This window comes from Ruegeria sp. CK3 (assembly GCF_056536565.1).
In genome coordinates this window covers 57,672-171,238 of the sequence record NZ_JBQFPV010000003.1, presented here as the reverse complement: position 1 = coordinate 171,238, position 113,567 = coordinate 57,672, and the positions used below count along the sequence as shown (strand labels likewise).

General features: G+C 56.0%; 110 protein-coding genes and 1 pseudogene (2 of these 111 cut by a window edge). 52 read left to right on the top strand and 59 right to left on the bottom strand.

The features are described 5' to 3' along the window. From ACR0C3_RS05075 to ACR0C3_RS05050, 6 genes are all read left to right on the top strand, one after another. Window positions 1–201, top strand: the 3' portion of a protein-coding gene (locus tag ACR0C3_RS05075; RefSeq protein WP_170644293.1) for a GNAT family N-acetyltransferase. Its footprint begins 108 nt before the window's first position; 201 of the gene's 309 nt are visible here — the last part of the coding sequence; its start codon lies beyond the left edge, outside the window; its stop codon occupies window positions 199–201. After that, window positions 185–1,795: an MFS transporter gene (locus tag ACR0C3_RS05070; protein ID WP_480757494.1), complete on the top strand. Its 1,611-nt coding sequence runs from the start codon at window positions 185–187 to the stop codon at window positions 1,793–1,795. Before ACR0C3_RS05075 ends, ACR0C3_RS05070 begins: the two co-directional genes overlap by 17 nt. 14 nt (window positions 1,796–1,809) lie before the next feature. Next, window positions 1,810–2,694: an efflux RND transporter periplasmic adaptor subunit gene (locus ACR0C3_RS05065; protein WP_480757493.1), complete on the top strand. Its 885-nt coding sequence runs from the start codon at window positions 1,810–1,812 to the stop codon at window positions 2,692–2,694. 55 nt (window positions 2,695–2,749) lie between these two features. Then, window positions 2,750–3,202: a (2Fe-2S)-binding protein gene (locus ACR0C3_RS05060; RefSeq protein ID WP_480757492.1), complete on the top strand. Its 453-nt coding sequence runs from the start codon at window positions 2,750–2,752 to the stop codon at window positions 3,200–3,202. A gap of 1 nt (window position 3,203) precedes the next feature. Then, a complete protein-coding gene (locus tag ACR0C3_RS05055) occupies window positions 3,204–5,384 on the top strand; it encodes a xanthine dehydrogenase family protein molybdopterin-binding subunit (RefSeq protein WP_480757491.1) in 2,181 nt (726 codons plus the stop codon). A gap of 81 nt (window positions 5,385–5,465) precedes the next feature. After that, entirely contained in the window at window positions 5,466–6,443 is a 978-nt protein-coding gene (locus ACR0C3_RS05050; RefSeq protein WP_480757490.1) for a pirin family protein, read from the top strand. Between the two features lie 46 nt (window positions 6,444–6,489). On the opposite strand, the gene ACR0C3_RS05045 is transcribed toward ACR0C3_RS05050, so the two are convergent. The 10 genes from ACR0C3_RS05045 to ACR0C3_RS05000 are packed head-to-tail and all read right to left on the bottom strand — an operon-like array spanning window position 6,490 to window position 16,372. Then, a complete protein-coding gene (locus ACR0C3_RS05045) occupies window positions 6,490–7,311 on the bottom strand; it encodes a 3-oxoadipate:acetyl-CoA acetyltransferase (RefSeq protein WP_480757488.1) in 822 nt (273 codons plus the stop codon). A 1-nt stretch (window position 7,312) separates the two neighbouring features. Continuing rightward, a complete protein-coding gene (locus ACR0C3_RS05040; RefSeq protein ID WP_480757486.1) occupies window positions 7,313–8,197 on the bottom strand; it encodes an intradiol ring-cleavage dioxygenase in 885 nt (294 codons plus the stop codon). A gap of 39 nt (window positions 8,198–8,236) precedes the next feature. Beyond that, entirely contained in the window at window positions 8,237–9,994 is a 1,758-nt protein-coding gene (locus tag ACR0C3_RS05035) for an FAD-dependent oxidoreductase (RefSeq protein WP_480757485.1), read from the bottom strand. 28 nt (window positions 9,995–10,022) lie between these two features. Next, complete coding sequence (locus ACR0C3_RS05030; RefSeq protein ID WP_480757483.1) at window positions 10,023–10,601, bottom strand: VOC family protein; 579 nt, start codon at window positions 10,599–10,601, stop codon at window positions 10,023–10,025. A gap of 3 nt (window positions 10,602–10,604) precedes the next feature. After that, window positions 10,605–11,672 (bottom strand): branched-chain amino acid ABC transporter permease, encoded by a 1,068-nt coding sequence (locus tag ACR0C3_RS05025; protein WP_480757482.1) that lies wholly within the window; start codon window positions 11,670–11,672, stop codon window positions 10,605–10,607. Then, complete coding sequence (locus ACR0C3_RS05020; protein ID WP_480757481.1) at window positions 11,672–12,535, bottom strand: branched-chain amino acid ABC transporter permease; 864 nt, start codon at window positions 12,533–12,535, stop codon at window positions 11,672–11,674. Before ACR0C3_RS05020 ends, ACR0C3_RS05025 begins: the two co-directional genes overlap by 1 nt. Continuing rightward, window positions 12,532–13,242 (bottom strand): ABC transporter ATP-binding protein, encoded by a 711-nt coding sequence (locus tag ACR0C3_RS05015; protein WP_480757480.1) that lies wholly within the window; start codon window positions 13,240–13,242, stop codon window positions 12,532–12,534. The genes ACR0C3_RS05020 and ACR0C3_RS05015 overlap by 4 nt, the downstream gene beginning before the upstream one ends. Beyond that, a complete protein-coding gene (locus tag ACR0C3_RS05010) occupies window positions 13,242–13,961 on the bottom strand; it encodes an ABC transporter ATP-binding protein (RefSeq protein WP_480757479.1) in 720 nt (239 codons plus the stop codon). The genes ACR0C3_RS05015 and ACR0C3_RS05010 overlap by 1 nt, the downstream gene beginning before the upstream one ends. 49 nt (window positions 13,962–14,010) lie before the next feature. After that, window positions 14,011–15,285 carry an ABC transporter substrate-binding protein gene (locus tag ACR0C3_RS05005; RefSeq protein ID WP_480757478.1) on the bottom strand — a complete coding sequence of 425 codons (1,275 nt, stop codon included), beginning with the start codon at window positions 15,283–15,285 and terminating at the stop codon, window positions 14,011–14,013. Between the two features lie 25 nt (window positions 15,286–15,310). Continuing rightward, window positions 15,311–16,372, bottom strand: a complete 1,062-nt coding sequence (locus ACR0C3_RS05000) for a maleylacetate reductase (RefSeq protein WP_480757477.1) — start codon at window positions 16,370–16,372, stop codon at window positions 15,311–15,313. Between the two features lie 105 nt (window positions 16,373–16,477). On the opposite strand from ACR0C3_RS05000, the gene ACR0C3_RS04995 reads away from it, so the two are divergent. Continuing rightward, window positions 16,478–17,407 carry a LysR family transcriptional regulator gene (locus tag ACR0C3_RS04995; protein ID WP_480757476.1) on the top strand — a complete coding sequence of 310 codons (930 nt, stop codon included), beginning with the start codon at window positions 16,478–16,480 and terminating at the stop codon, window positions 17,405–17,407. Window positions 17,408–17,647: 240 nt separating this feature from the next. Here ACR0C3_RS04995 and ACR0C3_RS04990 read toward each other — a convergent pair whose 3' ends face one another. Then, window positions 17,648–18,559, bottom strand: a complete 912-nt coding sequence (locus tag ACR0C3_RS04990) for a LysR family transcriptional regulator (protein WP_480757475.1) — start codon at window positions 18,557–18,559, stop codon at window positions 17,648–17,650. A gap of 107 nt (window positions 18,560–18,666) precedes the next feature. Between ACR0C3_RS04990 and ACR0C3_RS04985 the strand changes: the two genes are divergently transcribed. From ACR0C3_RS04985 to ACR0C3_RS04965, 5 genes are all read left to right on the top strand, one after another. Further along, window positions 18,667–19,443 carry a CmcJ/NvfI family oxidoreductase gene (locus ACR0C3_RS04985; protein ID WP_480757473.1) on the top strand — a complete coding sequence of 259 codons (777 nt, stop codon included), beginning with the start codon at window positions 18,667–18,669 and terminating at the stop codon, window positions 19,441–19,443. 13 nt (window positions 19,444–19,456) lie between these two features. Continuing rightward, window positions 19,457–20,422, top strand: a complete 966-nt coding sequence (locus ACR0C3_RS04980; RefSeq protein WP_480757472.1) for an LLM class oxidoreductase — start codon at window positions 19,457–19,459, stop codon at window positions 20,420–20,422. Window positions 20,423–20,434: 12 nt separating this feature from the next. Beyond that, entirely contained in the window at window positions 20,435–21,223 is a 789-nt protein-coding gene (locus tag ACR0C3_RS04975; RefSeq protein ID WP_480757471.1) for an SDR family NAD(P)-dependent oxidoreductase, read from the top strand. 92 nt (window positions 21,224–21,315) lie between these two features. Continuing rightward, complete coding sequence (locus tag ACR0C3_RS04970) at window positions 21,316–22,161, top strand: enoyl-CoA hydratase/isomerase family protein (protein ID WP_170690319.1); 846 nt, start codon at window positions 21,316–21,318, stop codon at window positions 22,159–22,161. A 79-nt stretch (window positions 22,162–22,240) separates the two neighbouring features. After that, window positions 22,241–23,227: a zinc-dependent alcohol dehydrogenase family protein gene (locus tag ACR0C3_RS04965; RefSeq protein ID WP_480757469.1), complete on the top strand. Its 987-nt coding sequence runs from the start codon at window positions 22,241–22,243 to the stop codon at window positions 23,225–23,227. 183 nt (window positions 23,228–23,410) lie between these two features. On the opposite strand, the gene ACR0C3_RS04960 is transcribed toward ACR0C3_RS04965, so the two are convergent. Continuing rightward, window positions 23,411–24,388 (bottom strand): histone deacetylase family protein, encoded by a 978-nt coding sequence (locus ACR0C3_RS04960; RefSeq protein ID WP_480757468.1) that lies wholly within the window; start codon window positions 24,386–24,388, stop codon window positions 23,411–23,413. A gap of 200 nt (window positions 24,389–24,588) precedes the next feature. Further along, a complete protein-coding gene (locus tag ACR0C3_RS04955; RefSeq protein WP_480757466.1) occupies window positions 24,589–25,548 on the bottom strand; it encodes a LysR family transcriptional regulator in 960 nt (319 codons plus the stop codon). Between the two features lie 137 nt (window positions 25,549–25,685). Here ACR0C3_RS04955 and ACR0C3_RS04950 point away from each other — a divergent pair, with 137 nt between their 5' ends. The 7 genes from ACR0C3_RS04950 to ACR0C3_RS04920 all read left to right on the top strand — a co-directional run bounded on the left by ACR0C3_RS04950 (window position 25,686) and on the right by ACR0C3_RS04920 (window position 33,635). Continuing rightward, window positions 25,686–26,693 carry a TAXI family TRAP transporter solute-binding subunit gene (locus tag ACR0C3_RS04950; RefSeq protein WP_170642474.1) on the top strand — a complete coding sequence of 336 codons (1,008 nt, stop codon included), beginning with the start codon at window positions 25,686–25,688 and terminating at the stop codon, window positions 26,691–26,693. A gap of 80 nt (window positions 26,694–26,773) precedes the next feature. After that, entirely contained in the window at window positions 26,774–28,987 is a 2,214-nt protein-coding gene (locus ACR0C3_RS04945; RefSeq protein ID WP_480757465.1) for a TRAP transporter permease, read from the top strand. A 4-nt stretch (window positions 28,988–28,991) separates the two neighbouring features. Continuing rightward, window positions 28,992–30,230, top strand: a complete 1,239-nt coding sequence (locus tag ACR0C3_RS04940; RefSeq protein WP_480757464.1) for an NAD(P)/FAD-dependent oxidoreductase — start codon at window positions 28,992–28,994, stop codon at window positions 30,228–30,230. Between the two features lie 28 nt (window positions 30,231–30,258). After that, window positions 30,259–30,999 carry an aspartate/glutamate racemase family protein gene (locus ACR0C3_RS04935; protein ID WP_480757463.1) on the top strand — a complete coding sequence of 247 codons (741 nt, stop codon included), beginning with the start codon at window positions 30,259–30,261 and terminating at the stop codon, window positions 30,997–30,999. 37 nt (window positions 31,000–31,036) lie between these two features. Then, window positions 31,037–31,765 carry a TSUP family transporter gene (locus ACR0C3_RS04930; RefSeq protein ID WP_480757462.1) on the top strand — a complete coding sequence of 243 codons (729 nt, stop codon included), beginning with the start codon at window positions 31,037–31,039 and terminating at the stop codon, window positions 31,763–31,765. A gap of 16 nt (window positions 31,766–31,781) precedes the next feature. Beyond that, window positions 31,782–32,798 (top strand): D-cysteine desulfhydrase family protein, encoded by a 1,017-nt coding sequence (locus tag ACR0C3_RS04925; RefSeq protein ID WP_480757461.1) that lies wholly within the window; start codon window positions 31,782–31,784, stop codon window positions 32,796–32,798. A gap of 351 nt (window positions 32,799–33,149) precedes the next feature. Continuing rightward, window positions 33,150–33,635 (top strand): DUF3124 domain-containing protein, encoded by a 486-nt coding sequence (locus ACR0C3_RS04920; RefSeq protein WP_480757459.1) that lies wholly within the window; start codon window positions 33,150–33,152, stop codon window positions 33,633–33,635. A 283-nt stretch (window positions 33,636–33,918) separates the two neighbouring features. Here the strand turns inward: ACR0C3_RS04920 and ACR0C3_RS04915 are convergent, their stop codons facing one another. Further along, window positions 33,919–34,566, bottom strand: a complete 648-nt coding sequence (locus tag ACR0C3_RS04915; protein WP_480757458.1) for a class I SAM-dependent methyltransferase — start codon at window positions 34,564–34,566, stop codon at window positions 33,919–33,921. 96 nt (window positions 34,567–34,662) lie between these two features. On the opposite strand from ACR0C3_RS04915, the gene ACR0C3_RS04910 reads away from it, so the two are divergent. Next, window positions 34,663–35,562 carry a LysR family transcriptional regulator gene (locus ACR0C3_RS04910; RefSeq protein ID WP_480757457.1) on the top strand — a complete coding sequence of 300 codons (900 nt, stop codon included), beginning with the start codon at window positions 34,663–34,665 and terminating at the stop codon, window positions 35,560–35,562. Between the two features lie 16 nt (window positions 35,563–35,578). Then, entirely contained in the window at window positions 35,579–36,070 is a 492-nt protein-coding gene (locus ACR0C3_RS04905) for a P-loop nucleotide/nucleoside kinase family protein (protein WP_480757456.1), read from the top strand. Window positions 36,071–36,537: 467 nt separating this feature from the next. On the opposite strand, the gene ACR0C3_RS04900 is transcribed toward ACR0C3_RS04905, so the two are convergent. Beyond that, complete coding sequence (locus ACR0C3_RS04900; protein WP_480757455.1) at window positions 36,538–36,732, bottom strand: hypothetical protein; 195 nt, start codon at window positions 36,730–36,732, stop codon at window positions 36,538–36,540. Between ACR0C3_RS04900 and ACR0C3_RS04895 the strand changes: the two genes are divergently transcribed. Continuing rightward, window positions 36,716–38,566 carry a bifunctional 2',3'-cyclic-nucleotide 2'-phosphodiesterase/3'-nucleotidase gene (locus ACR0C3_RS04895; RefSeq protein WP_480757454.1) on the top strand — a complete coding sequence of 617 codons (1,851 nt, stop codon included), beginning with the start codon at window positions 36,716–36,718 and terminating at the stop codon, window positions 38,564–38,566. The two genes, ACR0C3_RS04900 and ACR0C3_RS04895, sit on opposite strands and share 17 nt — an antisense overlap. 586 nt (window positions 38,567–39,152) lie before the next feature. On the opposite strand, the gene tolA is transcribed toward ACR0C3_RS04895, so the two are convergent. The 6 genes from tolA to ACR0C3_RS04865 are packed head-to-tail and all read right to left on the bottom strand — an operon-like array spanning window position 39,153 to window position 43,896. Continuing rightward, window positions 39,153–39,977 (bottom strand): cell envelope integrity protein TolA, encoded by an 825-nt coding sequence (gene tolA, locus ACR0C3_RS04890; protein WP_480757452.1) that lies wholly within the window; start codon window positions 39,975–39,977, stop codon window positions 39,153–39,155. Continuing rightward, window positions 39,974–40,369 carry an ExbD/TolR family protein gene (locus tag ACR0C3_RS04885; RefSeq protein WP_475220082.1) on the bottom strand — a complete coding sequence of 132 codons (396 nt, stop codon included), beginning with the start codon at window positions 40,367–40,369 and terminating at the stop codon, window positions 39,974–39,976. Before ACR0C3_RS04885 ends, tolA begins: the two co-directional genes overlap by 4 nt. Then, the gene (locus ACR0C3_RS04880; protein ID WP_480757450.1) at window positions 40,366–40,737 is read right to left on the bottom strand and encodes a biopolymer transporter ExbD; all 372 of its coding nucleotides are present in this window, start codon (window positions 40,735–40,737) and stop codon (window positions 40,366–40,368) included. The genes ACR0C3_RS04885 and ACR0C3_RS04880 overlap by 4 nt, the downstream gene beginning before the upstream one ends. Continuing rightward, complete coding sequence (locus ACR0C3_RS04875) at window positions 40,727–41,392, bottom strand: MotA/TolQ/ExbB proton channel family protein (RefSeq protein WP_480757449.1); 666 nt, start codon at window positions 41,390–41,392, stop codon at window positions 40,727–40,729. Before ACR0C3_RS04875 ends, ACR0C3_RS04880 begins: the two co-directional genes overlap by 11 nt. 4 nt (window positions 41,393–41,396) lie before the next feature. Continuing rightward, a complete protein-coding gene (locus ACR0C3_RS04870) occupies window positions 41,397–41,828 on the bottom strand; it encodes a hypothetical protein (protein ID WP_480757448.1) in 432 nt (143 codons plus the stop codon). Between the two features lie 28 nt (window positions 41,829–41,856). Beyond that, complete coding sequence (locus ACR0C3_RS04865; protein ID WP_480757447.1) at window positions 41,857–43,896, bottom strand: TonB-dependent receptor domain-containing protein; 2,040 nt, start codon at window positions 43,894–43,896, stop codon at window positions 41,857–41,859. 237 nt (window positions 43,897–44,133) lie between these two features. Between ACR0C3_RS04865 and ACR0C3_RS04860 the strand changes: the two genes are divergently transcribed. Genes ACR0C3_RS04860 through ACR0C3_RS04845 form a run of 4 tightly spaced genes read left to right on the top strand, consistent with a single transcriptional unit; the run spans window position 44,134 to window position 47,883 of the window. After that, window positions 44,134–45,186 carry a hemin-degrading factor gene (locus tag ACR0C3_RS04860; RefSeq protein WP_480757445.1) on the top strand — a complete coding sequence of 351 codons (1,053 nt, stop codon included), beginning with the start codon at window positions 44,134–44,136 and terminating at the stop codon, window positions 45,184–45,186. Beyond that, on the top strand, window positions 45,186–46,037 hold the full coding sequence (locus ACR0C3_RS04855; protein ID WP_480757444.1) for a heme/hemin ABC transporter substrate-binding protein: 852 nt from the start codon (window positions 45,186–45,188) through the stop codon (window positions 46,035–46,037). The genes ACR0C3_RS04860 and ACR0C3_RS04855 overlap by 1 nt, the downstream gene beginning before the upstream one ends. Then, the gene (locus ACR0C3_RS04850) at window positions 46,034–47,107 is read left to right on the top strand and encodes a FecCD family ABC transporter permease (RefSeq protein WP_480757442.1); all 1,074 of its coding nucleotides are present in this window, start codon (window positions 46,034–46,036) and stop codon (window positions 47,105–47,107) included. Before ACR0C3_RS04855 ends, ACR0C3_RS04850 begins: the two co-directional genes overlap by 4 nt. Window positions 47,108–47,109: 2 nt before the next feature. Further along, entirely contained in the window at window positions 47,110–47,883 is a 774-nt protein-coding gene (locus tag ACR0C3_RS04845; RefSeq protein ID WP_480757441.1) for a heme ABC transporter ATP-binding protein, read from the top strand. Between the two features lie 49 nt (window positions 47,884–47,932). On the opposite strand, the gene ACR0C3_RS04840 is transcribed toward ACR0C3_RS04845, so the two are convergent. After that, a complete protein-coding gene (locus ACR0C3_RS04840; protein ID WP_480757439.1) occupies window positions 47,933–48,361 on the bottom strand; it encodes a hypothetical protein in 429 nt (142 codons plus the stop codon). Window positions 48,362–48,466: 105 nt separating this feature from the next. On the opposite strand from ACR0C3_RS04840, the gene ACR0C3_RS04835 reads away from it, so the two are divergent. Together ACR0C3_RS04835 and ACR0C3_RS04830 are read left to right on the top strand one after the other, a co-directional pair. Further along, window positions 48,467–49,231, top strand: coding sequence for an MmyB family transcriptional regulator (locus ACR0C3_RS04835; RefSeq protein WP_480757438.1), 765 nt, complete (start codon window positions 48,467–48,469; stop codon window positions 49,229–49,231). A gap of 256 nt (window positions 49,232–49,487) precedes the next feature. Beyond that, complete coding sequence (locus ACR0C3_RS04830; RefSeq protein ID WP_480757436.1) at window positions 49,488–50,816, top strand: MATE family efflux transporter; 1,329 nt, start codon at window positions 49,488–49,490, stop codon at window positions 50,814–50,816. 80 nt (window positions 50,817–50,896) lie between these two features. Here ACR0C3_RS04830 and ACR0C3_RS04825 read toward each other — a convergent pair whose 3' ends face one another. From ACR0C3_RS04825 to ACR0C3_RS04805, 5 genes are all read right to left on the bottom strand, one after another. Beyond that, entirely contained in the window at window positions 50,897–51,049 is a 153-nt protein-coding gene (locus ACR0C3_RS04825; RefSeq protein ID WP_480757434.1) for a GFA family protein, read from the bottom strand. A gap of 39 nt (window positions 51,050–51,088) precedes the next feature. Continuing rightward, a complete protein-coding gene (locus tag ACR0C3_RS04820; RefSeq protein ID WP_480757432.1) occupies window positions 51,089–51,277 on the bottom strand; it encodes a GFA family protein in 189 nt (62 codons plus the stop codon). After that, window positions 51,270–51,692: a DUF2087 domain-containing protein gene (locus tag ACR0C3_RS04815; RefSeq protein ID WP_480757667.1), complete on the bottom strand. Its 423-nt coding sequence runs from the start codon at window positions 51,690–51,692 to the stop codon at window positions 51,270–51,272. The genes ACR0C3_RS04820 and ACR0C3_RS04815 overlap by 8 nt, the downstream gene beginning before the upstream one ends. 376 nt (window positions 51,693–52,068) lie before the next feature. Continuing rightward, on the bottom strand, window positions 52,069–52,485 hold the full coding sequence (locus tag ACR0C3_RS04810; protein ID WP_480757431.1) for a VOC family protein: 417 nt from the start codon (window positions 52,483–52,485) through the stop codon (window positions 52,069–52,071). Window positions 52,486–52,588: 103 nt separating this feature from the next. Next, entirely contained in the window at window positions 52,589–53,809 is a 1,221-nt protein-coding gene (locus tag ACR0C3_RS04805; protein ID WP_480757429.1) for an MFS transporter, read from the bottom strand. Window positions 53,810–53,877: 68 nt separating this feature from the next. Here ACR0C3_RS04805 and ACR0C3_RS04800 point away from each other — a divergent pair, with 68 nt between their 5' ends. The 3 genes from ACR0C3_RS04800 to ACR0C3_RS04790 all read left to right on the top strand — a co-directional run bounded on the left by ACR0C3_RS04800 (window position 53,878) and on the right by ACR0C3_RS04790 (window position 55,420). Next, window positions 53,878–54,708 carry an AraC family transcriptional regulator gene (locus ACR0C3_RS04800; protein WP_480757428.1) on the top strand — a complete coding sequence of 277 codons (831 nt, stop codon included), beginning with the start codon at window positions 53,878–53,880 and terminating at the stop codon, window positions 54,706–54,708. A gap of 197 nt (window positions 54,709–54,905) precedes the next feature. Further along, entirely contained in the window at window positions 54,906–55,295 is a 390-nt protein-coding gene (locus ACR0C3_RS04795; RefSeq protein WP_480757675.1) for a GNAT family N-acetyltransferase, read from the top strand. Beyond that, complete coding sequence (locus ACR0C3_RS04790) at window positions 55,265–55,420, top strand: hypothetical protein (RefSeq protein ID WP_480757426.1); 156 nt, start codon at window positions 55,265–55,267, stop codon at window positions 55,418–55,420. Before ACR0C3_RS04795 ends, ACR0C3_RS04790 begins: the two co-directional genes overlap by 31 nt. Window positions 55,421–55,631: 211 nt before the next feature. Here the strand turns inward: ACR0C3_RS04790 and ACR0C3_RS04785 are convergent, their stop codons facing one another. The 5 genes from ACR0C3_RS04785 to ACR0C3_RS04765 form a co-directional block, all read right to left on the bottom strand. Further along, the gene (locus tag ACR0C3_RS04785) at window positions 55,632–56,648 is read right to left on the bottom strand and encodes a GlxA family transcriptional regulator (RefSeq protein WP_480757424.1); all 1,017 of its coding nucleotides are present in this window, start codon (window positions 56,646–56,648) and stop codon (window positions 55,632–55,634) included. A 72-nt stretch (window positions 56,649–56,720) separates the two neighbouring features. Continuing rightward, on the bottom strand, window positions 56,721–58,193 hold the full coding sequence (gene nhaC, locus ACR0C3_RS04780) for a Na+/H+ antiporter NhaC (protein WP_480757423.1): 1,473 nt from the start codon (window positions 58,191–58,193) through the stop codon (window positions 56,721–56,723). A gap of 520 nt (window positions 58,194–58,713) precedes the next feature. Continuing rightward, window positions 58,714–59,793, bottom strand: coding sequence for a tricarballylate utilization 4Fe-4S protein TcuB (gene tcuB, locus ACR0C3_RS04775; RefSeq protein ID WP_480757421.1), 1,080 nt, complete (start codon window positions 59,791–59,793; stop codon window positions 58,714–58,716). After that, the gene (gene tcuA, locus ACR0C3_RS04770) at window positions 59,783–61,177 is read right to left on the bottom strand and encodes an FAD-dependent tricarballylate dehydrogenase TcuA (protein WP_480757419.1); all 1,395 of its coding nucleotides are present in this window, start codon (window positions 61,175–61,177) and stop codon (window positions 59,783–59,785) included. Before tcuA ends, tcuB begins: the two co-directional genes overlap by 11 nt. Before the next feature lie 11 nt (window positions 61,178–61,188). Next, a complete protein-coding gene (locus tag ACR0C3_RS04765; protein ID WP_480757417.1) occupies window positions 61,189–61,869 on the bottom strand; it encodes a GntR family transcriptional regulator in 681 nt (226 codons plus the stop codon). A gap of 78 nt (window positions 61,870–61,947) precedes the next feature. Between ACR0C3_RS04765 and ACR0C3_RS04760 the strand changes: the two genes are divergently transcribed. After that, window positions 61,948–63,012: an AbrB family transcriptional regulator gene (locus tag ACR0C3_RS04760; RefSeq protein WP_480757415.1), complete on the top strand. Its 1,065-nt coding sequence runs from the start codon at window positions 61,948–61,950 to the stop codon at window positions 63,010–63,012. Here the strand turns inward: ACR0C3_RS04760 and ACR0C3_RS04755 are convergent. The 5 genes from ACR0C3_RS04755 to ACR0C3_RS04735 form a co-directional block, all read right to left on the bottom strand. Then, entirely contained in the window at window positions 62,981–63,961 is a 981-nt protein-coding gene (locus ACR0C3_RS04755; protein ID WP_480757413.1) for a D-2-hydroxyacid dehydrogenase family protein, read from the bottom strand. The two genes, ACR0C3_RS04760 and ACR0C3_RS04755, sit on opposite strands and share 32 nt — an antisense overlap. 14 nt (window positions 63,962–63,975) lie before the next feature. Then, a complete protein-coding gene (locus ACR0C3_RS04750) occupies window positions 63,976–64,194 on the bottom strand; it encodes a hypothetical protein (RefSeq protein WP_170659842.1) in 219 nt (72 codons plus the stop codon). Window positions 64,195–64,245: 51 nt separating this feature from the next. Then, window positions 64,246–65,334: a 4-oxalomesaconate tautomerase gene (locus ACR0C3_RS04745; protein WP_480757412.1), complete on the bottom strand. Its 1,089-nt coding sequence runs from the start codon at window positions 65,332–65,334 to the stop codon at window positions 64,246–64,248. 88 nt (window positions 65,335–65,422) lie between these two features. Continuing rightward, window positions 65,423–67,453, bottom strand: coding sequence for a tripartite tricarboxylate transporter permease (locus ACR0C3_RS04740; protein ID WP_480757410.1), 2,031 nt, complete (start codon window positions 67,451–67,453; stop codon window positions 65,423–65,425). A gap of 79 nt (window positions 67,454–67,532) precedes the next feature. Next, on the bottom strand, window positions 67,533–68,621 hold the full coding sequence (locus ACR0C3_RS04735; RefSeq protein ID WP_480757408.1) for a tricarboxylate transporter: 1,089 nt from the start codon (window positions 68,619–68,621) through the stop codon (window positions 67,533–67,535). Between the two features lie 139 nt (window positions 68,622–68,760). Here ACR0C3_RS04735 and ACR0C3_RS04730 point away from each other — a divergent pair, with 139 nt between their 5' ends. From ACR0C3_RS04730 to ACR0C3_RS04715, 4 genes are all read left to right on the top strand, one after another. Then, window positions 68,761–69,429 (top strand): response regulator transcription factor, encoded by a 669-nt coding sequence (locus ACR0C3_RS04730; protein WP_480757406.1) that lies wholly within the window; start codon window positions 68,761–68,763, stop codon window positions 69,427–69,429. Further along, window positions 69,426–70,793 (top strand): sensor histidine kinase, encoded by a 1,368-nt coding sequence (locus tag ACR0C3_RS04725; protein ID WP_480757405.1) that lies wholly within the window; start codon window positions 69,426–69,428, stop codon window positions 70,791–70,793. Before ACR0C3_RS04730 ends, ACR0C3_RS04725 begins: the two co-directional genes overlap by 4 nt. A gap of 192 nt (window positions 70,794–70,985) precedes the next feature. After that, window positions 70,986–72,470, top strand: a complete 1,485-nt coding sequence (locus ACR0C3_RS04720) for a BCCT family transporter (protein WP_480757404.1) — start codon at window positions 70,986–70,988, stop codon at window positions 72,468–72,470. Window positions 72,471–72,882: 412 nt separating this feature from the next. Continuing rightward, window positions 72,883–73,335, top strand: a complete 453-nt coding sequence (locus ACR0C3_RS04715) for a hypothetical protein (protein WP_480757403.1) — start codon at window positions 72,883–72,885, stop codon at window positions 73,333–73,335. A gap of 197 nt (window positions 73,336–73,532) precedes the next feature. Here ACR0C3_RS04715 and ACR0C3_RS04710 read toward each other — a convergent pair whose 3' ends face one another. The 6 genes from ACR0C3_RS04710 to ACR0C3_RS04685 all read right to left on the bottom strand — a co-directional run bounded on the left by ACR0C3_RS04710 (window position 73,533) and on the right by ACR0C3_RS04685 (window position 80,605). Further along, complete coding sequence (locus tag ACR0C3_RS04710) at window positions 73,533–74,933, bottom strand: TRAP transporter large permease (protein WP_480757401.1); 1,401 nt, start codon at window positions 74,931–74,933, stop codon at window positions 73,533–73,535. Window positions 74,934–74,944: 11 nt separating this feature from the next. Beyond that, the gene (locus ACR0C3_RS04705; protein WP_170555944.1) at window positions 74,945–75,577 is read right to left on the bottom strand and encodes a TRAP transporter small permease; all 633 of its coding nucleotides are present in this window, start codon (window positions 75,575–75,577) and stop codon (window positions 74,945–74,947) included. Window positions 75,578–75,644: 67 nt separating this feature from the next. Next, window positions 75,645–76,655: a TRAP transporter substrate-binding protein DctP gene (dctP, locus tag ACR0C3_RS04700; protein ID WP_480757399.1), complete on the bottom strand. Its 1,011-nt coding sequence runs from the start codon at window positions 76,653–76,655 to the stop codon at window positions 75,645–75,647. 125 nt (window positions 76,656–76,780) lie between these two features. Then, window positions 76,781–78,121 (bottom strand): sigma-54-dependent transcriptional regulator, encoded by a 1,341-nt coding sequence (locus ACR0C3_RS04695; protein ID WP_480757397.1) that lies wholly within the window; start codon window positions 78,119–78,121, stop codon window positions 76,781–76,783. Beyond that, on the bottom strand, window positions 78,118–79,848 hold the full coding sequence (locus tag ACR0C3_RS04690; RefSeq protein ID WP_480757395.1) for a sensor histidine kinase: 1,731 nt from the start codon (window positions 79,846–79,848) through the stop codon (window positions 78,118–78,120). Before ACR0C3_RS04690 ends, ACR0C3_RS04695 begins: the two co-directional genes overlap by 4 nt. A gap of 340 nt (window positions 79,849–80,188) precedes the next feature. Beyond that, a complete protein-coding gene (locus tag ACR0C3_RS04685) occupies window positions 80,189–80,605 on the bottom strand; it encodes a hypothetical protein (RefSeq protein ID WP_480757394.1) in 417 nt (138 codons plus the stop codon). Between the two features lie 167 nt (window positions 80,606–80,772). Between ACR0C3_RS04685 and ACR0C3_RS04680 the strand changes: the two genes are divergently transcribed. After that, complete coding sequence (locus ACR0C3_RS04680) at window positions 80,773–82,407, top strand: winged helix-turn-helix domain-containing tetratricopeptide repeat protein (protein WP_480757393.1); 1,635 nt, start codon at window positions 80,773–80,775, stop codon at window positions 82,405–82,407. Window positions 82,408–82,457: 50 nt separating this feature from the next. Here ACR0C3_RS04680 and ACR0C3_RS04675 read toward each other — a convergent pair whose 3' ends face one another. The 8 genes from ACR0C3_RS04675 to cuyA all read right to left on the bottom strand — a co-directional run bounded on the left by ACR0C3_RS04675 (window position 82,458) and on the right by cuyA (window position 91,834). After that, on the bottom strand, window positions 82,458–84,371 hold the full coding sequence (locus ACR0C3_RS04675) for an adenylate/guanylate cyclase domain-containing protein (protein ID WP_480757392.1): 1,914 nt from the start codon (window positions 84,369–84,371) through the stop codon (window positions 82,458–82,460). A gap of 575 nt (window positions 84,372–84,946) precedes the next feature. Beyond that, on the bottom strand, window positions 84,947–85,201 hold the full coding sequence (locus ACR0C3_RS04670; RefSeq protein ID WP_480757391.1) for a hypothetical protein: 255 nt from the start codon (window positions 85,199–85,201) through the stop codon (window positions 84,947–84,949). A 240-nt stretch (window positions 85,202–85,441) separates the two neighbouring features. After that, window positions 85,442–85,747 (bottom strand): SH3 domain-containing protein, encoded by a 306-nt coding sequence (locus ACR0C3_RS04665; RefSeq protein ID WP_170718706.1) that lies wholly within the window; start codon window positions 85,745–85,747, stop codon window positions 85,442–85,444. 696 nt (window positions 85,748–86,443) lie between these two features. Further along, window positions 86,444–87,166 carry an alpha/beta fold hydrolase gene (locus ACR0C3_RS04660; protein WP_480525043.1) on the bottom strand — a complete coding sequence of 241 codons (723 nt, stop codon included), beginning with the start codon at window positions 87,164–87,166 and terminating at the stop codon, window positions 86,444–86,446. Further along, window positions 87,163–88,707: an ABC transporter permease subunit gene (locus ACR0C3_RS04655; RefSeq protein WP_170377015.1), complete on the bottom strand. Its 1,545-nt coding sequence runs from the start codon at window positions 88,705–88,707 to the stop codon at window positions 87,163–87,165. Before ACR0C3_RS04655 ends, ACR0C3_RS04660 begins: the two co-directional genes overlap by 4 nt. Continuing rightward, window positions 88,704–89,759, bottom strand: a complete 1,056-nt coding sequence (locus tag ACR0C3_RS04650; RefSeq protein WP_170472413.1) for a betaine/proline/choline family ABC transporter ATP-binding protein — start codon at window positions 89,757–89,759, stop codon at window positions 88,704–88,706. The genes ACR0C3_RS04655 and ACR0C3_RS04650 overlap by 4 nt, the downstream gene beginning before the upstream one ends. A 69-nt stretch (window positions 89,760–89,828) precedes the next feature. After that, the gene (locus ACR0C3_RS04645) at window positions 89,829–90,788 is read right to left on the bottom strand and encodes an ABC transporter substrate-binding protein (protein ID WP_480757388.1); all 960 of its coding nucleotides are present in this window, start codon (window positions 90,786–90,788) and stop codon (window positions 89,829–89,831) included. Between the two features lie 32 nt (window positions 90,789–90,820). Beyond that, complete coding sequence (gene cuyA, locus ACR0C3_RS04640) at window positions 90,821–91,834, bottom strand: D-cysteate sulfo-lyase (protein WP_480757665.1); 1,014 nt, start codon at window positions 91,832–91,834, stop codon at window positions 90,821–90,823. A gap of 194 nt (window positions 91,835–92,028) precedes the next feature. Between cuyA and ACR0C3_RS04635 the strand changes: the two genes are divergently transcribed. Beyond that, window positions 92,029–92,931: a LysR family transcriptional regulator gene (locus ACR0C3_RS04635; RefSeq protein WP_480757386.1), complete on the top strand. Its 903-nt coding sequence runs from the start codon at window positions 92,029–92,031 to the stop codon at window positions 92,929–92,931. 170 nt (window positions 92,932–93,101) lie between these two features. Here the strand turns inward: ACR0C3_RS04635 and ACR0C3_RS04630 are convergent, their stop codons facing one another. Genes ACR0C3_RS04630 through ACR0C3_RS04620 form a run of 3 tightly spaced genes read right to left on the bottom strand, consistent with a single transcriptional unit; the run spans window position 93,102 to window position 95,085 of the window. Then, entirely contained in the window at window positions 93,102–93,533 is a 432-nt protein-coding gene (locus ACR0C3_RS04630) for a c-type cytochrome (protein WP_480757384.1), read from the bottom strand. Continuing rightward, a complete protein-coding gene (locus ACR0C3_RS04625; protein ID WP_480757383.1) occupies window positions 93,530–94,840 on the bottom strand; it encodes a multicopper oxidase family protein in 1,311 nt (436 codons plus the stop codon). Before ACR0C3_RS04625 ends, ACR0C3_RS04630 begins: the two co-directional genes overlap by 4 nt. A gap of 8 nt (window positions 94,841–94,848) precedes the next feature. Then, the gene (locus ACR0C3_RS04620; protein ID WP_480757664.1) at window positions 94,849–95,085 is read right to left on the bottom strand and encodes a CopD family protein; all 237 of its coding nucleotides are present in this window, start codon (window positions 95,083–95,085) and stop codon (window positions 94,849–94,851) included. Between ACR0C3_RS04620 and ACR0C3_RS04615 the strand changes: the two genes are divergently transcribed. Continuing rightward, window positions 94,973–96,025, top strand: coding sequence for a saccharopine dehydrogenase family protein (locus ACR0C3_RS04615; protein ID WP_480757673.1), 1,053 nt, complete (start codon window positions 94,973–94,975; stop codon window positions 96,023–96,025). The two genes, ACR0C3_RS04620 and ACR0C3_RS04615, sit on opposite strands and share 113 nt — an antisense overlap. A 292-nt stretch (window positions 96,026–96,317) precedes the next feature. On the opposite strand, the gene ACR0C3_RS04610 is transcribed toward ACR0C3_RS04615, so the two are convergent. Both ACR0C3_RS04610 and ACR0C3_RS04605 read right to left on the bottom strand, forming a co-directional pair. Continuing rightward, the gene (locus ACR0C3_RS04610) at window positions 96,318–97,328 is read right to left on the bottom strand and encodes a cytochrome d ubiquinol oxidase subunit II (protein WP_480757382.1); all 1,011 of its coding nucleotides are present in this window, start codon (window positions 97,326–97,328) and stop codon (window positions 96,318–96,320) included. Window positions 97,329–97,334: 6 nt separating this feature from the next. After that, window positions 97,335–98,708 carry a cytochrome ubiquinol oxidase subunit I gene (locus tag ACR0C3_RS04605; RefSeq protein WP_480757381.1) on the bottom strand — a complete coding sequence of 458 codons (1,374 nt, stop codon included), beginning with the start codon at window positions 98,706–98,708 and terminating at the stop codon, window positions 97,335–97,337. A gap of 913 nt (window positions 98,709–99,621) precedes the next feature. On the opposite strand from ACR0C3_RS04605, the gene napF reads away from it, so the two are divergent. The 7 genes from napF to ACR0C3_RS04570 are packed head-to-tail and all read left to right on the top strand — an operon-like array spanning window position 99,622 to window position 105,845. Next, on the top strand, window positions 99,622–100,134 hold the full coding sequence (napF, locus tag ACR0C3_RS04600; protein ID WP_480757379.1) for a ferredoxin-type protein NapF: 513 nt from the start codon (window positions 99,622–99,624) through the stop codon (window positions 100,132–100,134). Next, on the top strand, window positions 100,131–100,403 hold the full coding sequence (locus ACR0C3_RS04595; RefSeq protein ID WP_475219831.1) for a chaperone NapD: 273 nt from the start codon (window positions 100,131–100,133) through the stop codon (window positions 100,401–100,403). Before napF ends, ACR0C3_RS04595 begins: the two co-directional genes overlap by 4 nt. Window positions 100,404–100,420: 17 nt before the next feature. After that, complete coding sequence (gene napA / locus ACR0C3_RS04590; RefSeq protein ID WP_480757377.1) at window positions 100,421–102,913, top strand: nitrate reductase catalytic subunit NapA; 2,493 nt, start codon at window positions 100,421–100,423, stop codon at window positions 102,911–102,913. Between the two features lie 27 nt (window positions 102,914–102,940). After that, the gene (gene napG / locus ACR0C3_RS04585; RefSeq protein WP_480757376.1) at window positions 102,941–103,759 is read left to right on the top strand and encodes a ferredoxin-type protein NapG; all 819 of its coding nucleotides are present in this window, start codon (window positions 102,941–102,943) and stop codon (window positions 103,757–103,759) included. Further along, a complete protein-coding gene (napH, locus tag ACR0C3_RS04580; protein WP_480757375.1) occupies window positions 103,756–104,673 on the top strand; it encodes a quinol dehydrogenase ferredoxin subunit NapH in 918 nt (305 codons plus the stop codon). The genes napG and napH overlap by 4 nt, the downstream gene beginning before the upstream one ends. Window positions 104,674–104,685: 12 nt before the next feature. After that, window positions 104,686–105,123 (top strand): nitrate reductase cytochrome c-type subunit, encoded by a 438-nt coding sequence (locus ACR0C3_RS04575; protein WP_170376987.1) that lies wholly within the window; start codon window positions 104,686–104,688, stop codon window positions 105,121–105,123. A 29-nt stretch (window positions 105,124–105,152) separates the two neighbouring features. Further along, on the top strand, window positions 105,153–105,845 hold the full coding sequence (locus ACR0C3_RS04570) for a NapC/NirT family cytochrome c (RefSeq protein WP_170376985.1): 693 nt from the start codon (window positions 105,153–105,155) through the stop codon (window positions 105,843–105,845). Window positions 105,846–105,861: 16 nt separating this feature from the next. Here the strand turns inward: ACR0C3_RS04570 and ACR0C3_RS04565 are convergent, their stop codons facing one another. Beyond that, window positions 105,862–106,320 (bottom strand): hypothetical protein, encoded by a 459-nt coding sequence (locus ACR0C3_RS04565; protein WP_480757672.1) that lies wholly within the window; start codon window positions 106,318–106,320, stop codon window positions 105,862–105,864. Here ACR0C3_RS04565 and ACR0C3_RS04560 point away from each other — a divergent pair. The 6 genes and pseudogenes from ACR0C3_RS04560 to ACR0C3_RS04535 form a co-directional block, all read left to right on the top strand. Continuing rightward, window positions 106,219–106,454: pseudogene (locus ACR0C3_RS04560) on the top strand (transposase); the annotation flags it as partial. The gene ACR0C3_RS04565 and the pseudogene ACR0C3_RS04560 overlap by 102 nt on opposite strands. A gap of 371 nt (window positions 106,455–106,825) precedes the next feature. Further along, a complete protein-coding gene (locus tag ACR0C3_RS04555; RefSeq protein WP_480757374.1) occupies window positions 106,826–107,776 on the top strand; it encodes a LysR family transcriptional regulator in 951 nt (316 codons plus the stop codon). Window positions 107,777–107,890: 114 nt separating this feature from the next. Next, complete coding sequence (locus tag ACR0C3_RS04550; RefSeq protein WP_480565507.1) at window positions 107,891–108,880, top strand: pyridoxal-phosphate dependent enzyme; 990 nt, start codon at window positions 107,891–107,893, stop codon at window positions 108,878–108,880. 93 nt (window positions 108,881–108,973) lie between these two features. Then, entirely contained in the window at window positions 108,974–109,927 is a 954-nt protein-coding gene (locus ACR0C3_RS04545) for an ornithine cyclodeaminase family protein (protein WP_480757373.1), read from the top strand. Window positions 109,928–109,949: 22 nt separating this feature from the next. Continuing rightward, window positions 109,950–111,077: an aminotransferase gene (locus tag ACR0C3_RS04540; RefSeq protein WP_480757372.1), complete on the top strand. Its 1,128-nt coding sequence runs from the start codon at window positions 109,950–109,952 to the stop codon at window positions 111,075–111,077. An 11-nt stretch (window positions 111,078–111,088) separates the two neighbouring features. Beyond that, window positions 111,089–112,048 carry an ornithine cyclodeaminase family protein gene (locus tag ACR0C3_RS04535; RefSeq protein WP_480757371.1) on the top strand — a complete coding sequence of 320 codons (960 nt, stop codon included), beginning with the start codon at window positions 111,089–111,091 and terminating at the stop codon, window positions 112,046–112,048. A gap of 5 nt (window positions 112,049–112,053) precedes the next feature. Here ACR0C3_RS04535 and ACR0C3_RS04530 read toward each other — a convergent pair whose 3' ends face one another. Then, complete coding sequence (locus ACR0C3_RS04530; RefSeq protein WP_480757369.1) at window positions 112,054–113,157, bottom strand: mandelate racemase/muconate lactonizing enzyme family protein; 1,104 nt, start codon at window positions 113,155–113,157, stop codon at window positions 112,054–112,056. A gap of 65 nt (window positions 113,158–113,222) precedes the next feature. Then, window positions 113,223–113,567 carry the 3' end of an FAD-dependent oxidoreductase gene (locus ACR0C3_RS04525; protein ID WP_480757367.1) on the bottom strand. The gene runs 2,133 nt beyond the window's last position, so only the last 345 of its 2,478 coding nucleotides appear in the window; the start codon falls outside the window, past its right edge; its stop codon occupies window positions 113,223–113,225.

Below are 113,567 nucleotides of genomic sequence, written 5' to 3'. Positions count from 1 at the left end.
AAAGTTACGCCCAGCCTCGTTATCGCCGACCACACGTTTGTCCCGGAAGAGTTGCGTGGTCGCGGCTTGGCTCGGACCTTGGCCGCGCAACTTGTGGCGGACGCGCGCGACAAGGGTCTCCGCATTGTGCCTCTTTGCCCGTTTGTGCGGTCCTACGCCGAAAGAAACCGCGAGGAGTTGGCAGATGTCATCCAGTGGTAGTATCGCGAAACCAGCACCTGCGGCATCAAACTCGGCTTGGGCCCCGTTCAAACATCGGGCGTTTGCGCTTCTTTGGGTAGCGACCCTAATCTCTAACGTCGGCACTTGGATGCATGATGTGGGCGCTGGGTGGCTGATGACGACGCTCAACTCATCTCCGGCGGTTGTCTCACTTGTGCAGGCGGCAACAACCCTGCCAGTGTTCATCTTCGCCTTGTACGCTGGTACGCTGGCGGACCGGTTGGACAAACGTAAGCTGTTGATCACAGTGAACGTGGTGCTTCTGGTACTGGTTTCGGTGCTAACCGTGCTGGTTCAGCTCGAACTGGTAACACCGACGCTGCTGATCCTGTTCACGTTGGCCATCGGAACAGGCACCGCCTTCATGGCTCCGGCCTGGCAAGCGATCGTGCCAACTCTGGTGCCGCGAGATGCGTTGCAACCAGCCATTGCGTTGAATTCAATGGGCATCAACATCAGCCGCGCGATCGGCCCTGCCTTGGCGGGCGTTTTGATTGCATCGGTCAGCTTGGCGGCGCCTTTTGCGGTCAATGCGGTCAGTTATCTCGTGATCATTGGCGCTCTGTTGTTTTGGAAGCACGACGTCGGCGTTTCGAAGACATCTCAGCCTATGTTCAACGCGATGATGACCGGCATGCGGCACGTCGCACACAACGGCCCGCTCAAGGCCACGTTGATCCGATCCTTTGCCTTCTTCATCTTTGCCTCTGCCTATTGGGCTCTGCTGCCGCTGGTCGTCCGGACAATCGAAGGTGGCGGGGCAACGCTGTATGGATTGTTGCTGACGTTGATCGGTGCCGGGGCCGTTGCGGGAGCTTTGACACTTCCGCAGTTCCGCGCGAGGCTTGATGCAAGCACTACAGCTGCAGGCGGCACCATCGGCACTGCCGTTGCCATGGCAATTCTCGCAACGGCGACAACGCCTCCCTTGGCTTATATCGCCGCATTGTTGGGTGGCTTTAGCTGGATTGCCGTTCTCACCACGTTCAATGTGTCGGCGCAGACCGCGCTGCCCAACTGGGTCAGGGCCCGAGGATTGTCTGTGAATCTAATGGTTTTCTTCGGGTCCATGGCGTTTGGATCAGCATTCTGGGGTCAGGTGGCCACGGCAACATCTGTTTCGATCACCTTGCTGATCGCAGCAGGCGGTTTGATCGTTGGCTTGCTTCTTACGCGCAAGTTTCAGCTTGGTCAGGGCGAAGATCTGGACCTGACGCCCTCTATGCATTGGCCGGCACCACAAGTTGCTCTTGAGGAAGACGGCTTGGCATCCCGCGGTCCTGTCATGGTCGAAGTTGAGTATCGCATCCGACCCGAGGACGAAGCTGCGTTTCTGTCCGCGATTCAAGAATGGTCAGGCGAGCGATGGCGCGACGGAGCCTATGACTGGAGCGTTTTTCAAAGTGCAGAAGAGCCTGAGCTATGGGTCGAGGCCTTCATGGTCTCATCTTGGGAAGAACATCTGGCCCAGCACGAGCGTGTGTCACAGCAAGATCGGGACCTTCAACGGACCGTCGCAGCCTTCGATACCCGTGAAAGCGGGCCTGTCGTTCGCCATTTGATCGCACCATGATGAGAGTGTTTGTGATGCTATCGATTTTGGTCACCCAAAGGCCCATTCTTTCGGCCACAGTCCTTGTTGCGCTGTTCTGGGCCCATGCGCCGGAGCAGGCATCCGCGGCTGGTGCGGAGTTTGAAGGCCGTATCGAAGCAGTCAACCGATCGGACGTGCATAGCCGGGCGGAGGGCATTGTCGAAGAAGTGCTGGTTGAGCAAGGCGACTATGTTGAAGCGGGTACGCCATTGCTGCAACTACGAAACGATCTGGAGAAACTGGCGGTCGATGCTGCGCGTGCAAAGCTGGCCAAAGCCGAAGCTCTCTTGCTTCAAGCCCGAGATAGATTGGAACGCGCAGCCCAACTCTCTACGCGGGGAGCGGCAACAGAGGTTGCATTGTTGGACGCCGAAACAAATCTGGCTTTGGCTGAGGCCGAAAGGGCTTTGGCGAAAACCGAGTTGGAGATCGCACAAACCAACTTCGACGACACGCTCATACGTGCACCGATCTCAGGACATGTTGAAGACCCGCGTGTTGGACCGGGTTCGCTGGTTGAGTTCAATTCGGGCGACCCGCCCCTGTTTCAACTCGTAAATCTCAACCGCCTGCGCGTTGTGTTCGAGATTCCCTATGCCCAATGGGTTTCGGGGTTGAACACGAGCATCACGCGCTCGCAGGAGTTATCAAATTCTGGCTGGTTCCATGTTGAAACGGAGGTCGGTCAGGTTCTGCCGAACGCAATTCCGCTTACCGGATCGGCGGTCTGGTTCGATGAAAACAGCGGAAAAATTCGCGTGTGGGCAGATCTAGAAAACCCCGACCAAACGTTGCGACCGGGAATGAAAGTTCGTGTCACGCCCTTTGTCCAGCCAGTCACAGGCGCCGAGCAAGACCACTCCATGGTCAGGCCATGACGAAATCCACCCCACAAGACCCCCTCAACATCAGGCATCACAAGGACTGTTCCAAATGATCAAATTCGAATTGAACGGCCGACCCGTAGAGGTTGAAAACCCCCCTGACGAAATGTTGCTGCTGGTCCTTCGAGATACGCTCAAACTCAAGGGTACGAAATACGGGTGCGGTGCTGCCATGTGTGGAGCCTGCACGGTGCATGTGGATGGTGTGGCGTCATTCGCCTGTCAGATGTCGGTCAGCGATGTGGAAGATGCGCAGGTCACGACGATCGAAGGGTTGTCCGAAGACGGTTCGCATCCTGTTCAGAAGGCCTGGATCGAAGAACAAGTCGCACAATGCGGATATTGCCAGTCGGGTCAGATCATGCGCGCGGCGGCACTTCTGGCGGACAATCCATCCCCGACACGCGAAGAAATCGTCGATGAGATGAGTTCGAACTTGTGTCGATGCGGAACGTACAACCGAATTTTCAAAGCCATCGAACGCGCAGCCAAGGAGGTTTGAGATGACTATGGCCATGAACCGCCGTGGATTTCTACAAGGCGCTGCCGGATTGACATTTTTCATCGGTGCGGGTGGCATCTCATCCGTCCGGGCTGAGGCAGCTGTTGGCACTCTGGATGTCAATCACTGGTTGACGATCCGCGCCGATGGAAGCATCCGGATCGTCTTTCCTTCGACCGAAATGGGGCAAAGCAGCTACTCCACGTTACCCCAAATCCTCGCTGAGGAACTGGATGCAGCTTGGGAAGACGTTGAGATCGAACAGCTAAACGCTGATGATCGACGCTTTGGAAATCAGCTGTTTGGCGGTGTTCTATATACGGCTGGCAGTACCGGAACGCAGTTCTATTTTGACCCGATGCGCAAGGCGGGCGCGCAGGCGCGCGACGTTTTGCTGCAAATCGCAGCACGTGAATGGGCTGTGGACAAAGCCAGCCTTAGGACCGAACCAAGTGTTGTTTTGGGTCCCGATGGCCAACAGGCCGGGTATGGTGAATTGGCGGCGCTTGGTTCAAGGGATGTGACGGTACCAGACGCTGAGACCGTGCCGCTGAAAGACCCATCCGCGTTTCGGATCATCGGGCAAGACCTACCGCGTCGCGATGTTCCGGCCAAAAGCACAGGTCAGGCCGAATACGCGATCGATGTGGATGTGCCCAATATGGCCTATGCGGCGGTCGTACGCGCACCAGTCGAGGACGAGGTACCGCTTTCCATCAAGGACACTGCCGCACGCGAAGTACCGGGCGTCATCGACATCGTGACCGTACCTGACGGTGTCGCCGTCGTCGCGGAAAGCCTGTGGTCTGCCTTGGGCGCACGGGGTTCGCTTGAGGTCGAATGGTCCACCACCTCACCCTTCCGGACCTCAAACAGCGAAGAGACGCTGGCCGAATACGCCGCCGCTGTCAGCGTTCCCGAAGCGTCGGGTGCAACCTGGGCCGAGAAGGGCGACGCCCCTGCAGCCATTGGCAACGCAGACCGTCAATTTTCGCAACTCTATCTGTCGGACTATGCCTACCACGCTCAGATTGAGCCGATGGCGGCCGTCGCCGATGTCGATGCGGACGGGCAAGGTGCCGAGGTTTGGGCAGGCACGCAAACGCAGTCGTGGACTGCGCGCACCGTGTCCGATGTGCTGGGCATCCCCATCGAAAGCGTTCGACTGAACATGATGACGATGGGCGGAGGCTTTGGTCGACGCACAGCCCTGATGCAGAACTATGTGCGTGATGCGGCGCTGTGCTCTAAGGCCGTTGGACGCCCTGTCAAAGTGATCTGGCCGCGTGAAGACGACGTGAAACAGGGGACCTTCCGCCCGGCTGCGGCCCAAAAGCTTGAGGCCGGTCTGACAGCGGAGGGAAAACTGGACGGGTGGTATCACAAGGTCGCCACACCAACGGTCATTGGTTTCTTCAACCCGCTGCGTTGGGATGCGGTGAACCCGAACGATGTGATTTCAATGCGTGGTGCAGAGAGCAAATTCTATGGGATCAAGGATTTCCGCGCCGATCACCTGATCATGGACCGGCACGCCCGCCTTGCCCCCTATCGCGGCATTGGGGCGTCTTACACGGCCTTTGCGGCAGAGTGTTTTATGGACGAACTGGCAGAACAGGCCGGGCGGGACCCATTGGAGTTCCGGCTAGATCTTGTTTTTGAAAACCCGCGTGGGCGACACCTGCTTGAGAAGGTGGCCGAGATGTCCGATTGGCAAAATCGGGGTGATCGAAACCTAGGACTTTCTTTCGCTGGCTACAGCTCCTCCATGGCCGCAGGTGTAGCGGAAGTTGAAGTTGACGCGGACAGCGGAGAAATCCAGATCACCAACTTCTGGGCCGCAATCGATGCCGGCCTGATCGTCACGCCAGACAACGCACTCAATCAGATCGAAGGTGGTATCGTGTTCGGTATCTCGATGGCTCTTTCCGAAAAGATCGATATCGAAAACGGCGAAGTGGTGCAAAGCAACTTCTGGGATTACGAGATCACGCGCGCGTCGCAAATGCCGGAAATCGAGATCTACGTCGCAGAGGTCGATGCACCGCCTGTTGGTGTTGGCGAGGTTGGCACTCCGATGGTGCCTGCGGCTATCGCCAACGCATTCTATGCCGCGCAAGGCAAGCGCCTGCGCCACATGCCGTTTACACCTGACCGCGTCACTGCCGCGCTGAAAACGTAACGGGCTAAGGATACTGCCGGTCTTTTCCTTTGACCGGCGGCACATGTGCCAAGACCCAACTACAGACAAAGGACCCAATGCATGAGTTGGAACCCCACGCATAACCCTGAGCACCCAAACGCTTCGGCAGACAGTGTTGAAACTCTGATTATTCCGCGCGCCCGTGATCTTGGTGGGTTTGAGGTCCGGCGTGCATTGCCCGCGCCCGAACGCCAGATGGTTGGACCGTTCATCTTTTTCGACCAGATGGGCCCGGCCGAGTTCGTCACGGAAGGCGGTATAGACGTTCGCCCTCATCCGCATATCGGTCTTGGAACCGTAACCTATTTGTATGATAGCGAGTTTGAGCATCGCGACAGCTTAGGCACTCATCAGATGATCTATCCGGGCGAAGTGAACTGGATGGTTGCAGGCAAGGGCGTCACGCATTCGGAACGCACCAGCGCGGAAACACGGGCCAAGCGAAATAGGTTGTTCGGGATTCAAACTTGGATCGCGTTGCCAAAAGACCGGGAAGACATGGCGCCGGACTTTGAACACCATAAGAACGCGGCGCTACCTGAGCTTCAAGATACGGGCATTCAAGCAAAACTCATACTCGGATCAGCTTATGGCAAATCCAGCCCCGTGACGATGCAATCCGAGACGTTTTACGTCGACGTCATTCTTTCGCCGGGCGCTCGTTTTCCATTGCCGAATGATCAGGAAGACCGTGGGATCTACGTTACTGAAGGGTCGGTTGAAATCGCGGGTGACATCTTTGACGCCGGACAAATGATGGTCTTTCGACCAGGCGACAAAATAAGCGTTCGGGCTGGTGAAAAGGGTGCGCGTCTTATGGCGCTGGGTGGGGCAACCCTCAGCGAGGAGCGTTTCATCTGGTGGAACTTCGTTTCGTCGTCCCGAGACAGGATTGAAGACGCCAAAGAGTCTTGGAAGGCGGCGGATTGGGCCAATGGCCCCTTCAAACTGCCACCGGGTGACGACGCCGAGCATATCCCGATTGCGCCAGAACTAGAGCAAACCTTGCCCAATAGAAAAACCGAGCCTTCGGCCTGACTGTCAGACCGGGTTTGAAGGTTTTTTGAAGTGCGCAAAACCCGTTCTAGAGGCCCAAAATATTTCGTGCCTGGTCGGCTGTCGCAACCGGGCGGTTGTATTGGGCACAAATCTCTGCAGTCCTTGTCACAAGCGCTGCGTTTGAGGGTGCCAACGTATTGCGATCTAGGCGTACGTTGTCTTCGAGGCCGGTTCGCGCGTGGCCACCTGACGAAATGGCCCAGTGGTTAAGAACCTCCTGTTGGGCACCAATGCCTGCAGCGCACCACGGCGCACCTGGAAACAGTCGGCCAACTGTCCTCACGTAGAAATCGAATACGTCCCGATCCGCAGGCATTGCGTTTTTCACACCCATCACAAATTGCACATAAGGCGTGTCTTTGATTTGCCCTTTCTTGTGCATCTCGGCCGCCTTCAGGATGTGGCTCAGATCGAACGCTTCGATCTCTGGTTTGACGTCATAAGTCGCCATTTCAGCTGCGAGCCAGTCGACAAGATCGGGTGGATTTTCATAGACGCGCGTGGGGAAGTTGTTCGACCCCACGGACAACGACGCCATATCCGGCCGCAACGGCAACATGCCGCCCCGCGTCTTGCCCGCCCCCGATCGCCCTCCAGTCGAAAACTGGATGATCATGCCAGGGCAGTGTTTCTCAAGCCCCTCTTTCAACCTTGCGAACTTTTCCGGGTCGCTCGATGGCGTCTCGTCGTCATTTCGAACATGAGCATGGCAAATGGATGCTCCTGCCTCAAAAGCGGCCTGTGTGCTTTCGACTTGTTCCTCGACTGTTATGGGCACGGCCGGGTTATTGGCCTTGGTTGGTAAGGACCCTGTTATGGCAACACAGATGATGCAGGGTTCGGACATTTCAGGCCTCTTGCGGTGCGAGGACAAAGTCGAATTCGACATCCCAGTAGGGACCTTCAAAGCCAACTTCCGCAGATCGCGCCGGTTCATCGACCCGGTTGAATTCGGCGATCAGGCTTTCTTTGACCCCAAAAACCGCATCCGAATTGATATATTGGTCGTCGGGATCGAAAATATGCGTGGTCAGGTCGTCATACCCTTCTTTGGATACGATGTAGTGTAGGTGTGCTGGTCGGTACGGGTGTCGACCAAGACGCTTCAACAGATCGCCAACCGGCCCGTCATCCGGGATTGGATAGTTCTTTGGCCGCACCGCACGGAACCAATACGTCCCGTCAGCACCGGTCGTGAAGACGCCACGCAGGTTGAAATCAGGTTGAATACCTTTCTGTTGCACGTCGTAAAACCCGTCATCATTGGCCTGCCAGACATCAATCTTGACGCCTTCCAGCGGGTTGCCCTCAACATCGGTGACACGACCCCGCACCACCATGTGCTCACCCTTTTGGTCGAGACAAATGTTGTGCCCCATCTCGTATTCCGGGGCACCTCCCACGTGGAAAGGTCCCAGAACAGTGTTCTCGGAAGCCCCGGTGGGGCGGCGTGAGTTCACGGCATCCACCAGCATCGACACGCCCAGGACATCGGACAGAAGAATGTACTCCTGCCGCCAATCATCGCACATGTGCCCAACCTTGGTCAGGAACATGATCGCCTCGAACCATTCCTGCTGCGTCGGCTCAATTTCCTTCACGGCTTCATGGAGCTTTCTGGTGATGACTTCCATCACCTGCTTCAGCCGTTCGCTTTCTGCGTTTTTGTTGCGTGCCGTGACGACCTCGGCCGAGTTTTCCTCGGTAAAGTATCCCATCTCATGCGAGTCCATTGTGGCCTCCTGACCTGTGTAAGTTTGCTCCAGATTGGCTCATCGCGAAAGCACCGTGGTCAGCGCGCGACGCAGTTCGGCTTCGGCATCCGCAGCCATATCGGCTGAGCGCCATGCCACGTGTTGATCAGGACGGACCAACAAACAGCCCGTATCCGAAATCTCCGACGCGCGCGCCCAATCCCCGGTGTGGTCGACATAGGTCTGGCGCGGGCCGATGACGTGACAGCGAATGGGCATGCCAAGTTCTTTCGAGACGGTTTCCGCCGCATTCACCCACGCCTCACCACCGATACCGGTAAGCACAGTGAATTCTCCGCGACCGCATAAATCCAGAGTTGAATGTTTGCTCCCTGTATCATGATCAAACACCCAGACATGTGGAATGCGCGCGCCGGACCAAGTCGTCGGCTGGTAGTGCAGCTCAGCATCCTGATCAAAACCGGGATTGGGTTGACCATCCGTTTCAATCGCACAGGAGTCGTAGCGTTGGTTCATTTCTACGCCATGCGCATCGAACTCATATTTCTTGAAGGCAATCGCCTCGCGAATGGCCTGCCTTTGTGCCGCAGCTTCCGGCGTTGATCCTGTGCGAGCCTCTAGATTGCTTTGCATGACCTCTGGGTCGACACCTTCGGCCATTCCGAGCGATTCAAAGATGGGACCGAATTCACAGATGGATTGGTTGGCCCGTGTGACGATCTGCTTTGCCACGGGCGCGCGTTCTTCGCTGTAGCTGTCCAGCAAGTTCTCGCCAGCATGGCCTTTCAGGACTGCAGCCAGTTTCCAGGCGAGGTTGAAACTGTCCTGAATTGAGGTGTTCGACCCCAGCCCGTTTGACGGAGGGTGTCGGTGCGCCGCGTCACCCATTATGAACACGCGATCCTTTTGCATATGGGTCGCGTACATATTGTTGACGGTCCAGGTGTTGGCGCTGATCAGTTCGATCTCAAGCTCAGGGTCGCCAACCAATTGCCGTGCAACCTGAGTGGCCATGGCCTCATCCACCTCGGGGGCGGGTTGGTTGATGTCATAGCCCCAAACGATGAGCCATTCGTTCCATGGGCGGACCATGCGGACTAGACCCATGCCAATTCCACCGACATTCGCACCCGGTTGCATCACCCAATAGAGGACCGAGGGTCGATGCGCGACGTATTTACTGAGGTCCGCACGGAACAGGATGTTCATGGACCCACCGACGCCCATCTGTCCTTCAAAAGGCAAACCGGCATGTTCCGCGACCAGAGAATTGCCTCCGTCCGCGCCGACCAGGTATTTCGAACGGATCGTGATTTCTTCGCCCGACAAACGATCCAAACACGTCGTTGTCACACCATCTGCGTCTTGCTCATGCCGCAAGTATTCGGTGCTCATCCGCGCCTGAGTCCCACGGCGACAAGCGGTGCCAAACAGGATCGGTTCCATGAATGTCTGCGGAAGATCGTTCATCATCGTCGGGCTGGACAGCAAGTGCTCGGCCTTGGACAGAGGATGATTGCCCCAGCTTTTCATCCGCCCGATTTCTTCACCGGCGAGGCTTTCGCAGAACACGTTTTCACCCATCAGATCCTGATGCGCGGCGTGCATATAAGCTTCGGCCTCGACCTCATGACCAAGGTCGCGCAGCACCTCCATCGTGCGCTGATTGGTGATATGTGCCCGCGGTGTATTGGCCAGCCAGCGATAGCGGTTGATGACCATATTCTCGACGCCATAGCTCGACAGCAGAGCCGCCGTTGCAGACCCCGCCGGGCCGGTCCCGATGATCAGGACATCCGTTGTGATGGTGGCCATAAGCTCTCTCCCTTGTTCTTTGAATTTCTCAGGACCGCGGATCCCAGAGGCGGCCGTCATATTCGGCCTCATAGGCTTTGCCGTCCGGGTAGCTGACCAGTTCCAGCTGCATGCCCCAGGGGGCGAGGAAATAGACCCAGGTCTCGCCAGCGCTTGGCCCGTCGGTCATGGTTGTCGGGTTGCCCAGAACCTCAATACCTTTGTCCTGCAAATAGCTGACGGCACCTTCCATATCGGTGGTGTAGAACGCGATATGATGACCGCCGATATCCGAGTTGCGCGGCAGTTTCGTATCCTGATCCGGCGCGGTGTATTCGAAGATTTCGAAATTGGCGCCGTTGCCACAGCGTACCAGCCGCATCGTCGGGATCTCGGCCTTGGCGTCCACGTTCAGGTGGTCTGCCATCCAAGTGCTGTCACCGCCCGAGAACGGCCCCAACGGGTAAAACACATTGCAACCGATTACGTCCTGAAAGAAGGTGACAGCCTCATCGACACTCGGGACTGTAAATCCCACGTGGTCCGTGCCGGTCATTCCCGGCAAGGAACTGCCAGCAAATGCGCCAGTTCCAAGTGCTGTGACTGCGACCGTTGCGAGTGTTTTCATGGATCAATCCTCCTTGTTCGACTGCGCGCCAACCACCAAACGACGGCGCACGGGGAATATTTGAAGTCCGGTTTTCTCAGAGATCAGGCCCCAGATGCCGCGCGGTGCGAAGAGCATGACGGCGATCCCGATCAGCCCGAGCACCATGAGATACCAGGAGCCGTAGTCAGCCAGCAGGCTTTGTAGGATGAAGAAGATCAGCACGCCTAGAATCGGGCCTTCGATGGTGCCGATGCCTCCGATCACGACGATGAAAATCACGTAAGCCGTCCAGTCGGTGACCGAGAACGCCGCATCCGGTGAAATCCGCAGTTTCTGAACGTAAATCAGAGCGCCCGTTAGTCCCGTCCCAGCGGCTGAGACGAGGTAGACTAACCACTTCATCCGCACCGCGTCGACGCCGACGGATTTCGCTGCTTCGACATTGTCGCGTACCGCAGCCAGCGCCAGCCCGCGCTTTGTTCTGAGCAACCAATAGATGCCCGCAATCGTTGCGATCACCAGCGCCAATGCCAGCCAGTAGGTCAGGATATCGCGCGCTGCCGCTCCGCGAACGTCAAAGGTGGTCTGGATCCACTCGGTGGCCCACATCTCACGTGTTGCGGTGCGCGGCAGAGAGGTTCCGGTGCCACCGCCGAGCACTTTCCATTGGGCCACCAGCAGGCGCATGACCTCGGCGATGACCCATGTTCCGATGGCGAAATAGGCCCCTTGCAGGCGGAAGGCGAAGAAGGCTGTGGGAATGGCGACAATCAGGGCCGCAACGCCGCCCAGCAGGATTGCCGGAACTGGGTCCATACCCCAAAGGATGACACCGCCGAACATGGCGTAGGCCCCCATGCCCACGAAGGCTTGCTGACCGACGGACACAAGGCCACCATACCCCGCCAGCAAGTTCCAGAACTGCGCCAGAACAAGCATCGTAAAGATGAAGAACAGGTCTTGAATCAACCCCCTGCTCGCAAATGTCGGCAGCAGGATGAACAGGATGATCAGTGCGATGCAGACGGCTCCGGCAGTGTTTGACGCGCGGGTCTGTGTCTGGACGAGGTAAATCGAAGTATCTGCCATCAGTCCACCGCCCTTGGAAATAGGCCTCTGGGTTTGATCAGAAGCACGATGAGAAACGCCAGGTGGCCAGCCAGGATTTGCCATTCGGGATTGATCGCCGCACCAACAGTCTGAGCCACACCGATGATGATGCCGCCCGCAAGCGTGCCCCACAGGCTGCCCAGCCCGCCGATAATCACTGCCTCGAAAGCATAGATCAGGCGCGCGGGGCCGATATTGGGATCGAAATTCGCGCGCATCCCCAGGTAAAGCGCGGCCAGTGTCACCACCAGCATGGCGATCGCCGTCGCGGTTGCAAAGATGCGTTCGGGGCGGATACCCATCAGCCCAGCCGTGACCGCATCATCGGATGTCGCGCGGAAGGCGCGGCCCAGTTCGGTCCGATAGAACAGTTGGTTAAGCGCAACGATCACGAAGATCGCGGACCCGAAGGTCAACAGAGGCAACACGCCAAGGTTCAGCCCCCCCACCTGCACCGAGGCTGTAGTGATCTCACCCACTGGCAGGCGCTGGCTGTCGGCGGAAAACCCTTCAAGCAGCGCATTCTGGAGGACCACGGACAAGCCAAACGTGACCAGCAAAGGCGACAAGATGTCCGGCCCCAGTACCCGGTTCAGCACGTGGCGCTGCAAGGCCCAGCCCACACCGAACATGACAGGCGCGGCGATGAACACCGCCAGGAACGGGGAAAGACCCAGAAGCGAGACAAGCAGCAGGATCAGGTAGGCAGCAAAGACGATCAGGTCTCCGTGCGCAAGATTGACCAATCGCATGATCCCGAACACAAGGCTGAGACCGGCCGCGAACAGGGCATAGAGCCCGCCCAGCAGGACGCCCTGAATGATGGTGTCGATCCAGATCATGCGGCGGCCCCTCCGAAATAGGCGTCATGAATGGCCTCGCGGCTGAGCGTGTCTGCCGTGCCCTCCAACGTGACGCGGCCTTCCATCATGCAATAGACGCGGTCGGCCACCTTCAGCGCCTGACCGATGTCCTGCTCGACCACGATCAGACTGGCCCCGGCCTCCTGAATGCGGGGAACGGCGGCGTAGATATCCTTGATAACGACGGGCGCGAGGCCGAGGCTGATCTCATCGCACAACAAGACACGCGGGTTACTCATCAACGCGCGGCCTATGGCTACCATCTGTTGCTGACCACCCGACAAGGCAGTGCCCGGATGGTTGCGCCGTTCTTTCAGGATCGGGAACAGGTCATAGATCGTCTGCAAAGACCAATGCCCCTGTACCTTGCGACCATATGTTCCGATCAGCAGGTTTTCCTCGACGCTCAGCGACGGAAACAGCTTGCGGCCTTCGGGCACCATCGCGACGCCGCGCCCCATGATCTCGTCCGAGGTCAGATCACCGATGGGTTGGCCGTCGAACCGGACCTGATCCGGACCATTTGTCAGTACACCCGAGATCGAGCGCATCAGGGTGGACTTCCCTGCCCCGTTTGCACCAATGATGGCGACGGTCTCGCCCTGTTCCAGATGGATATCCACGCCGAATAGGGCTTGAAAATCTCCGTAATGCGCGGTCAACGCTTGGGTTTCCAGCAAACTCATCAGACCTCGATCCCCAGATAGATTTCTTTGACTTCGCGGCTGTTCATGATCTCATCCGGATCGCCCAGACCGATTACCTTGCCGAAATCCAGAACCAACAGCCGCTCGACCACCGAGGTGAGCGCATGCAGGACGTGTTCGATCCAGATGATCGTCACACCGCTGCCGTGCAGCCCCTTGATTGTGTTGATCAGCGCGGTGCATTCGGCATCGGTCAGACCCCCGGCAATTTCGTCAAGCAGCAGCAGCTTTGGGTTCGTCGCCATTGCACGGGCCAACTCCAGCCGTTTGCGTTGCAACAGCCGCAATCCACCGGCCGTGTCATTGGCCACATCCAAAAGTTCCGTTTTCTCGAGAATGCGGGCGCAGTCCTGTTCGACCTCCTGTTCGGATTTGCTCTGCCCGTGCGTCGCGGCCACCAGCAGGTTTTCGAACACCGTTAGATGATCAAACGGCTGAGGGATCTGGAACGAGCGCCCAATACCCGACAAGCAGCGCTGCATCGGCGGCACGCGCGTCACGTCAGCCCCGTCGAAATGGATCGATCCCGCATCTGAGGTCAGATTGCCCGTTATCAGATTGAACAGCGTCGACTTGCCCGCCCCATTCGGACCAATGATCCCAAGGGCCTGCCCCTGCGCGACATCAAAACTGACATCGTCAGTGACGGTGAGCGCACCGAAGCTTTTTGAGACGTTTTTGAGCGAAAGAATGGTCATACCGGTGTTCCTGCCCCGGACAGGGTCCGGGGCGCTGGTTTCGTTGCGATCAGGAGATTTCTTCCATCACACCTGCAGTCGGAATTTCGGGTGCTGAAGAGTTGTCGACGATCACGAGGTCATAGCTGCCATTGTCGAGCAGCCTCCACTGTCCTCCGACCAAGGGTGTTTTCGCAACGTTCTGCGCAGCGAAGGGTGGCAAGCCCACACCATCAAAGGCGATCCGGCCAACAATGGAATCCAACTGCGTGGCAGCGATGGCCTCAGCCACTGCATCCCCGTCACCTGCGTCATCAACACGTCCCATGACGTTAGCGGCCATTTCAAACAGTGCGTGCACAAAGCCGATGGGCTGGGTCCATTGGCGGCTGGTGGCGGCCATGTAACCCTGAGCCAATTCAGCCGAGCTTGCGCCGGTCAACGACGATGAGAACGGATGCGTCGGTGACCACCACACCTCGGAACTCAGGTTGTTGCCTGCGTTACCCAAAGCTTCGACGGCCTGCGGGAACAGGATCGCTTTGCCAATGCTCGCCGCCTTTGGGGTGAAACCTTGCTGCTTGGCCTGGCTCCAGAAGGTGGTGAAATCAGGCGGGATCGGCACGCCGGTTACAATTTCAACATTCGCCTGACGAAATGCGTTGATCTGGGCCGAGAAATCGTCGGTCAGGTTCTGGTACCGTCCGGGATCTGTCAGGCTATATCCCAACTCGGATAGAACCGGCGGGAAGCCCACATTCGGGTCGCCCCAAGCATTGCCATCACCGTCATTCGGGAACAATGCACCGACCTGCTTGTTGGTCTCCAATTGGCCCCACATCGCCGTAAAGACTGAGATAACGTCCTCAAGGCCCCAGAAGAAGTGATAGGCGTAGTAGAACGGCTCCCAGCTGGCTGGATCGCCGGGATTGCCCTGTTGGCCGATGAACCACGGCTGCCATGGCGCAACAGTGGAAATACACGGCACTTCCTCAGCCTCACAGGTCGAGGCAACCGGGTTGGTCGTTTCGGGTGTTGAAGCGACCAGCATGAGGTCGATCTCATCATCCACGATCAACTCGCCCGCCACGTCTGCTGCCCGGTTCGGGTTCGACTGGCTGTCCTTGACGATGACTTCGAAACTCGCACCGGCCTCAGATGCGGCGAAATTGTCGAGAATAAACTTGTCGGCCTCAGAAAAGGCGGCCAGAGGACCTGATTGCGGGCTGACATAGCCCAGCTTGATCTTGGCGCCCTGAGCGATAGTGGGCGCAGCGAGCGTGCCGGCGGCTAGGCCGAGGCCGGTTGCAGCGCTGGATTGCAGCAATTTGCGTCGTGTGATCATGTGTCCCTCCCTTGACACGGTGAAGTCAAACGCTTGGGGCGTTGCCCGCCCACGCGTTTCGAAGAAGCGTCCGCAGCCCATCAGCAGTGACCGGCTGTGGGTTCCAATACGGGTTCTTGAGTGCGATTTCGGTGGCGCGGTTCAGATCGGCCTCTGACAGGCCAAAGTCTCTAAGAGCCATTGGTGCGCCCATGGATTTGGAAAAATCCCAAAGCGCCTGGCCGGGCTCAGAACCGCCGAGAATTTCTGACACGGGTGCCAGAAGCTCCGGCACACCCGCCGCGTTGTAGGCGATGGCATGGGGCAGAACGACTGCGTGGGTTTCCGCGTGCGGCAGATTGAAGGACCCGCCCAGCGTATGGCAAAGCTTGTGATGCAACGCCATTCCGACCAGACCAAGTACCGTGCCGCAGGCCCATGCACCACGCTGCGTTTCTTCTCTGGCTTTCAGGTCGTCGGGGTTTGCCACAACGGTTGGCAGACCTTCCGCAAACGCTCTAAGGCCGTCGATCGCCAATTCCGTGGTCTGATCCGTGCGATCCTTGGCATAAAGCGCCTCAGTTGCATGAGCCATTGCGTTCAAGGCGCTGGTCACGGTCATCGCGGGCGGCAAAGACGCTAAAAGTTCAGGATCGTACAGAATGACGCGCGGCAGAACCTTCGGATCTGTAAGGGTGGTTTTGATGCCGTCCTCAGTCTGACCCAGAATCGGAGTCGCCTCGCTGCCGGCATATGTGGTCGGGATGGCGATTTGTGGCAAACCGGTCCGAAGGGCAATCGCCTTGCCTAAGCCAATCGTCGAACCTCCACCGATAGAGACAATGCTATCGGCTTTGACAGACAAGGCATGTTCAACCGCTTCTTCGGTCACGCCAACCGGGGTGTGCATGGTTGCGCGAGTGAAGACGCCTGCAGCACGATCCCCAACAGTTGTTGCAAGCTCCATTGCCATATCGACTTGCTGAGGCGTCGACAGGATCAGCGCCTTATTCGATCCCAGCTCCGCCAACTCTGCGCAGATTTTGTTGCGCAAACCTGCGCCGAACCGGACTTTCTGACCATTGATGCTATTGGTGCTGAGAGCCATAGGGTGGGTTCCTGACAAGCGATGGATTGCGGGTCTGGAGGGAACGCTAGCAGGCAAACACAGCACTCTTGATCGAATTATCGACCATCAATATAACTTTGAGTTATGAAGCTGGATCCAAGACATCTTGAGATTCTCGCGGCGATTGTCGAGGCCGGAGGGTTGACCGAAGGCGCTGCTTTGCTTGGGAAATCTCAACCCAGTGTCTCGAGAAGCGTCTCTCTCTTGGAGGACAGGGTGGGAGAGCCCCTATTCCTGCCGACCCGAAGACCATTGCAACCCACTGAGCTTGGTCTTGCGCTGGCTCAGGAAGGTCAAAGAATCCTAAGCGCGGGTCGCCATGCAAGTCGTGTTGTGGACGAACACCGTCAAGGCATTGCTGGCGCTGTGCGGGTTGCGGGTACGCCGATCTTTATGGACGGTGTCATCTCGAACGTGATTGCAGAGTTTCAGGCCGAGTATCCCAATATTCGGATCGACCAATCCTATGGATACCCCACTGAACTTTTGTCTCAACTTTCCGCCGAAACTCTGGACTTGGCCATTCTCCCTATGCGCCCGGCAGACGTGTCTGACGAGTACGAGTTTCGTCAAATCCTGCCTGGTCGAAACGTCATTGCATGCCGCCTTGGGCACCCTTTGGCGCGCAAAAAAGAGGTAAAGCTGGAAGATATCACCGAGTTTTCCTGGATCGCGCCACCTGCAAATAGCCCGCTTTTTCGTGACTTGCGAAACACGCTGGACGGTATCGGTATGCGAGACCTCAAAATCAGTTTCACAGGCGGGTCTTTGAGTGCGGTTGTGAACGTTCTGACGGGCTCAGACTCCCTAACTGTTTTGCCTTTTTCGGTGGTCTTCATGATGCAAAGGCAAAAAACTTTGGCAGCACTTCCGATAAAAATCGGTGATCCCGACCGGCACTTGGGATGCGTTACACTAAGCGCCCGAAGCATGCCTGCTTCGTCGGAGCGCGTGCTTGAGTTCATAAAGCAGAAGTTCGAAATGCTTGATCGGTTGATTTGTAGCGCGGGGTGATCTCTATGACCGGTCTAGCCTGAGAAACCCGAGAGATTGAGTTGGTTTGTGAAGCCCGGACGAGGTCATAGACGCATGTTGTTCAATGCGCGCTGCCTCAGGGGTCTTATTGGGTTTAGTGGACCTCTGTATATTTCAATGTTTTTAGGCCAAAGAGGCTTGACGTTCGGGTCAAGATAGAATGACGAGATTTACCGATTTCGTGAGGTTTTGAAATTCAATTGAGGCAGTAGTCAGCGCTTATGTTTCCCAAGGAGGCTTTGCGCCTATCTCCGCAACCAGAAAGTCCATGAACACCCGCACTTTTGGGGACAATACGTTGGACTTGGGGTAGATCAGCCACAAGACATTGTCTTCACTGGCCTCAAAGTTTGGCAGAACCTGTACCAAACGGCCTGATTTCAGTTGGTCATAGATGCTCCAGCGAGCATTCAAAGAAATACCGGCTCCGGCAAGTGTGGCGCGGACCTGGCTTTGACCGTCATCGATGATCAATTGGCCTTCGGCTGAGGCGGGATCGAAAATAGCAGTTTCGCCCGCCGGTCCTTTCAGTGGCCGCGGTTGGAAGTTTTGGAAAGCGATCAGACGGTGGTTTGTCAAATCGGCTGGTGTATCGGGAACGCCATGCGTTTCGAGGTAGTGCGGCGCGGCACACAGAATTCGCTGGTCATCAGCCAGTTTGCGGCCCTTCAGGCTGGTGTCGACCAGAGGCGCGTTCCTGAGTGCTAGATCGTAGCTTCCTTCGATCAGATCGAACTGCACATCGGACAGGCGCAGATCGAGTGTGAGATCGGGGTGCCGTTCAAGGAACTTTGGCAGGATTGGCGCAATGTAGAGCTGTGCAAAACTGCTTGGCGCAGCAAAACGCAATGTACCCTTGATCGTTGTCGTTTGCTTGCCCAAAGCAGCAAATGCCGCCTCTTCCTGCGCAATGATCTCACGAGCGAAGGGCAGGAAATCCGCTCCTTCCACCGACAACGACACTTTGCGTGTCGTGCGGTGCAAAAGCTCAAAACCGAGGTTCTGCTCCAGCTTGGCAAGCCTTGCGCTGGAGACCGCTGGGGCCATGCCCAGGTCACGCCCAGCCGCGCTGATGTTCAGCATGTCTGCTGCCCTTATAAACAATCTAAGAGCGTCTGTGTCTAAACCCATTATATTTGTTTCCCGAATTATCAATACATGATTGTGCAATTTATCTTCAATTTGATCGAGGTTAAATCCCTTTCACAGAGACAGCACAGCTTAGGCAGGAGGCGCACATGACACGGACAGCCACCGTCAACTACCATGTTCACAAATCCTACCGGCAAGCCTTTGTGCTTGATGCTGGCGGGGTCGCTGGCAACCTGATTTCCCCTGAGTTGGTCGCGACATCCGTTGTGCTAGCAGACAACCGAACAACGAACTCATCAGTTTCATTTGCATGTGATGCCGTTGAAATCATGCCACTTGAAACGCAGGTCCGAGACTTTGCAGGCGACAGCTGGAAACCGATTTACGATGCGGAACTTAAGGCTATGCTGAAGGACAAGCTGGGTGCGAGAGAGGTCGTGGTTTTTGATCACACCGTTAGGGTGGATGACCCCGACGCAATACGTAAACCGGCGCGCAATGTTCATAGCGACTACAGCAAGGATGGAGCCGAACAGCGGCTTGTCGACTTGCTTAGTGCCGAGACCGCAGCGGAGTGGGCGCAAGGTCATTTTGCCTTTGTCAACGTGTGGCGCCCTGTGGATCATCGGATCAATTCGGCACCTCTGGGCTTTGTACGGCCATCGTCTGTCGACCCGTCTGACTGGATTCTACTGGACCTGATCTATCCCGACCGCACCGGGCAAATCATGGGGCTAGCGGGAAACCCCAAACATGAGTGGATCTATCAATCCAAGATGACGCCCGATGAGGTTGCGATCTTCAACATCTATGACAATCGAGGCCTGGCTTCGATTGCTCATAGCGCCCTCGATATGGTCGAGGATCCAAACATCACTACCATTCGCAAAAGCATCGAAAGCCGCACTTTGGTGCGCTATTAAAGGAGGGCCAGACATGTTGGATGAAACGCAGCCGGTTGGGTTTGAGCAAGTCAATTTGGCCTACAACCAGGTGTTCCGTCCTGGACGACTGAGCGTTGGCCTTGTGTTGCCTCTCGAAGCCTATTCCGTCGGTGCGGAGCCGACTCTACGGGGGCACTTGGAAGCCGCTCAGAAAGCCGAGGAGCTTGGGTTTGCAGCGCTTTGGTTGCGGGACGTACCCTTTAATGTTCCAAGCTTTGGTGATCCTGGGCAAGTTTTCGATCCATTTGTCTATCTGGGGGCATTGGCAACGGCCACGGATCGGATTGCGCTTGGAACGTCGAGCGTGATCCTGCCATTGCGTCACCCCGCTCATGTCGCCAAGGCGGCAGCGACTGCAGATGTGCTCTCGGGCGGGCGGTTGTTGTTGGGTGTCGCGTCCGGTGACCGGCCCGAGGAGTACCCGGCCATGAACCAGAACTTTGACGACCGGGGGGCTCGTTTCCGCGATAGTGTTGAGTACATCCGCGCGGTTGGATCGGCTTACCCTAAGCATGAAAATGCACAGGGCAAACTGCATGGCGGGATTGATCTATTGCCAAAGCCGCATGGAACGCGCCTGCCGATGCTCATAACCGGCGGTAGCCAACAATCACCTGATTGGGTAGCGCAAAACGGAGATGGTTGGATGACATATCCGCGCAATGCGGCGGCTCAGGGTCAAGTCATCGCGGCCTACCGCAGACGTGTGAAGGCGGCAGGTCAACCGGATAAGCCTGTGATGCAATCGCTCTACGTCGATGTTGTAGCCGACGCTGCCGCACCACCACGCCCAATCCATCTTGGGTTTCAGTCGGGCACCGACTTCCTGCGCAACTATCTGCGCGAGATTGAAACGCTCGGGATCAATCACGTCGCGCTGAACCTAAGGTTCAATCAAGCACCGATCGACACAACCCTCGAACATCTGGCGGACACTCTGCTGCCTGACTTTTCCTGAAGGATTAGACCGATGACCAAGACTATTCTCATTACAGGTTCAACCGACGGCATTGGCCTGCTGACAGCGAAGAAGCTGGCTGCCGATGGGCACAAAGTGCTCCTCCATGGACGCAGTGCATCCAAATTGGAGAGCGCTGTTGCCGCGGTCGGAGGCGATGTCGAAACCTATGCCGCTGATCTCAGCGATCTGTCCGCGGTTCGAAAACTCGCCGAAAGCATACGAGCCAGACATGACAAACTGGATGTACTGATTAACAACGCAGGTGTGCTGAAATCCCCGCAAACCGTGCTTGAAAATGGTCAGGACATTCGCTTTGTGGTGAACACGCTTGCACCGTATCTGCTGACCAAATTGCTGTTGCCGATAATTCCTTCCGACGGGCGCGTCGTGAATCTGTCATCGGCGGCGCAGGCCCCTGTGAATCTCAAAGCCATGCAGGGCAATGTGCCAATGGCTGACATGGAAGCCTATGCCCAAAGCAAGTTGGCGATCACCATCTGGACCCGCGAATGGGCCAAATCGCTGTCGAATGCACCTGTGATGGTTGCCGTAAATCCCGGATCACTTTTGGCCTCAAAGATGGTGAAAGAAGGCTTTGGCCTAGCCGGGAACGATATGAACATCGGCGCTGATATCCTGATTGACGCGGCCTTGGGTGCACGGTTTGCGGACGCGGCAGGAGCCTATTTCGACAATGACAGTGGGGCTTTCGCTGATCCCCATCCCGCAGCGCTCGACAAAAACCACGCTGCCGATGTCATTAACGCTATCAAAGACTTGATCAGCCAGACAGGCTGACCATCCCGGCGCGAAAACGCCGAACACCTCCACCTTTAACACTCCCCTACCCCTCACGCGTGCTGCGTCGAGGCCCAAGAAAGGACTGCCTGATGAAATACGAGAACTTTCAAACCTTTGACGTAGCTGTTGAGAACGGCATCGCCACGGTCACCTTCAACTTTGGCTCTGTGAACGTGCAGGGCCAGGAAATGCTGGCCGACCTCAACAGTCTGGCAATGCGGCTAGAGCGGGACCGCGACACAAAGGTCGTGATCTTTCAGTCGGCCAATCCGGAAATCTGGGTCTGCCACTACGATACCGAGCTACTTAAGGACATGTCGACCGAAGCCGTGTCCCGCGAGGACGCGCAGCTTTTGGATCTGCAATCGGTTTGCGAGCGGATCAGCAAGGTACCACAGGCCACTATTGCAAAGCTGGAAGGGTTTGCGCGCGGTGGCGGGCACGAATTGGCCTTGGCGTTGGATATGCGTTTTGCCGCGCGGGGAAAGTACAAGTTCATGCAGATGGAGGTCGGAATGGGCATCCTGCCCTGCGGCGGTGGCGCCTCGCGCATGGCCCGTCAAACCGGCCTTGGCAAAGCGCTTGAGATCATCCTGAGCGCACAAGACTACGACGCGGATGATGCCGAACGTCTGGGCACAATCAACAAGGCTTTGGAGCCCAATGAGATCGGCCCGTATGTAACCGCTCTGGCCGAACGGATCGCACAATTCCCCGCAGAGTCGATCAACGCCTGCAAACAGATGGTCTATGAATCCATCGATAAACCCATCGATGAAGCGCTGAAGGCCGAAGCCTATTGGCTGTATCAGGCGACCAGCAAAACTCCGGCCGTAAAACGTTTCACGATCGCGGATGAACAAGGTTTGGAACATGACATCGAGAACCAGCGCAAGTGGGGCGATCTGGTGATGCAGGTGCAAGACATCAACTGACTATCCCAAGACAAAAATCTCGTCAGGCGTGCGTGGATTCCACGTGGGCCTGACAGCATCTCACAAAAGGAAAACCTCAATGAAGGCAATGGTTCTCAAGTCTTACGGTCCCGATGCGCTATTCGAGCTCGCTGAAATTCCCGATCCGGTCGCGACTTTTGGACATGTGGTTGTCAAAGTGGCCGCGACCAGCGTCAACACCGTCGACACAATGATCCGAAGCATGGGCGCGGACCTGCCTCTGTCCCCTCAATTGCCCGCCATACTTGGAATGGATTTTGCTGGCACGGTTGTTGCGATTGGCGACGATGTAACAGGTTTTGCCGTAGGCGATGAGGTGTACGGTTGTGCTGGAGGATTGATGGAACTCCCTGGCGCTTTGGCGAAGTACATTAACGCAGACGCGCGCCTGATTGCCCGCAAACCCAAGACGCTGAGCATGCGGGAAGCTGCAGCGTTGCCTCTCGTCGGCATCACCGCCTATGAAGGGCTGACCCGTGCTGGTGTTGGCGAAGGGCAGACTGTTCTGGTGCAGGGTGGTGCCGGTGGCGTTGGTCATATTGCCATCCAAATCGCCCGCCACCTTGGTGCCAAAGTATCCGCAACGGGTCGCGGCGCGGATCAGATGGCCCTGATCCAAGAGCTGGGCGCGCGGCCGATAGATTACACAACGCAAAAGGTCCAGGACTACGTGGCTGAGCATACCGGCGGTGTGGGCTTCGATGTGGTGTTTGATAGCGTTGGCGGACAGAACATGACGAACTCGTTCAAAGCCACCCGACTCAATGGCCATGTCGCCTCAACGGTCGCGTTAGTCGAGATTGATTTGACGCCTGTGCATTTCAAGGGTCTGTCTCTGCACGTCGTTTTCATGCTGATCCCGATGATGCACGATGTCGGGCGGCAAACCCATGGCGACATCCTGAGGATACTGGCGGGTCTGGCGGATGACGGCGCGCTCAAACCGATTGTTGACGAACAGAAGTTTGGGTGGACCGACGTCGGCGCAGCTTATGCGCACCTGACGAATGGATCTAAGGTCGGAAAAGTCGTAGTGGAGCCTTGACAAGATTCAATTGGGGTTGGTGCGCGCATAGTGACTAATCGCACCAACTCAGTCTGAGCTGCTATTGATGACACACATCTTGCATTGCTGACCTTAGAGCCGATTGTACCTATGTTACTTTGGGTTCACAGCCGTCCATCGAAATACGGCAAAAATGACAAATCACTGAGATCATATCTGTCATCAAAATCGGTGAAGGTTCTTTGCGACCCGGTAGGTATTGGCGTAAGCCGTTACGGAAGCCTCAATGGCGTCGGCATAGCCGCCGCCGATTGCCATCGAGACCGGGATGCCGAGGCCTTTGCAGGCGTGCAGCACCGCCTGATCGCGTTTGATAAGGCCATCATGGGTCAGCGCAAGCCGCCCTAGCTTGTCTTCTGCCAGCGGATCAACGCCTGCCTGGTATAGAATGAGGTCGGGACGAAATTCAAACACAGCCGGCAAGTGATCGGCTAAGGCGCGAAGGTAGTCCTTGTCGCCGGTGCCATCCGGCAGGGCAACATCGAGATCCGCTGGAAACTTGCGGAACGGAAAATTCTTTTCCCCGTGCATCGAAAAGACGAAGACCGATGGGTTGTCGGCGAAAATGGCGGCGCTACCGTCACCCTGGTGGACATCAAGATCGATGATTGCGACCCTTTCGACCATGCCAGCGGCAAGCAGGTGGAGCGCCGCGACGGCCTGATCGTTGTAGACGCAATAGCCAGATCCAAACGTTGGATGGGCATGGTGCGTGCCGCCAGCGAGCTGCCCCGAGATACCGTACTCCAGAGCTGTCTCAGCAGCAGAAATTGCGCCACCGGCCGTCGCGCGAACCCGCCTCACGAGTTCCGGGCTCCAAGGAAACCCAATCCGTTTCATGGCCTTTTCTTCCAGTTCTCCGTTTTCAAACTGCGCGACAAAATCGGCGGCGTGCGCGCGCAGTATTGATTCATCGCTGGCTGGCAAAGACTCCGCCAGCAGCGCCTCCTGAAGAATACTGTCTTTTAGCAGTAGCGTATGGAGCATTTTGTACTTGCCCTTCGGAAACCGATGTCCGGAAGGCAGGGTAAGGGAGGATCTGTGGGGAGCGTAAAATCTCATGACTTTGTTAAAGGGAAACTCAGGCAATGCGCCAAAGCATAGCTGATCACCGAACAGATCTGCAACGTAAGCCGCCACTTGCAGTGCGTTTCACGCGGTGCGCAAATGTGCAGGAAGGTTACAGTTGATATCTGGTGCGAATGTCCGGCGTACGGGACAATGCCAACTTTCGGTTCGATCCAAAAAACCGTAGGCTCCGGCTCCATGGCTAACATTCGTCTATTGGTCGCAAGTCGACATTCCCTTCGGTCAGTTTTCAGTTTGTAAAACAATGCTATTCAGCTTTGCTCGCTTCCTGTTTCATCTATCCCAATTGCATTAGGGTTGGCATTCACCCCTGCCAACATCTTTAAAACTTCGGCTTTCCAGCCCGCTTTGATCTTTAATGCCAGTTGAGACGGTGGTCGGTGATCGGGCTCAAGGAGCGCATATTCATATCTGAGCGGCTTTTCGAAGGGCACGAACGCAACTTTTCCGTTGGACAGGTTTAGTTCTTGTTCAGTCGCTACGGTCAACGGGTCCACGATCGAATAGCACTGACCTGAGCTCACAAATGGTATCAATGGTAGAAAGTATTGACAGGTCACCGTTGGGTTGTAGTCAGCTGAAACAGCTTGAAACTCTTGTCGAATTTTACGCTGGAACGGGTGCGTGGCATGCAATCCTCCCATAGGTGCTCCGTCGAGATCAGAAATGGATATGGCCCCGCGTGAAGCAAGTGGGCTGTCACGATCAACGGCACAAAAACAATCTGCCCGGATCAGCTCTGTTGAATACTGAGGCTCTTTCCCGGTTGAATGATCGAAGTCTGCAAAACCGAAATCAATATTCTGCGTGCCTGCAAGCTCAATAATCTGAGGTGAACTGCGTGTCGACAATGTGATACGTATCTCGGGGTTTTCGCCGACTGATTGGCTGATAAAACGCGGGAACAAGAAAGCGGATGGGCCCGGCATTGTAGCGATATTCAGGCTGCCGGAATGCCCTTTAATCAACCCTTCCATTGTACTGGAAATCGTCGCGAGGCGGTCCAGAATACCTGTTGTTTCGGCCAAAAGGTAATGCGCTTCGGGAACCGGGACCAATCGCCGTCCCTTTCGCTCAAACAGTGTCAGGCCAAGGGTCTTTTCAAGGTTCTTCAGGGCCAAACTGATCGCAGGCTGGGTGCGGTTCAGTTTCTTGGCGGTTTGAGAGATAGAGCCGGTCTCCATCACCTCGCGAAAAACGGTCAACTGCATAAGGTTCATGGTCAATATATAAGCTAAACCTTAGTTTTATGAAATATAATAAATTTGTATTTATGAAAATTGCGACTACGCTTGCAGGATCGAAATTCGGCCAAACCGAATCCGACGATCCAACAAGGGAGATGATGATGAAATTTGTGAAATGTTTGACGGGACTGGCCCTGGCAGGCGCACTTGCCGCCCCGGCACTGGCGCAGGACCCAACTTTTTTCCGCATCGGCACTGGTGGCGCAGGCGGAACTTACTTCCCCATTGGCGGCACCATCGCAAACGGAATCTCCGCCCCTCCGGGTTCGCGCCCCTGCGAAGAAGGCGGCCAGTGCGGCGTACCGGGGCTGATTGCTATCGCTCAATCCACCACCGCGTCGGTGTTCAACAACGCCGCCGTTCAGAACGGAGAGCTTGAGGCCGGTCTGGCCGCAGCAGACGTCACCCGCTCGATGTATCTGGGCGAGGGTAAGTTCGAGGGCAAACCTCACCCCAATCTTCGCATCGTGGCCAACCTGTTCCCCGAAGACCTGCACTTGGTTCTGCCTGCCGGTGAGACAATCAACGATCTGAGCGATCTGGAAGGCAAGCGCGTCGGCATCGCGCAAGCCGGTTCCGGTACACAGGTTGCCGTGCTGCAGATGCTGGATGCTTGGGGCGTCAACCGTGACAATATGGATGAGGCCGAGCTGAACAACAGCCAAAGCGCCGAGCGTCTGGCTGACGGTCAGTTGGATGCTTATTTCTACGCTGCAGGCTGGCCTGTTGCCGCGATGGTGCAGCTTTCGTCAACCAAGGGCATGAACCTGCATTCCTTCAGCGACGAAGACATGGCGAAGATCAATGAGATCATCCCGGCATACATCCCCTCGGCCATCCCGGGTGGCATTTACGAAGGTATCGACGGTGAAACCAAGACCCCGGCGGTTAGCGCGATGCTGGTGGTGTCCTCGGAACTATCCGATGAACTGGTATATGGCCTGACCAAGGCGTTGTGGAACGACAATACCCGCAAGCTACTGGACAATGGTCACGCCAAAGGTAAGCAGATCACTCCCGATACGGCGCTGGATGGCGTCGAGGCGCTGGGTGTACCCCTGCATCCTGGGGCCGAGAAATTCTACAAAGAAGCTGGTCTGCTTCAGTAACCGTACCTTACTGACACCTGTCGTCGGTGCCCCTGCGCGGGGCACCGCACTCTGGAATTATGCGAAATCGGGGGGCCATCATGTCCGAGACCCAGAAACTTGATGACCACGAATTGACGGCCGAGGAACTGGCCGCCATCGAAGAACAGTTCGACGAAGGCGCCGCCGTACGGCAGGTTACACCCACCGCAGGCAAGGTACTGCGCGTTGTTGCCCTGATCCTTGCGTTCTACGAATTCTTCACAGCCGGTTTTGGCCTGCCTGCCGACCATTGGCACATGGGTGTCTATCTGGCGCTGCTGTTCATTCTGGTTTACGCGACAATTCCGGTAATCGGCTCCAAAAACCTCTATGCGCTCAAGGTCAGCCGGTTCCGTATCGGCAACATCCCTCTGTACGACTTGGTTTTTATGGCGCTGGGGATCATCGCAGCGCTGTACGTCGGGGTCGCATGGCGCGGCATTCCGTTTCTGGGGATCGAGGAACAAACGTTCAGAATGGGCAACCCGAACACCTATGATGTGGTTTTGGGCGTAATCATCATCCTGCTGGTTCTGGACATCGCACGCCGCACGCTGGGTTGGGTGCTGCCACTGATCATCTGTGTGTTTATCTCATACGCTCTGTTGGGCCCGTATTTTCCCGGATTGCTGCAGCATCCAGGTGTGAACTTCAAAACATTCGTGTCGTCGATGTATTTCCCGCAGGAAGGCATCTATGGCGTCACCCTCTGGGTCGTCTCGACCATCGTTTTCCATTTCGTCCTGTTTGGCGTGATCGCGCAGCGAACCGGATTGGGGCAACTCTTCATCGACAACGCAACCATTTTGGCGGGCCGCTATACCGGCGGGCCGGCAAAAGTGTCGGTGGTATCCTCGGCATTCTTCGGCACGATCTCGGGCTCTTCGGTGGCCAACACCGTTTCAACTGGCGCGCTGACCATTCCCAACATGAAGCGCCTAGGGTACCCTGGCCATTTTGCGGGCGGCGTCGAAGCTGCATCGTCAGCCGGAGGGCAAATCACGCCGCCGATCATGGGGGCAGCGGCCTTCATCATGGCCGAGTTTCTTGAGGTGCCCTACACCACCATCGTCATCGCCGCGATCTTCCCCGCGATCCTTCACTATGTCGGAGTCTTCGCGGTGGTGCACTTGATGGCACGCAAGCTGAACCTGCAAGGCTTGGCGAAAGAGCAACTGCCGCAACTCAAGGCCGTCTGGGCCGAAGGTTGGGCCAACATTGTACCTCTGATCGGTCTGCTGGTCGTGCTGTTCACAGGATATACGCCGTTCATGTCCGCCTTCTGCGGGATTTCTCTGGCAGTGATCACAGGCATGTCGCGCATCAAACAACCGCCCACGCTGATCTATGCCGCGGCGTTCCTAGCCTTCGTGCTGTGGAAATTCTCGGATGGCGGGTTCGATCTGACGATGACGGCGATCCTTTGTGCCTTGTCGGTGATCGCCACGTTGAACCCGCAGAAACGCATCGAAGTACCCGAGATGCTGCAAGCGGTTGAGTTGGGAGTGAAATACTCGCTGGCCGTGGGCGCCGCGGCTGCCGCCGTCGGCATTGTCGTCGGTGTTATCAACACAACCGGCATTGGCTTCCGTATCGGGTTCATGGTCACTCAAGGCGCAGGTAACCTGGCCTCAGACCTGTACAATATGATCTCGTTTGGCAGCTGGCAGCTGTTTGCGATGGAAGACCTGCAACTGTTCATCTCGCTGGTCTTCATTGCCATTGTTTGCATCCTGATGGGCGCGGGCATCCCCACCACTGCGCTTTACATCATGCTGGTCTCGGTCGCACAGCCCGCGCTGGCGCAGCTGGGTGTCCCGCCGATCGCAAGCCACCTGTTCGTACTCTACTACGGTGTTGTGTCCGAGATCACGCCACCCGTCTGCACTTCGGCCTATGCCGCGGCGGCCATTGCGAACTCAAACCCCTTCCGAACTGGTCTCTCTGCCTTTACCCTTGGGTTGGGCAAGGTGATCGCACCAATGGCCTTCGTTTATGCGCCGGTCCTATTGTTTGTGTCCTCAACAGGGTTCAATCTGTGGGAATTCACCTACACCGCCACCAGTTGTATCGCCGGGGTCATCGCCCTGTCCGCAGCTGTGGTCGGATACTGGCTAAAACCGCTGAACATTGCGTCGCGCATCCTGATGGCCATCGCGGGGGTGATCTTTGTTGCGCCCAGCCTGACCGCTGACCTGATCGCGCTTGCCTTCGCCTCGCCAGTCATTGTCAGCCAACTGATCGCGCGCAATCGCAGCCATTCCCCGGCCTGATGCGATGACAGAACAAGTGACCATCATCGGCGCAGGGATCGTCGGCATCTGTTGCGCGCTGTCGCTGCAGGAACGCGGCATACCGGTCCGTTTAATCGACCGGAGCGACCCCGGACAGGAAACCTCGTTCGGCAATGCGGGGGTTGTGTCGCCCTGGTCGATTATTCCGCAGGCCGTTCCGGGCATTTGGAAGAAGTTGCCCCAGATGCTGTTGGACCCGAAAAGCGCGCTTTCGGTCCGGGCGTCCTTCTGGCCGAAGATGATCCCGTGGGGGCTGCGCTTTCTGGGTAAGTCTGGCGAAAAGTCGGTTCGCGAAATCTCGGATGCGATGGAGATTTTGTGTCGTCCCTCCATTGATCTCTACCGTCGGCACCTGCAGGGCACGGGCCACGAAGCGCTGATCGTGGACAGTTACTATATCCACGCATTCCGGAACCCTGAACAAGCCAACCTAGACGATCTTGGCTATCTAATCCGCCAGGAAAAAGGCGGTGAATTGGAGCGCGTCGACGGCGCTGAATTGCAGCGCCTGGAACCAGCACTGTCTAAAGACCTCAAGGCTGCGGTTGTGATCAAAGGTCAGGCTCGCGCAACGTCTCCCGGGCGTTTGGGCGCTGTATTGGCCGAAAAAACACGTGCGCAAGGGGCCGAGTTTGTGCGGTCCGAAGTCACTAAGCTGAGCTACACCGAAGACGGTATTTGGCAGCTTGCCACGTCACATGACACGGTGCATGCGCGCAATATTGTCCTCGCGGCCGGAGTGTGGTCTGCCGACCTGCTCAAACCCCTTGGCATACCTGTGCCGTTGGTGGCCGAGCGGGGTTACCACGTCGAATTCCCGGCCCCCTCGGCTGTGCTGAACAACTCGGTCATGGATGTGGACGCAAAGGTTGTCGCAAGTTCGATGCAGGGCGGCCTCAGGGTTGCCGGTACGGCGGAGTTTGGCAGTGTCGATGCCCCAGCAGATCCGCGCAAGAAAAAAATACTCACCGATCAAGCAAAATCTTTGGTGCCGGACCTCAACACTGGTGAGGCACAGTTCTGGATGGGCCGGCGCCCCTCTTTTCCCGATAGCCTGCCAGCGATTGGGCCGCTGAACGGAAATGGCGGGCTTTTTGCCGCCTTCGGCCATTCTCATTACGGGCTGATGATGGCGCCAAAGACCGGAGAACTTGTGGCGGATCTGGTGTCCGGACGCAGCCCGAATATCAACTTGGACCCGTTCTCGCTGGCCCGTTTCTAAATCTCCTATTCGAAAGGACCTGAGCACCATGCCAATTTACGAAGGTGGCCAAAACATATGTGGGGCTTCGATCGGGGTTTTGTGCCTTGAAAGCTATTTCCCCAAACCGCCCGGGCACATCAAGAATCCGTCCAGCCTCACGTTTCCTGTACTTTACGAAATGATTGACGGCATCAGTGTCCCGACCCTACTCAACAACCCGACGCCCGATCTACTGGCACCCTTTATCAAGGGCGCGCAAAGGCTTGAGGCCGAGGGCGTTCGGGCAATCACGGGAAGCTGTGGATTTCTGGCTTTGTTTCAAAAGGAACTGGCCGCGGCTGTTTCCGTTCCCGTCTTTGCATCCAGCTTGATACAGGTACCTCTGGCCTTTCACATGACCGGGGCGAATGCCCCGGTGGGCGTCTTGACCGCAGATGCATCTGCCCTGACGCCAAAGCATTTCGAAGGTGTCGGCGCGGCGGGCATTCCCGTCGCGGTACAAGGCCTAGAGGACACCAGCGAATTCGCCGAGGTGATCCTGCGAAACACGCGCACCCGTATGGACACCGATCTAATTGAGGCTGAAGTCCTTGAGGCGGCGCGGCGACTCAAACACCAAGCGCCGGACATACGGTCGCTGGTATTGGAATGTACCGATTTACCGCCTTATGCGGCGCGCCTTCAGGACAAGTTGCAGCTTCCCGTCTTCGATTTGACGACTCTGGCGCAGATGGCGCATACCGTTGCGACGCGCAAATCCTATGTTGGCATGATGCCTTGGACCTAAAGGAACAGCAGTACAGCGCGGGACTTGGAGGATTTAAGTGTCCGTTGACCTAGCCATCCTGATGGTTGCCATCGGCCTTGGCGCAATGCTGCAAGTCGGCGTCGGCATCGGGTTTAGCATCCTTGCCGGACCACCGATGATGATCCTGCTTGGTACAACAACGGCTGTTCCAATGCTACTGCTTTTGAATACCGTCGTTTCAGCTGTCGCGACAGACCGACAGGTGCTGAAGGCCGACCGACAGACAATTCGCACGGCAATAATCGGATGTCTCGTCGGAGTGGTCGCGGGCCTTGTCGTATACCCCTGGCTGAGCGAGGCGTTTGTCCTTGCCCTAACAGCCAGCCTGTTGCTGATCGGGCTTGTGACGACCTTGCTGCCCCTGCGTCGCTCAATTGGAACGGCAGGGTTTTCGACCGTTTCCGGCTTGTCCGGGTTGGCGACTGTTTGGGCAGCGACGCCCGGTCCGCTAATGGTTTTCGGATTGATTGCGAAAGGCCGCCCTGCCAAAGAAGTTGCCAAGTTGGTTCAACCCATTGCGCTGGTGGCATACGGCATCGCATTCCTGTTGCATAGCCTGTCCGAGACTCAAGCCTTCGCTTATGGCCCGCAGCTATGGGGCTTCGTGGCGCTCACATTGATCGGCAGTTTTTTTGGTCGTGCAATGGGGCCACATTTACCGCAGACCTTGGTCACAACCGCTATCCGCGTGGTATCACTGATAGCCTGTGGCGTTCTCTTTCATCGCGCATTTGCGATCGCGTAAACTCGAAGGGCAGACGATGACACAAGACAACAAACTGGACAGATTTCCTCGTGCCCAATTCATGTCGGGCCCAACCCCATTGGAGCGGCTGGACAGGTTGTCTTCGGAATTGGGCATCGACCTCTGGCTGAAACGCGATGACCTGACCGGGCTTGGGTTTGGCGGAAACAAAACACGGCAGCTTGAGTTCTATTTCGGTGATGCCCTTCAGAAAGGTGCGGATACCATTCTGATCACCGGCGCAGTTCAGTCAAACTTTGTTCGGTCTGCGGCAGCCGCCGCAGCAAAATTGGGCATGCAATCCGTCCTGCAACTTGAAGAGCGTGTGCCGGATATGGGCGAGGTGTATTACAGCTCTGGGAATGTGTTTTTGGCACAAATTCTGGGTGCCGAACACATGACCTACCCCGAGGGTGAGGACGAAGTCGGTGCGGACGCTGCGTTGCACGCGCGCGCCGACGAGTTGAAGGCGCAAGGGCGTAAACCTTATGTCATTCACCTGGGACTAAACCACCCGCCTTTGGGTGCTTTGGGCTACGTCGTCGCAGGACAAGAATTGTGTCAGCAGATGCCAGATATCGATGCGATTGTCGTACCCTCAGGTAGTGGAGCCACACATGGCGGCTTGTTGACCGGAGTAGCCTTGGAAGAAAACGCTGCTTCTGTGTTTGGCGTTTGCGTACGCCGCGATCGCGATAAGCAAATGGTCCGAATGAAAACCGTTCTGCAAAAACTGGCGGATTTGTTGGATATCGACTCAGCGCCGTTGCAGGACAGGCTTAACGTCATGGATGAAGCGCTGCCTCCCGGCTATGGGAAACTCAGTGGAGGGACGCGGGCTGCATTGGACAAGATGGCTCGCACGGAAGGAATATTCCTTGACCCCGTCTATACCGCGAAAACCTTCGCTGGATTGTTGCATTTGGTAAACGCAGGAAAAATTCAACCGGGGCAGAAAGTCGTCATGATTCACACGGGTGGGGTGCCTGCACTCTTTGGGTACCAAAACGAGTTGGCAAGCGACCTATCCTAAATCCGCCAATACCCCGCAAAAAACTCCCCAAACTGGGAAAAAAGAAAACATGACCATTACCCGGATCGAACCCGCGCTCTTCCGAGGCCTTAAGCGGAATTGATTTCCCGCCTCCAGAACACCCTGTAGACAGAATAAACCTACGATCAAATCAATTCCCTTTCCGTGCCTCGATGACCGTTAAAGCACTTGATGCTCCGATGCCGACAACTGCAATAAGAGCTCAAGTGGGGACCTTAGCAGCAAGACCCGTAGATGACGGGGTGGGGGACAAAGCAGACATATTCTTGCGCCGAATCTTGTCATCCGTATGCTCATTTTGACAACAGAAGAAACGGAGCATTCGCCTACATGAAGTTTTTCTCCCGCAGAACTTTCTGTTCATTCTCAATGGTTTTGGCTTCGTTGATGACCGTACCAAGCCTTTCATTCGCACAGGTTGCGGAGACTGTAACCTCTCAAGTTATCTATGTTCCCTCTTACTCGCGAGTTTTCACGCAGGAGGGCCGCAGCGAGCCGCTCGCGTCTACCCTTGTTGTGCACAACGTTAGTGCTCAATCAGAGATCAAAGTTGAGCGTGTCGATTATTACGACAGAGCGGGGCAGCTTCTGGAAACTCTCATAAATGAGCCCGTTCAACTGATGCCATTTGGGTCGATCAATGCGCTTATACCTATTGGTAGCGTCGGAGACGGGATTGGCGCGAACTTCGTAGTCACATGGTCGGCAGAAGTGCCAGTACAGCCCCCCATCGTTGAAGCTATCATGGTCGGTGGAAGCGGCACTCAAGGAATCTCGTTTACCAGTCGAGGTCAGGTGTTGTCACAAACACCGTAGCACCCATCACCACTTTTGCTCCGATTTAACCAACTCGATAATCGCGCTAATACTTAGTCCTATCTGAGTTTTTGATTACCACAGCGACAGGAGCCCACTTTGGGCTCATTGCCAACCCTAGCTACAAGAACTTCGGATGGCGGTAGGGCGGACAAAACAGCCTTTCGCAATATCTTTCTTTAGGCGGAAGCAGACCGCGGTAACTCCGTTCATTCCAGTAAGAAATTAACGCGCAATGTGACGCAAAAATCGTTAAACGGGTGCCACTGAACGAACTAAAATTTCAAGATTTTTGCGCGACAATATAGCGGCTCTGTAACATTGAGGCTTGATCAGACGTATAGAGGATATCGAAGCCCGCGGACGCAATTTTCCTTTCAAGCACTGATCCAGGCACAAAATGCACAAATGGGGCTTTCTCAAGAGCCTGCATGATTGGGATTGCGACCCGACTGATCATCGCATACTTGAAACCACCGCTCTCAGGGGCGCAAACGGTTTTAGATATGAAAAACCCACCGGGTTTTGTAAGTGCGGAAATGTGTTCAAGCGCTTGGTCCAAATCGGGCAGGAGATGGAGCAAATTATGCGCTAGGACCGCATCGTAAGACGCTTCGTCAAGACCGTGCTCAAGAACTTCAGCCACCTTGAAAGTGACATTCTCCAATCCTTCTTTCGCACGCTTCTCATCAGCAATCTCGATCATGCCCGGAGCGAGATCCGTCGCGGTGATATGGGCAACATACGGTGCAAGCAGCAGCGCAGTTGAACCCGTCCCGCACCCGATTTCCAGTACGTTGTCCTCCGCTTTCAGGTACGACTTCGTAAGCTCGAGTGTTTTCAGATACCCTTCCATGTTACGGATTGGGTCTGCCGCATACTTTTTCGAGATTTTGCTCCAGAACGCGGCATCCTTAGACAAAGCAGCCATTTCATTACTCTCTTACAAGGTTGTTGCCGTACCCTTTACTTCCAAACAATCATTTATGGAATTGCCACAATCCGCAGAAGTGTTATGCATAAATGCATGAATTGGAACGCCATCAATTTCGACTGGAATCAAGTACGGTCCTTTCTTGCGACAGCCGAAGAAGGCTCATTTTCCGCAGCGGCGCGCGTTCTTGAGCAAACTCAACCCACTGTCGGCCGTCAAGTTGCTGCGCTGGAAACGGCGCTTGGCATCACCCTGTTTGAAAGAGTCGGCAAGTCGCTAAAGTTGACGACAGCTGGCGCCGAGCTTTTGTTGCATGTCAGAGAAATGGCGGATGTGGCAAACAGGATTTCTCTTACTGCGACAAGCCAGTCGCAAGCTGTTGAAGGGCAAGTCAGGATTACTGCATCCGATGTGATGTCTGCCTATCAGCTACCGCCAATACTGAAAAAGATCCGACTTGCGGCACCGCGACTAGAGTTAGACATCGTTGCTGCAAATGACATACGCGACATACAGCGACGTGAGGCTGATATCGCCATCCGACATGTACGCCCAACTCAGCCGGATCTGACAGCAAAGCTTGTCGCCGAGGCCAAAGCCCATTTTTACGCGGCACCTTCATATCTTGATAAGGTGGGACGGCCTAAAAATGAAAACGAACTTGCGAAATTGGACTTTGTCGGGTTCGGGGACATCGACACGATGATCGGTTTTCTTGATCCGGCGGGCATTAAAGTCACCCGAAAAAGCTTCAGGATTGGCTCACAAAGCGGGATTGTATCCTGGGAACTGGTGCGACAAGGTTTTGGCATAAGTGTAATGTCGGATGATGTGGCTGCCTTAACGCCAGGTGTGGAGCGCGTGCTTCCCGACCGCGAGCCGTTTAAGTTCCCGATTTGGCTGGCGACGCACTCCGAATTACATACCGCACGAAGGATCAGGTTGGTGTTTGATCAACTGGCGGACCAACTTAGCGCAGGGACCATCAGGTAATCCGGGAGTTCTCTTTATGTCACAGGCTATTCCAACGCTTCACTTGCTATGCGGCAAAGTAGCTTCTGGGAAATCAACTCTGGCAGCAGAACTCGCGGAAAGAGACGCGGCCGTGCTTATCTCAGAAGATGAATGGCTTAGCACCCTGTTTGGCGAACAGATGAAGTCCCTTCAGGACTATGTGAATTGCGCTTTAAAACTGCGACTGGTCATGGCGCGTCACGTAGCTTCTTTGCTGAAGGCTGGCGTTTCCGTTGTTCTCGATTTTCCAGCGAACACAATTGAAAATAGGGTTTGGATGCGCGACTTGCTGGAAGACATTACCGTGAAGCACAACCTTCACTTTTTGGATGTGCCAGATGAGGTTTGTCTGCGCCGGCTGCGCGAGCGTAACAGAGAAGGCGCTCATGCCTTTGCAGCAACCGAAGATCAATATCGCCGAATTGCGCGGCATTTCGTGTCGCCATCACCCGAAGAAGGTTTCAACATCATAACTCACCGTCAGTAGCGCCCGAAATTCAAAGCGTCGCGGCGGCTCCAAACACTGTTCCGCCCCCTGCTCTGGATCGACGGATGGCGAATGCTCACAGACAACTTTCACGGGGTCTTAAGCCCGGATTTCGCACGATAATAGGAGGCGCATGCCAGTGGGTCCTTTATGGATCAAGGCGGTGGCAAGACCGGCAATGTCGCTTACGCCGACTATCGGTTAACATACGTCACTGGCGGGCCTGGGCAACGCACCGTCCAGAACAGGCTCCTACGATCCACTTCAGAATAGTTTTGCGCCGTCAATGCTGCACGGACAATGGTACGAAGCACCGAGCAAGTTACACATAGGTTATCAAAACACTTCTGGCTTGATTTCACCTCAGACCATCACTGAGAAACTTCTCGGGAGTAGGTGCATGGTGCTTGTCCAAACCCCCTGAAATAAGCCTGCAAAACGTGGTAGGAAAAACTGTCATAAGATCGTTATGCAAAAGCGGCAACAATTCTCGTTGCCAGCCAATTCGAAAGGTCACCCATGTCATTTTCCAGCCGCTCGTCAATTTCGCGTCGCCACTTTCTTGCAACAACTGCCAGTGCAGCGGCCATCACCTTGCATCCTTTTTCAGTTTTTGCTGCCAACAACCAAGCGCATTTGCGCATTATGGAAACAACGGACATCCATGTTCATGTGTTCCCCTATGACTACTATGCTGACAAACCCAGTGACACCGTGGGCTTGTCCCGTACGGCCTCAATCATCAACGAAATTCGTTCTGAGGCGACGAACTCGATCTTGGTCGACAATGGTGACTTTCTTCAAGGGAACCCAATGGGCGACTACATCGCCTATGAGCGTGGCATGAAAGAAGGGGACGCCCACCCGATTATCACCGCGTTCAACACGATTGGCTATGATGCCGCCACTTTGGGCAATCACGAATTCAACTACGGGCTGGATTTTCTGGAAAAATCACTCGCGGGCGCGGAGTTCCCGGTCGTTTTGGCTAACGTTTCAAAGGCACAAGGCGCAACTCCACGTGACGACAAAACGCTGATCAAACCTTACGCAATCATCGACCGTGAAATCGAAACGGGCGACGGGACCAAGCACTCAATCAAAATCGGCGTAATTGGCTTTACACCGCCGCAGATCATGAACTGGGATCGAAAGCACCTGGAAGGCAATGTTCAAGCCCGCGATATCGTCGAAACCGCGCGGGCATACGTGCCAGAGATGAAAGAACAAGGGTGTGACCTAGTCATCGCCCTTTCACATTCTGGTATCGGCGACGCCAATCATATCGACGGTATGGAAAACGCATCCGTCGTTTTGGCGGGTGTTGACGGGATCGACGCATTGGTCACCGGCCACAATCACCTTGTCTTCCCCTCGCCGAAATTTTCAGACCGACCCGGAATCGATGTCGAAAAGGGCACCCTAATGGGCAAACCAGCTGTCATGGGCGGCTTCTGGGGTTCACATCTTGGTCTACTGGATTTGTTGCTGGAACGGGACGGAAATGAGTGGCGCGTGGTTACCACGACGTCAGAGGCCCGCGCGATTTCTCAACGCAATGAAGACCGTTCAATCACCGCTTTGGTCGGAGACGATCAGAAAGTTCTCGACTCGGTTGCGAAGGATCACGACGAAACGCTCGCCTATGTCCGTCGCGCAGTCGGCAAAACATCTGCTCCATTGCACAGCTATTTCGCGCTGGTTGCTGACGATCCGTCTGTGCAGATCGTTTCAATCGCGCAGAAATGGTATGTCGAAGAAATGCTGAAAGGCACCGAGCACGCTGGTTTGCCGATCCTGTCAGCGGCAGCGCCGTTCAAGGCGGGTGGTCGCGGAGGCCCCGACTATTACACCGACGTCCCGGTCGGGGATGTTGCTATCAAAAATGTGGCTGATCTGTATCTCTATCCAAATACGGTGCGCGCAGTGCGCGTGAACGGTGTTCAACTGCGTGGTTGGCTAGAGCGTTCGGCCGGTATGTTCAACAGGATCGAGCCAGGCTCAGAGGATGCGGTTCTACTGAATCCTGAGTTTCCGTCCTACAATTTCGATGTAATGGATGGTGTCACATACCAGATCGACCTTTCACAACCGTCGCGCTTTGGACCAAAGGGCGAAGATGTGAATCCCGATGCGGCCCGAATTGTGAATTTGTCCTTCCAAGGTGAACCGGTCACTGATGACATGGAGTTCATCATCGCCACCAACAATTATCGCGCATCGGGCGGAGGTTCATTCCCCGGCGCACTGGGTGATACGATCGTATTTGAGGCCCCGGACACCAATCGCGACGTTATTGTGCGCTATATTGTTGAACAGGGAACGATCAATCCAAAAGCGGACGCCAATTGGTCATTTGCACCTCTTGAGAACACAACCGTGCTTTTCGAGACAGGCCCCAAGGCCCGAGACTACATTGGCGACGTCAAAGGCGTTTCCATCGAAGACGCCGGAGATGGCACAAACGGTTTCGCGGCTTTCCGCATCAAGCTCTAGTACGATCTCATTTGCTTACTTTCAAAAATCTGGGGGTCAACTAAAACAACTATCATCGCGCTTATGCTGACCGCCCGCCTGCGATGCTTAAATGCTATAAGTATTTATAAAAAAACTGATTTGGGATCGTTGCGAACCATTGAGCAGGCGCAGGATAAGCCCCTACCCTGCTTTTCCACCACCTATCAACGGCCCAAACTAGACCCTCAACGGCCTGACTAGAAACTGCGGTCGCAAATTGCTTTCCGTGCATTCGATGCAGAAGGTAAATGCCTAGAGGGTTAAACCTTCGCGCAGCGGACTAAAACTGCCGTGAACACTTGCTGGCTAAACGGCTGCTTCAATCGATACAAAAACTCCACGGATGCAAGTGATCGTTCGCTATAATTGCAAAAGGATTGAGCAAAAAGGATGGCGCGAAATTAAGCTCGCAAAACTCCCCTGTCGGAGGCGTCAGTACGGCTGCTGCGTAGTTTAGCTAACGCGCGTTGTGGGGCATTTTGAATTTACCGTTCGCACTCGCGGTGTCGCAATCTGGCGCTAATCTCATGGTGCTCAGAAACGTTCCGGCCTGGTGCATTCGCTTCTACTTGCTCAGAATTTTTATAGTGTACTCGCGACGGGCCCCGACAGGCGGAATTGGGAAAGGTGCGGCCGCGCGAACTTGTGACAATGCGATCTGGTCCAAACGTTTTGAACCTGAACTGCGGGTAATATTGGCCGATACCAAAGCTCCGCTGTCAGCGATGCGAAACGTCACCAGAACGGTGCCGCGGATGTTGACGCTTTTGCGTCTCGCGCGAAGGATCTTGCGTTTGACTTTCCCCGCGTAGTTACTTGCATCGGCATTGCCCTGGGCCGAGGCTGTGCGGGTTGTCTTTTCGGCGGCGGCTTCTCCGATGGCGGTTTCGCCCGTTGTACTGCCCTTTTTTCGAGTGCGTTCACTATTGCCTGCTTTCGTAGCTAGCTGGGCGACTTTCTTTTTCTCAAGTTCTGCGTTTTGCGCTGGTGACGTTGCAGGTTTGCGTTTGGCCTCAGCCTCAGGCTGTTTGGCTTGAGTCAATTCGGGCTGGCTTGCCTTTTGAGGATCCGTCGCTTTCAATGCTCCTTTCGCCGAAGGCGCAACCTGTTTTGCGATAGGTTTTGCAGTCTTCGCTGTCTGCCTCTCGGGGTTTGCTTGTTTGATTGGTTGATCAGGCTCTACAGTCGTTTGCCGGGTCGAGGCCGGCGCAGATGCAATCGTTCCAGCAGTGAAATCCTTAAAGGACGTCCCGAGTGCCGCTGTGTCGACCGAGCCTCCACCTTCGATTTGCTTCACCGTATGTGGGCCAAAGTCATGCAAACCAAGACCGTGGGTGGCGGCGGCCAATACAATCGCAGATGCGGCTATGGCCCGGGACTTGGGGATCATTGCAGCGCTCTTTGTGTGACCACAAAGACCTTGTTTGCGCCCAAGGCACGAAGGGCATCACTAACCGCTTTCAGCCGCACCGCCGGAAGCGCGCGGTCAGGAACCAAGCGCACTATTTCCAGCGGCAGATCAATCGAGGCGCGTTCAACATAGGCTTCAACATCTGTCAGCTCGGCCCCGCGATACTCGAGCACACCGTCGGCACGGATGACGAGCGCATCTGTCGGCTCGCGCCCTTCAAGGTCCTGCGTTTCGACCAGTTGCACCGAATTGCCAAGCGGTGGGGCAAGCGTACCGGCAATCATGAAGAAAACCAGCATCAGGAAGACGACGTTGATCAGCGCAATTGTGGGTTCTCGGGTTCGCCTTGCTTTTGGCTTCAGTTGCATCATCCGATCACCTGCGTCCGCAACTGCGCCACGCCTTTCAAAGCCGTCAGCAGGTCAATCAGTTGTTGCGAGGTTACGTTCTTGCCGAGACTGATCAATGCCATTTGTTCGGAGGTCCCGTCGAAAAGCTCTGTAACGCTATCCATGGTTGTTTCGGTCCCGTCGACCAGAAGACGATCCTGTTCAAGCTTCACAAAGCGGATCGGGACGTCTTGATCTGAACCGCCTGCCGAAGCCGCTGAAAACTCGATCTCGCCGAATTTCGAGAAGGTCGAAGTAAGCATGAAAAACAGCAGCAGCAAAAAGATGACGTCGATCAACGAGGTCAACGACAGGCGCTTGCGCCGCTTGGCGCGGGTCTCAAGTGCCATGGGCAAGGGCTGCTTTTGGTATCCCGGTCGCTTTGCATTCTGCGGCGTGACCAGGTGCGAAAACGGTGCGTAGGGCACGGTTGGTAAAAATGCGCTCACGCGTCATGCGTGCCTCGAACCAAGTCAGCACAAGCGAGGTTGGCATAGCTACGGCCAACCCTGCAGCCGTTGTCAGCAAGGCAACCCAAATACCACCTGCTAACAGTGCAGGGTCTACCGAATTGCCTGCGCCTTGTAAGGTTTGGAAGGTTTCGATCATGCCAAGAACAGTGCCGAATAGCCCCAGTAGCGGTGCAAGCTGTGACACCAGATCAAGTACGTTGAGGCCCCGTTCAAGCCCAGCAAAGCGCGCTTCGGCCTCGGCATCGGCACGCTCGGACAGCGTGCTGCTATCTCCACTGAACGACATGGCGATCACTGGGGCCAGATAGCTGCGGCTTTTGTCCAGATGCGCCATGGCAGCAACCCGGTCCCAGCGGTCCCAGGCTTCAATCGCCAAAGACAGCTCGATATGGCGACCGACCCCGGCGGCCCCATATTGCCACAGCTTGTAAATGACTAGCGATAGGGTTGCGACCGACGTTGCGATCAGGATCGCAACAACCGGCCCGCCAAGCGCAAGGACGTCTGTTAATTTCTGAATGATCGTATCCATTGGCCTATCCAATTATTTCCGTTTCAAGGCGGCTTTTGAGTGTCAGGTTCGACATGCAGGCATTCTTCATACCCCCTTGATGCGCACAGTCCTGCGCACCGTTGATCAGGATACGAGTGATGTGGTTGCAGGCCATTCCATCGAACTGAAATTGGCGGACCCTAGGACGCCCTGCGGGAAGATCCTCGAAATTCAGAAGCGTGAGCAGAGCAATGCTACCTTCGGCGCCGAATAAGACCATTTCGTAGACGGCGCTTTCGATATCAGCGTTATAGGTATTCTCGACCAAAAAGCTGAGCAGGCAGCTTTGGTCGCGTTCTTCCGCAGAGCTCAGCTCTATCGAAACGCCACCGGTTTCTCCGGCTGAGGCAAGCCCCGCCCCCAGAATTGGAAGCAGGGTCAGCAGGACCAACCAAGCATTTCTTTTCGACGCCATTCGCATTATTGGTCCTTTCTTTTCTTGATCAGAAGGTTTTGGCCACGGTCAGCTTGAAGTTCCTGCCCGGCGCATTGCGCGTGGACAGGTTTGGTAGGTAGTTTTTGTCGAAGATATTCTCGATACCTGCCCTAATTTCGAACCCTGCGAGCGCGCCTTCTTGCGGGAAATAGGACGCGCGCAATGTGTTCACGCCATACCCGGCAATCGGGTCGCCTGAGGAATCAAAGCCAGACCTGGCTCCGAAAAGCTCCCAGCTGACATCAAGCGTTTCGCCAATCCGTTTGCCGAATGTGATCCGCGCCGAATCCGATGGTTCGTTGCGCCAGCGGGACTCCTGCCCGTTTTCATTGGTTTCCGTGCCGCTTACGACATTCGCGTTAAAGTCGACATAGAATCCGCCAACTTTCGCGTATGATGCTTCAATTTCCACACCGCGCGTTTCGACCTTGTCCAAAAGAACAGAGGCTCCGGTAATCGGATTCGACTGATTGTACGATGTGACATCCCGCAAGTTAGTGTCGTAGAAATTCACCTTGGCGCGTATGATGTCGCCCTCGGCAAAGATATCTCCGCGATTGAACGAAAACCCTGCTTCCCAGGTGCGCGATTTCTCGGGCTGGGTCATGAATACCGGGGTACCAAGGTCGTCGATGATGGGCAGGCTTTCAGTGTGTGCACCGCCGCCAAAGATGCCGAAACCGTTTGCGAATTCGTACCGCGCCGACAGACCCCCCATCAGAGCATCGTTATCGTAGCTCTCATCGAAAGGTGCTGTATCGCCATCCCCCTTGATGTCCTGCGTTTCGTAACGCAGCGCCGGTGTGATGGTCAGTTGATCGCCGATCTGAATGTCATCGACAGCGAACAAGGCAATCCGACGATCAGTCCCACCAGGAGCTGACGGGGCATCCAGACGCTCTCGATTGATGAACTCGATCCCGGCTCGAAGATCATGCGAAGCGATTCCAGTTTGGAAATACGAGGTATTTTTGATCGTCAGTTTGGTGGTTTCATAGTTATGTGACGCGTCCGCCAGAGCCCGTATGCTTGGGAAAAACGGAGTTCCCTCTAAGCTAGAGGAGCCAGGAACATAGCTGCTGTCGATGGACTGCTCGGAATAACTTAGGTTTACATCCAAATCGATCAGATCGTTGTCCGCTGGCCGGTATTGATACCGCAGGATGCCAATCCGGGTTTCGATATCACGATCCACATTTCCAAAGGCGTCTGCAGATGTACCGAACGAGTCATATGGAACGTCGCGCTCTTCCGAGGTCGACTGGTTCCATGATGCGGTGATAGAATGCTCCAGATTTTCGCCGAAGCTGTATTTACCCTTCGCCAACAGGGAAGGCAGGGTAAAGGCGCTGTTGCCGATCGAGCCGCCATTCCCGTCTTCCTGATCGCCTTGATCGCGATAGGTGTAGTTGAACAGAAACTCGGTCTGCTCGTTCGGCTGCCACGCCAGAATCGACGATGACGCAAAGCCGCTTCCGTTCGAATAGCCTTCCAGTGTCTGACGGAAACGGAAGCCGGGCTCACCGCCGGTAAAATCCGAGGCGTCTTTGGTTTCCAATTGAACCACGCCCCCCACGACGCCCGAGCCGAATTCAAACGACCCGACAGTGCCCCGGATCACCGACACGCTTTTGTAAAGCTGCGGATCGGTGAAGAGTTGGTTGCCGATCCGATACAGCTCTTCCGAACCGGTTGTTGCCCCGTCGATCAGAATGAGAACCTTCTGGTCGGTACCGAAGGTGCTGTTGGCACCGAAGCCGCGAATGTTGATACCTGACCCCTGCGGTGTCGAGCCATTCACCAGAGTCACACCAGGCACCGTGTCGATCAGCTCTGCAACCGTGTTGGCCTGACGGTCGTTGATCTCTTCCTGATCGATATTGGTAATAGGTACTGCGGTGTCGGTCTGGATTTCCCGTTTGCTTTCGCCCAGCTCAAGTGTGCCCAGGAACCCATCATCCTGTTCCTGCGCCCAAGAGGCCGCTGCGATGAAACTGAGACAAGAGGCGGTGCCAAGTAGGCCCGCCTTTCGAATTGAAGCACGCATTTCTGTCCCTTCGAGTGGTTTGAGGACCGGAGATGCTTGCAGTTCGCTGGCTAAGGTCAGTCTTTTTTGGCGTTTTTGGAATCGCCTTTCAGCGATGACTTGTGCTCGTTAATAAAGCTTACTAAAACAGTCAACATATTTCCGTGACTGAGTTTGCAGTCACTGCCAGCGGGCCAATGACGGGATCATGGGCCAGGCCAGCGCCTCACAGAACCACTCGAAGATGGGAAATCCACTATGGAACAGGTGCTTACGGCCCCTCAGGATATTCGTGCCGCCTATGCAGAGAAGGCTGGCAAACGTGATCGCGATCTGGCGGAATCACTTGGTTTGTCCGAAGGGCAGCTGGTGGCGGCCTTCGCTGGGTACGGCACAACAAGGCTGAGATCAGACATGGATGCGCTTTTTGGCCAGTTGAACGGGTTGGGAGAGGTCATGGCGCTGACTCGCAACCCGTCCTGCGTAATCGAGAAAGTCGGGCAATACGACAACTATCATCCCGGCGCCCATGCAGCGATGGTCCTGTGCCAAGAGATTGACCTGCGCATGTTCCCCAACCATTGGGTTCATACCTTCGCGGTCGAGCGTGAAACGAATTCCGGAACACGCCGCTCGATTCAAGTATTTGATGCGGCCGGAGATGCGGTTCACAAGATTTTTCTGCGGGACGGCTCGGATCTGGATCACTGGGCACATCTGGTCCAGACGCTGGCCGCGGACGATCAATCCCAGATGATGACTGTCGAGCAGCGTAAGCCAGCTGAGGCACCTAAGGCCAATCCGGACAAGGCTGAAATCCTGCGCACCGAGTGGGCCAAGATGACGGATACGCATCAGTTCCTGCGCTTGACGTCCAAGCTCAAGATGAACCGGTTGGGGGCCTATCGTATAGCCGGTGCGCCTCTGGTTCGGGCGCTTGACCCAGACACAATTCCGCAAATGTTCGAACAGGTGCGCGACCAAGGACTTGAGGTCATGATCTTTGTCGGCAATCGCGGTTGCATTGAAATCCATGGTGGCCCAGTCAAAACCCTGAAACAGATGGGGCCTTGGTTGAACGTGCTGGACCCGGATTTCAACCTGCATCTGCGCACCGATCATATTGCCGAGGTCTGGGCCGTCAACAAACCCACCCAGCGCGGACCGGCTGTTTCTGTTGAAGTGTTTGATGCCGAGGGTGGTTTGATTTTCCAGATATTCGGTCGTTGCGCTGGCGAGACCGATCACCGCCCCGCTTGGGATGCTTTGGTCGCCGGGCTATCCGACGAAGTTAAAAAAGAGATAGTGTAGTGCGACGGCTTCTCTATTTCTGTACCGCTGCTTTTCTCTCGGCCACCGCACTGCAAGCCGAGGAAAAACGCGTGATCGCGATCGGCAGTTCAATCACCGAGATCATTTATGCTCTCGGGCAGCAGGACCGACTTGTAGGCCGAGATCGGACCTCAACTTACCCGGCTGATGCGATGGATTTGCCGGATGTGGGCTATCGGCGCGCTCTTTCGCCAGAAGGCGTGCTGTCCGTCGCGCCCGACCTGATCCTGGCATTGGAAGGCTCCGGACCGCCAGATGCCATTTCGGTACTGCAAGAAGCCGGTGTGGAATTTGTCACCATCGGTGATGAGTTTTCTCGCGAAGGGATAGTGGAAAAAATCCGTGCGGTGGGCGCCGCTTTGGGTGCTGAGGCCGAAGCCGAAGAGTTGGCTGCAAGCGCAGCGCAACAACTGGATCAGGCGCAAGAGAGTGCCTCGATCGCCGCAGGTGCGGACCCATTGAGTGTTTTGTTCATCCTTTCGGCCCAGGATGGGGAAATTACCGTCGGTGGGGGCAAAACTCAGGCCGATAGCATTATCAGAATGGCGGGCGGTGAAAACGCTGCGGCAGGCGTCGATGGCTTCAAAACCATGACGCCTGAAGCATTGGCAGTCACCGCGCCCGACGTGATCCTGATGATGGAGCGGCGTGGAAATCACGCAACTGCAGACGAAGACCTTTTTGCAATGCCCGCGATCCAACTGACCCCGGCAGGGCAGAAAAAAGCCCTGATCCGTATGCCGGGTGCGTATCTTCTGGGCTTTGGCCCGCGTACAGCGGATGCAATTTTGGACCTATCGGCGGCGCTGCAAAACGCGAGCGGATCATGACGCTGGCGTTGGACCATGGCCCGCCGGTGCGTGCCGACGCGCGAAGGATCAGGGCCAAGCGCGTGACGCTGTCTCTAATTGCCGTCCTGACCGTAACAAGTGTGTTCAGCGTCTCGGTCGGAGCGTCTGACGCCTCGCTAGCGATTGCAGTATTGGATTTACTTCAGGGGCGCGAGTTGTCGGATCTGAACCGGATCATTCTGTGGGACATCCGCCTGCCCCGTCTGGCGATGGGCATACTTGTTGGAGCGGCGCTGGCAGTCTCGGGCGTGGTGATGCAAGGGCTGTTCCGCAATCCGCTGGCCGATCCTGGCATTGTCGGCGTGAGCGCGGGTGCTGGGTTGGGCGCGATAACAGCCATCGTCTTTGGTGGCCTCCTGCCTCGCACGGTCCTCGCCTGGGTAGGCGACGGACTGGTTGCCTTTGCGGCCTTTCTGGGGGGATGGGCCTCGGTTCTGATCCTTTATCGCGTGTCAACTCGTCAAGGGCAAACATCGGTCGCCACAATGCTGCTTGCAGGCATTGCACTGGCGGCTTTGGCCGGAGCGGTATCTGGTTTGATGATCTACATGGCTGACGATCAGCAACTCAGAGACCTCACCTTCTGGGGCATGGGCTCGCTGGCTGGAGCGACGTGGATCAAGGTTGCAACGGCTGCTCCGATTATTCTGGCTGCAATTATCTGCACACAGTTTCTTGCCCGTGCCTTGAACAGTATGGCGATGGGTGAGGCCATTGCCCATCACATGGGTATTCCAGTCCAGCGAAGCAAAAACCTCGCGATCCTGACGGTCGCTGGGGCAACTGGTGCCGCCGTTGCCGTGTCGGGTGGCATAGGCTTTATCGGAATCGTGGTGCCGCATCTGTTGCGCCTCAGCACTGGACCAGACCACCATCGCTTGCTGATGAATTCAGCTCTGCTGGGGGCCACACTGTTGTTGTGCACAGATATGATCAGCCGCGTGATCGTTGCTCCGGCGGAGCTACCAATTGGGATCGTGACCGCAATCCTTGGCGCGCCGTTGTTTTTCTGGATCCTGCTTCGACGCCATGGCTCAATGGGAATGTAAGTATGAAAGCTGAAAACATAAGCGTCCGCATCGGAAGCAAAGAGATCCTGAAAGGCGTGGATTTTAAAGCAGAGCCCGGGCAAGTCACGGCCATCATCGGCCCGAATGGATCCGGTAAATCGACCTTGCTGAAAGCACTGTCGGGAGAAATCCAAAGCTCCGGCAGGATCACATTAAACGGCCACGACATCACGGCACTAAAGCCTTGGGAATTGGCTGCCATACGAGGCGTTCTTCCTCAGTCAACAACCGTGGCCTTCCCCTTCTCTGTGCACGAAGTCGTCAGGCTTGGGCAGGCAAATGGCTTAGCCGCCGACAATGACACACTGCCTTCGCGCGCATTGATGCAAGTTGACCTCGGAGGCTTCGAAACGCGGTCCTACCAGAACCTATCTGGCGGTGAGCAGCAACGCGTTCAGATGGCGCGAGTTCTGACGCAAGTCTGGGACACCAAAGATCTGGATCAGCCGCGCTGGTTGTTGCTGGATGAACCCGTTGCAAGCCTGGACATCGCACATCAGTTCATCGTTTTGCGCATCGCGCGGGACTTCGCGGCCCAAGGCGGTGGTGTTGTCGTGGTTATGCACGATCTGAACCTGACAGCTTTGTTCGCCGACAGAGTTTGCATTCTGAGCGAAGGGAAAGTCTGGTCATCAGGTACTGTGTCCGACGTTCTCAACAATGAGACGATGCAACAGGTTTACAGTATCGACTTGCCGATCAACACGATACCTACGGGCGGGATGCCATTTGTTTTGCCGCAGGCGATGATCTGAATAGGATAGTCCTTCCGTACTTTTCCAACCCAGTGAATTCCACTTCACGTCAGGTTGTCGCGTGTTTGCTTGCCGAGCTGGCACGGCAAGACAACAGGATCAGGACCAGAAAGGACAGGTTTAGTAAGACGTTGAGGGGCGCCCCGACCAAAATCGAGCCTGAGCTGTCGACGCAAAACCAGGACCATGCCGCAATCTGAGCAGTCTTGGTCGCAGCCACCGCCGATAGTGGGGCAACGTATGTGCCCAGCGCCCATTGCATTCCTCCTAGACCAACCGTCAGGCCACCGGTGATAACCAGCAGTAAAGGCACTGGAACCGTCAGTTCCGAGGGAACGGCGTGAATTGGCCAATACGCGACTTGCAGAAAGATATGCGCGACGGGGTGCAGAAACGGTAGTGCGGCCAGAGCAAAAAGCACCCCGGTTGCAACAAGAACACCACCTGAAATTCGCATTGCTGACTGTTGTTGGGTCATGACATTCTCCTTTCGGTATATGCTCTTCATGCGACTTGCGGCGAGTCCAAATCAACTACCTCAGAGGTAAGTGAATTCTGTTCGGACCCTTGCTAAACTCAGGTCATGACACCCTATCCCGGTATGCTGAAAGAATGGCGAAAGCGACGCAGGATGAGCCAGTTGGACCTTGCGGTCGAAGCTGAGGTCAGCGCGCGCCATATCTCATTTCTTGAAACTGGGCGGTCCCGACCCAGCCTAGATATGATCCTTCATCTGTCCGAAGTCATGAACCTTCCGGTCGAAACCCGAAATCAGATGATGCGCGCCGAAGGCTTCGCGCCGCGTTTTGCGACAACGCCGATTGATGACGCGGCGATGTCACCCATCCGAGCTGCAGTCGAATGGACACTTCGGCAGCATGCCCCTTACCCAGGAATGGTACTGGACCGGCTCTGGAATGTTGTGATGCTCAATAGCGGAGCACAAAGGCTTTTCAAGCCAATGGGAATCGGCGAGGGGCAAAGCCTGCTGGACCTGCTGACCAGTCCGGTGATGCCTGAGCTTGTCGAAAACTGGCCCGAGGTCGCGCATCACACGACGTTGCGGCTGCGCGCAGAAAGCGCCAACGCAGGCGGCATACCCGCACTGGACACCGCGGCGCGCGCTCTGTCACAACAAGGGCACGCCCGCAGTGATGCGGCGATCGGGCCGACAATTTCTACGATATACCGCTTTGGTGGTCAGAGGCTTTCCATGTTTGGAACCATTGCGCAATTCAGCACAGTCGCGGACGTCACGCTGGACGATTTGAAGATTGAGCTGTTTTTTCCGGCCGACGACCAAAGTGCTAAATTTCTGTGTGACCTTGCCCAATTGGCTGCCAGTTAAATGATGGTTTGAACAGAGCCATACCGTATCCCGATGATCCCCACTCATTCCCAAAGCCAGCAAGATTCGACAAACCGCCCTGCAAAAGCGATCTGGACGTAGAACAATTCTTCCCCTAGAACCTTACCTGTTACCTAGTCCCTAAAAGGACCAATTTCATGGTGTTCCCGTCGCAGGGCTGAGCAGCCCTCTCTCATTCTGAGCCTAAAGCTCTTTACCGCGACTTTTTCGCCGGACCTTGTCCGGCAAGTGACCCATGACAGACCAAATCCTGATTTCGCAGGCGCCCACCCGCGCTGAATTTACACCGCTGATCCGGTTGGCCGTTCCGCTGATGGTCGGGCTGGCCGCGGCGCTTTTGATCGGAGTCGTAGATACGGCGATGATTTCTCCGCTCGGTACGGTCCCGCTGGCGGCGGCTGGTGTGACCACGGCCGTTCTGATCATCTTGATTTCCGCTCTTTGGGGCGTGATCACGGCAATTTCCGTACAGATCAGTCAAGCCGAAGGCGCAGGCGATGCCGCGCGGGTTGCGCTGGCGTTGCGCAGCGGGCTGTTGCTGTGCCTTCTGGGCGGCGGCGGCGCGGCGTTGGTGATGATCGCGCTCTATCCGTTGCTGGGGCCTTTGGGTCAACCGAAGGAGGTTCTGACGATCTTGTTCCCGTACTGGATGTCGATGGCGATTTGGATCGTGCCTTTCACTCTGTTCTTTGGCCTGAAGGCTCTGTTCGACGCCGTTGGACGGCCCTGGACGGCCGTGGCGCTGTCTTATTTGGGCGTCCTCTTCAACGTACCCGCTAACTATGCCTTCATTCACATCCTTGATCTTGGAATTCTGGGCGCTGGTCTGGCCAGCATACTCTCGCAATGTACGTCGCTGGTTGCCGGGATCTATGTGTTGATACGCGCGCCTGGGCTGGCCGCCTTTCGTCAGCGGGTGACCGTTGCATGGGCGGACGTCTGGTCACAGGCCAAAGACGCCCTGCCGCTCTGTCTTGGCTATGCGGGTGAAGGCGGAGCCTACGCCGTAGTGGGCCTGATGATGGGCTGGTTGGGGGCCGAGGCGCTAGCCGCCCACCAAATCGTCAACGCGCTTGCGGGGCTGGCCTATATGATCCCGCTGGGCATGGCGGGTGCGGCCTCGATCCGTGTGGGTCTTGCAGTCGGCGCAGGTAGTCAGGAAAGGCTCAGACCGATCATGAAGGCGTCCTTTGCGATGGTCACGCTCTGGCAGGCGATTGCCGCCATCGTCTTCATTGCTGCGGGCCGGTTGATGGCGGAAAGCATGTCGGATGACCCGGCCGTCATTGACCTCGCGGTCACGTTGTTTTTTATCGTGGCACTGCTGCAGGTTGCGGATGGCGTTCAGGGAACCGCGTTGGGCGCACTAAGGGGAATGTCGGACATGAACCTGCCGACGATCATTACTCTGACGGCCTATTGGCCACTTGCCTTGCCGGCTAGCTATGCACTGGGATTCCTTTTCGACCTCGGAGCGGTAGGTGTCTGGATCGGCTATACTCTTGGACTGGTGGTAGCAGCTATCGCCCTGCCCTTGCGGTTCTGGGCGCTGACACGGCCCTGAATTTTGGGGGCCGGTCGATAAGAGAAACTTAACCGCGAGCAGTTTCCGCTCCTGTCCTCTAAAAGAAACGATAGCCCGAGCTAACGTTCGTTCTGTGGCAGTCCATCATCGATTTCGTAGTAGTCACCTTTCTCTGACACAAAGACATGCAGCGAGAGCGAGGTGTTCGTTGGTCCGTCGAATGTGCCCATGGCAACAACCGTCCAGTCATGGTGGATCGGATCCCAGAACAATGTTGACCCACACGTGCCGCGGAAACCCCGCCGGACCTTCTAGGATGAATGGAACCATCGCACTGCGCCTTCTCCTTCTACCCGAAGCGCCTTCCGGGGAATGTCGATTGAGGCTTCGTAGTGACCAGAATGCTTACGGCATTGCTGGCAGTGGCAAGCAGTGGGCTGCGGTAGGTGACCGTCCACTTCGATCCGCACGGCGCTGCAGAGACATGAACCCTTATACATGGCCCACCTCCTTCGCATTTTTCGAGTTTGTCCGACGTCGCAGGCTTAGAGCTTTAATCAGAGCTTTTGCCTCCGCTGGCGGTTCCTGTTCGATGCGTCGGTAGTCTGTTCCATCGGCACGGCGGGTGAGAAGACCGCAAGAAACCATTGTTCGGCGAAGTATTGCGGGATCTTCGAAGAGGTGGTCCAGGGTAAGGCGTCCATTTACCTCACGTTCTTGCATAGGCTTTGCCGCAGGCAGTCTCGCCCAAAGCGCCCAGAGAGCAAGCGTCTGCACTTTGCGTTTGGACGGCCACCGAATGAGGCGACCTACAGCATCGAATTGATGCACGGCACGCTCTACAGCTCGGGCATCAAAAGGCGGCTCGTCAGTTGAGCGGACAAGTCTTTTCCCAGCCGCGTGAACCGAGCGCATATGTTGTAGGTTTTGAAAGCCCGCGGCACGCGCAGCGATGTTCATGAGCACTAGGTGCGATGGGCTTGCGTCGCCCAACTGTTGGGACAGGGAGCGTACAAAGCCAGTCAGGTCATCCGTGTACAACGGCAAAGGGATTTTAGGCATGGGTCATCCAATTCGAGCGCCAGTGCTGGATCGTCGGTCGCTGGCTTGACGAAACGGCGCTCTCATCTTGAGTGAATGGGTGCGATGCCGTTTGTTCTTTTTGGCAGGTTTAGCTCTCCAAAAGGAGCAGCGACGCCTCGGTGTCTGCCGACCGTGAACGAGGCATAACAATCTTTGCGACTTTAGCCAAGGCTGCATTCTGATGGCCATTGCGTCATTGCTTTTGCTGTCATCCATCCCGCCCCGGTTCGCTCGGATCGCTTGAGAATAATGCGATCTTGTTGCCCTGAGGGTCGCGTAGATATCCGACAAAGAAGTTTGGTCCGTAATACTCTCGGAAGCCGGGTGCGCCCTCGTCGGACCCCCCGGCCTCAACAGCGGCGGAATGAAGGTCGCGAACCTGTTGTTGATTGCGTGCCTCAAACGCAATCATTGTCCCGTTTCCAGCCGAAGCCTGCGACCCATTGAAGGGGGATTTGACGTAGAACTCAGGTAGGTTTGGTGTTCGTCCTGGTTTCTCAGGTAGCGCATAGCTCAGATCACCGTGATAGTACTCCAGCTGATATCCAAGATCCGGCAGGAATGCGGAATAGAAGCGTTCCGCAAGCCCTAAGTCGTCGGCACCAACAGTAATGTATGCGATCATTGTCTAGCTTCCTTAAAAGGTTGTTTTTTCTAACCGAAATCCGTCTAAATACCCTTTGCGATCCCCAACTTTTGCCTAGAGAAACCAGTATCGCCGCGCATGCTCAGCTTTGGCTTCTTCGATCATCAAGCGTTTTCCTCTTGTCGGGGCACCAAAGTGGGATTGCTGTATCGCTTTGACCTACGCAGGCCCCAACGCTTAGTAAAGTTACAGTAACTGCGAGGGCGGCGCCGAGGCCAAACATGACACCCCATGAAAAACCTGCCGCCACTCCAGCTAGCACCGCTCCAAACGCGCCTACGCCATCCAGTATCGCGAACGCAAAACCCAACGTGGTGCCTTCACTTCGATCCGAATGATCAACAGCCGCCGCAAGGATCACCGGCCGAACTGCGTCCAACGACGCAACCCCAAGCGTCATCAGGGCGATCATGATCCAGAACGGAGGATCGAACATCAGTGTGCCAATTGCAAAGGCCGCAAACCCATTTCCGGTTGCAAGTACCGGCAAGCGGCCAATCCTGTCGGAAATTGATCCAACCCACGGCTGAGCCAGTGAACCACTTAAGACGATAGCCGCGAAGGCGATCCCGATGGTTCCTGATGCAAAACCGTGAGCTGTCGCCAGATAGAACGGTATCATGCTCAACAATCCGATCAGTACCATGTTGTAGAGTGAAACTGTCGCGACGAGGCGTAACCCGCTTCGGCTCCGCCATGTCTGCATCAGCTCCGAAATGTCTTGTCGGTTCACACGCGGATTTTTGACGGCAGGGACTGCTTCAGCCACCCTAAGAAAGCAAAGACCGACGAAAACAGTCGGCAGTACCGAAACGACCAGAGCACCACGCCAATCGACCGTCGATAGAACCAAACCGGCGGAGAGTGGAGCCAAGACTTCAGCGAGCGAACCGCCAACCGCATGTATACCCAAGGCACGGGCGCGAGTATTCCTGTTGGCGCTCGTCAACACACCAGTTGCAATCGGATGCCAGGCCGCATTTCCCATCCCAGCAATCGCCAAAAGTACGGCCAGGCTCCAAAACCCCGAAGCCAGTGACGCAATCGCGTAGCCGATAGCGACCCAAAAGAAGGTGCTGACGAGAAGGCAACCTCGGTTGGAGACATGGTCCGCCACCAGACCTGCAGGCACGTACACCAAAGCACCGCCAATGGTGGACAGCGTGAAAAGCAAGCCGACCTCGGCAGGCGAAAGGTGCATTGAAAGGCCAGCAGCGGGAACGATCAGCCACAGGGCTGCGATTGGCCAGTCGTTCGCGAAGTGGCCCACGGCGAACCAGGCCATTAGGGTTCGGTTTGTCATGGTAGCTTTCTCTTTCAGAGCGACACATCGGACCCAATGCCCAACGAATTGGTAATACCTAGCTAGCGGTGATATGTCTGTCTGTCGAAAGCAAGGCTATTACCATCGAGGAATCGTCATTGTCCGAAGGCTTAACAAAACAAGCTGTTCGCCCCAGATATCTAGGGGAGACAATCAAGCCAGCGTCAGGCGAAAGCTACGACTGGCATTGTCACGATTTTGGCCAACTCATCTCCGCAGCTGCGGGCTCAATGTATGTGGGCACACCTGACCGAGTTCTGCTCCTAAGCCCGGCCATGGCGATTTGGATCCCCCCCGACCAACAGCACTGGATGCGCTACGGTTCGAACAACGTCATGCACTACGTGGATGTCAATTGGGATGAGGCGGTGAGGCTTGGTCAAGCCTGCCGGGTCGTCGCTATGACCCCGCTTCTTGATGCGCTGTTTGTTGCCGCGATGCCAGAGACCACAAATACACGCACGACCGATCATAACGCAGCGCTGCACACCCTTCTCAGACACGAGCTGCTCGCTGCGAAAGACGTACCGCTCACTCTGGCTTTGCCGAAAGACGCACGACTGCAGGGAATTGCGCAAACTGCCCTTGATGACCCAGGCAGCGTCCGCTCAGTAATGGCTTGGTTGTCAGATGTGCCCGCAAGTCGAAAGACCATTGAACGACTTTTCATTGCAGAAACGGGCATGCCACCGTCAAAATGGTTGCGGCACGTAAGGGTCCTTCATGCTGTCTCGCTTCTTGCATCGGGTGCAAGTGTAACTTCGGTGGCGTTCGACATGGGATACGAGTCAACGAGCGCGTTCAGCTACATGTTCCGACAAACGCTTGGCATAAGTCCGAGAGAAGTTTTGAAAAACCGATTTGTTGTTCCAAATTGACTGGGCGATCCTCCCAAAGGGGATATCAAGCCACCAAAAGCAATACTGCGTTGCGGCCCGTCGAACCTGCCATTCGCTGCGCCCGCGCAATCTGGTTTTCGCTGAATAACCGCAATGTGGACGAAACGGACTTTCGACTTTTCACCGTGATCCGGTATCTTCAAGACATCTTCAGTTCAAACGCTGGTACCTGACACATGGATCCGTTCCTCACTGAAAGGCTTTCGATTCACAGTTGGCAATCGACATTGGAAGACCGGGAGGCGCGCCGAGGGCTGGAGATTGCTTTGTCCGCGATACTGTCACGCCGCGTGTTTGAGCATCTTCCATCACCTCTGCACCTGAGCAGAGATGATGACATTGCTTCCTGGGTGGACGAACGCGCGGAGGAAAGCGACGTTTTTCTTGTCGACTGGAGGCGCAGTTCCGAATTGGTCGGACTGTTGATTTTGGCGTCCGACCCCGCTGAAGCGCAAGCGCCAGAACTTCATATTGGCTATTTGCTCAGTGAAGCAACTTGGGGTCAGGGGTCGCGACAGAACTCGTCCAAGGGTTGGTGTCAGCGGCAGAAAAGGACGGCTCGGTAAGGCTGCTGGGCGGTGTCAGCGTTGAAAATCCGGCAAGCGCTCGAGTGCTTGAAAAGGCAGGTTTCGAATTATCACCTGACCTTTCAACAACGAATTCGCACATGTACTCCAAGAAAGTCGGTTGAAGCGAATTCGGCACGTCCGGCTTGGGCTCCTTCCGGACCTCGGAGCCAGCGCAGCATCGAACCCGCTGACACTGCGTCGACCGGAACTCGCGGCCAATTGCAGACATTTGCCCACTGAACGTGCAGCGTTCCCAAAATGGGCCTTGGTTAGCTGCTAAGAAAGTGGTGGGGTACGTTCAGATGCCTCAAAATACTACTGTTAAGACGCAAATTATTCACGCCTTTCAGACCACCCCCTTCTGAATGAAGTCGGCGCTTCGCCGTAGCGTTTCTTGAATCGTGCAGTAAGTTGCGTCGCGCTGCTAAAACCTGTGGCTGCCGCGATTTCCGCGACCGCCATCTCGGTTTCACTGAGCAAGGCGTAGGCTCTGGAAACGCGCAGTTCGACATAGAACTGGACAGGCGAAGTTTCGACGTACTTTTGGAAGAGACGTTCTAACTGGCGACGAGATATCTGCACGGCTTCGGCTATTTCAGAGATATCTAGAGGCTCTTCCAGGTTTTCTTGCATGATCTGCATAGCGTTGATCAGGAACTGGTTGCGACTACCCAGAGCAACCGAAAAGGCTGATTTCTGGAGCGTTTTACTATTGTTGGACCGAAAGTGGATGCACATGTCCGAAACGATGATCGCCAGGTCATTTCCGAAATCGGATTCGATAGTGTCCAACATCATGTCGGTTGCAGCATTTCCTCCGCCGCACGTCATGAGTTCATTGTCGATCTCATACAGGTTTGACGATGGCTCTAAGTCATCAAAATGTTCGATGAAAGCAGGGTGGTTTTCCCAATGCAATGTGAACCTTCTGCCTGACAGAACTCCAGCCTTGGCAAGGGCGAAAGCCCCTGTGCAAATACCACCCAGATTACATCCAAAGGTTCTTTGTCGGCGGATCCACGACAGGACCTTAGGGTTCGTACTTTCTGCCGGTTCAATACCCGAGCAGACAAACAGCCGCGATGATCGCGGTAGATTGTGCAACGCAAAATCCGGTTTAATTTCAACCCCATTCGAACAAGAGACCGGATTTCCATCTTCAGTGATCAGAAACCATCTATACAGTTCTTTGTTTGTGACCTGATTAGCGATCCTCAGAGGTTCCACTGCGGCGCTAAAGGCCAGCATTGTCAGCTTTGGCAGCAGCAGAAAATAGATTTCCTTGGCCGGCCCATCATAGTCAATGCGATAGCTGGCCGCGCCCTTTGGGACAAAGTTTCTCGGGTCCATATGCTCTCCTCCCAGTATCGACCAAGGCGGATGAAGGGCACCAACACCTCATTTGGTGTTGGTGCAGAAAGATTACGCACTCATCTGTGCAACAGGTTCGCCGCTTTCCTCCCAGGAGCGGACTTCATCTTCGCTTGCTTTAGGCGAAAAGAGCCCTGTCATGGCATAGAAGATACCGATGACCGGTGACAGCCAACAAGCGAATGCAAGCGGAATATACAACAGGTTTTCGAAATTGCCGTCTGCGATACCCAAACCAAGCGCCGTGATGACAAACGCACCACCTGCATTCCACGGGATTAGAGGGGACACCAGTGTTCCGCCTTCCTCGACCGCCCGGGACAGGTTCAGTGGGGAATAGCCCATCGCGCGATAGACCGGTGCATACATCCGTCCAGGCAGTGCAATTGACAGATAGGGGTCACCTGCAACGGTGTTGGTCGCCACAGATGTTAGGATGGCCGAGGTTTGAATGCCGGCAAACGTTTTCACCTTCGAGATGACAACTTTGATGATCGCCTGAAGGCAACCGACGCGTTCAAGCGCTCCACCAAACCCCAAAGCCAGCAGCACCAGTGAAATCGTCCACATCATCGACTGAATACCTCCGCGGTTTAGCAGGGGATCGATCTCCGGAACCCCAGTATCGATCGAATAGCCGCTATTGGCAAAGGTGAACGTCTCATGCAATCCAGCCCCCTGACAGAAGATAGCCATGATGCCGCCCGCAACGGCGCCTGCAAACAGTGACGGGATCGGAGGTTGTTTCATGACTGCCAGCACGATGACCAGAACGGCTGGAAACAGCATGATCGGCGAAATCCAGAACGCGTCATCCAGTGCCGTCGTGATTGCATGAATGCGGTCAAACGATACCTCGGACGTGTCGATCAGAGTGAAGCCAACGACAAAATAAATCACCAGCGCAATCAGCATCGAAGGAACGGTGGTTGGAAGCATATTCCGAATGTGATCGAACAGATTGGTTCCTGTCACGGCTGGTGCCAAGTTCGTCGTGTCCGATAGAGGTGAGATCTTGTCTCCAAAGAATGCTCCGGAGACGACTGCTCCCGCTGTCCAATACATTGGAATTCCGAACCCCGCACCGATCCCCATCAGCGCTAAACCGACAGTTCCTGTCGTTCCCCACGAAGTGCCCAACGAAACGGAGACAATGGAGCAAAGGACCATTCCAGCGGCGAGGAAAAGTTCAGGCGACAAAATCTTGAGACCATAGTAGATCAGCGTTGGCACAGTTCCGCTTGCGATCCACACGCCGATGATCATTCCCACTGTGATCAGAATCGAAACGGAAGGCAGTGAGATATTGATAACGTGGAAAACGCCCTCTTCGATACTGGGCCATTTGTGACCCAACATGAGGCCAACAATGCCGGTGATCGCGATCCCGAATGCCAACGGGATATGCGGGGTAAAGTCACCGAAATAGAATAGTTGCAACCCAAGCACACACAGGGTCAGCACTATTGGCGCGAGCGCCAGCAGCAAGCCGGGCTGCCGTATGTTATCTTCATTCCCAGGCATATGGGTCTCCTCCTTCAGATTGGTTCAGAACCTTGTTGATCTGCGGAAGAAACCAAGTTTGGCGATGTGAGGCTGTCGGTCAGAGCGTACATCTTGTTAGAATTTGCGACATTCGGGCGGCGGATTTCAGCGTCTTCAAATGAACTGACGACCGACAATTGCGATCACGCCAAACAAATTACCTGCGTTTAGGCCATCTCGCTTCCAATTTTGGAGCATCTAACAAGTTTTGCTCGAGTTGGAGTGGTTCTGTTGGTCAAGGCCCATACCAGTCATTGACCGTCGGCAAACATTTCTGCGTCAAGGCCCGTCGAACCTGCCGTTCGCTGCAATGCGAAATCTACCACAGTCGGACATCCCGTCTGCGGAAAAAGCTGCCTTTCGTGCCTATGCTATCAATCATAGAAAGGGACCCATTCCGTACTTTGACCGCCACGCTGAGTAGTGGAGCAACGCTTAGATTGGCTTCAAAATACGCTTCAAGTTCGACTTCTTCTACTCCCTTGGAATTGGTTATTTACTAGGAAGCAACTGACATTTCTCTCTTCCGCTGCGCGTCTCTGATCAACGCCGCGAGCCGATAGAAGCCATGAGCCATCTTGGTGTAGGGCATTAGCAGGAAGAAGGTCAGAACCGATCCAAGGTGGATGGCAAGCAGCGCAGGCATCAGAGGCGTTGAACCAAGGGCGTAAAGGACCAGTCCGCTCAGGCCGACAAAACCGAGCAGCAGGATGAAACCGATGTCACCACCCCAAGCAGACGGGTCGCCAAGCTCTCGATCAGATTTCTGCTTGAGCAGAACCATTGCTCCGCATCCCAATGTCAGCAGGATACCTCCGGAAACGCCGAAGAGTTTTGGCAGGGACCAGAACCCGTAAGGCGCGTGCAACCCGAACCCGTAGTGCATAACCGTCGCCACCGAGGTCGACGCAAAGCATAGCAGGAAGCCGTACATAATAGCGTGGTGAATGTGACGGCGCCCCTGGCTGAACCGATCTTCATCTTCAAAGTTGCATCCCTCACCATGCCCAGCAGCCAGATCCTGCATCTTGCCGGCGCGTTTGAAGGCGGCCATCAAATCAGACAATTGGAGGGGTTTGCCACCGACTTCCGCCCAATAGCGCCTTAGGCTGATAGCCACGCTAAAGAGTGGTAACAAGAATGCCGGCGCAAAGATTGCGACCATCGCATTGTGGGACAGGACGGCATAGAACCCCTCTCCTCCGCTTGATCCAATGGCGCGAATTGCCCGGAACAACAGGGCAAATCCAATTACCAGTGCCAAGGCAATAGCCCCGCCGTGAGTGTGAAACCGACGCGCCAGAGGCTGCGGCCAGGCGAAGCTTTCCCAACTGTCCCGCCGCACTTCGGCCAGAGCTTTCGGCAGGTTCAAGTCAAACTCGTGCGGAGCTGTGTACTGACAGGCATAGTAGCAGCCTCGGCAGTTGTGGCAGAGGTTGGCGAGTTGCGTTATGTCTCCGTCGGAAAACGCGCGTTCCGCATGCAGGGATGGAAAGACTGAGCAGTAGCCCTCGCAATACCGGCAGGCATTGCAAATCTCGGCCTGACGGCGGGCTTCTTGAATTAGTTCAGTTTGCATAAGCGGCGGCCTCACGTCCTGCGATGCGTCCAAAAACGGTTCCGATAGTCATGCCGAACCCGGCCAAGTAACCTTGCCCCAAGATCGACCCGGCCATGGTTTCGCCAGCGGCCCAAAGGTTTTTGATCTTGCCGCTGGACGTCGAGCACTGCGCTGTGTCGTCGACCTTCAGACCCAGATAGGTGAAGGTCACGCCGGTGCGCAGCGAGTAGCCATAAAAGGGCGGCTCGGTGATCGGACGCGCCCAGTTCGTCTTGGGCGGCGTCAGACCCGAAGTCGTGACACCGTCCAACTCGGTCGGATGAAATCCACCGGTATCGCCGCATGCTTCGTTGAATTCAGCAACCGTCGCTTTCAACTTGTCGGCAGGCAGATCCATCATTCCAGCCAGTTCTTCCAGGGTGTCCGCCTTTAGCGGTGGAAAGACCGAGGGCATAAACAGGTTCAGCGACTTCGCATCGATGATCACATAGCCAACTTGATCCGGCTGCGCAGCCACCAGACGCCCCCAAATCGCATAGCGCTTGGGCCAAACGTCTTCGCCCTCGTCATAAAACCGCTCGGCATTCTTGTTCACGACAACTGAAAACGGCACGCAGTCCAGGCGGGTGACAATACCGCCGTCAAACTTCGGCGCGCGCCCGTCAATGGCGACGGCGTGGCACTGGGTCGGATCGCCGACGCTGTCGACACCTTGATCCAACAGATCAGACAGAACCACGCCACGGTTATAGGGTGTGCCCCGGATCAAGAAATTCTTGGCAGGTTCACCCCATGCACGGGTCAGCCAATCCGTGTCGGCCTGAAACCCACCCGAGGCAACGATGACCGCCTTGGGCGTGATGCGATGAGACTGGCCCTCATAGGTGTAGTCGACCCACTCGATCCGATCACCATTCAGCTCCAGATGCGTGACAGCAGCTTCGTACAGAACATCGACACCCAAACCAGTAGCAGTTCGGTAATATGCGTTTACCAGAGACTTCCCGCCCCCCATGAAGAAGGCGTTGGTCCGCGCCAGTGACAATGTCCCGGACAGAGAGGGTTGGAACCGCACCCCGTGTTCTTCCATCCACGGCAGGCATTCCTCGGAGTTTCGGATCGCGAGGCGAGCAAGATGTTCGTCGGTTTTGCCGCCAGTGACCACTAGCAGATCTTCAAGATACTCATCTTCACTGTATTCTTCGATCAGCGGGCCGAGAGGAGCGCCATGCATACAACGAAAATTGCGCGTATGGCGGGAGTTTCCACCACGATAGGGTTTTGGCGCCGTCTCGAGGATCAGAACACGGGCGCCTGCCTCGGCAGCGGTCATCGCGGCGCAAAGGGCTGCGTTCCCACCGCCGATCACAGCGATATCATAAGCTTCCTTTTGGGTGGCCATATCCTGTCTACCTATTGATTTTCGTCGGTTGTCCGGTCGCGCTCTTGCAACGCCCGAATACGCATCCGTTGTGCGGCCTGAATATGCGCACGCATTTCTGTTTCAGCCGCTGCGCCATCGCGGGCCTTTAAGGCAGCCATGACGCGCTTATGCTCTGCCACTGCTGTCTCGGCCCGATCACCGTCCAGCAATTGCGACGGCCCAAGGATCAACAGCGCTTTTTGCAAAGAAAGCATAGACTTGGCAAGAAACCGGTTCTTGGCTGCGTCCAAAAGTGTGGCGTGAAAAATCCGGTTGATCCGAGCCGCTTCCGAGCCGGTGCCAGCCTCAGCCAAGCGATCATTCAAAACGCTCAGCTCGTCTAACTCGATATCCGACGCTGCACGCGCGGCTAAACGGGCAGCAGTTCCCTCGAGAACCGCGCGCATTTCATAGAGTTCCATTACTTCGGCGTAATCAAGGCTGCGTACGGTTGCGCCCTGCCGGGGCACATGAGTGACTAGCCCGTCGGCCTCTAACTGCCGGATAGCCTCGCGCACAGGGGTGCGGCTGACGCCTAGTCGTTCCGACAACTCAATCTCGCGCAGGCGTTCGCCAGGCAAAAGTGTGCCATCCCGAATCTCATCCAGCAGGCGTTGATACGCTGAATTGCCTTGTGGACCAGGCTGTAAGGGGTCGTCTTGAATGGCCATCGAACGCTCACTTGTCTTCTTGCGTCCAGTTGTATACATTTGGATACATAGCGAGTCAATATTGTCGGAAGCCGCGCTTTGCCCATCCAAAACAAAACACCTTCTCTCCTGACAAAGCGGGCCGTAACACTGGTCCTTGCACTACTGGGCACCGGAGTATTTTGGGCGTTAAACCTGCCGCTGCCCTTTCTGTTCGGGCCAATGAGCGCGTGTCTGATCGCTGCCCTGGCGCATGCCCCTATGGAAGGTTTTGGTCAGGTCTCGGTTGCAGCGCGCACCATACTCGGCGTTGCAGTTGGGGCTTCGATTACCCCTGCCCTTTTCGCCGAGCTGCCGAAGATGGCCGCGTCTATTGCACTGGTCCCGTTCTTCATCCTGCTGATCGCACTGGTAGGCGTGCCCTTCTTTCGCAAGATCTGGGGGTTTGACTCCACGACCGCGTTTTACGCCGCCATGCCTGGCGGATTGCAGGACATGATCATCTTTGGAGCCGAAGCAGGCGCCAACCCGCGTACACTTTCCCTGATCCATGGTACGCGCGTACTGATAATCGTGACGCTGGCCCCGCTATTTCTGACGGTGTTCTATGATGCTCAACTCACCAACCCAATCGGAGAGCCTGCGCGTGACCTCCCAATACATGAATTGGCGCTGATGGTGCTGGCCGCCCTTATAGGCTGGAAAGGCGGTGAGCGGATCGGCCTGTTCGGGGCATCTATCCTCGGCCCAATGATCCTGACAGCCGCCCTGTCGCTGGGGGACTTCATTCATACACGACCACCGCGCGAGGCCATCCTTGCAGCGCAGTTCTTTATCGGTTGCGGAATCGGCGTGAAGTTCGTGGGCGTCACTTGGGTCGAACTTCGCCGGGTGGTTGCAGCGGGCTTCGCCTATGTCATTGTCCTTGCCATCCTTGCTGCCGCTTTCACCGCCGTTGTCACCACGTTGGGCTTCGGTCAACCGGTCGAGGCTTTCTTGGCCTTTGCCCCCGGCGGGCAGGCTGAGATGACGGTGCTAGCTATCGTTTCGGGCGCGGATCTAGGCTTTGTAATCACCCACCATCTGACAAGGATCGTGCTGGTGATCATCGGCGCGCCCATAGCGGCCAATCTTATCCTGCGCTGGTCCAAACCTCGGGGTTGATCATGTGAATGGGAGCGCCTTCAGCATAGGCGTTCACCTGATCGAAAATATCTGCGAATTGCAGGTCGAATTCGTCCTCAGTCACAAAGCCGATATGCGGGGTCGCGATCAGGTTTGGGTGCGATAGCAAAGGGTCATTCGGGTCGGTGAGCGGCTCTGTATCAAACACATCAATTGCGGCCTTGACCTGGCGACTGGCGTTCAGCGCATCCAACAAAGCACCCGGAGCGATCAGCCCGGCCCGGGAAGTGTTCACAAACAACGCTCCCGGTTGCATCTGCGAGAAATCCGACGCTGTGATGATGCCGTGTGTGTTTGGTTTCAGGCGAACATGGACCGAGACAACATCGCTGTTGGCAAAGAACGCTTCGCGGCTTGCAGCGATCTGCACGCCGTCCGCCTGCGCCCGTGCCCGGCCTTCGTCGGAAGACCACCAGACCACATTCATCCCGAATGCCTCGGCATAGCCAGCAACGGCGCGGGCGATGCGACCATATCCATACAGTCCCAGCTGCCGCCCTCTCAGAGACTTGCCAACCCCGGCCTGCCAATGCCCGGCTTTGACCGAGGCCATCTGCGCAGGCAAATCGCGCATCCCAGCCATGATCAGCGCCCATGTCAGTTCGGCTGCGGCGTATGAGGGCGTCCCGCCATGCATGTTCGAACACAGCAGCACTCCGTTATCCAAGCATGCCTGCACATCAACATGCGGATACACGCTGCGCTGACTGATCAATTTCAAGTTTGGGAGTTTTTCAACCAAATCGCGGGTGATCTTGGTGCGTTCGCGAAACAGCACCAGCGCCTCAGCCTCCTGCAAGCGTTCAGCCAATTCGCTGACATCCTCGACATGGTCTGTCCAGACCTTCACGTCATGGCCAGAAAGCTTCTCAAAACAGGGCAGGCCCTGCAGAGTGTCAAACCAATCATCCAGAATGTGAACTTTCATCGACTATCTCTACCCTACTCGGTACTTAGTTTTCTTGGTGTCGGCACAAAATGACGTGTGTCGAGCGCTTCTAACGCGTTGCGAACACGTTCGCGCTGATCCAGCAAATGGTTGAATTGCTCATCACATCCGGCAATCGGTGTCGGGTAGTCCGCAATGTCCCTCCGCAGAGCCGACTGCGCCAGCCTGAGTTCCTGACGCGCGATACCAAGGCATTCAGAATAGTCATCCATCGGAACATCCTCTTTATGTATACCATAGTATACCTTTTGAGATCCGCCTTTTCAACTGCTGTTCCACACAGATTCCGGTACATAAACATGCCCATCCGCCAATTTGCGCGCTGTTCTCACCAGACCGGCGGCATTCACGTTGAACTCCTCGTCGTTCGAGAAGTCCACCAGAACGTCAATCTTGCCTGAGGCGTGCTCCAACACAACGTCAGCCGGGCTTGAATCCGGGCGATCAAGTAACCCGTCTGCGACGGTTCCGGGCGTCAAAGCGCAAGACGCCATGCATTGCGCACCCGTAACGGCCATTGTTGGGTGGGTTTTCCACGGCATGAAGTACCGAACCGCAAGGGTTCCACCCTCTCTGGCGGGTGCCATCAGCCCGAATTTGGGAGTTACCGATTTCGATACGTCCCCCATACCCATCAGTTCCCCGGCTTCGATCCGTACGGCCTCCATCCGATCAAAGAAAGCACGGTTGGCATCCAGCTCTTCGGCGCTTTCATAGCCTGTCAGTCCGAAATCGGCCGCCCGTGCTATAGCCATCGGCATAGCGACATCCATGCACGTCAGCTCGATCCCCTGCACTGTATCACGCAAATTTCCAGTGGGCAGAAATGCACCTGTTGCCGAGCCCACAACGCCCATGAAACTCAGTTTCACCGGTGCAGAATGGCCGGGAACTCCGGCGATTTCCGCGTCACCCTCATAGACCAACTCGCCGCCCGGGGTCTGCACTTTGGCAACGACGCGGGCGCCTGTATTGACGGCGCGAATGCGGATTTCGGTCTCATCGCCGTTGGGCTGAAACAATCCCATTTCGATCGCAGCGGGACCAACTCCTGAGAGGATGTTTCCGCAGGTGGGTTTGAAATCGACCAGTTTCTCATTAACAGAGACCTGCGCGAAGAAATAGTCGATATCGGCCCAGTCGTCCTCGCTGACTGACAGCATCGCCACCTTGGTTGTCACCGCGTTACCGCCACCGATCCCGTCGATATTGAGCGCTTGTCCAGCCCCGAGGGCAGCGACCAGAACATCAGCCAACTTATCCCTATCTTCAGGCAGATCAGGGCGTCGAAAATAAGGCCCTCGGGAAGTGCCGCCGCGCATGAAAACATATGGGATTGCTGTCTGGGTCATTGCGAACCCTCCTTTACAAACCGTTGAAATTTCTGATTTCAGTGCCGCCCGGCCTGCCAGATCGGCAGGCCAGGCAAACATGGAGCGCCTACTTGAGCGGCCATGGCAGGTTCACCATGTCTTGCAGCAGACCTGGCGGAAAATCCCGGTTCAGAGCGCCAGCCATGAAGCACATGAAACCGATGCCGCAGGCCGTCAGGAGCAGCGTCATCTGCCAGCTGGACCCGGCGCGAATGCGGAAGAATGCGATCAGGAACCCGATCAACGCCAGGATGAATCCCACAACCCAAGTGGCCGCGATCAGACCTGCAAACCACGCGAGCGTTGACCAAAGCGCATGCGGCGCGCTTGCATCCTCGCCGGCGAGTTCCTTGTCAGCAAAGATCGCATCCCCCTCGGGTCGCCGCATCATCTGGATCAACAGGATGACGCAGCAAAACAGCGACACGCTGCCGATCACCAGCGGGATGATCTTGTCGGTCATGTTGTAGTCAGGGATCATGTTGGCATTGATCAAAGCCACGATCAGATAGGCCATGATCACCAGCAGGAAGATCAGCGGCGCGCGCTTGCTGCCGGATTTAACCTCACCCTCGGCCATGATCATCTTGGCTTGACGAATGCCAAGTATAACCGAAACCACGGTGACCACGATCAGGACGATGACGATCGGGCTGAAGACGTACTCCATGCCTTCGCCAAAGCTTTTGCGGAAGCGGAAAGAGGCAATCTGGAACGCCTGGTTGGTGAACTTCTCAACCGGGTTGGACAACACGAATCCAATCAGGAAGGCCGGGCGTGACCAGTCGAAACGGCGCAGGAAGATGCCGATCAGGCCGATGACAAACAGGGCCAAAAGGTCTTCGAAATTCTGACCGGATTGGAATGCCGCAAAGCTGATCAGCATGAACAGAAACGGCGCCAGATAGGTGAAGCGGATCGTCGTTAGTTTGGCGATGCCACCCGAGGCAGCGATACACAGGATGGTGCCCACCACGTTGGCAAGTGCCAGCAACCAGACAATCGAATAGGTGATGTCGAGATTATCCTTGAGCATGCTCGGACCAACCTCGATATCGCCGGATCCCAACAGCGCAACTGCGCCGATAAAGATCGCCATCGAACCCGAACCGGGGATGCCAAACAGCAGCGTCGGGACCAGCCCCCCGCCCTCCTTGGCGTTGTTCGAGCTTTCCGGCCCGATGACGCCACGCACTTCGCCCTTGCCGAAGTTGCTTTTGTCTTTGGTCGATTGAACAGAGTGGCCATAAGCGATCCAGTCAACAACCGAACCCCCAAGGCCGGGAATGACACCGACAACCACGCCAATAATCGAACAGCGGACCGACAACCAAATGTTCGCAGCCCAGTCTTTGACGCCATCAAACCAACCAGCTCCGAGCGAAGCGCCCTTGGCAATAGATCGGTCTTGACGCAGCAGCGAGACGATTTCCGGCACCGCAAAGATGCCCAAGCCGACGATGACCAATTTCAGACCGTCGGTCAGGTAAGGAATGTCATAAGTGGCCATACGAAGCGAGCCGCCTGCATCCGCCTCGCCAATCGTGCCAACCATCAGGCCCAGCCCAGCGGCGGCAACGCCTTTTAGCGGGATACGTCCGGCGAGAATGGCGACCATGGAAAGACCAAGAATGGTGATCATCAGCATCTCGGGCAGGCCGAATGCCAGAACGATCGGCCGCGCGATCAGGATGAACATGGTCAGAAAAGTTGCGCCGACTAATCCGCCAAACAGCGATGACGCAAAGGCCGCTGACAATGCACGCGCGGCCTCGCCCTTTTTCGCCATCGGGAAGCCATCCAGCACAGTCGCCTGCGAGGCGGAACTGCCGGGAATGCCCATAAGAACTGACGCGAATGTGTCAGAGGTCGGAACAACAGCAACCATCCCGATCATCAGCGCCAACCCAAGGATGGGGTCCATGCCGAACATGAAAGGCAGCAACAAAGACAGACCAGCGATACCGCCAAGCCCAGGAAAGACGCCTACGGCCAGTCCCATGACGACACCGAGAATAAGATAACCCAGAACAATAGGTTGCAGGATCAGACCCCACGCATCACTGAGCGCAGGAAGAGCTGTGGCGAAAACCTCCATAGCGGCCGCCTTTCATAAATTGTCTTGTGTTTGGAAAAGCGCGCGCCCGACATTGGGGCACGCGCGATGGTGTCTGGGTTTAGTTCAGCTCGACACCATAGGCTTCTTTGAGCCAGTTCAGAACGTAGGCTTTGGCGTTGTCGTCGACATTTGTTGCGGTTTGCAGCGCCGACTTGGAGCCGTCACCGACGAACACCGGGTATTTGCCCACGCGCTTCGAGGAGATTTCGGCAAAGTCGCCCCGCTCGGTCACAGCTTGGAACGCTGAGGTGTATGCGTCGACCACTTCCTGAGGTGTATCGCCCGGCAGGAAGGCCAACTTTTGAACCGGGAAACCGGCTACAAAGAACGCTTTCCACGCATCCCACGCCTCACCGCTGGTTTCACAGCCATCGGTGGCTTCGCATACTTCCTTGAATGTCGGGATGTCCGGGAAGGTCGGGTCACGGACGATATTGCCATCTGCATCCAGAGCACCCCAGGTCATCATCGGCACAGCCTGACCGGATTCAACCAGCGGGGCCGAACCACCCAGGTAACCGGACGAGGTCTGATAATCGATGTTGGCTTCGCCGCGCTCGAACATCAGACGACCATCGCCACGGCCTTTGATGCCAAAGACAGGCTCGACGTTCATACCCAGCATTTGCCATGCCAGCAGCGGCACAAGGTCAAGACGTGTCGCGCCCTGCGAACCGTAGATGAAGTTGGTGTCTTTCAGCGCATTAGCGGAGCCATCAAACTTGGCGCCATCCTCGGCGTTCAGATAGGCAACACCACCAGTGCCCGACGCCATAACCGGGATCCAGTCGTTGTATTCATAGCGCACGCGTGGATCGCTCAGCAGATAGGGAAATTGAGTTGAACCGGAGGTGCCAAACAGCAGCGTTCCGTCATCATGGCTCTGCTCTTGGAACCAGTTTGCGCCTTTAGTCGATCCGGCGCCGGGCATGAATTTCACAACAACAGTCGGCTGACCTGGCAGTGCTTCGGAAAGAAGCGGCGCAAAGAAGTTGGCCCATTTGGCAGACCCGCCTGTTTCCGAGAACGGGATAACCCATTCAACTGTCTTGCCCGAGAAATCGACCTCGGCAGCGGCAGGTGCGGCGATACCGGCGGCGGCGATCAGCCCCACGACGGCGCGACGGGTGAAGTTGGAAATGGTCATTGGTTCCTCCCTGTTGACCAGACAACCACGCTAGCGCCCTCTGCGCCACCGTGATCGCAAATAGAACTGTGGGGTTGATTCCCCCTCCCATCTGGCAATCATGGAGCGCCAACCTTGCGCGAAACTTGCAGGAGACTCGATGCGGATCGTCATCGTAGAAGACAACGAGACCCTCGCCAACGCTATTGCTTATCGTCTGCGTGACCGCGGTCATGCGGCAGAAGTGCTTACGGATGGCGACGAGGCTGACTTGTATCTTGCGCAAGAGGGTGCCGACTTGGTTGTTCTCGATATCAATTTGCCCGGACAGTCAGGGTTGGAGATCCTGAAATCCCTTCGCAATCGCGGTGACGGCGTACCAGTGATCTTGCTGACGGCACGTGCCGAAACAAGCGACCGGGTTTCGGGGTTGGATATGGGCGCCGATGATTACCTGGTTAAGCCGTTCGAGATGGACGAGTTGGAAGCACGCATCCGGGCGCTTTCTCGACGCAAAGATCTCGACTACGGAGCAAAGGAGAGCATTGGTGGCCTGGAATTCGACCGCGCTGCCCGTCAGGTGAGTGTGCAGGGCGAAGTTATGGATATTCCGCGGCGGGAAATCGCGGTGCTTGAATGCCTGTTAGAGCGCAGGGGCAGAATTGTTCCCAAAAGCCAACTTACAGATTGCGTCTATGGCGTGGGTGCCGATGTCGAGGCCTCGGCCGTAGAGCCTCATGTGTCTCGGCTGAGAAAACGTCTTCACGATCTCGGTATTAGAATTAAGACAGCTCGTGGTCTGGGATATCTGCTTGAGGTGCAGAAGTGATCAATCACGGCTCGCTCAGGTTAAGACTTTTCATTCTTATCCTAACCCCCTTGGTGCTAATTGCTGCTCTGCTTGGTCTTTGGCGTTTTATGATTGCGCAGAAAACGGCTCAGGAATTATTCGACGACAGCCTATTATCTGCTGGCCTCGCAATTTCGCGAGATGTTGCGATTTCGGGAGGTGACGCGCTGTCACCAACGACACGCAGCATGATCCGTGACGCGTCGGGCGGAGAGATTTTTTACCACGTAACGGGACCCGGTGGCATCTATGTGACCGGCTATGCCTACCCACCGGCAGCCACCAACCCGTCCACTCAAGAGGTGTACAAGCCGCAGTTTTTCGAAGCGCTCTACCGCCAAGAACCAGTTCGTGTTCTCAAGATGACGGAACGCGTGACCATAGAAAATCTAGTCGGAGATGCGACAGTTACGGTTTGGCAACGTATGGCGGACCGCAACGCTTTCGCGAATGAACTGTCAATCCGCGCAGGAATTCTCATGGGAATTCTGCTGGCCACCCTCGCCATCGTGGTATGGTTTGGCGTCGCGCGTGGTCTTAGGCCCTTGTTGGATTTGCAGGACGCTATTGACTTGCGTTCACCAGATGACCTCAGTGAGATCAAGCGCCCTGTCCCCATCGAAGTTCAAGGAGTTGTCAGAACCCTGAACCGGCTGTTTGGACAGGTGGAAAACAGTATCAACGCCCATCAAGTGTTTATTTCCGAAGCTGCGCATCAACTGCGGAATCCGGCGGCGGCCGTGCAGTCAATGGCCGAAGCGCTGCAGGATGCGAAAACAGCTGACGACCAAGAAAAACGCATCTCAGAGCTTGTGGCGGCGGCAAAAAACTCAGCAACAGTGGCAGAACAGCTGTTGTCACTTGAGAGGCTTAGGCAACCGACGCACCAAGACCAAATGGGTAAAATTGACTTCCGCTCGGTCGTGGAAGAGGCCTGCGCGGAGATGGGCGTTCACATCCTCGCAAAGGGTATCGAATTTGATGTCACGATGCCTGAGACGGTGGTCGCGGTACTCGGCGACCGTATCTTTCTAATTGAAGCTCTAAAGAACCTGTTGGACAACGCAATCAAACACGGTGGCCCAAAGTTGAGCCAAATCTCAGTTGTGCTGCAGTGTGAGGGCAAACACGTTGAGCTAACGGTGGCCGATGACGGGGCTGGCCTTTCGCCAAACCAAAGCGAAGTAGCATTCAATCGATTTTCTCAGTTAGAACATTCCGAGGGCAGCGGACTAGGGTTATCCATCGTCTCGGCAGTGGCGCAGAGGCATGGAGGAATAGTCGAAATCAACCAAGTCGATAGAGGAGCAAGCATTACGCTTAAGCTCCCCATAGCCCTGTAAGCTGTTTCTAGTTCTGCTCGGAACCCAAAAACAGGCATCTAATGGAATTGGCTGGTCTACATGAATCGAACGACTGTGAAGCGGGACAAAACGGCTATCTGTTCCAATCCGGAAAGAAAAGTTTCCAGCTATTAGAGCTGGATGATCGCTGCTACGGTTAAGCGAAGCCATTCTTCTTCGATTGGGTAATTTATGAAAGTCAATGCGCTTTTGATTTCGGCTCTCTTCGTCAGCAGCTGTATTGCACTATGGGGTGTTGTCGACCCGCATGGCTTAGGTTCCGTCTCCTCAAGAATTGTCACCATCCAGTTCGAAAGCCGGGGCTGGTTCATTATGCTGGAAGCCAGCGCACTTTTGTTACTGGCAATTTATCTCGCAGTTTCCAAGTACGGCTCAATCCGAATTGGACCGGAAGGTTCAGAGCCCGAGTTTTCGACTACAGCTTGGATTGCAATGCTGTTCGCGGCAGGTATGGGTGTAGGCCTGCTGTTTTTTGGCGTATCAGAGCCGCTCACCCACTTTTCGGTAATACGCGATTTTTCTTCCGATCCAGAAGCCGCAAGGCTCGCCATGTTCGTCACCTATTTGAACTGGGGGTTCCACGCCTGGGCCATCTACGGTGTCGTAGCACTGATAGTTGCCTATTTTGCGTTTAGACGTGAGCGCTCGTTGCTTCTAAGCGCTCCTTTGCTGGACGTGTACGGAGAGAAAACATGGACCCGCGGATTGGCTTGGTTGTTCGATTTCTTATCTGTCGTCGCCATAGCCGTTGGCCTAGCGGGTTCGTTGGCCATGGGTGTGTTTCAAATTCAAACAGGGCTGGCAGGGGTTCTTGGAATACCAAATTCTCCTTATCTGACAGCAATTATTTTTGCCTCCATGTGCGTTGCTTTCCTTATTCCTCTGAGACGTGATCTAGGAGAAGGAATGTCAAAATTGTCCAATTTGGCCATGGCGATTGCGATCAGTCTTTTGGTTTTCTTGCTTGTCGCCGGTCCCACGTCTTTTGTGATGAATTCGATCGTCTCGGGTTTTGGACGTTATGTTTACAACGTCATACCTGCCGGTTTTTCGACAACAGAATTTTTTGATCAGAGCATTTCCACCTGGTTTCAGGACTGGACGCTGAACTACATGATCTGGTGGCTTGCGTGGTCTCCATTTGTCGGCATTTTCATTGCACGCATTTCGCGCGGGCGCTCAATACGCGAGTTTCTGGCCGGGGTCATAATTGCGCCCACTCTTTTTTCGATTTTCTGGTTTGGTGTGCTTGGCGGTGTAGGTTTTTTTGATGTTTTGGATGGCAGCGGTCAACTTCTTGAGGTCAACGAAAAGAGCCTTGATGCGACGACATTCGCGCTCCTGCAACAGTTTCCATTAAAGTTTGTCACGCAGATCGCAACGATCACTGCCGCTTTCCTCTTTGTTGTTACGAGCGTCGTGAGCGCAGGCTTCACACTTGCAATGATTGGAACAGGCGGAGACGAAAACCCCTCGCCGAGCGTTCGAACCATCTGGGGGATAGTTCTCGGCGCTTTGGGCCTAGCCATGATCCTCGTAAACGATGTTTCACTTGTCAGATCTATTATCGCACTCTCGGCAATTGCGTTTGTATTCATCGTGCCAATTCTTGTGGTCTGTCTCCTCAAGTCGCTTTCAAAAGAGGTCACCAAATGACAGGTTCGATCGTCGATACGGTTTTGAACGTATCTGTTTTTTTGTATATTGGTTTTTTGATTTGGCTCGCGCTTCATCGCGTTTAGAAATCACTTTTTGAAGCGACTCTCGTCTGGAGTCGGCACTCTAAGGAACTGACTGTTTGGGCCTCATAGCAGACATTTAGCGCACTGTGTCGATTGTTGAGGCTTTCCTAGCTGGCTCAGTGGCGGCAGTGCGGACAAAGCGGACATTGCTTGAAACTACGTCAGTTCGACTTGCACAAAATTACGCGCCCTGCTTCAAACAACTCCATGAGCACCGTCGACTTAAAAAGCGAAGAGACCATCCGTGCATTTGTTCATGAAGGAATTGAATGGCCTAATCCGCCATGGAATTTGGCGCAAAGTTCTGATTCCTTTTACGAGAGAATGTGCTCCGACATTTGCGTGGAACTAGGATTGGCATCCGGAACGAATTCGACGCTTATGGCTGCGGATATGCCTCGTTTCTGGATGCCTGGTTCTACAAGGACGACGCGCAATTCGGAGCCGGAAACCCAAATGATGAAGGCTACGCATTTGCCGGCCTTTTTGTTCTGCTCAATCAGTATGCGCCGTTGTATGTCTTGGGACAGGCAGAGAAGTGCTGGACTAGCTTGTCTGCATCTACTTATCTCCCAAATGCTGACATGGTGGACAAATTCGAATCTCGTGCGGTTAAGGCACTTAGTGTCACAGTGGAGCAGAAGTTGTCGGAGCACGGCATGATCCGATTGAGGTCTGCTGAAATAATGCAACCAATCTCATCAGAAATAGAGATTGAAACAAATCTAAGCGATGGTGAATGTAAGTTGTTCGATGCGCTTTTTCACTGGCTGGACTGACGCAACTAGCTTGGCCTCCTTCGGGCTCTCTCCCGTCATTTGGTCACCCGCAGCATAGATAGACCATGGCGCTAACCGTCCCGGCGAGGATGGCCAAAACCGGACATTGAATAAGTGTCATGAATTCTTACACGCAGCTGATTAATGCAAGTCTTAACCGCACCGGCGAACCGCACTCCAAAACCATCCCATGTGGTTCAGACCTGTCCTGGAAGCCATAGAACAATCGCAGGGAAGGCAACGAGCATCGCGATTGTCGCAGCGTCCGCCAGAAAGAAAGGCGTTACACCCTTAAAGACATCCTGCACGCTTAGGTCATCCCGCACACCAGCCACCACAAAGCAATTCAGCCCGATAGGTGGGGTGATCAGGCAAAACTCGGCCATTTTGACAACCAGAATGCCAAACCAGATGGCACACATGGGCCCGGACATACCGAAGGTACTCTCGGCTGCGCTTACGGTCTCACCCCCATTCAACGCCATGACAGCAGGGTAAACGACCGGCAACGTCAGCAGCAGCATACCTATCGCGTCCATGAACATACCCAGCACTGCATAAGCTAGAAGAATACAGATCAGGATAAGCATCGGAGACATCTCAAGCGACGTAATCCAGTCGGAGAACGCACTTGGCAGTTCGGCAAAACCAAGAAAACGAACGTAAACCAAAACGCCCCAGATGATCGTGAAAATCATGACGCTCAGCTTGGCGGTTTCTAAAAGCGCGTCTTTAAGTTCGGACCAGCGCATGCCCCGATACAGCGCCATCAGGAACACCACAAATGCTCCAATTGCGCCGCCTTCGGTTGGCGTACCCCAGGCGTCGCCGCCGAACGGGTTGTAGACAAAGAAGATGATGGTGACGACAACAATCAAGATGGGCAATGCAGGCGGCAATGAGAGGAAACGTTCTTTCCATGTGAAACCGGTGACTGCGGGACCAAATCCTTTGATCACGACGGCCATGCCAACGATCAGCAAGCCATAAATCACAGCCGAGAACATGCCCGGGATGAATCCGGCCAACAGCAGTTTGCCCACGTCTTGCTCGACGATAATCGCATAGATGACCAGAATGGCCGAAGGTGGAATCAGCGAGGCGAGTGTACCGCCTGCAGCGACGACACCTGCAGCAAAACGCTTGTCGTAGCCGACCTTCAACATCTCGGGGATGGCGATACGCGCGAACACAGCGGAAGTGGCGACCGAGGCCCCGGAAACCGCAGCGAACCCAGCAGTCGCAAAAACTGTCGAGACAGCCAGCCCGCCGGGAACCCATGCCAGCCAACGCTTCGCGGCTTCGAACAAGGCTTTGGTGAGGCCCGCGTAATAGGCAAGGTAACCAATCAGGATGAAGGTTGGGATAAGGCTCAACGCCTGGCTTGAAATCTTGGAGTGCGGCACCTGCCCCGCTGTTTTGACGGCCACAGTCACAGCCTTACCGAACCGCGCCGGGTCATACCCAAACTTGGCCCAGAAGATCCAGATCAGACCGACCATGCCAGCTGTCGCGGCGGCGAAGGCCACGCGCATCCCTAGCACCACAAGAACAAGCATACCGCCCGAGACAATCAGGCCAATATCAATGGGTTCCATCAGATTTAACCTCAGTTGTCATGGCCCGAGACGTGCTCGGCTTCCATTGCAGCTTGGGTCGCTGCATCGGCAATTAGCGGGACGGCAATCGGTGCCTGATCGGGGTGACGGATTGCACGACCGTAGGCCCAAAGCTGTAGAGCAAGCCTTAGGCAAAGCACGCTAAAGGCGACGGGTGCCAACAGCTTGGCCGGCCATAGCGGGATACCGATGTCGATGGAGCTGTCGCGGCTCCAGAGTGGAGCACCAAAGTCAAAGCTGCGTGCGAAATGCGCCCAGCTCCCCCAGATCAGCAAGACGATCAGCGCCAGAATGACAGCGGTCGTGATGAACTCAACGATATAGAGCGTCCGGCCTTTGAGCGCTCCAACCACCATGTCCATTCGGATATGACCGCCATCACGCTGCGCATAAGAAATCCCCATGAAGGCGATCAACGGCATGGCCTGCTCGATCCAGTCCACGTAACCGGGAAGCGGCGCATTGGCGAAATTCCGGCCACCAACGGAAACCACGGCCATGACCATCAGCGAGAACACTGCAAGACCGCTGATCAGAGCCAGAAAGCTCTCCAGTTTATAGAGGCGTTGATCGAGAATGCTGAGACGGCTGTCGTCAGACAGCACCTGGGATGACCCGGCCATCTTTGTACTCCGCTGTCAGGGAAAAGGTACCCGACGCCGGCTTGGCCGACGCCGGGCTGTGAGTGGATTAGCTGCCGTTTGCGATCTTGCCAGTCACAAGGTCATAAAGCTCTTGTGCTGGCAGGCCGCGCTCGGTGTTTTCTGCAATCCAGGCCTCGGCCGCGGGGGCGGCAGCGGCTTCTTTGAACGCTGCGATTTCTTCATCGCTGAAAGTAACCCGTTCGATGCCGCGTTGATCCAACTCTGGGCCCCACGCTTCCATCGTTTTTGTCTGGTAGTGGCTCACGTAGTGATCCAGTGCCTCTTCCACCGACCCCAGCAGAGCGTTGCGGTGTTCGTCAGATAGATCTTCCAGCGCCAGCGTGTTAACCACGACAGGGCAGTTGACGGTGCCGGGGTTTAGGTTCGTCGTCCACCACTTACCATTTTCAATGGTGCCGAAGGACATATGCGCGTGTGGCGCAAAGCTGACAGCCTTAACGATGCCGCTGTCCATTGCCTGGCGCACTTCGGATGCAGACATTGATGTCGGAACCGCCCCAACCGTCTCCATCGCTTTACCGATGCCGCCGGTCGCCCTTACGCTCAGACCTTCAAAATCGGTTAGAGATTTCGGCGCTTCACCGACACCTACAAGGTTGTACTGTGGCAGCGGCGACGGCATCAGCAAAGTCGCGTCCCAGCGGGCCAGATCCTCCACAACGGCCGGATGTTGATAAACGGCCATCGACAGATCGACTTCTTGTTCAAGGGATGTCACGCCCAGAAACGGCAGTTCCAAGACGGTGATCGAGGGGTTCTTGTCGCGGTGATAACCAGCACAGAACTGGGCCATTTCAAACGCACCAATCGAAATCCCATCGAGGTTTTCTTTGTTCTTCGACAGGCCGCCATAGCTGATGTTGAGTGTGAACTCTCCGCCCGTCTTTTCGCTCACCAATTCGGCAAGTTTCTCGACGTGTTCGGTAAAGGCACGGCGCTTGCCCCACAGGGAAACGTTCCATTCGACAGCCAGTGCTTCGGATGCAACGGTCAGTGACAGGGCCGCAATAGCCGCCCGGTTAAGATGTTTGCGCATAATGGCTCCTCCCAGATCACGCAATTCGCTAGGGTGGAGTATTCAGAATGCGCAGCAGCCTGCCTATGAAGGAAAACGCGCGAGAAATCACTGTTCCCCTGCGGATATCCGCAGAGTGGTTTCGCTTACAACAGCGCCTCTTTATCGAGACCTAGTTTGACGATCTTTTCATTAAGCGTCCGGCGGCCAATCCCTAGCGCTTCGGCGGCGGCATCCATGCGGCCTTTATGTGCCTTGATGGCTTTGCCAATGAGCTCGCGCTCAAAAGCAGCAACCGCTTCGCGCAGCGTATCCGGTACTTCGTCAAAGTGTTGATCGCTGTGTATAGCCTGCGCCATCGACCCTCCTCCGCGTCGGGCCGCCAAAATACGCCGTTCGCAGACATGGCGCAATTCACGCACATTACCGGGCCAGTCATGCGCAAGCAGAGCGGCCAAATCGTCTTGATCAAGCTCTGGCGCGTCAATCTCATAAACCTGCGCGTATTCGCTCAAGAAATGAGTTGTCAGCAGAACCAGATCGTCCCGTCTTTGTCGTAGTGGTGGCAAGGACAGGACGACAGTGTTTAGTCGAAACAATAGGTCCTGACGCAGGCGGCCTTCCTCGGCGGCCAGTACAACGTCTTCGTTGGTTGCTGACACGACCCTGAAACTTAGCGGCACCGGCGACACAGCCCCCACCGGCAGCACCTGTTGATCTTCGATGACCCTCAGTAGCTTGGCTTGCACCGCTGGTGGGCACGAGCAGATTTCGTCCAGAAACAAGGTCCCACCCGATGCCGCCACAAGCCTTCCGTCGGATTCACCCGCGACGCCGAACATTTCCGCTTCAAACGTATCGGCCGACAATGCAGCGCAATTCAACGCCAGAAACGGCGCCTCCGGCGCGCGGCCCAAATCATGTAAAGCATGGGCAACCAGCTCTTTCCCGGTGCCGGTATCCCCCTGCAACAAAACCGCAACCGATGTATCGGCAAGATCAAGTACGTCTTGTCGCAAGTCTGTAATGGCGTCCGTTTGGCCCAGAAGGATACGGTCAAGGCCTGACAGTTTGAACAGCCTGTCTTTGAGGCGGGCATTGCTTTTCCGCATTCGGTTTTGTTCAGCCGCATGCCTCAGCACCGTCAACAATCGCCGAGGTTCATATGGCTTTTCGATAAACCCGTACGCGCCTTCCTGTATGGCCTGAACCGCCATCGGGATATCACCATGTGCCGAAATCAAAACCACCGGAGGCGCCACATGCCTGTCCAAACTGGCCAGTAATTCAAGCCCCGACATACCCGGCATTCGCACATCGGACAGAATGACATCGGGCGAGGCGTTGGCCAGATACTCCGTCACCTGGGTCGCACGCGACAGGGCGCTAACAGTCCAGTCAGCAGCTTCAAGCAACTCGACAAGCGATTGTCGCATCGATTTGTCATCATCAACGACCAGAACTTTGAAAGGTTGCTGCTGGGTCATTCGTTCATTTCTTCAGTATTTGAGGCCATCGGGAAGGTGACGCGGAAAATTGTTCCTCCGCCATCGCGGTTTCTGGCCGTCATTGTGCCATCGTGATCTTTGACAATGCTGGTGGAAATCGCCAGTCCTAAGCCCATGCCTCGCCCGCTCTCTTTTGTGGTTACAAATGGCTCTTGCAACTCAGCCAGCGTTGCCTCGCCCAATCCGTGACCGTTGTCCTGAATTTCCAACACTGCCTCATCATCAGAAGCCGTGATAGAGATTTGGATTTCAGACGCATCCGCTTCATCTGTTGCATCTATGGCATTGCGCAAAAGATTGGTGATGACCTGTTCGATCCGCAGGGCACTGCCCCGGATGAAGACCGGAACGGTCGGCGCATCAACTGAGATTTTCACCCTGCCCTGCTCGATGTTTGGCGCGACCAGAGCCAAAGCGGCATTGACCGAAGTACATAAGTCTACGTCTTCGAACGCCTCATTCTCTGACCGTGCAAAGAACCGCAATTGGCGCGTGATCCCTTCCATCCTGTCTACAAGGCTTCCGATTTTTTGCGGTAGCTTGACTTCACCGGGAGATGAGATCTCTGCTGCAACCAAGTGATTGCGCATCGCAGCGATGGGCTGGCCCAGCTCATGCGTGACAGACGCGGAGAGTTGTCCTAGGGCCGCCAGTCGGCTTGCGCGCTCCAACTCGCCCTGGGTGCGTTTGAGGCTCCGCTCGGCTGTCTTGCGGTCGTCGATTTCGATTGCAAGCCTTTCATTCGCCTCGCGCAGTTTTGCTTCTTCTTCTTCGGACAGCGCCAAGGCCGCGCTTACGCGTCTCGCGCGTTGTATCTGGAAGAAGATAAACGTGAGCCCCGCCAAAAGGACAAAAATTGCAGTTACAAGCCAACTGCGCGCTACGGCCTGATCGTCACTCGCAAAGTAGTGAAGCGACCAGCCATGAGGCAAATCCGTAGCTGCAAGATGCAAGCGCTTCGTCCCCGCAATTCTGGCCTGATCTCCCGGCAACTCGACCCAATCCAACGCATCCAAGTCTTGCCCCGGAAACTGCCTGGCATTTCGAATTCGCTCTCGCTGTGGTTCCGACAATTGTGTCAATGCGCGATATTGCCAATCCGCGTTCGAAGAAAGCAGAACGACGCCGTCTTCATTTGCCAAAAGAACCTGTTCACCCGAGTTTTTCCAACTGTCCTGAAGATCAGAGAAATCGATCTTAATCGCTATGACACCAGTTGAAGCTCCTCGGTCGTTAAGCACTGTGTTGGCGATGAAGTATCCTGGCAGACCAGTTGTTGCCCCAATGGCATAAAAACGGCCTTGTTCCCCGGAAATGGCGCTTTGGAAATACGGGCGGAAAGCGTAGTTTTGGCCAACAAAGCTCCCTTTGTCGCGGTAGTTCGATGCGGAAATCGTGATCCCGTCTTCGTCCATCAGGTAGATCGCATCCAGACCGGCCTGCTCTGCAAAATCCTCGAGGCGTCGGTTTAAGGTTCCGGTGCCATCGCCTTCGGCTGTTCCAATTACAAAGGAGTCTTGTGACAGCACATATGTAAGGTGGGAAAATCGTTCGAGTTCGCTGTTCACCGAGCTTTGGTAGAGAGAGAGCCGGCCCTGAGCTTTCGAAAGCTCCTCCGAAACGAAGTACTGGTAAGAAACCAAATAGAGGCCAATGCTGGCGGCAATGGCTACTACAATACCTAAAATATAAGAAGCTGATCGCATTGACTGCCCATGAACTGCGACAGCATAGGATCACAGTAGGTTTTAGCCGTCCATCCCAAGAGTTCTAATCGGACATTGGGATGCTCAGTCCTAGCAAGAATGACCGAATGGTTTGAGAACGCAAAGCAATGGGCAAACCTGCCGAAACAAATATTTGCACTCCGCAAGCAGCGTTAGGCCCAAAGCTGACGCTTAAGGTGTTCGAACTATGATAAACCATATCCGTTGAATGCGGGCATTCATTGCGCTTGGAGAATAGGCCCACGATACTTGCGGCTGCTATTTTTCCTCAATCAGAAAAATGGCAGGTCCAGGGTCAGAACCAATTTGAAACCAATACTCAGAGGCCGGTAGACGGTACAAAGCTGTGCAGCTCGAAAGTTCTCTTTCCATCGGCGTTGAACTTCTGGATTGAGTCCCCGACACGCAGCACTGTCATACAGCGATAGCGCCCATTGTCAGCGGCCATGGAAACACAAACCTTATCTGTATCGGTGATAGCAAATGTGCCGGCACCGCTCCAGCCACCGTTCGTAAGCTCGCCGCTCACGACATTGTTCGGGTCATAGAAAAAGCGAAATCTCTTCTTTCCGGCCGTGGCGGTGACAGTATTTCCGATCAATAGCTCTGCGATCTGATCGGCGTTGAGGCGATCGGCGCCGCTATTCAATGCCGCCTCAAGTTCCGTTTCAGCGAGCGCAGTGCTGCCCGCCAGAGCGAACGCGGCCGTCATGCAAAGTGTTTTTAGTTGTGCCATATCATGTCTCCTTGTTGCTTTAGGGGATGCTACGGAGCGCGAACCCCCGAAAAACGCTACGCCCGGAGAACGCGCCGTGCTTGATCGGAAGCTGATTTTTTCTGACATTCATCTGACAATCCGCAAACTTCGTTGAGCCAAGGACATGGCGGAGTGTAGGTTTCAGTATGTACCGTTTCTTAGAGTTCCAACTTGATCCGACACAGGGATTGAACCGCAGTGGCGAACCGGTTGCTTTGGAACCTCAGGCCCTTCAACTGCTGGAATTTCTTGTCAGGAATCGAGACAGGATTGTTGGCAAGCAAGAGATCATTGACGAGATTTGGGGCGGCGCAGCGATTACGGATGCCGCGCTGAACACGCGCATTCGGTCCGTTCGCAAAGCCTTGGGTGATACTGCGGCAAGCTCAGACTACATCAAGACCTTTCCAAAGCGGGGATTCCAATTTGTGGCCCCGGTTGCATCGGATGACCCGCCTGAGCGTGTTGCCAAGGCGCCCAAACGCGGCTTTCTAGTTGCGGGTGTTCTGTTGGCCTTAGCAATCGCTATGCTGTCGCTCTCCATATTTGCTGACCGGCAGCGATTGCCGGACACCGGGAAACCCTCTTTGGCCGTTGTGCAGTTTGACAATATCGGGGACGAAAGAACGGGACAGTATTTTGTCGATGGTCTAACCGACGACCTGATCGCGCATCTGTCGCGGAACCGGGAACTCTTCGTTGTGTCCAGCGCGACGATGTTCTCTTACGCGAAGGATCAGGCAACCCCGATCGAAGTCGCGCGCGACCTTGGGGTTGGCTATGTGGTTCGCGGAAGTGTCCGCCGCGCCGATGGTCAGATGCGCATCAGCGGAGAACTCATTGATGTCGACAGCGCCGAAACCATCTGGGCCGAGGTTTTTGATCGTCAAGTAACGGATGTCTTTGACGTTCAGGACGAGATCAGTCGAGCCATCGCGGGTCAGTTGTTGCCTGAAATATATCAGTCCGGCGAAGAACGATCGCAGGAAAAACCGACCGAGGACATGGGTGCATGGGACCTGTATTTACGCGGTCGGGCGCGGCAGGCCGTGTTTTCGCAAGAGGCCCAGCAGGACGCGGTGACGTTTGCGCAGTCCGCCATCGCAGCCGATCCGGAATTCGCGGCAGCACACAGCCTGTTGGCCCGCGCGCTGGGAACGATATTCTTCTTTCAATGGTCAGATAACCCTCAAGACACGTTGATTGCCGCGACTGAGGCGGCGAAACGGGCAATTGAACTGGACGATCAGGACGCGCAAGCACATGCGGCGCTTGGTTATATTTACCGCTTTACCGGAGAGGCCGATCCAGCCATCGCAAATCTCGAACGCGCTGTCGCGCTCAATCCCAATGATGCGCGTATACGGCTGGAATTGGCGCATACCTATGACTGGTTCCGCATGCAGGACCACGCCCTGCCCGAGATAGAGATGGCAATCCGGCTAAGTCCACGCGATCCGATGCTGCAAAACATGTACTTTTACCAGGGTCATATCCTTTTTCACCTGGAGCGCTACGAAGAGGCGTTGGACGCTGCCCGGCAGTTGGGCACGGTGGCAACAAGCAATACTTGGCGACTGTTTCATCACCTGTTGAGCGCCGCCACCCTTGCCGAGATGGGCAGACAAGACGATGCCCAAGAGGCTGTTAACGATGCGCTTGAGATTAACCCCAAACTGTCAATCTCAGCGATGCGCAGGCAATTCGCAGGATCGAAGAACCATCCAGAAAACCGGCGGATCTGGTTGGCAAGTTTGCAAAAGGCGGGCGTGCCCGAATAAGATTCGGTGCCAGACTTGGCTCCGCCCAATGCCTTACCGCGCCCTGTCGCTCAGCCTGCACTATCCTGAAGCGGGGCAAACCGTCCCTCGGGCATGTCCACCGCCCTGTAGGCTTCTACGAAAGGCAGGATGTGTTCATCCGGGCGCGCAAAGCGCCGATACATCCAGACAATGTCAGCAATTTTTATCCCCGGACGGATTTTGTTCAGCCTGTCCCGTGCGGCAATGGCGGCGTCGCGCGGACCCAGTTCAGCCAGAATTGCGACTTCGATTGAGACCGACCACCAAATGTCCGGCTGTGCCCCCTTGCGATAAGTGCTCAGCGCTGTTTCATAATCCCCGTTCAGGAAATGATACTCGGCTAGCGCCTGATACCAGTTTGGGTCTGCTGCATTTGGGTCTAGCGCGATTGCATTTTCGACAAGCGCAGCCCCCAAATCCAGACGCCCGGACCATATGAATTCATAGCCAATTTGCCCTTGCAGATACCGATCGGTTCCCAATGCCAGCGCGGTTTCGGCGGACGAGAAGAACCCGTCAAGATCGCGCTGAATCTGAAGCACAAGCGCCAGAAGGAAATGAGCGCGCGCAGAATACGGGTTCAACGACACCGCGTTCCGCGCCGCCTCTTCCGCGCGTTGGATTTTCTCATCCTGTGTTCCTGGATACAGCCCGGTAAACAGCTTCACATCCGTCAGCAGTGCCTCGGTCAATTGCGCCCACCCGCGCCAATACTCGGGTTCGTCTTCGACAACCCGCAGGATACAGCCGCGGACACGCTCTTGCATATCCCGTCGGTTCAGAAAACCTACCCGCAGCAGGGAACATTCATAAGACGAGAGATGTTCCGGCGGCTTCGCACGCGCATGACCTGCGTGAATGCGTTTGATCGCCCCGCCCGCGTCACCCACAGCCGAAGCTACTTTTTCGGTAATGTTCAGTTGAACGTCCAGAATATTTAAAGTCGTGAGGCTTTCGTCATACGCCCCTGACCAGACCTGTAGCCCCGAGCTTGTGTCTATCAGTCGTGCTGTCACGCGTAGACGATCTGCAACCTGGCGGACAGTTCCTTCCAGCAGATAGTCCGCGCCGAATTTCTGCCGGATACTGCGCGGGTCACTTTCGCCTGGTTCAACGGTATGGGTGGATTGGCGGGACAGTACATTGAGGTCCTGGTAGCTCCCCAACTCAACGATGATGTCTTCGCCAATGCCAACAGCCAATAAATCGCGGGCGTCCGTATTGCTAAGGTTTTGAAACGGCAGAACCGCAACGGTCGGGCCTGTTGGCTCTGTCAACAGAGCGGCTTCATCAAAGGTCATGGCCTCGGGCGGCTCGTGATCAAAGCCGATCCACCACGTTAATATGCTTACAGCCCCAAGACCAACCAGAACCAATGCACCGGCCGTCAATGGAAGCTTGTTTGATCGCCGTTTGGATGCGGGCACTGTGTCGGGCAAAGCGAGGAAAACCCGAACTGGTTCGGCGATGTTCTTTAGGTTTTTCAGACCGAGATCCTCAAATCCGACATCCACCTTGCCCACAGCCTGATGCGCGACACTCTCGGAAACCGCGACGCCGCCTGGGTCTGCCAAACTTTCAATGCGGGAGGCAACGTTCACCCCGTCACCATAGAGGTCCCCATCAGCGATCATGACATCACCGAGGTTTATCCCGATCCGAAGCTGCAACCGCGACCCGTTGGCGAGGGTCGGAGCAGCCTCAGCCATTGCCCGCTGGATCTCGACGCCACAGTTTACGGCATCGACAACCGAAGCAAACTCGACAAGAGCACCATCCCCCATCACCTTGAAGAGGCGCCCGTGATGTCTTGCAATTGCGGGATCAAAAACCTCTGAACGCAGAGTTTTGAGAGCGGACAATACCCCTGCCTCGTCGCTGCCCATCAACGACGAATACCCAACGACATCGGCAGCCATGATCGCGGCGAGTCGGCGCTGCATGGGACCCTCCCGCTAGCAGTCTAACGGATGTCACGAAATCTCGACAGTGCATGCTCTTCTGGCAATCCAACTAATTTGGCTGCAATGGCACAGGCTAAATTTAAGCTTTGCCTTGACGGCTCCTACTCTCTGCACCCGCAACCAAATTCAACTTTCCGACCCCTCGATTTCGTTCCACATGCTCCCAGCATTGCTGACGAGGGCATTGCGCATAGCCCTCCCCACTCTTATTCAGGCGAATTGATCAGCGGCCACTGCACCCCAAACAGAGGCCGGATCGCCTGAGCTTTGTTCTAAGAACTTGATGCCCGTTCGAAGATCTCCAGCAAGCTTCTACTGGGCGGCATCCCGTCCAGCGCCAGGAGATTGACCGATCTCAACCGCGGATCAAGCGCTGCCTTGGCCTTCAGTGCGAACTCTTTCCGAGCGAAATTCCAGTGCTCCGAAAAGAAGACATCAATCGCGCCAGTGTGTACATCGACCGACCTCATGACATCGTCATGGTAGGGTTGAACCTGCACGGCGGTGTCTGGTGCCAAAAGCGGTAAGACAGCGCCCAGCGCACCTTTTACGTCTCAGGCCAACAGGTTCTTTTCATGCGCCAATCCGACAAGCGCTTTGTGACGTATGACATAGGCGTAGGCATTGATTTTCAGCCTTTGGCCGTCTTCAAACGCGATAGCGTAACCTTCGACGCCGTCTAATGCCCGTGCATCCGTCCAGAACCGGTGCATGTCATAGGCTCTGTCGAACTGCTCGCCAATCGAAACGCTATGCCGTGTGGCAACCGCCATCAACTCCATTTGCGGCATGTACGCCCCGGTCCGCATATGCCGGATCGCCGGCAAGGTCAGCAGCGGAACGTCGTAGGTCAGATCCGATCAGAGAGACAGGCTTACGAGCGGCCGACTCCTCTACCCGTCAAGAGCACGTACTTTCAGCAGGGCCGCGACTGATCCAGCGAATGTGATGGTTAAATCGACTAAAAAACGTAGTCACCGACTAGCCCCACAGCGAAGATAATTTTCTGTCGAAGCTGCGAACAAACTGCGTCCTTTGGATTGGTCACATTATAATATCTTTCGCAAATAGGCCCAAGAGACATATCCCTTGAGCTGACGCACGCGATCCAGCGACACACGACACCAACGGGTGCTTCCGGTTTGCTCACAACTGTGAACCCGCACGGCGGTTCCATTTGGAAGGCCAACGATTACTATATAGCCCGTCCCCGGCCCAGCCCTCATCTTCAACATGTCACCCTCTTCGACACCATATACCTCGTATCGCCCCAGAGAGGCCGCCATAGCAGAGTCAGTTGTCACAAATACTCCGAGAACAAATGCCACCAGGGTGATGAAGATTGTGCTGCGCATTGGTTATTCCTGCCTGTTTCCTCAGACCCTATCTTATCGAGCCGGATCGACAAGCGGAACAACTGCCAGCAACGACTCTGGCAAGCTGAACAACATTCAGAGTCTGTTAAGGCTAGTTGACAGATCGTGTTACCAAAAGGTTTGGTCGGTTTGCCGGTGCTCCTCTGGCACCCAGTCTTCGGCTTCACTCTTCCATAACCTATTTGGGTTTTTCGTCCGTTCTGTCCGTCCTCAGCGATTTTCGGACAAATGGCTCTTTGATCTAAGAGAGGATTCGGTCATCTGGTCGGATTTATTTGGCACCGGACTTGTAGTGAAGCAGACGCCTGATTTCGATTGCCTTCTGGTTGATCCTTTCTCGTTGATTTAGAATGGTTTTCCCGTGTGCCAAGCAAACATCCTATGGCACAAGGTTTTGTAAGCCTTTGGCCATACCAAAGCGCTAGCGTCAGTATTATTAAGCAAGATCTAGATACTCGTCCGATTTGGGATTTCTGAAGGTACTCGCTCCTCGGTCGAGAGGTGAATGTAAGCCAAACGGATGATCGACTCTGACCACCTTCGGCCGAGCCATTTTCACAAGCGCTTCGCCATCATTCGCCGCATAAGCAAATCTGAGGGCAGCTCGGTTTCAGATTACGCAAACAAAGTTGCCTTCGGCTGGACCCCTGCCATTGAAAGAGTCGGTTGCACACCTCAGCTATCCAAAAAGTCGGATACAAGGTGTTGAAACAGCTCGGATTTCTCCGCATGGAGCGCGTGGGCGCAGGCCGGTACGACCGCAAGCGATGTATTGGGGATCGCCTCCCAGAGCATATTAGTTTGGCTCCATGGATATGTTCGGTCATGATCTCCCCAAAGGACGAGAGTTTCCTGTTGGATTTGGGACAGGTTCTGTTCCCCTGACCAGATTTTCATCGCGTCTAAGCCGGTCTCCAGGGCCGGCAGCGTTGTTTGAGCGGCAATAGTGGCACAGTGTTCATATCCTGGTGCAGCTTCGCGATCCAGAAACCAAGTCGCAGCAATACGACGTGCGGTGGCGGTGGGACCATCTTCGGCTGCGCGCCTTTTGCTGTCTTCGATGGTCTCAAACCGTCCTGGTAAGACGCCGATTCCTCCAGTTGCGTAGAGTATCAAGAGTTCGACACTCTCGCTGTCGCGAAGCGCAATTTCCTGAGCGATCATGCCGCCCATGGAGTGACCCAGCAGATGATACTCCTCCACTCCAAGGCCGCGGAGATGCCGGACGACCCAATCCGCATATCCGCCAATGCTGTCGATTGGCGGCAGATGGGCATTTGCTCCGAACCCGGGCAGGTCGACGGCAATCACATCAGCATGCTGCTGCAGTGTATCGCGACATCCATCCCATTGTGCGCTGCCCCCCATGAAGCCATGAACAAGGACAAGGGGGGTCACTTTCGCTGACCTTGAACGATCCGGTCAAGGATCATCGCGCAGAATAGAATGGCAAAGCCTGCGAGGATACCCTGGCCCACATTGGCGTATTGCAGCGCCTCGAGGACGTCTTCGCCCAGCCCTTTCGCACCAATAAGTGAGGCCACGACGACCATGGCCAGCGACAGCATGATTGTCTGGTTGATGCCTGCGCGAATGGAGGGGCTGGCGAGCGGAAGATCGACCTTGGTGAGAAGGTACCACTTGTTGGCGCCAAAACTGATCGCGGCTTCACGTACGCTTTCAGGCACACCACGCAGGCCCAAAACGGTAAGGCGTACCACGGGTGTCCCACCGAAGATCATAGTGACAATGACTGCCGCTGGTTTACCAACCCCGAAAAAGGCAATCACAGGCACCATGAAGACAAAAGCAGGCATGGTCTGCATGAAATCCATGATCGGTTGGATGACCGCGTAGAAGCGCGGTCGACGCGCAGAGAACATGCCCAAAGGAATGCCAATCACGATGGAAAGCAGCGCCGCAGTGCCGAGAAGCGCTAACGTCGTCATAGCTTTTTCCCAAAAGCCGAGAAGGCCCATATAGGCCAGAAAGGCACCTGACCAAATAGCCATACGCAAGCCAGCCGTGAGCCAGGTCAACAGAACGATCAGCGCGGCCACCACGATCCAAGGAGTCTGAACCAACGCCACCTCCATGGCATCCAGCAACCAGCGAATAGCTGCGGTGAGACCGTCAAAGAACGCCACACTGTTGGCGACGCACCAGGCGATAAATGCCTCTACGCTGTCAATACTGGCCAGGCGAATTGAGTTATCTGTCGGAAATTCGCTAAGAAATGAAAAACGGCCCGGGAAGCTGTAGTGGATCATTGCGGTCGCGACTAACAGGATCATGAAACCCGCGCTGAAGACAATCTGACTGACCGGCATGCCAGAGCGAATGGTGCGGTCCGATAGCCAGTCAGAAAACCGTGCCTCCAGCGCCCAGTTGGCGGCCACAGCCTGTATGAGCTTGGCCACAAGCAAGATGGCAACACCGGTGAGCGCAATCGACGGCCCTTGCGCGGCGAGCAACTCTGCCTCGGCGCGGAAGCCCTCAATATTGGCCTCCAACCCTTCGATCTGGCGCTGGATGGCTGCGGCTCGATCCGAGCCGCTCTCTTGGGCGGCCGCAAGCTGCTGGTAGCGCAAATCGAGCGTACCTTCGATCGAGGTCACACGGGCCAGCGCGTCTGCTCCCAGATCTCCGAATAAGCCCCGCGCGATCTGCACAAAGCCGATCGCCTCGACTACAAGAAAGGCCAATGCCCAGGACCAAAGTCCGCGTGCACCGAACCAGATCGGACCAAAGAGCCCGGCCATCACATTGAAGGTTGCCGTAAAGCGCGCGGACGCCCCGATCTTGTCGAAGTTGCGGATGTAGTAATCGGGGCTTGTGCGCACAAAGGTTCGGATATTCTCGCGGCGTTCCTCGGCATAGGCCTGCGCGGCTTCGCTTTCTGTGTCTTCAAGGGGGTTCACACCAAGATCTTCGCTCATGACATTTCCGTCCCTTCAATCACGGTGCGCAATAAATCTGCGCGAGTGATGACACCTTTGTCCTCGCCGCCTTCGGAAACCAGAACCGGCCGTTCGTCGTCGATGGCTCGCGTAATCAAAGCTGAAAGCGTCTCATTGTGGTCCACCCGATCAATGTCAGCAGGCAGTGGGCCGTGCGTAGCGAGATAGCTGTCCAAGGGCTGCATCGCCGCATGAGCATGCACCACCTTCAAGCGCGATATCCCGGCTACGAAATCAGCGACGTAGTCATCAGCGGGATGCATGACAATGTCCTCAGCCGAGCCGATCTGCACCATCTTGCCGTCACGCATGATCGCAATCCGGTCTCCAATGCGAACGGCCTCATCAAGGTCGTGGGTGATGAAGATCGTGGTCTTCTTAAGGATTTTGGACAGCCGGATGAACTCATCCTGCAACTGCCGCCGGATCAGGGGATCAAGTGCGGAGAATGGCTCATCCATCAATAGAACATCAGGATTGGCCGCGAGCGCACGGGCAAGCCCCACACGCTGCTGCATACCACCAGAGAGTTCGTGAGCGAATTTCGACCCCCACGCCCCCAGTTCGACAATGTCGAGAATGGCGGCCGCCTGCCGCATACGCTCGTTTTTGGCGACCTGGCGGATTTCCAGCGGCATTGCCACGTTGTCGAGGACCGAACGGTGGGGCATCAGAGCAAAATTCTGGAACACCATGCCGATTTTCCGGTTGCGGAAAGCCTGAAGCTCCTTTGTGCCGAGCGCCATGACGTCCGTGCCCTCGATCTCGATCTTGCCCGCCGTCGGTTCGAGCAGGCGATTGAAATGGCGCACGAGTGTGGATTTGCCGCTCCCTGATAGGCCCATGATACAAAAGATCTCACCGCGATTTACGTTGAGGCTGACATCGGCCACACCCACCACCGCGTTGAATTCAGCAAGAACTTCAGCCTTGGTCAGCCCCCGCGCACGAATAGCTTCCAGAGCGGCCTCAGGTTTTGCCCCGAAGATTTTCCAGATATTGGAAATTTCGATTACAGTCTCGTCGCTCATCCGCCCACCCGTGCGTGCCTTCAAATGGGGCGGCACCGCTAGGTGCTGCCCGTTGTTTATTGGTCTGGCTCAGAGACCCAGCATCGCATCTACGCGCTCGGAATTGGCGTTAACCCACTCGGCCGCAACTTCCTCAGCATCGCGCCCATTGGCACTGATCTCGAAGGCCAGCGAGCTCACGTCATCGGCAGTCAAGGAGAAGTTCGCGAAGAACTCTGCAATCGCCGGCGAGCGATCCCCAAGCGAGTTGGACCAGGCGATCTGCACTTCCTTCAGGGCGTCCTTGCTGGCTACCATCGACTTGTTATACCAGTCAGGATCGTCGGAGGGCTGCACCATAACGTATTTTTCAGGATCGTAAGTCGGTTCAGTCAGCATCACCACGTCAAACATGTACCAGACGGCATGCGGCTCATAGCAGTAGAAGGCATATCCTTCTTTTTTGGCTATACTATCCTTGATGCGCGCGGTCTTTACAGCTTCCTCGGCCCGGATCGGATCGATAAAGTCCAACAGGCCATAATCGCGCACCTTTACCTCGTTTACATTGGCCGAGGCCCAGCCGGGTGCACCGATCCACATCTCACCCTTACCATTGCCATCGCTATCCATCGCAGCCGCCACATCGGGGCGTCCAAGATCCGCGATGTCGGTGATATTCATCTCTGCGGCAAAGTCTTTGGAGACGCAGAAACCCTGATTGCCCTGATAGGGGTTCGATGACAGTGTCACAGTTCCGGCACCATCAACATATTGCTTTGTGAAGGCCTCCTGATTAGGCAGCCACACATCGGGGTGAACGTCGATATCGCCCTTACCCTGATCCATTGCTTGAAAGATCGTGGCATTGTTACCGGGCACATACTCCACCGTGCCGCCAATGCGGGTGGCCACGATCTCACCCAAGACATGGGCAATAGCCTGTGCTCCAGTCCAAGTGGGAACGCCGATCTTAACCTCTTCAGCGGCGAGTGGCGCGCCGAGAGCTGAAACCAAAGCCGCGCTGATCAAGTATTTTTTTAGTTTCATTTGATATCTCCTTGTTGGTTTGTTGTAGATTTTCAGGCCACGTAGCCAGGAAGTTCAAAAGTTTCGGGATAGCCAAACAGGGCTGCGCTTCCGCCGGTGTGCAGAAAGACGACATTGTCCATGCCGTCGAAATAGCCTTTGCGGGTTTGGTCAATGAGCCCATCCAATCCTTTACCTGAATAGACCGGGTCGAACAAAAGTCCTTCGGTGCAGGCCAACAGCTTGAGCGCGTCAATCATCCCCTTGGTCGGAAGACCATATCCTGCACCGACGTAGTCGCAGTTTGCGCGCACATTTTCTCGCGCAATGGGCGTGTCCGTCTCCATATACTCGACAGTACGCACGGCCAGATCATGTACCATGCCTTCCTGTTTGTCTTGTGGGGCCCGCACACCGATGCCCAAAAGGTGAATGTCACTTTCTAGGGTCGCAAGACCGGCGACCAATCCGGCTTGCGTGCCCGAGCTGCCGGTCGCATGGACCAGCGCATCAATTTTCAAACCTGCATTGGCCGCCTGTTCGCATAACTCGCGCGCGCAGTTCACGTAGCCCAATGCCCCGATCGGGTTGGATCCACCGCCCGGAATGATGTAGGGGTTTTTGCCTTCTGCCTTCATCCGCGCGGCGCAGGCTTCCATCTCGGCATTCATGTCCGCACCACCGGGACGCTTGGAGACGCTGGCGCCATGCAAACGATCCAACAGGACGTTTCCATTCAGAATATAGCTCGGGTCATTGGAACCCGTGCGATCCTCAAGCAGGATGTGACACGCAAGGCCAAGTTTTGCGGCCGCCGCTGCTGTTTGACGCGCGTGATTGGATTGCGTCGCCCCTTGCGTGATGATGGTATCTGCGCCTTTCTGGACTGCGTCAGCCATCAGAAATTCTAGCTTACGGGTCTTGTTCCCACCCGATGAGAGGCCAGTGCAATCATCTCGTTTGACCCATAAACGCGGGCCACCCAAAACCTCGCTCAGGCGATCCATCGGCTCCAAAGGCGTAGGAAGATGGCCAAGGGATACCCGGGGAAACTTCGCCAGCGTCAGCGATAGCTCCTTGCACAAGCTCAAAACCATCTCCGGCGCGACCATCGTGTCACCGCCGGTCATCTGCATTGTCTCAGCCACCACTCTCTCCCTGCTTTTGCCTACAGCCAAACAGTTTCAAAAGAAAAAGAATAAAAACAGTGCATATTTCGCAGGCTGCCCATACATTTTCTTTGGGTGCTATGGAGGTGCGGATGAATATGCTGTGGTTTGACGATGTTCTGACCCTTCTGGAAGAGCGGAACATGACGCGGGCTGCAGCCCGCAGAAACATCACGCAACCCGCGTTCTCAAGGCGTATTCGCAGTTTTGAGGAGTGGCTGGGGATTGAAGTTCTCGATCGCAAATCGAACCGGGTCGAGATCAGTCCCGCACTGGCCTCGAACGAAGCCGAAATCCGCTCTTTGATCGCCAGATTAAATGACCTGCGCACAAAAATTGCGCAACATGGCCCCACCGTTTCGATTGTGACGATCGCCGCAACACATGCATCGGTCGTCTCCACCTTCCCTGATATGGCATTGCGTGCACGTGCAACGTTCAAGGGGCTCCGGTTTCGTCTCAGAACTGCCAATCTGAACGATTGTGTCACTCTGTTCCTGCGCGGCGATACCAACATGCTGCTATGCTATGAGGCGCAAACCGTCGCCCCAATGCCGTTCGGAGCAGGCATTCGTCGCGGCACTTGGGGTCACGACTACCTCATTCCAGTCATCGGTGGCGGATTGCGGTACGCAGTGCGCGGAAACGGTGACGTGCCTTTGGATACGCCGGCCATCGTCTATCCCGAAAACAGCTACTTTGGTGAGGCATTGAACAAGAGCAAACTTCCGTTCGGAACCGCCGATTTCAGCAAAAACCCCGTTTGCCAGACAGCCTTTTCAAGTGGAGCAAAGGAAATGATCCTGAACGGTCTCGGTGTTGGTTGGCTGCCGTTCAGCATGGTGCACAAGGAAATTGAAAGCGGCGAGTTGATATCCCTACGCAACCAATTGGGTCAGGAAAAGCTCGACGTGGTGGTCTACGCCCACCACCAGACCGAGATAGCGAAAACCTTGCTTGATTTCTGGACAAACAAGCCGTCCTCAAAGTCTTGAGCCTATAAAGCGCAAGCTCTGGCCAGAAACCAAGACACTCTGTTAGAACCGAATGTTGAGTGACGGAACCCTTCAAAATGAAGCCGTAACCCCGTGGCGTCTTGGCAGCAGACGGACCAGTCTTGGATGTGGGCGACCCTACTGGCACACCGGACAAAAGACCGTCTTCCTCAATTGTGCGGCGGATTACGACTCGCTTGCATTTCCTGAACGCGATCTGGCCAAGTTGACCTGATATAGGCCAGAACTTCCCATATCTCATTGTTGGTCAGTTCATCACTAAATCCCGGCATGCCGCTTGCAAAGCCAATGACCCCACGTGCGGCTAGCGCTGCTTCGCCACCAAGTCGTGTGTACTCGTACAGAAGCTGATTATCATGGTGCCAAGTGTGCCCTGTCTCATCATGCGGTGGTGCAGGCAGAACACCATTGTCATCAGGAGTCTGCCAATTTGGCTGTCCTTCCAGATTGATGCCATGGCAGGACGCGCAGTGTTCGCCGTAATGAACACGCCCATTAGTCAAATCTCGGTCTTCCATTTCGTGGCTGGCAATTGCCTCGCTCGCAACGCCACATAGAGCCACTACCAGCATGCGTTTCATACGACTTCCACCCATGTTTTCATGCCAGCCGCCTGATGCCCTAGCATGTGACAGTGCAACAGCCATTTACCGGGATTGTCGAACACGCAAACGATTTCGCGGGTCTCACCAGGATTGACTAGCGCCGTATCCCGGAAAGCGCCTAAGCTGCTGTCCGCCCCGACTTCAAAGAAATGATGCCCGTGCAGATGGATGCCATGCGGGAAACGGGTGTCGTTCACCAGACGGATGCGCGTCGTTTGGCCACGTTCAAACTTGTGGAGCGGCGTATCCGATAGGCCAGATTGCCCGTTAAACGCCCAAATGTCAGTTTGCGTGCTTACGGGACGGCTCATAGCCCCACCTTGCATGGTGAGCGACAGGTCCAAAGCATTGTCCAGATCTGGCTCCTTCCGCTCGTTTGGTGGCAGTGTGGGAATAGCGGACGGTTGCCGCGTGCTGTTTACCCCTTCAACCGGAATTTCACCCAACAGGTAAGGATCGTCGCGCGTTGGGAAAACGAAGGCGATGTGATCAGCTGATGTTACGTCAGCAATGATATCTAAGCGTTGAGCCGGTGAGAGAATGAGGTTCGAAACCTCTTGCGGGTTCGGCAGTGGCATACCGTCGAACGCAACGATTTTGCCCTCGATGCCTTCAAGCTCAATCGGGAATATCCGGTCTGTAGCGACATTGATTAACCGCAAGCGCACGCGATCACCGCGCCGGACCGGCGTATTTGGTTCTACAAGCGCGCGGGCGTAGTTCCCCAACCGCCCTTGGTGCGCCTGATCGTGCCTGTTCTCAAAGCCGTCTACAAGCGCTCCGTCTTCGGTGATGCGCCAGTCGTCAATCATAACAATCAGATCGTGATCCACATCGGGTGGGGTTAGCTCCTCAACAATCAGCGGCCCATAGAGTCCTCTGGCGACCTGTTCCCAGGATCGGTTGTGGGAGTGATACCAGAACGTCCCCGCATCGGGTGCTCGGAAGCTGTATTCGAACTCAGCACCCTTCTCGACTACGTCTTGGGTCATCCCCGGCACGCCATCCATCGCATTGTCGATGCGCAGCCCGTGCCAATGCACCGCCGAGCCTTCACCAATCTGGTTCAGGAACCGAATATCAAATGTATCACCCTGACGAGCGCGAAGCACCGGACCGGGCGTACTGCCATTAAAGCCAAGCATCGGAGTTGCCGGATCACCTTCGGGCAGAATTTGCGCATTGACCGGCTGTGCGACCAGTTCAAAGGGCGCTGATGCAAGAGCGATGCGCGGTGTCAGTGCCGCCGCGCATGTTGTGAACAGGAAGTCTCGCCTTTTCATAGAATGCCTCAATTCGGTAGGGTCAGAACGCTGGTGAGCGTCGCGGTGGCGACAAGCACCATCAGTATGACCGTAGTTTCGATTTCAATCGAGCGCGCTAGATGACGCGCCGCCTTATCGTCCCCTGATTGCATGGCTGGAACGAAGCGGAGTTTGTTTGCGGCCGCCAACGTCAGGACCACTCCTGCAAGTGCAATTTTGATCAGAAGGGTTTGCCCGTACCCGGTAGTCGTCAGTGCCTTCACATCGCCCAACAACATCCAAGCCATTATTATTCCCGCCAAAATCATCGCCAATCGCTGCCACTATCTTGACCTGTCGGATAGTGCGACCTTCACACAAGGCATCGCAACCTTGAACACCAATGCTAACGAGGCGGGTGTTTTCGTGTTGTCGGGCGCGTCCAGCGTGCCCGGCCTGTCCTCGTGTATCTTCGCAGACCTGATCAAAGGTCTGGAAGAAGTTGACAAGATCGACATTGCAATCCTACCCGGCAACCGGGCACCGCGTGGCATGTCCGCTATCAAGAGCATCGTGAGCGGTGTCGGGCGTCCATATCAACAATGGCGTGATGGTGCCTGGCGGACGACCATCGGATGGACGGATCGCAAACCGTATGAACTGGAGCCGGGTATGATCCGCGCTGGACACAGCGTCAACGTTCCCGACATAGCGCTTCTTCCAGACCTGACTGGCGCTCGGACCGTAACCTTCCGCGCTGGCCTTGAACTGCCGGTGATGAACTTGGCTCTCCGTATGCTGGCGCAGCTCAGGCAACACGCGAGGCTTGAATTTCCGGAATGGGTATATTTTGCACTCTACATGCTTTCACAGGCGCTCTATCCCTTTGGGAGCAACCGTGGAGGCATGGAAGTGAGCGTTTCCGGCAAACGCAACGGACGAGGCGTAACCCGCAAGTGGAGGCTGATCGCCGAAGAAGGTCACGGTCCGTTTGTGCCCGGGATCATGTGCCGCACGATCCTAAGAGAGTTGCCAAACATCAAGACCGGTGCGCGTCCGTGCCTGAACGAGGTTCCACGGCCCGTGGTTGAACACGCGATGGAAGATTTGCAGCTTCGCACCGGGGTGTTCGAACACCTAGATCCGAGAGACACTGAAGAGACGGTCGGAACCATAAATCGTACCCGTAGTCATCTGATGTGCCAAAGTGCCACCCAACGATAACCCCGCGCCGAACGGCTGAGAGTGCCAAGAATATATTTTCCGCGGGTTGCGAGATGAGTTGCAGCTGGAGCTCGAAGTCTGAACAGCCACGATAGATTTCGGCTTAATATTTGTTTTTAAATGGTTTTGAGATTGGCCTGTTGTCGTATTTCCAAGAGTTTTGGATCATAACACAACCAGTTGCTCGAGTTTCTTGAGGTTCGGGTCTAAGAAATGGATGATTTCGGCCGCTCCAGACTTTGCGAAAAAACCCGTTTTCCAGGTCCACGGGTCATTCAAAGATTGTCGCGGCTCAGTCGTATCGCAACTCAGTCGCCTTGCCCCGAAAGATCGTGTAGGCCATCACCGTGTATCCGGCGATCACCGGCAGAACAAAGACTGTCCCTATCAGAATGATAAACAGGCTTTCCGGAGCGCTTGCGGCCTCGTAGATCGTCAGCTGTTCGGGCACCACATAGGGGTAGAAGCTGTAGGCCATTCCGAAAAATGCCAGTGTGAACAAAACGATAGACGCCGCGAAGGGAAACCAAGCCCAACTGTCGTTGCGGGTTGGCAAGTGACGCAAGGCATACCACAGCAAAGCGATCAAAATGACCGACATGAGGGGCAGAGGCAGCAGCAGGAAGAACTCGGGGAAGGTGAACCATTTGTCAAAAATGCGTGGGCTGACCCAAGGGGTCGCCAGTGACACAGAAGCGATACCGATGATCAGCCCCCAGATACCGCCTTTGGCCCAGTCAACGGCTTTTTGCTGCAGCACCCCGTCGGTTTTGAGAATGACCCAGCAGGCTCCGATGAATGAATAGCCAACGGCCAGAAACACAGTCGTGATTGCGGCGAAAATCCAGGTGCCGAACGTGCTGTCCAGCCCCATGACGTATTTGCCCAGCATGAAGCCTTGCGCCAACGCGGTCATCAACGAACCCGTAAAGAAAGCCGTGTCCCAACCATTTTTGTGGTGCGCCGGGGCTTTGACCCGGAACTCGAAAGCGACACCGCGCAGGATCAGGCCAATCAGCATGATCGCCACCGGCAAATACAGCGAGGTCAGGATAACCCCATGTGCGGTTGGGAAGGCCACCAGAAGGATGCCGATGGCAAGCACCAACCACGTCTCGTTCGCGTCCCAGAACGGCCCGATCGAGGCAACCATTCGGTCCTTTTCGGCCTCATCGGCAAAAGGGAACAGGATCCCTACGCCCAGATCAAAGCCGTCCAGAACCACGTAGACAAGGATTGAGAGCCCCATAAGCGCCGCAAAGGTCAGGGGCAGCCACTGTGTCGGATCACCAAAATAGGTCATGGTTCTTTACTCCGCTGGAATTGCTTTGGGGTATTTCGGATCTGGGCGGGAGGGTTGGTCGCCCTGCGCCGCCTTCCGCGCCAAATAGAACAGCACACCGATATAGGCGGTCAGAAGCAGGGCGTAGATCAGCAGGTAAGCCGCCAGCGTCGTTCCCACCATTGGTGCTGGGACATCAGCCACGGCTTGTTCGGTTGTCAGCACACCATGAACCAGCCACGGCTGACGGCCAATCTCGGTTGTGTACCACCCGGCCAGCGTTGCGACCCAACCCGAAAAGGCCATCGGGACCAATGCAATTTGCATGAGTTTGGGCACTCCGGCAGGTCCCCGTCCGCGCCGCATGAACAGCAGTGTCGCCCAGCTGAGCAGCAGCATGACCATACCGGTACCGACCATGATGCGGAACGACCAGAAGACAGGCGCAACGGGCGGGTGCAGCACGGTGCCGTCCTCGGCAACAAAATCATTCAAGCCGGGCACCACACCCTCTGCCTCATGCGTCAGAATGATCGAAGCGAGGTTAGGGATGCTGACCTCATAGTGGTTCTCACGCGCGGTCTCGTCGGGAATGGCAAATAGCACCAGCGGTACGTTTGATTTCGTCTCCCAATTGCCCTCCATCGCGGCGACCTTCTGCGGCTGATATTCAAGCGTATTCAGCCCGTGCATGTCTCCCATGAAGATTTGAACCGGGATCAACAATGCGCCCAGCCACGCGCCGGTCTTGAAGGTTGCCCGCACGTCCTGCCCGCGATCTCCGAGCAACCATCGGAAGGCTGAGAAGCCAAGCACCAAGAATGCCACCGTCAGGCCGCTTGCCAGAAGCATATGAGCCAGTCGGTAAGGCATGGATGGGTTAAATATGATCGCCCACCAATCGGTTGCGAAAGCTACACCGTCCCGCAGCTCGAACCCAGCAGGCGTATGCATCCAGCTGTTCAGAACCAAAATCCAGAAGGCCGACATAGTCGTTCCGAACGCTACCAGGAAGGTTGCGGTCGTGTGCAACCAGTTGGGAACGCGTGAGAAGCCGAACAGCATGATGCCCAGGAAAACTGCTTCCAAGAAGAACGCAGTCAGGATCTCATAGGCCAACAACGGCCCGGCGATATTGCCCACGGTCTCCGTGAAACCGGGCCAGTTGGTGCCAAACTGAAACGACATGGTGATGCCCGAGACCACACCCATCGCAAAGGACAGGGCGAAAACCTTCACCCAAAAGCGGTAGGCATCCATCCATTTGGTGTCTTTGGTTGCGTTGAAGCGCTGTTTGAAAAACAGCAGCACCCATCCCAATGTGATCGTGATCGTCGGGAAGAGGATGTGGAAAGATATGTTTGCCCCAAATTGAATGCGGGACAGCAGAAGCGCGTCCATTGTTCACCTGCAGAAGTGATATTTGAACTTCGCATAGGTGTGGCCATTTTGGCGTTAAGGGATGTGCGACAGCCGGTCATGCGGCAGGGTGGCGCATGGCTTTGGTGGTCACAGATCCGATGGTCTGATCGGTCGGGATTTGATCAATCAACTCCGGCTAACATGGGGCATCGGTTGCCCGGCAGACACATCTACAGGATGCTACCGAGAGGGGGCCGCATTGCTCGTCGTGACCTCAACCGCCCGCACTACAAGCGTTTCCTCGTAGATCCCTATACGTATCTTGCGCCAGATGCGGCGCTTGGTGCCGCCCTGATCGCGCCTGCTCCAACGCCTAAAAACTGACAAAAGACCAATCGGCGGCTGCTACGAGTGCTCGGTAGTTTGCAAGCAGCGGATCTTTTCGCCTAGCTTCTTACCTATGCGCAAATTTTGCTAGAAATCTTGTGAATTCCCCAGGCAGCCGAAACGCATCATAGCTGTGAGTGGCAGGTGTTTTCTGCATGTTTTTCCTATCGCTCATCCAACTCAATTTTTCAATTCTCCTTGCTTCACCCAGAAACCGAGAGGTTCAATATTTTGACCGCAGAGGCCGGTATCAACTTTGAATTGTGAAAAGAAAACCAAGGCGGGGTTTTGAAAATACACACTTGGCTCAATGTGCCGTTGCGGACTTTCAAACAATCTGAATAGAGGCGTCTATCGAAGAGACTCGATGATTGGCCTGGATTGAGATGCACCGGTGAAATACGGGGGTAGAAACAAATTATCTTCTTCTTATGCGTGAAATGTGCAAAGTTTTAAGAACGATCAAGAATTAATCAAATTGAACATGACATAGGTCAATTTTTGGCCTGCGCCAGTTCGATAAAGAGTTTGGTAAGTCTCGAGATCAACAGCGGACCGCAAGCCTATGAATAAGCTAGCCAGCCGCCGTGCCTTTCTGCGTGGCGCTCCGCTGCGCGAAGACCGGACAGCAATCATTCCGCCCGGCGCGGATCAGGACCACTTTTTTGAGTTGTGCGTCCAGTGCAATGATTGCGTCTCGGCATGCCCCGAACACATCATCACCTTTGATCGGCAGGGCTGGCCTATTGTCAGCCTTGATGCCTCACCCTGCACGTTCTGCGGCGCCTGCGCTGAGGCCTGTACGACCGGTGCTTTGAAACCCGAAAACCTGAGTGATTGGCCGTGGCGTGCCTATGTCACTGAGGGATGTCTTTCGATGAATGGCGTGAGCTGCCGTGTGTGCCAGGACGTCTGCGACAGCAACGCGATTGGGTTCAAACTGTTGCTTGGGGGACGGTCGGAGCCCGCCGTCGACCAAGAGGCCTGTACAGGGTGTGGTGCCTGCGCCAGCGCGTGCCCCGCTAATACAATCCGATTTGAGCGCCACGAAACACTCCCCCAGGAGAGCTTGCAATGAACATCTGCGGATGCCTTGTCCACGTCGCCCCCGACGCAGTCCAGACCGCCCAGGAGGCGATGCTAGGGTTTGACGGTGTCGAAATCCATGCCGCCGCCGAAGATGGCCGTGTTGTCGTCGTGGTCGAGGACACGCCCGAAAAGCTGGCCTCCGAGACGATCATGGATCTGCACCAGATTCCGGGCGTGATCTCTCTGACCCTGACCTATCACCATTTCGAAGACCTCGCGGAGACCCGTCCGCATCTTAACGCTTCCTGCCAGACCTGAAACCGGAGACCCATGCCATGACCATCTCTGAATCCCGCCGGACCTTCCTGAAATCAACTGCTGCCGCCGCGACCGCTTCGGCGGCTGGTCTTCCGCTGGCCACAGGCGCAGCGCAGGCGCAAGTCGGCACGTCTGACATTCGTTGGGACAAGGCGGCGTGCCGGTTCTGCGGCACGGGTTGCTCGGTTCTGGTCGGCACCAAGGAAGGTCGTGTGGTGGCCACCCAGGGTGACCCGGACGCGCCTGTGAACCGGGGCCTGAACTGTATCAAAGGCTATTTCCTGTCCAAGATCATGTACGGCAAGGACCGTCTGACCACGCCCTTGCTGCGCAAGACCAATGGCGAATACGACAAGAACGGTGAATTCGAGCCGGTCAGTTGGGACGAAGCCTTTGACGTTATGGCCGAGAAATGGAAAGAGGCACTGGCCAATAAGGGTCCGACCAGCGTTGGCATGTTCGGCTCTGGCCAGTGGACCGTCTGGGAAGGCTATGCCGCTGCCAAGATGATGAAGGCCGGATTCCGCTCGAACAACATTGACCCCAACGCGCGTCATTGCATGGCATCAGCGGTTGTAGGCTTTATGCGGACCTTCGGCATTGATGAGCCGATGGGTTGCTATGACGACTTTGAGCACGCTGACACCTTCGTTTTGTGGGGCTCGAACATGGCGGAGATGCACCCGATCCTGTGGTCGCGCCTTACCGACACGCGCCTGACCAAACCGGGTTCCGAGGTGCATGTGCTCTCCACTTTCGAACATCGCTCTTTCGAGCTGGCCGACAATGGGATGGTGTTCGCGCCTCAGACCGATCTGGCGATCCTGAACTATATCGCCAATTACATCATTCAGAATGGCGCGGTGAACGAGGACTTCGTCCAGAACCACGTCAACATCACCAAAACCGTCACCGATATCGGGTATGGCCTGCGCGACAACCATCCGCTGCAGGAAGCGGCCGAGAACCCAAATGGCGGCAAGATGGAACCGATCAGCTTTGAGGAATATGCCGAGGCGGTTTCGAAATACACGCTGGAATACACATCCGAGCTGTCGGGTGTGCCCGCCGAACAGCTTGAGCGTCTGGCCCAGCAATATGCCGACCCAAACCGCAAGGTCATGAGCCTATGGACCATGGGCTTCAACCAGCACACACGCGGGTCTTGGGTGAACTCGCTGATGTACAACGTGCACCTGCTGGTCGGGAAGATTTCCGAACCGGGCAACTCGCCGTTCTCGCTGACCGGTCAGCCGTCGGCCTGTGGCACCGCACGGGAGGTTGGCACCTTTGCCCACCGTCTGCCCGCCGACATGGTGGTTACGAACGATAAGCACCGTGAGATTTGTGAGACCGCGTGGAACATTCCTGCTGGCACCATCCCGGACAAACCCGGATTCCACGCTGTTCTGCAGCACCGCAAGCTGAAAGATGGTGACCTGAACGCCTATTGGGTGCAGTGCAACAACAACATGCAGGCCGCGCCCAATATCAACGAAGAAGGCTTTCCCGGCTATCGCAACCCGGAAAACTTTATCACCGTGTCCGACCCCTATCCTACGGTCACAGCCGTGTCTGCCGACCTGATCCTGCCCACCGCCATGTGGGTCGAAAAGGAAGGCGCCTATGGCAATGCCGAGCGCCGCACTCAGTTCTGGCGGCAACAGGTGCAAGCGCCGGGTGAGGCGAAATCGGACCTCTGGCAGCTTATGGAATTCTCCAAACGCTTCACGGTGGAAGAGGTTTGGGGCGAAGAATTGCTGGCCACCATGCCCGAGCATCGCGGCAAGACCATGTATGATGTGCTCTATGCCAACGGCAAGATCGACCAGTTCCCGCTGTCTGAGACGGCCGAAGGCTTCCACAACGACGATGCGGAACATTTCGGTTACTATGTCCAGAAAGGTCTGTTCGAAGAATATGCCAATTTCGGGCGCGGTCATGCGCACGATCTGGCACCGTTCGAAATGTACCACGAGGCGCGCGGTATGCGCTGGCCTGTCGTGGACGGCAAGGAAACGCTCTATCGTTTCCGCGAAGGCTATGACCCCTACGTGCCCGAAGGCGCGGGCGTGAAGTTCTATGGCAAGCCCGATGGCAAAGCGAGTATCATCTTTGCCCCCTACGAACCCGCCGCCGAAGAACCCGATGAAGAATATGATCTGTGGCTGTCCACGGGCCGCGTGCTGGAGCACTGGCACTCGGGCTCGATGACCCGCCGGGTGCCGGAGCTGCACCGCGCCTATCCGAACGCGGTCGTCTACATGCACCCGCAGGATGCCGAAGATCGGGGTCTGCGCCGTGGACAAGAGATCGTTCTGTCCACCCGCCGCGGTGAGGTCACCAGCCGGGTCGAGACTCGTGGGCGCAACAAGGTGCCGCGCGGTCTGGTCTTCATGCCCTGGTTCGATGAGCATCAACTGACCAACAAGTTGACGCTGGACGCAACCTGCCCGCTGTCGAAAGAGACCGACTTCAAGAAATGCGCCTGCAAGGTCGAGCGTGCGTAACCGGGAAGGATCGCAAAGGTTGTCCCCATGTCCCTGACCGGTACTCCTATCTCGCCGCAACGGCGTCGCTTCCTGCAGGATTCGGCGCGCGCGGCAGGTGGCTGCGTAGTCGCCGGGTCATTGCTGGCCTGGTTGGCGCGCGATGCCCGCGCGCTTCCGGCGGAAGCCTTGCGCCCGCCCGGCGCATTGTCTGAGAAAGATTTCCTGTCGGCTTGTATCCGCTGCGGGCTTTGCGTGCGGGACTGTCCTTACGATACCCTGAAACTGGCTGAGCTTGGGGTCGATGCCGTTGCAACCGGCACGCCCTATTTCACCGCTCGCGATGTGCCCTGCGAGATGTGCGATGACATCCCCTGTGTCACCGCTTGTCCCACCGGCGCGCTGGACCCGGGTTTGGACAATATCGACGACGCCAAAATGGGCGTTGCGGTTCTGGTCGATCAGGAAAACTGCCTGAACTTCCTCGGCCTGCGCTGCGATGTCTGTTACCGCGTCTGCCCCATTATTGACGAGGCAATCACGCTGGAAACCGCGCACAACGCGCGTTCAGGCCACCATGCGATGTTCATTCCCACCGTCCATGCCGATCGCTGCACCGGCTGCGGTATGTGCGAGAAAAGCTGTGTTCTACCCGAAGCTGCGATCAAAGTACTGCCCGCCCGATTGGCGCGCGGCAGCAGCGCGGATCACTATCGCAAGGGCTGGGAAGAAAAAGAAAGCCACGGCGGTCCGCTTGTGGACGGATTGATCGACTTGCCCGACCGCCTGCCGGGGCAGGGTACTGACAATCTGGCCGCGCCGGGCGGCTTTTCGCCCTCCTATGACCTACCGGGGGCAGGCCAATGAGCGCGCACACTCATATTCCCGTTGGTCAGGAGGCTATTGAGGCCAAAGGCTGGATCGGTGCGCATAAGTTCCTGCTGCTGCGTCGGACAAGCCAACTGTTCTTTTTGGCACTGTTTCTGTTGGGGCCTTGGTTCGGTCTCTGGATCGTGCAGGGGACGTTGGCGGGGTCGCTGACCCTTGGCGTTCTGCCCCTGACCGATCCCTTTGTGCTGCTGCAAAGCTTTGTGGCCGGGCACTGGCCGGAACTGACCGCCTTGATCGGCGGGATCATCGTTCTGGTCGCCTATGCGCTGATCGGCGGGCGCGTCTATTGTTCGTGGCTCTGTCCGATCAACCCGGTGACTGATGCCGCCAACTGGTTGCACCGCAAGCTGGACCTGCCTAAAGGCTGGCAACCCAAACGCAACACCCGTCTGTGGATACTGGCGACGGTCCTGATCGTCTCGGGCCTGACTGGCGTCATTGCGTGGGAGTTGGTCAATCCGATCACCATGCTGCATCGCGGGCTGATTTTCGGCGCGGGCTTTGTCTGGGCGCTGATCGCTGCGATCTTCATCTTTGATCTGGTCGTCGCCCGTCACGGTTGGTGTGGCCATATCTGCCCCGTCGGCGCCTTCTATGGCTTGATCGGCAGCAAAAGCCTGCTTCGTGTCAGCGCCGCCAACCGGACCGCCTGCAATGACTGCATGGATTGCTATGCCGTCTGCCCGGAGAACCAGGTCATCTCGCCAGCTCTGAAAGGCAAACCGGATGCGACGCCGCTGATCCTGTCGCCCGATTGCTCAAATTGCGGCCGCTGCATCGATGTATGTGCGGTGGATGTCTTCAAGTTTACTCACCGGTTCGACGACAAGGTCGTCGCGCCTTTCGATCCCGTTCCCGCGCCCGATGCGCGCACGGCCAGACCTATCTAAGGGAGTGCACAGATGAACAAGCCAATCCTGACAGGCGTCGCCGCCCTGATCCCAGTCGTACTCCTCAGCGGGTTCGCCCTTGCGCAATCCGCCCAGGTTGAGACCCTGCGAGGCGGCGAAGTGGATGAAACGGTCCCGCTAGATCAAGTCCACAAAACGATGGAAGGACGTATTGTGCGGAACTACCGGCAACAGCCGCCGCTGATCCCACACTCGATCGAACAATACCAGATCGACACGCGAACCAACCAGTGCCTTTCCTGCCATGACTGGACCGTTGCGGGCGAACGCAACGCGCCCACCTTGTCGATGACCCACTATCTCGATCGCGACGGCAATGAGTTGGATCACATCGCAGGGACCCGGTATTTCTGCAACCAATGCCACGTGCCGCAGGTAAATGCGCCTACCTTGGTCGATAACCTGTTTGAACCATCCCACAGCAACTAATCCAACGTATGACTGAAAGGAGCACCAAGATGGCAGACTCTCCTGAAAAACGCGGCTGGATCGGTCGCTTGTGGAACGCGTTCTGGACACCGGCTGTTTTGTTCAGTTCGGGGTTTTTGATCTTGGCCGGTTTTCTTGGGGGTATCCTGTTCTGGGGTGGCTTTCACTGGACGCTTGAACTGACCAATACCGAAGAGTTCTGCGTTTCCTGCCATACGATGGAAACCAACCTGGGTGAATACCGCGAGACGATCCACTACAACAACCACTCGGGCGTGCGCGCGATCTGTTCGGATTGTCACGTGCCGGATGAGTGGAACCACAAGATCAAAGCCAAGATCATGGCCGTGAAAGATGTCTATCACGAACTCGCAGGCACAATCAGCACCCCCGAGAAATACGAGGATCACCGTCTGGCAATGGCCTCGGCCGTTTGGAAGAAGATGAAAGAGTCCGACAGCCGCGAATGCCGGAACTGTCACAACTTCGACTATATGGACTTTACCTTGCAGGAGACACGCGCCGCTAGCGAGCACCAGCGTGCGATTGACACAGGGATGACCTGTATCGACTGCCACCAGGGCATCGCTCACAGCCTGCCGCCGGGATATCTTGAGACCTACCAGGACATAGCCGAAGCGGTTGACGGCAAACCGCTGCACAAACAAGCGGCGGTGTCTGGCAATGACATCCAGTCCTTCCTCAACACCAGCGCCGATTGAGAAGGGGGCAGAGATGTTAGATATACTTGGAACAATCGGTGGAAACATCCTCAGCCTGCCCGGCATTCTTGGGCTTGCGCTGGGAATGATGACCAGACAAATTTGGTTGGGCGCGGCGCTGGGCGGGCTTGTCGGCGTGTTCGAAACACTGGTCTTTGCCGGCTTTAAATTTGCTCAAATCGAAGCTCTTGAGCTCGTGATTGCAATACTGGTTGGCGTGTGTGCGGGCGGTCTTGGGAGCCTTATCCGAATTAAAGGAACACAAGTCAGGCCATAGAGTCAGGATGCATTGGTTTTCGACACGTTGCATCTTGCACGTCTTGGAAAATGGAGCGATGGCACGAACGATCTGTTCTGGCTGAGCCACGAGTAGATGGCCGAGCTTTCCCCTTTCTTCCCGAAGCCGCACGGCAGGCCACGGATCGATGATGGAGATGATGGACAAGTGCTGAGCGAGATTTTCTTCATCAATCATAGTGGGACACGATGGCGAGACGCGCTCGAGGTCTACGGGCGGCACAAGACGCTCTACAGTCGATGGAAACGTAGGAGCGAGGAAAGCACTTTTCCCAAATGATGGTCGACCCAGCTGTCGAACATGGCAAGGAATAAACCATGGTGATCCCCTTTCGGGACATCACTGCGCGATGCACTGCCAAGCAGTGTTGTAAGATCATGTTTGGTAGGTTCAGGGATTGGATGCGCGTGGCGACACGCTATGATCGTCGCCAAAGTCTTCCTTTCCACAACTGCCCTCGTAGCGACAGTCATTTTTAGGACTCGCATCCTGACCCTAGGTGTTGGGTCACAGGTTGTGATGCTGGACCCTGCGCCCTGTACTTAAAGTGGAAGGCCCCTTTGCGGCTCTTGGGGTTTTGGCGTTTCAGCTATTCCGGGTTCCACACGCTCTGAGAGTTGCACCTCTTGTTCGTCCTAAATTAAAGATAGTGTTGCAACCGGATCAGTGACGAGCGGATCAATTGAACGACAAGACCCAAGACTTGCGCACGGCTGATCAGGGCGGAACGTCCGCTGTTCAACTGCGTTTGCAAGATGCGGACATGAAGCTTTTGCAGGTGTTTGCCCATGTCGTCGAGGCCGGAGGGCTATCCCCCGCACAATATGGGCTGAACATGAGCTTGTCTGCCGTCAGCGCCGCAATCTCGAACCTGGAAACGCGGCTGGGCTTTCGCCTGTGTGACCGCGGACGCGGTGGGTTTCAGCTGACCGAAGGGGGGCTTCTTGTGTATCAGGAACTCCGCTCGCTCAGCGTTGCGATCGGGTCCTTCAACAGGTCGGTTCAGGCCTATACGAGCGACATGCAGGGTCAATTCAACATCGCGATGGACGATGCGATTCTGACCAATCTCTCGTGTCCGATCTACAAGGTGATCCAGAGGTTTGCCGCGCAAGCGCCGGAGATTTCGCTGAACATCACCATAATGAGCGCCCCTCAAATGGAGCGCGCCTTGCTGAACAATGAACTCAACATCGCCGTCGGGCCGTTTCAGGAATTGTCCCCCTCGCTTCGCGGCGAAACAGTCTATGTCGAACAGCAGCTGTTGTGCTGCGGGTGGTTGAATCCGATCTATGATCTCCAGGATCCCGACGAAATCGAAGAGGCAGTGACCAAAGCGCGATTTTCCAAACGCAGCTTTGATGATCGCGACCGGCATCAGGCACCCGGGCCTTTCACCAGCACGGCAACTGCGGCCACAATGGAGGCGATGCTAGCGATGGTCCTTAGCGGCCTTTACCTCGGCTACCTGCCCCGCCACGCCTGCGAGCCATGGATCGAGCGAGGTGAGCTGAAATCAATTCTACCGCAGGTCTTTGCCTATGACACAGATATTCAGCTGGTCTCCCGCAAGGGCCACGGGGACAAACGCGTCGATCTGTTTCTGGCCGCGCTGGCGGAAACTCAAACCTGAACGCCGTCACTTTTGCACCGCCATAAGTTCACTTCACAAAAAAATGGATTTTCTCGCGCCCGGTTTCTGACATGGTGTCCCAAAGGCATCGAACGCAACGGCAGGACCCCTGACATGACGACCCCCGACAGCTATGTCTCGCTGCAAGAGATCATGCGCACCGCGCAGCGGATCGCGCCCATCGTGCGCAAGACACCACTGGTGTTTTCTGAGGCCCTGTCGGAGCGCGCGGGTTTTGAAGTCTGGTTGAAGCTGGAGAACCTGCAAACCACGGGCAGCTTCAAACTGAGGGGGGCCTCAAACCGTATTCTGCAACTGACCGCCGAGGAACGCGCGCGCGGGATCATTGCCGTCTCCAGCGGCAATCACGGCAGGGCCGTCGCCTATCTGTCCAAACGTCTGGGGATCACGGCGCGTGTGGTCGTCTGCTCGCTCTGTCCGAAAAACAAACGTCAGGCAATGCGCGACCTTGGGGCTGAGGTGATCGTGCATGGCGACACCCAGGACGAGGCGCAGGATCACGCGGATCGGCTGATGGAGCAGCACGGCTATACCTGGGCCGATCCGTTTGACGATCTGAACGTCATCGCGGGGCAAGGCACGATCGCGCTAGAAGCGCTGACCGACTTGCCTGATGCGGACATGATCATCGCGCCTTTGTCCGGGGGCGGTCTTTTGTCCGGCATTGCGCTGGCCACCAAGTCGATCTCACCCAAGATCTCCGTTGTCGGGTCGTCGATGGAGGTCGAACCGGGCATGGTGCGCAGTCTTGAGGCGGGCAAACCGGTTCATGTCGAGGAATTCCCAAGCCTCGCCAGCAGCATCACCGGGGCAATCGGCCTGCGTAATCGCTATACCTTTCCGATCATTCGCGATTTCATGGATCGCGCCGTTCTGATCCCCGAGGACGCGCTGGTGCCTGAAATAGCCCGGTTTGCCGATAGCGAAGGTATGATTGTCGAGGGCGGCTCGATCACCTCTGTGATCGCAGCGCTTAGCCCTGAGGTCCGCGAAATGGCCCCCAAACGGGCAATCGTGGTCATGAGTGGCCGCAATATTGGCCTGCCGACGTTTCTGTCGGTGCTCAATGACACCGGGATCTGACCCCCGCCGGGATGATCGGGCATTTCCTGCCCGCATCCCTCCCGTTAAAAAGCACCGGGGATTGCCCCGCACCGAAGGACCAAGGACTCCGTCATGACCGACACCTCCAAATCCGCAATCGTGCTGAACGCCTCAGACGTTGCCGCGCTTTTGCCCTCAGTTGACGCGCTGGCCGCGATGCGCGCGCTGTTTACCGAGCTTGGGCGCGGGCAAGCCGTGCAACCGTCCCAAACCCTGACGCTGTTCCCCGAAGACAAGGGCGATTTCATCACCTATCTGGGGGCAAGCACCGGGGCCGATCTGTTTGGCGCCAAACTCTCGCCCTATTTGGTGCGCCCTGGCAAACCCGTGATTACTGCGTGGACAGTTCTGATGTCGATGGAAACCGGCCAGCCCCTTATGCTGTGCGATTCCGGTGAGCTGACGACCGAACGCACCGCGGCCACGACCGCTTTGGCCGTCGACCACCTCGCCCGCCCCGAGGCCAAGGTTCTGTCGATCATCGGCTCCGGCAAGGTGGCGCAAGCACATCTGAAGCATGTTCTGGCCCTGCGTGACTGGGGCGTCATTCGCGTCTATTCCCCCAACCTTGCGCAAAACGCCGAGCTTGCAGCGCAGTGGCAGGCGACAGACAGCCGCGTCCAACTGGCTGACAGCGCGGAAGCCGCCGGTCAGGGCGCGGATGTCGTCATGCTCTGCACCTCGTCCGGTACGCCCGTGTTCGACACCGCGTCAGTCGCCGCTGGAACATTGGTCACCTCAATCAGCACCAATGTCGCCAACGCGCATGAGGTCGACCCGGCGTTCCTGAACACGGCCGAGGTCTATTGCGACTATCGCGCCACCACGCCCGGTTCGGCCGGAGAAATGAAACTGGCGGCCGAGGTCGGTTGGCAACCCGACAACATTCGTGGTGATCTGGCCGAATTGCAGGTTGAGGCCTGCGAGACGCCGTCGGGCGACACACCGGTCTTCTTCCGCTCAATCGGGTTGGGGCTAGAGGACATCTTCATGGCCCGCGCCGTCTATGACGCGGCTTCGGCGTAACTGAAAGCAGGAGGAAAGACCCATGGACATCAAACCTTTCGGCGTCGAAATGTGGATGAATGAGTTCGAGACGAAATGCGACCTCAACCTCGCGGAAACCTGCGTGGAATCCATCACTCTGGGTGAACTGTTCGAGATGGCCGGGCAGCACAACAGCATCCTGAACGACCTGTCAGCGATGAAGATGACCTATGGCGCGATCGAAGGCTCGGACCGGTTGCGCGACGCGATTTGCAGCCTATACGAAAACCAGACACGCGAAAACATCCTGACCACGCATGGCACTATCGGGGCGAACTCGCTGGTGCATCAGACCCTCGTGGCGCGCGGGGATCACGTGATTTCGGTGATCCCGACCTATCAGCAGCACTACTCGATCCCCGAAAGCATTGGGGCCGAGATCGAGTTACTGCACCTGAAGCCCGAAAACGCGTTCCTGCCCGATCTGGATGAATTGCGCGCCATGGTCCGCCCCGACACGCGCCTGATCGCGATCAACAACCCCAACAATCCAACGGGCGCGCTGATGGATCGCGAGATGCTGGAACAAATCGTCGAGATCGCGCGCAGCGTCGGTGCGTGGCTGCTGTGTGATGAGGTCTATCGCGGTACCGATCAGACAGAGGATGGCTTCACGGCGGCGGTCGCTGATCTCTACGAAAAGGGGATCAGCACAGCGGGGATGTCCAAAGCCTATTCTCTGGCCGGACTGCGCGTTGGCTGGATCGCGGGGCCCAAGGATATGCTGCATGACGTGATGATCCACCGTGATTACAACACCATCTCGGTCGGTCAGGTCGATGAGCTGCTGGCCGCCATGGCGCTGGAAAATCGCGACAAAATTCTGGATCGCGCCCAGCGAATCACCCGTGAGAACCTGCAGATCGTCGAAGACTGGATCGCGCAGGAGCCTCTGATCTCATGGGTCAAGCCGAAATCAGGCACCACCGCGCTGCTTAAATACGATCTGCCCATGTCCTCTCGTGAACTGTGCGTGACCTTGCTGAAAGAGGACGGCGTGATGCTGACCCCCGGCAGCGCCATGGACATGGAGGGCTGGCTGCGTCTGGGTTACACCAATCCCACGGCGGATCTGGTAGCGGGTCTTGAGAAATTCTCGGGCTTTCTGGTCCGTCACAGCGCCACCTGAGAGGGACATGGATGATCCAGCTGGACAAGGCGCAGATTCAGGATCGTTTCGACTTCCCCAAGGCCGTCGATGCGATCCGCGCGGCCTATACCGCCGTGGCGCAGGGACGGGTTCAGACCCCGCCCGTCACCTATCTGGGCTTCCCCGAGGCCGCAGGGGATTGTCACGTCAAATCCGGCCATATCGAAGATGACGATATCTTTGTCATCAAGATCGCGACCGGGTTTTACGACAATCCCTCCAAAGGCTTGCCCAGCTCGAACGGCATGAACCTTGTCTTTTCGGCCAAAACCGGTGCGCCGGTGGCCTTTTTGCAGGACGAGGGCTGGCTGACCGATATCCGCACTGGCATTGGCGGGGCTTTGGCAACGCAGGCGCTTGCGGTTGAGGGGTTTGAGCATGTGCTGATCGTCGGCACCGGCTTGCAGGCCCGCCATCAGGCAAAGTGTCTGCAACAGTTGATCCCGGATCGCCGTCTGTCTTTCCAAATCTGGGGGCGGTCCCCGGATCAGGCCAAGGCGACAGCCGAAGACCTGATCTCAATGGGGCTAAAGGCTGAACGCGCCGATGACCTGCCCTCGGCCTGCAAAACGGCGCAAGCCATCATCACGACAACACCTGCGCAGAGCTTTCTGATCGCAAACGACTGGGTGCAACCGGGCACACATATCTCAGCCATCGGAGCCGACTGCCCGGGCAAACAGGAGCTTGAGACCGATCTGATCGCCCGTGCCGATCTGCTGGTCTGCGATTCACTGGATCAATGTCTGGATCATGGTGAGTTCCAGACCCTTGCCAAGACCGGCCGCCTGACCGAGGCCGATGTCACCACACTCGGGAATATCCTGTCGGGCGCGCATCCCGGTCGGCAATCGACCGATCAGATCACCATCGCAGATCTGACCGGGTTGGCGGCTCAGGATATTGCGATCTCAAGCGCGTTGCAGATAGAAACCGGACAACTGGCGTAGACAGCTTAGTCAAGGATCGCAACGGGCTGACCCAAGACTTCGGTATCGGGGGTCACCCCAAGCCCAACCCCTTCGGGCGGAGCAATACGGCCGTTTTCGCGCACGGGCCCATCCGGCGCAAGGCGGGGGCCGACATAGTGGCTGAGGTCACAGGTGTTCATGATCCCGCGCGCAGGGGTCGAGGCAGCCAGATGCAACAGCGCAGCCGTGGTGATGTCGCTGCCCCACGTATCCTCGATACACATCTGCGTGCCCAGGGTCAGACACAGGTCGCGGATCTGACGCATCGCGGACAGGCCGCTCATCTTGGACAGTTTCAACGCAACGGCCTGCATACAGCCCAACTGATGCGCCTGAATGACCGAGGCAATATCTAACGCGTTCTCGTCGATCTTCATGGGCAGACCGGTTGAGCGCTGAACATTGGCGCATTCTTCCAGCGTCGCGCAGGGTTGTTCCAGCATCACATCCAGATGGGACGCCGCACGCCCCACGCGGATCGCTGTCAAAGCATCGCTGCCGCAGTTCCAATCGCCATAGACCAGCGGGCCGAGGCCAACGGCCTCACGCACTTTGGCCAATCGCTCGACATCCGTTTGCCAGTCTGCATCGGCACCCAGCTTTACCTGAAACTGGCGCATACCTTTGTCAAAAGCATCGCGCGCCATCCGGGCCATCTCATCCGGGGCGACACACGTGATCGAGTGATAGAGCGGTATGTCCTTGACCTGACGCCCGCCCAACAGTTTGTACAAAGGCAGACCGGCAGCCTGCGCCGTCAGATCCCAAAGCGCCGTATCAATGGCCGATTTCGCATATCCGTGGCCCGGAAGGTATGCGTTCAGTTTCTCCATCAAAGCCTCGGGCCCAACGGGATCGGCCCCGATCAATACCGGCACCAACTCGGTCACAGCTGGAACGACACCTTTGGCATAAGCCGGCAGATAATGAGGGATCGGGCAGACCTCCCCCCAGCCCTGCAAACCTGTATCCGTATCGAGCCGCAGAACAACGGACGTCGTGGTGTCGCAGGTTTTCCCATCCGCCATGTAGTAGGTTTCATGGCTGGTCAGCGGGACTTCCCAAACGGCAATGCGAGTGATCTTCAACTTAGACTTCCTTTTGGCCCAGAGCTTGTTGAAGGGCAGGTGCGCGCGCCCTGCCCCCTTCGCATTTATGCCGGAACTGCGGCTGGAGCGTCTGTTCTGGGACGCTCGGACTTCGGATCATAGGCCGCTTCGCCAAGGATGCGCCCCTTGCGTGGGCTGCCGGCGATCACGACCTCGACCTCAGTGCCGGGGACATTCACATGTGGCTTGACGAAAGCAAAGGCGAGGATCTTGCCGACGCTATGACCATAGGCAACCGAAGCCGTCGCGCCTACGACCTCGCCGTCGATGCGGATTGCCTCACCCCCATGACCATCTTCGATGCCGTCCGGCTCGATTTCCAGATAAGCGCAGACCCAAGGCATTTGACCGGCTTGGGCCTGTGCGGCGCTGGCCCGCGTGGCCTCAAC

Excerpts from the sequence above, each read along its gene's own strand:
- ACR0C3_RS04570 (WP_170376985.1), top strand. The coding sequence starts at position 105,153 with ATGGCAGACTCTCCTGAAAAACGCGGCTGGATCGGTCGCTTGTGGAAC.
- ACR0C3_RS04610 (WP_480757382.1), bottom strand. The coding sequence starts at position 97,328 with ATGACCTATTTTGGTGATCCGACACAGTGGCTGCCCCTGACCTTTGCG.
- ACR0C3_RS05025 (WP_480757482.1), bottom strand. The coding sequence starts at position 11,672 with ATGGCAGATACTTCGATTTACCTCGTCCAGACACAGACCCGCGCGTCA.
- napH (WP_480757375.1), top strand. The coding sequence starts at position 103,756 with ATGAGCGCGCACACTCATATTCCCGTTGGTCAGGAGGCTATTGAGGCC.
- ACR0C3_RS04605 (WP_480757381.1), bottom strand. The coding sequence starts at position 98,708 with ATGGACGCGCTTCTGCTGTCCCGCATTCAATTTGGGGCAAACATATCT.
- ACR0C3_RS04895 (WP_480757454.1), top strand. The coding sequence starts at position 36,716 with ATGGAAACAACGGACATCCATGTTCATGTGTTCCCCTATGACTACTAT.
- ACR0C3_RS04970 (WP_170690319.1), top strand. The coding sequence starts at position 21,316 with ATGAAATACGAGAACTTTCAAACCTTTGACGTAGCTGTTGAGAACGGC.
- ACR0C3_RS04685 (WP_480757394.1), bottom strand. The coding sequence starts at position 80,605 with ATGGCACAACTAAAAACACTTTGCATGACGGCCGCGTTCGCTCTGGCG.
- ACR0C3_RS05030 (WP_480757483.1), bottom strand. The coding sequence starts at position 10,601 with ATGAAAACACTCGCAACGGTCGCAGTCACAGCACTTGGAACTGGCGCA.
- ACR0C3_RS04840 (WP_480757439.1), bottom strand. The coding sequence starts at position 48,361 with ATGACCCAACAACAGTCAGCAATGCGAATTTCAGGTGGTGTTCTTGTT.
- ACR0C3_RS04875 (WP_480757449.1), bottom strand. The coding sequence starts at position 41,392 with ATGGATACGATCATTCAGAAATTAACAGACGTCCTTGCGCTTGGCGGG.
- ACR0C3_RS05055 (WP_480757491.1), top strand. The coding sequence starts at position 3,204 with ATGACTATGGCCATGAACCGCCGTGGATTTCTACAAGGCGCTGCCGGA.
- ACR0C3_RS04865 (WP_480757447.1), bottom strand. The coding sequence starts at position 43,896 with ATGCGTGCTTCAATTCGAAAGGCGGGCCTACTTGGCACCGCCTCTTGT.
- ACR0C3_RS05050 (WP_480757490.1), top strand. The coding sequence starts at position 5,466 with ATGAGTTGGAACCCCACGCATAACCCTGAGCACCCAAACGCTTCGGCA.
- ACR0C3_RS05035 (WP_480757485.1), bottom strand. The coding sequence starts at position 9,994 with ATGGCCACCATCACAACGGATGTCCTGATCATCGGGACCGGCCCGGCG.
- ACR0C3_RS04705 (WP_170555944.1), bottom strand. The coding sequence starts at position 75,577 with ATGGCCGGGTCATCCCAGGTGCTGTCTGACGACAGCCGTCTCAGCATT.
- ACR0C3_RS04950 (WP_170642474.1), top strand. The coding sequence starts at position 25,686 with ATGAAATTTGTGAAATGTTTGACGGGACTGGCCCTGGCAGGCGCACTT.
- tcuA (WP_480757419.1), bottom strand. The coding sequence starts at position 61,177 with ATGGCCACCCAAAAGGAAGCTTATGATATCGCTGTGATCGGCGGTGGG.
- ACR0C3_RS04615 (WP_480757673.1), top strand. The coding sequence starts at position 94,973 with ATGGCTGGAACGAAGCGGAGTTTGTTTGCGGCCGCCAACGTCAGGACC.
- ACR0C3_RS04730 (WP_480757406.1), top strand. The coding sequence starts at position 68,761 with ATGCGGATCGTCATCGTAGAAGACAACGAGACCCTCGCCAACGCTATT.
- napA (WP_480757377.1), top strand. The coding sequence starts at position 100,421 with ATGACCATCTCTGAATCCCGCCGGACCTTCCTGAAATCAACTGCTGCC.
- ACR0C3_RS04885 (WP_475220082.1), bottom strand. The coding sequence starts at position 40,369 with ATGATGCAACTGAAGCCAAAAGCAAGGCGAACCCGAGAACCCACAATT.
- ACR0C3_RS04815 (WP_480757667.1), bottom strand. The coding sequence starts at position 51,692 with ATGCGCTCGGTTCACGCGGCTGGGAAAAGACTTGTCCGCTCAACTGAC.
- ACR0C3_RS04820 (WP_480757432.1), bottom strand. The coding sequence starts at position 51,277 with ATGTATAAGGGTTCATGTCTCTGCAGCGCCGTGCGGATCGAAGTGGAC.
- ACR0C3_RS05065 (WP_480757493.1), top strand. The coding sequence starts at position 1,810 with ATGCTATCGATTTTGGTCACCCAAAGGCCCATTCTTTCGGCCACAGTC.
- ACR0C3_RS04680 (WP_480757393.1), top strand. The coding sequence starts at position 80,773 with ATGTACCGTTTCTTAGAGTTCCAACTTGATCCGACACAGGGATTGAAC.
- ACR0C3_RS05020 (WP_480757481.1), bottom strand. The coding sequence starts at position 12,535 with ATGATCTGGATCGACACCATCATTCAGGGCGTCCTGCTGGGCGGGCTC.
- ACR0C3_RS04905 (WP_480757456.1), top strand. The coding sequence starts at position 35,579 with ATGTCACAGGCTATTCCAACGCTTCACTTGCTATGCGGCAAAGTAGCT.
- ACR0C3_RS04955 (WP_480757466.1), bottom strand. The coding sequence starts at position 25,548 with ATGCAGTTGACCGTTTTTCGCGAGGTGATGGAGACCGGCTCTATCTCT.
- ACR0C3_RS04740 (WP_480757410.1), bottom strand. The coding sequence starts at position 67,453 with ATGGAGGTTTTCGCCACAGCTCTTCCTGCGCTCAGTGATGCGTGGGGT.
- ACR0C3_RS04675 (WP_480757392.1), bottom strand. The coding sequence starts at position 84,371 with ATGCAGCGCCGACTCGCCGCGATCATGGCTGCCGATGTCGTTGGGTAT.
- ACR0C3_RS04870 (WP_480757448.1), bottom strand. The coding sequence starts at position 41,828 with ATGGCGTCGAAAAGAAATGCTTGGTTGGTCCTGCTGACCCTGCTTCCA.
- ACR0C3_RS04565 (WP_480757672.1), bottom strand. The coding sequence starts at position 106,320 with ATGATTGATGAAGAAAATCTCGCTCAGCACTTGTCCATCATCTCCATC.
- tcuB (WP_480757421.1), bottom strand. The coding sequence starts at position 59,793 with ATGCAAACTGAACTAATTCAAGAAGCCCGCCGTCAGGCCGAGATTTGC.
- ACR0C3_RS04720 (WP_480757404.1), top strand. The coding sequence starts at position 70,986 with ATGAAAGTCAATGCGCTTTTGATTTCGGCTCTCTTCGTCAGCAGCTGT.
- ACR0C3_RS05015 (WP_480757480.1), bottom strand. The coding sequence starts at position 13,242 with ATGAGTTTGCTGGAAACCCAAGCGTTGACCGCGCATTACGGAGATTTT.
- ACR0C3_RS04695 (WP_480757397.1), bottom strand. The coding sequence starts at position 78,121 with ATGACCCAGCAGCAACCTTTCAAAGTTCTGGTCGTTGATGATGACAAA.
- ACR0C3_RS04860 (WP_480757445.1), top strand. The coding sequence starts at position 44,134 with ATGGAACAGGTGCTTACGGCCCCTCAGGATATTCGTGCCGCCTATGCA.
- ACR0C3_RS05070 (WP_480757494.1), top strand. The coding sequence starts at position 185 with ATGTCATCCAGTGGTAGTATCGCGAAACCAGCACCTGCGGCATCAAAC.
- ACR0C3_RS05060 (WP_480757492.1), top strand. The coding sequence starts at position 2,750 with ATGATCAAATTCGAATTGAACGGCCGACCCGTAGAGGTTGAAAACCCC.
- ACR0C3_RS04650 (WP_170472413.1), bottom strand. The coding sequence starts at position 89,759 with ATGAGCGACGAGACTGTAATCGAAATTTCCAATATCTGGAAAATCTTC.
- ACR0C3_RS04540 (WP_480757372.1), top strand. The coding sequence starts at position 109,950 with ATGGACATCAAACCTTTCGGCGTCGAAATGTGGATGAATGAGTTCGAG.
- ACR0C3_RS04755 (WP_480757413.1), bottom strand. The coding sequence starts at position 63,961 with ATGAAAGTTCACATTCTGGATGATTGGTTTGACACTCTGCAGGGCCTG.
- ACR0C3_RS04655 (WP_170377015.1), bottom strand. The coding sequence starts at position 88,707 with ATGAGCGAAGATCTTGGTGTGAACCCCCTTGAAGACACAGAAAGCGAA.
- ACR0C3_RS04665 (WP_170718706.1), bottom strand. The coding sequence starts at position 85,747 with ATGCGCAGCACAATCTTCATCACCCTGGTGGCATTTGTTCTCGGAGTA.
- dctP (WP_480757399.1), bottom strand. The coding sequence starts at position 76,655 with ATGCGCAAACATCTTAACCGGGCGGCTATTGCGGCCCTGTCACTGACC.
- ACR0C3_RS04670 (WP_480757391.1), bottom strand. The coding sequence starts at position 85,201 with ATGCGGACCGGGGCGTACATGCCGCAAATGGAGTTGATGGCGGTTGCC.
- ACR0C3_RS04575 (WP_170376987.1), top strand. The coding sequence starts at position 104,686 with ATGAACAAGCCAATCCTGACAGGCGTCGCCGCCCTGATCCCAGTCGTA.
- ACR0C3_RS05005 (WP_480757478.1), bottom strand. The coding sequence starts at position 15,285 with ATGATCACACGACGCAAATTGCTGCAATCCAGCGCTGCAACCGGCCTC.
- ACR0C3_RS04795 (WP_480757675.1), top strand. The coding sequence starts at position 54,906 with ATGGATCCGTTCCTCACTGAAAGGCTTTCGATTCACAGTTGGCAATCG.
- ACR0C3_RS05040 (WP_480757486.1), bottom strand. The coding sequence starts at position 8,197 with ATGGACTCGCATGAGATGGGATACTTTACCGAGGAAAACTCGGCCGAG.
- ACR0C3_RS05000 (WP_480757477.1), bottom strand. The coding sequence starts at position 16,372 with ATGGCTCTCAGCACCAATAGCATCAATGGTCAGAAAGTCCGGTTCGGC.
- ACR0C3_RS04595 (WP_475219831.1), top strand. The coding sequence starts at position 100,131 with ATGAACATCTGCGGATGCCTTGTCCACGTCGCCCCCGACGCAGTCCAG.
- ACR0C3_RS04635 (WP_480757386.1), top strand. The coding sequence starts at position 92,029 with ATGAATATGCTGTGGTTTGACGATGTTCTGACCCTTCTGGAAGAGCGG.
- ACR0C3_RS04810 (WP_480757431.1), bottom strand. The coding sequence starts at position 52,485 with ATGATCGCATACATTACTGTTGGTGCCGACGACTTAGGGCTTGCGGAA.
- ACR0C3_RS04995 (WP_480757476.1), top strand. The coding sequence starts at position 16,478 with ATGAAGCTGGATCCAAGACATCTTGAGATTCTCGCGGCGATTGTCGAG.
- ACR0C3_RS04745 (WP_480757412.1), bottom strand. The coding sequence starts at position 65,334 with ATGACCCAGACAGCAATCCCATATGTTTTCATGCGCGGCGGCACTTCC.
- ACR0C3_RS04915 (WP_480757458.1), bottom strand. The coding sequence starts at position 34,566 with ATGGCTGCTTTGTCTAAGGATGCCGCGTTCTGGAGCAAAATCTCGAAA.
- ACR0C3_RS04880 (WP_480757450.1), bottom strand. The coding sequence starts at position 40,737 with ATGGCACTTGAGACCCGCGCCAAGCGGCGCAAGCGCCTGTCGTTGACC.
- ACR0C3_RS04735 (WP_480757408.1), bottom strand. The coding sequence starts at position 68,621 with ATGACCATTTCCAACTTCACCCGTCGCGCCGTCGTGGGGCTGATCGCC.
- ACR0C3_RS04805 (WP_480757429.1), bottom strand. The coding sequence starts at position 53,809 with ATGACAAACCGAACCCTAATGGCCTGGTTCGCCGTGGGCCACTTCGCG.
- ACR0C3_RS04630 (WP_480757384.1), bottom strand. The coding sequence starts at position 93,533 with ATGAAACGCATGCTGGTAGTGGCTCTATGTGGCGTTGCGAGCGAGGCA.
- tolA (WP_480757452.1), bottom strand. The coding sequence starts at position 39,977 with ATGATCCCCAAGTCCCGGGCCATAGCCGCATCTGCGATTGTATTGGCC.
- ACR0C3_RS04535 (WP_480757371.1), top strand. The coding sequence starts at position 111,089 with ATGATCCAGCTGGACAAGGCGCAGATTCAGGATCGTTTCGACTTCCCC.
- ACR0C3_RS05045 (WP_480757488.1), bottom strand. The coding sequence starts at position 7,311 with ATGTCCGAACCCTGCATCATCTGTGTTGCCATAACAGGGTCCTTACCA.
- ACR0C3_RS04990 (WP_480757475.1), bottom strand. The coding sequence starts at position 18,559 with ATGGGTTTAGACACAGACGCTCTTAGATTGTTTATAAGGGCAGCAGAC.
- ACR0C3_RS04985 (WP_480757473.1), top strand. The coding sequence starts at position 18,667 with ATGACACGGACAGCCACCGTCAACTACCATGTTCACAAATCCTACCGG.
- ACR0C3_RS04545 (WP_480757373.1), top strand. The coding sequence starts at position 108,974 with ATGACCGACACCTCCAAATCCGCAATCGTGCTGAACGCCTCAGACGTT.
- ACR0C3_RS04910 (WP_480757457.1), top strand. The coding sequence starts at position 34,663 with ATGAATTGGAACGCCATCAATTTCGACTGGAATCAAGTACGGTCCTTT.
- ACR0C3_RS04550 (WP_480565507.1), top strand. The coding sequence starts at position 107,891 with ATGACGACCCCCGACAGCTATGTCTCGCTGCAAGAGATCATGCGCACC.
- napF (WP_480757379.1), top strand. The coding sequence starts at position 99,622 with ATGAATAAGCTAGCCAGCCGCCGTGCCTTTCTGCGTGGCGCTCCGCTG.
- ACR0C3_RS04980 (WP_480757472.1), top strand. The coding sequence starts at position 19,457 with ATGTTGGATGAAACGCAGCCGGTTGGGTTTGAGCAAGTCAATTTGGCC.
- ACR0C3_RS04830 (WP_480757436.1), top strand. The coding sequence starts at position 49,488 with ATGACAGACCAAATCCTGATTTCGCAGGCGCCCACCCGCGCTGAATTT.
- ACR0C3_RS04900 (WP_480757455.1), bottom strand. The coding sequence starts at position 36,732 with ATGTCCGTTGTTTCCATAATGCGCAAATGCGCTTGGTTGTTGGCAGCA.
- ACR0C3_RS04940 (WP_480757464.1), top strand. The coding sequence starts at position 28,992 with ATGACAGAACAAGTGACCATCATCGGCGCAGGGATCGTCGGCATCTGT.
- ACR0C3_RS04750 (WP_170659842.1), bottom strand. The coding sequence starts at position 64,194 with ATGGATGACTATTCTGAATGCCTTGGTATCGCGCGTCAGGAACTCAGG.
- ACR0C3_RS05010 (WP_480757479.1), bottom strand. The coding sequence starts at position 13,961 with ATGACCATTCTTTCGCTCAAAAACGTCTCAAAAAGCTTCGGTGCGCTC.
- ACR0C3_RS04785 (WP_480757424.1), bottom strand. The coding sequence starts at position 56,648 with ATGGACCCGAGAAACTTTGTCCCAAAGGGCGCGGCCAGCTATCGCATT.
- ACR0C3_RS04765 (WP_480757417.1), bottom strand. The coding sequence starts at position 61,869 with ATGGCCATTCAAGACGACCCCTTACAGCCTGGTCCACAAGGCAATTCA.
- ACR0C3_RS04625 (WP_480757383.1), bottom strand. The coding sequence starts at position 94,840 with ATGAAAAGGCGAGACTTCCTGTTCACAACATGCGCGGCGGCACTGACA.
- ACR0C3_RS04925 (WP_480757461.1), top strand. The coding sequence starts at position 31,782 with ATGACACAAGACAACAAACTGGACAGATTTCCTCGTGCCCAATTCATG.
- ACR0C3_RS04935 (WP_480757463.1), top strand. The coding sequence starts at position 30,259 with ATGCCAATTTACGAAGGTGGCCAAAACATATGTGGGGCTTCGATCGGG.
- ACR0C3_RS04945 (WP_480757465.1), top strand. The coding sequence starts at position 26,774 with ATGTCCGAGACCCAGAAACTTGATGACCACGAATTGACGGCCGAGGAA.
- ACR0C3_RS04645 (WP_480757388.1), bottom strand. The coding sequence starts at position 90,788 with ATGAAACTAAAAAAATACTTGATCAGCGCGGCTTTGGTTTCAGCTCTC.
- ACR0C3_RS04850 (WP_480757442.1), top strand. The coding sequence starts at position 46,034 with ATGACGCTGGCGTTGGACCATGGCCCGCCGGTGCGTGCCGACGCGCGA.
- ACR0C3_RS04690 (WP_480757395.1), bottom strand. The coding sequence starts at position 79,848 with ATGCGATCAGCTTCTTATATTTTAGGTATTGTAGTAGCCATTGCCGCC.
- nhaC (WP_480757423.1), bottom strand. The coding sequence starts at position 58,193 with ATGCCTGGGAATGAAGATAACATACGGCAGCCCGGCTTGCTGCTGGCG.
- ACR0C3_RS04835 (WP_480757438.1), top strand. The coding sequence starts at position 48,467 with ATGACACCCTATCCCGGTATGCTGAAAGAATGGCGAAAGCGACGCAGG.
- ACR0C3_RS04965 (WP_480757469.1), top strand. The coding sequence starts at position 22,241 with ATGAAGGCAATGGTTCTCAAGTCTTACGGTCCCGATGCGCTATTCGAG.
- ACR0C3_RS04920 (WP_480757459.1), top strand. The coding sequence starts at position 33,150 with ATGAAGTTTTTCTCCCGCAGAACTTTCTGTTCATTCTCAATGGTTTTG.
- ACR0C3_RS04975 (WP_480757471.1), top strand. The coding sequence starts at position 20,435 with ATGACCAAGACTATTCTCATTACAGGTTCAACCGACGGCATTGGCCTG.
- napG (WP_480757376.1), top strand. The coding sequence starts at position 102,941 with ATGTCCCTGACCGGTACTCCTATCTCGCCGCAACGGCGTCGCTTCCTG.
- ACR0C3_RS04710 (WP_480757401.1), bottom strand. The coding sequence starts at position 74,933 with ATGGAACCCATTGATATTGGCCTGATTGTCTCGGGCGGTATGCTTGTT.
- ACR0C3_RS04845 (WP_480757441.1), top strand. The coding sequence starts at position 47,110 with ATGAAAGCTGAAAACATAAGCGTCCGCATCGGAAGCAAAGAGATCCTG.